This is a genomic window from Pseudomonas sp. Z4-7 (assembly GCF_051131965.1).
Classification (GTDB): Bacteria; Pseudomonadota; Gammaproteobacteria; order Pseudomonadales; family Pseudomonadaceae; genus Aquipseudomonas.
In genome coordinates, this window is the sequence record NZ_CP071642.1 from 157,501 (window position 1) to 272,843 (window position 115,343).

The window sequence follows — 115,343 nt, forward strand, 5'->3', positions numbered from 1 at the left end:
GTTATGGTTAAGTGGGAAACGATGTGGGAAGGCTTAGACAGCTAGGAGGTTGGCTTAGAAGCAGCCACCCTTTAAAGAAAGCGTAATAGCTCACTAGTCGAGTCGGCCTGCGCGGAAGATGTAACGGGGCTCAAACCATACACCGAAGCTACGGGTATCACGCAAGTGATGCGGTAGAGGAGCGTTCTGTAAGCCTGTGAAGGTGAGTTGAGAAGCTTGCTGGAGGTATCAGAAGTGCGAATGCTGACATGAGTAACGACAATGGGTGTGAAAAACACCCACGCCGAAAGACCAAGGTTTCCTGCGCAACGTTAATCGACGCAGGGTTAGTCGGTCCCTAAGGCGAGGCTGAAAAGCGTAGTCGATGGAAAACAGGTTAATATTCCTGTACTTCTGGTTATTGCGATGGAGGGACGGAGAAGGCTAGGCCAGCTTGGCGTTGGTTGTCCAAGTTTAAGGTGGTAGGCTGGAATCTTAGGTAAATCCGGGATTCTAAGGCCGAGAGCTGATGACGAGTTACCCTTTGGGTGACGAAGTGGTTGATGCCATGCTTCCAAGAAAAGCTTCTAAGCTTCAGGTAACCAGGAACCGTACCCCAAACCGACACAGGTGGTTGGGTAGAGAATACCAAGGCGCTTGAGAGAACTCGGGTGAAGGAACTAGGCAAAATGGCACCGTAACTTCGGGAGAAGGTGCGCCGGTGAGGGTGAAGCACTTGCTGCGTAAGCCCACGCCGGTCGAAGATACCAGGCCGCTGCGACTGTTTATTAAAAACACAGCACTCTGCAAACACGAAAGTGGACGTATAGGGTGTGACGCCTGCCCGGTGCCGGAAGGTTAATTGATGGGGTTAGCTAACGCGAAGCTCTTGATCGAAGCCCCGGTAAACGGCGGCCGTAACTATAACGGTCCTAAGGTAGCGAAATTCCTTGTCGGGTAAGTTCCGACCTGCACGAATGGCGTAACGATGGCGGCGCTGTCTCCACCCGAGACTCAGTGAAATTGAAATCGCTGTGAAGATGCAGTGTATCCGCGGCTAGACGGAAAGACCCCGTGAACCTTTACTATAGCTTTGCACTGGACTTTGAATTTGCTTGTGTAGGATAGGTGGGAGGCTTTGAAGCGTGGACGCCAGTCTGCGTGGAGCCATCCTTGAAATACCACCCTGGCAACTTTGAGGTTCTAACTCAGGTCCGTTATCCGGATCGAGGACAGTGTATGGTGGGTAGTTTGACTGGGGCGGTCTCCTCCTAAAGAGTAACGGAGGAGTACGAAGGTGCGCTCAGACCGGTCGGAAATCGGTCGTAGAGTATAAAGGCAAAAGCGCGCTTGACTGCGAGACAGACACGTCGAGCAGGTACGAAAGTAGGTCTTAGTGATCCGGTGGTTCTGTATGGAAGGGCCATCGCTCAACGGATAAAAGGTACTCCGGGGATAACAGGCTGATACCGCCCAAGAGTTCATATCGACGGCGGTGTTTGGCACCTCGATGTCGGCTCATCACATCCTGGGGCTGAAGCCGGTCCCAAGGGTATGGCTGTTCGCCATTTAAAGTGGTACGCGAGCTGGGTTTAGAACGTCGTGAGACAGTTCGGTCCCTATCTGCCGTGGACGTTTGAGATTTGAGAGGGGCTGCTCCTAGTACGAGAGGACCGGAGTGGACGAACCTCTGGTGTTCCGGTTGTCACGCCAGTGGCATTGCCGGGTAGCTATGTTCGGAAAAGATAACCGCTGAAAGCATCTAAGCGGGAAACTTGCCTCAAGATGAGATCTCACTGGGACCTTGAGTCCCCTGAAGGGCCGTCGAAGACTACGACGTTGATAGGCAGGGTGTGTAAGCGCTGTGAGGCGTTGAGCTAACCTGTACTAATTGCCCGTGAGGCTTGACCATATAACACCCAAGCAATCTGTAGACTCGAAAGAGGCCAGATTGCGGTGTGTGAAGACGCAATGAACCGAAAGTTCGAGTCAAAACCCACAAACTATCGCATACCCATTCGCTGGAACGTGACCGTAAGGCACGCACTGGCTACCGAATTTCTTGACGACCATAGAGCATTGGAACCACCTGATCCCATCCCGAACTCAGAAGTGAAACGATGCATCGCCGATGGTAGTGTGGGGTTTCCCCATGTGAGAGTAGGTCATCGTCAAGATTAAATTCCAAAACCCCTATCTGCTGACGCAGGTAGGGGTTTTGTTTTAGTAGAAGTCTTCGATTTTCACCGACACGTTGTTCCTGAGCGGGTTGGTTACCGAATTTCTTGACGACCATAGAGCATTGGAACCACCTGATCCCATCCCGAACTCAGAAGTGAAACGATGCATCGCCGATGGTAGTGTGGGGTTTCCCCATGTGAGAGTAGGTCATCGTCAAGATTGAATTCCAGAACCCCTGTCTGCCAATGCAGACAGGGGTTTTGTCGTTTTCGGAGCCGATAATCGGATCGCCGTCCTAATTGACGCCACCCCCCGGCAAACCCCCAGGCCGTTGCTATGCTTTGGTTGTCGGGCATTGGCAGCAACAGCCCGCGACGTGACTGGTCATGGGGATTCCAATAATGAAAAACCCTTATGCTCCCGGCTTCTGGTGCGCTGTCGCGGCCTTGGTGCTGCTATCGGCCACCTACTTCTATGGCGTCATGCTGACTCACCATATCGACAAGGCACTGATTTTCCTGGATAGCGCGGCTGCGCTGATCGCTGTCATTTCTGTCGCAATCGTCGCCTGGGCTTCTCTCCAAGGCCAGCGCATCAAGAAGAAGCAGCTTGTGCAAGGCAAGACACTGGTCTTGATCTGGGATACCAAGGTTGCGCTGCGCCGGGTTGAAACGGTATTCGACCGTTATTTCTGGGGCAGCTATTGGCAGCCTGGACGCACGTTTCAAGAAGTCATGGGTGAGCTCACCGGCACTCCGCTGGAGAAAAGCCTCGAGGCACTGAAAACTCAATGCGCCGCCCTGGACAAGCAAGTCGCGCAAGACGACTGGCATTGGCTCAACAATGCCCGCGAGCTGTGCGATGTGGCCAACGCGATGGCTCGGGAGCGCTATCAATTGGACTTCTACGATGGGCGTGACGATTCATCGGGTGCGGCAGTAATCAATCGAGATTTCGAAGTGTTGGTCTACACCTGGACAGCACGCCTCAAGACCTTCGATCATCAACTTGACGAGATCGAAGTCGAATATTCGTAGACCATTTCTCAAGAACACGCTTTTTCCCCTTTAAACATTGGGCTTGCTGACTTGCCTGATGCTAATCTCCCCACCACTTTTATCGCGTCGTACCACAGCCCTTTGCGGGTCAAGGAAGACGACTCTTTTCAACCATGGAACACGATCGGATCACTCATGAACAAATCAGCAAGCGTACTTCTGGGAATCGTTGTGGTTGTTGGTGCAATCAGTGCGGGTGGCGCCTGGTATACCGGCACCAAGCTTGAAGGCGTACTGCAAACCGCCATTACCGACAGCAATAAGCAACTGCAAACGGCTTTGGCGGGTTCCAATGGCACCGCTTCGATTGAACTGGTCTCCCTGGACCGTGGCACCTTCAGCAGTACCGCCCGTTATCGTCTCAAGGGTGAAGGCGAAATGTTCGGCGGCGAGCCGGTCGAGCTGCTGTTCGTCGACAACATCGAACACGGTCCACTGCCATTCTCGCGCCTGATGACGCTCAAATGGTTGCCGGTCATGGCCACCAGCCACACCGAACTGGAGCGGACTCCGCTGACCGAAAAATGGTTCGTTGCCGCCAAGGATAAATCGCCTCTCAAAGGCGTCTTCAATCTCGGTTACGATCAATCCACCAACGGCACGTTCGAACTGCTGCCTCTGGATACCAAGCTGGATGAGCAATCCCAGCTGATCTTCTCCGGCCTGAAAATCGATGTGGCCGCCAGCGCCCAGGCTGAGAAGATCAAGGCCGACGGCTACATGGACAGCTTCAAGTTGACCACCGTCGCCGAAGATCAGACGCCGGTTCAGGTAGAGTTCAATGGCCTGACATTGGCCAGCAACCTGACCAAGAGCACCTATGGCTACTACAAGGGCGACAACACCCTGTTGCTGAGCAACAGCAAGACCACCTTCGGCGAGCCGAAATCGGTATTGGGCCTGAAAAACTTCGAGATGAAGAACAACAGCTCCGAGAACGGCACCAGTGCTTCGGGACGCGCTGATTACAAGATCGGCGAGTTGTCGTTCAATGACAAGGTCATCGGTTCTGCACAGATGGCGGTCAGCCTGAAGAACCTGGACATCCCTGCCACCATGTCGCTGATGCAGGTCTACCAGGCCAAGCTGCAACCCTACGAAAAGGCAGCTGCCGAGGCCGCTGAAGCGGGCGAGCCGGCTCCAGAGCTGAACCTCACCGAGGCAGAAGAAGCGCAGGTCAAGGCTGACCTGGAAAAACTCCTGGCTGGCGCCCCGCAAGTGGCCCTGGAGAACCTCTCGTTCAATACCGCTAACGGCGAAAGCCGCGCGAGCCTGGTTGTCGATCTGGCCAAGCCGCAATCCATGGACCTGCCACCCGATGAGCTGGGCCGCCAGTTGCTCGCTCTGCTGGACTTCAAGGTGAAGGTTTCCAAGCCAATGCTGGTGGATCTCCTGACCGTGCAAGCGCAGATGGAAGGCCAGACCGACGCAAAACTGATCGCCGACCAGGCGACTGCCACCAGCGATATGTTCAGCGCCATGGCGGTAGGCACGGAGCTGGCGAAGCTTGAAGGCAATGATGTGGTTACCAATCTGCATTACGCCAACAATCAGGTCGACTTCAACGGCCAGAAGATGACCGTCGAACAGTTCACCGCGTTTGTGATGAACAAGCTGGGCGGCGGCGTCGCCATTCAGTAACTGGTCCCACGCAACATCCGAAGACCGGTCCGTGCCCTGTGCACGGGCCGGTTTTTTTTTGTCCGTTGAAAATGCCGCGCTGAAATCTGCATGGATTCTGAAGAATTATGGCGATCTGGAAGATGACCCGCCACGGAGTGCAAAACTAGGCCCGTTAGAGCTTGGCTGGGTTCCTTTGATCCGGCCTTCTGTTTGATGGGCAAGGGGGCACTGCGACCCGGCTGGCCATGTAAGGATGCTGACGAATGCCTGTGGGTCCTCTTATTCAACTCGGTTTGCGCCCGTTGTTTCGCGTTGCGCTGTGCAGCCAATTGTGCTGGTCGGTGGCGGCGTTTGCCGATACCGCTTATGACCAGATGGTGCTCGACGCCCGCGCGGGGCATTACACGCCCGCGTTGTCCGTATTGCGCCAGGTGCCGGTTGGCCAGGCCAGCACCGCACAGATCAGTGACCATCTGCAGATCGCCAGTTGGGCCGGTCTTGATGCCGAGGTGGTGAAAGTCTACGAAACCCAGGGCCGCTACCGCGACCTTCCGGTTCAGGCGCTGACCGCAGCTGCTCGCTCCTATCGCAACCTCAAGCGCTGGGATCCGGCGGTCGAGTTGTATCGCCGGGCGTTGGCGATAGATCCGCAGAACCCCGATCTGCAACTGGGTCTGGCCTTGACCCAGGCCGATGCCGGCAAGCCAGATGAAGCCGTCAGCCGCGCCAGGGCCCTCGTTGCGGCCAAGCCAGAAGATCCGATGCGCCGGTTGGCCTTGGGTTATGCGCTGACGCGTGCGGACAATCCCCACGAAGCGCTTTTCGAATACGACCAGGCTTTCACCCGTGCCGGCAGCAACAAGCCTGAAGTCGCCCGCGAGTACGTCTACGCCCTGCAACGCGCCCGTTTGCCTGAGCCGGCCCTGCGCCTGGCCCGGCTTCAGCCCGGCCTGATCGATCGTGGCGTGCAGCGCAGGCTCGAAGGCGATGTGGCGGCCGAGCGGGTGCGCCTGGCGGATATGGCCAGTCGCAGCGAAACAGAACGTTTTGTCATTGCCGATCGCGCGCTGGCGGACTACGACAAACTGCTCGCCACCTGGACTCCGGTGGCCGAGGCCCACGATGATGTCTTGCGCTGGCGGATCGACCGCATGGGCGCCCTCAACGCCCGGGCTCGCCGGGCCGAGGTGATCGCCGAATACCAGAAGCTGGTCGCTGAAGGGGTCCGCATTCCAACCTACGCGCTGCGCTGGGTGGCTTCTTCCTATCTGGAGCAACGTGAACCGGAGATCGCCGTCGATCTGTACCGCCGCGTGCTGATTGCACCGGATGCAGATCCTGCGGACCGCTTCGAAGACAGCACTGCGCTCTACTACGCCTTGCTGGAAAGCGAAAAATCCGAGGAGGCCCGCGCACTGGCCGAAGACCTGGCGAAAGCACAGCCGGCCCGCGTGGAGCTCAAGGGGCTGCCGATCGGCAATCCCAACGACGAGTGGATGGACGCGCAGCTCCTGGCCGCTCAGGCAGGTACCTACGGCGCCGATCTGCCTACCGCCGAGGCGCGCCTGGACGCTCTGGTCTACCACGGGCCCGGCAATATCGGCTTGCGCCTGGCCCAGGCCGATTTGTACCAGGCACGTGAATGGCCGCGACGTTCGGAAAGCCTGCTCAAGGAAGTCGAGGCCACGACGCCGCGCAATCGCGACCTGGAAGTCGCCCAGGCCCGCGCCGCCATGGATCTGCAGGAATGGCGGCAAATGGATGCGCTTATCGATGACGTGGTCGCCCGCTATCCCGAGAACGCTCACGTCAAGCGCCTGCAACGCCAGCGTGACGTCCATGACATGGCTGAACTGCGCATCGAGGCCTACACCGGCAAGAGCTACGGTGGCGGCAATGGCGACGCTGGCGCGGTGACCGGCAGCCGCGATTTTGGTATCGAGACCTTGCTCTACAGCCCGCCCATCGATGAAGACTGGCGGCTGTTCGGCGGTGCCGGTTACGCAACCGGCGACTTCGAGGAAGGCACCGGCCACCATCGCTGGCAGCGCCTGGGAGTGGAGCGGCGTACCCGCGACATGACCCTGGAGGCGGAAGTCTCCAACCATTCGTATGGTTCCGGTGACAAACAGGGCGCGCGAGTAGCCGTGGCCCGGGACATCAATGATCACTGGCAGTACGGCGGCAGCCTGGACTACCTCTCGGCCAACACTCCGTTGCGGGCTCTCAACAGCGGGATTCGCGCCAATGGTGGAAGCGGTTTCGTCCGCTGGCGTGCCAATGAAAGCCGCGAGTGGCGGCTGGCTGTCAGCCCGTCCCACTTCAGCGATGGCAACAACCGCCTCGAGACCTTGCTGACTGGCCGCGAGGGCATCTACAGCGCTCCGAGGCTGCAAGTGGAGCTGGGCCTGGAAGTCGGTGCCAGTCGCAACAGCGGCTCAAATGAAGTGCCGTACTTCAATCCGAAATCGGACTTCAGCGTCATGCCGACCGTGAGCGCCAATCACGTGCTGTATCGCCGCTACGAAACCACCTGGAGCCAGCAATTCCAGGCCGGTGCCGGCACCTACAGCCAGAGTGACTACAGCACCGGCGCCATGGGGTTGCTCAGCTACGGCCAGCGTCTGCTCTGGAACGATGTGCTTGAAGCCGGGGCCGCGCTGAGCTGGCTCAACCGCCCCTACGACGGCGATCGTGAAAGCGATCTGCGCCTGCTTGTCGACCTCACCTACCGCTTCTAGAAGAGTTTGAAAATGCCCGTCATTTCGCGATTCATCCTTCTGCTGGGAGTCTTGCTGATCAGCGCTTGTGCCCAGCAGGCCCCGGCATTTGCCCCGCCTTCGCAACGGCCGGTGATGGCCAACGATGCGCCATGGCCGAAAAACCACGTGCTTGGCATCGCCTACCACGACGTCGAAGACCGCGACCCCGACCAAGCCTTGGTGGCCGTGCGCACCGAGCGCCTGATCGAGCAATTGGCCTGGCTGCGGGAAAACAATTATCAGCCGGTCACGATCGACCAGATCATCGCTGCCCGCAACGGCGGGCCCGAACTGCCACCGCGCGCAGTACTGCTGAGTTTCGACGACGGCTACTCAAGCTTTTACACCCGCGTCATGCCCATCCTGCGCGCCTACAACTGGCCGGCCATCCTTGCTCCGGTCGGCAGTTGGATCGACACGCCGCTGAATCAACCGGTGGATTTTGCCGGCGTGCCACGCAAGCGTTCCGAGTTCCTGACCTGGGAGCAGATTCGCGAGGTGTCGAAATCGGGCCTGGTGGAAATCGCCGCCCACACCGATGCCAATCACAAAGGCGTACTCGCCAACCCGCAAGGCAACCAGCAGCCGGCGGCGACCACGCGGCGCTACGATCCGGCTACCGGTCGCTATGAAGCGGAAGCCGATTTCCAGGCGCGTCTGCGCAAGGACGTGGCAGCCATTTCCGAGAAGATCCGCAAAGTCACCGGCTACAGTCCGCGCGTCTGGGTCTGGCCATACGGCGAGGCGGACGGCACCGCGTTGCAGGTGATTGGCGGCCAGGGCTACCAGATGGCCCTGACCCTGGAAGACGGCCTCGACAGCCTCGATAACCTGATGAGCGGCCCGCGCTTTCTGGTGGCTTCCGATCCGGACGGCGCTCACTTCGCCGAAAGCATCGTCTCGGTGCAGACCATGGACCCGATGCGGGTGGTCCACGTCGACCTGGATTACGTCTACGATCCGGACCCCGTGCAGCAGGAGGCCAACGTTGGCAAGCTGGTCCAGCGTATCTACGATCTGGGCGCGAACACCGTATTCCTGCAAGCTTTTGCCGACCCGAAGGGCGATGGCCTGGTCCATTCGCTGTACTTCCCCAATCGGCATCTGCCGGTACGCGCCGATCTGTTCGATCGGGTCGCATGGCAATTGCGCACCCGGGCCAACGTGAAGGTGTATGCCTGGATGCCGGTGCTCAGTTTTGCCCTGGACCCGAAGTTGCCGCGTGTACAGCGCTGGGATCCTGAAACCGGCAAGATTGGCGTCGCCCCGGACCAGTACGTACGCCTGTCGCCCTTCGACCCGAACGTGCGCAAGGTCATCGGCGAAATCTACGAAGACCTGGCGCGGATGAGCTCGGTGGACGGCGTTCTGTACCATGACGACGCGGTGTTCTCCGACTTCGAGGATGCCGGCCCAGCTGCGATGAAAGTCTATGCGGCCAACGGCATGCCGACCTCCATCGCCGCTCTGCGCGACGACCCGGCGGCCATGCAGCGCTGGACCCGTTTCAAGAGCCGCTACCTGATCGACTTCACCGCTGAGCTCACGGCCAAGGTCCGGGCAATTCGTGGTCCGGAGGTGCGCACGGCGCGCAATATCTTTGCCGAGCCGATGCTCAACCCGCAGAGCGAGGCCTGGTTCGCCCAGAACCTCGATGACTTCCTCGGCGCCTACGATTGGACGGCTCCGATGGCCATGCCGTTGATGGAAAAGCAGACCCGCGAGCAATCCGGCCCCTGGCTCGAACGGCTGGTGGAGACCGTCAAGGCTCGCCCCGGTGCGCTCAAGCGCACGGTATTCGAATTGCAAGCGCGCGACTGGCACAGCCAGCCGGTGGCCGATATCGAAGGCGAACAACTGGCCGACTGGATGGGGCGCCTCAAGCGCCAGGGCGTGACCAGTTTCGGCTACTACCCGGACAACTTCATCGAAGACCAGCCTGCCGTGAAAGCCGTGCGGCCCGCGCTCTCCAACAAGTGGAATCCTTGACATGCTCGACAGACTGCTCGCCGTCCTGGTGCTGGCGATCGTCCTTGGGGTGCCCCTGGGCCTGATCTTCCTGGTCACTGGGCAATTCCTGATGGACTTCGTGTTCTTCTACCCGCTGTTCATGTCCGGGCTGTGGATCGCCGGCGGCCTGTATTTCTGGCTGCACTGGGAGCGCCACTGGCCGTGGAAAGACGACACCTTGCCGCCGCCCCTGGCGGGCGAACCGCTGATCAGCATCCTGATCCCGTGCTTCAACGAAGGCGACAACGTTGCCGACACGATTCACGCAGCGCTGGGCCAGCACTACCCGAACATTGAGGTGATCGCCATCAACGACGGCTCCAAGGACAACACCGCCGAGGTGCTGGACCGACTGGCCGCCGAAGACCCGCGCTTGCGTGTGCTGCACCTGGCGGAAAACCAGGGCAAGGCCGTAGCCCTGCGCATGGGCGCCATCGCTGCACGCAGCGAATACCTGGTGTGCATTGACGGCGACGCGCTGCTGGCACCGAATACCTGCGCCTACCTGGTGGCGCCGATGCTCGACAACGCCCGCCTCGGCGCGGTGACGGGCAACCCGCGCATTCGCACCCGTTCAACCTTGGTGGGTCGGGTCCAGGTCGGTGAGTTTTCCTCGATCATCGGCTTGATCAAGCGTACCCAGCGGGTCTTCGGGCGGATCTTCACCGTGTCCGGAGTGATCGTCGCCTTCCGTCGCACAGCGCTGCACCGGGTCGGCTACTGGAGCCCGGACATGATCACCGAGGACATCGACATCAGCTGGAAACTGCAACTGGACCACTGGAGCATTTTCTACGAACCCCGTGCGTTGTGCTGGATCCTCATGCCCGAAACCCTGCGCGGCCTGTGGCGGCAACGGCTGCGCTGGGCCCAGGGCGGTGCCGAAGTGCTGTTCAAGAACATCCGCGGCATCTGGCAATACCGCCACCGTTACCTGTGGCCGCTGCTGTTCGAATACTGCCTGTCCACCGGTTGGGCGTTCACCTTCCTGCTGTCGGTGATCTTCTGGGGCGCCGGCAAATTCATCGAGATGCCCGCCGCCATCGCGGTGGATCACCTCATGCCGCCGGCCTTCACCGGGCTGTTGCTGGCGGTGGTGTGCCTGATGCAATTCGCGGTGAGCATCCTGATCGACCGTCGCTACGAAAAAGGCCTGTGGCACATCATGTTCTGGGTGGTCTGGTACCCGTTGGTGTTTTGGTTGATCAGCCTGTTCACCACCCTGGTGAGTTTCCCCAAGGTGCTGTTCGGGCAGCATCAGAAACGTGCGCGCTGGGTCAGCCCGGATCGCGGGATCAAGCCGTTCGATGACGAAGAAGAGGAAGTGATCCGATGAAAATTATCAGGACCCGGCAGCGGCCTTTTCTGGTGGTCATCGATGTGCTCTTTACCGTGCTGGCGTGGGTTGGGCTGTTGTATCTGCTGGTCAATGGGCTCTGGCCGTTGTTCGACAGCCATGCCGGGCCGCGCCTGGGTGGTTCGCTGTTCGATACCCTGGGAACCTTGCAGGTCTATGGCTGGATCGCGCTGGTCAACGCAATCATCCTGATTACCTGGGCGCGTTATCAACAGCGTAAAAGCCGCAGCTTCGCCCAGCGTCGGCTGCCGAGGCCTGCGGTGGATGACCAAGGCTTGAGCGCAAGTTTCAAGCTGACTGACGAACGACTGGAAACGTTGCGCCAGCCTGGCTCCAAAATCATCCATAACAACCCGGATGGCGACATCAGCCACGTAGTGCCGCACTTCCATCTGCTGAGCCCGGACTTGCAACCGCCGCCCCTGGCACCGCTGGACCGGCCGCCGGTGATTCATCTGCCGGCTGATCGCCCTGCGTAGTCAACGCAAAACACCACAGGTTTTATATTGTCTTCAAGACAAGCTACACCGAAAAATCCCGGACCAGCCGCCAGGCCTCATCCACCGACAGCGGTTGCTTCATGCGCTGGGCCAGCGCCGCCATGGCCCGGCCTTCATCGCAGGCCACGACGGCGGCAACGAGACCGTCCTTGCCGAGCAGAGCGATGAACGGAGGATGCTCAGGCGTGCCCTTGAATTGCACCTCGTCCCATTCCTCGGCATGACCGAGGTAGTCGTAGCGTTTGCCGAAGTGGTACGTCCAGAAGAATGGCACATCCAGGTAGTGTTCCTCACCGCCGAGCATGTTCGTCGCGGCGATGCGTGCCTGTTGCTGGGCCAGGCGCCAATGTTCGATGCGCCGGGGTTGGCCGTTGAGGGGAAAGGTGGCGATATCGCCAACGGCCCAGACGCCATCGGCGACGCGCATGCCGTCGTCAGCGATCAATGATTGATCTTTTTCCCGTGGCAGATCGGCGAACGGCTCGGTCGCCGGGCGCACGCCGACACCGATGATGACCAGGTCCGCTGCGAAACGCTGACCGTTATCCAGCACCACGGCTTCAACCTTTTCCGCACCTTCGATCCGCGCGGCTTCGCCCTCGCTGTGATAGACCACACCATTGGCCCGGTGTCGGGCCAGGATCGCCTTGCCGATGCTGTCGCCAAACTGCGCGGCGAACGGGACCGGGTGGCGGGCCAGGACGGTCACGCTCAGTTCACGTTTGCGCAGGGACGAGGCGACTTCCATGGCGATGAAGCTGTCGCCGATAATCACCGCTCGCTGCCCCGGCTGGGCACGGTCGAGGATTTGCCGGGTATCGGCCAAAGAGCGCAGGGTGAACACATTGGGCAAGTCGAGGCCCGGCATGTCTGGCGTCCTGGGCACTCCACCGGTGGCGATGAGCAGTGCGTCATAGTCCAGGCGTTGACCGTCGGCGAGATGAATCTGGCGCGCGCTGATGTCGAGACCGGCCACTTCGCCGTTGCGCCTTTCGATGCGTTGCCGGGTGAAGTAGGTTTCATCGCGTAAGGCCGGCGTCTTTTCCGCGGCCATGTCGCCGGCCAACACGTATTTGCTCAGTACGGTGCGGTCATAACCGGCCTCGGCTTCGCGGTCGATCATCTGGATCCGCCCACCGAAACCCTTCTCGCGCAGCGCCGCCGCGCAAGCCGTGCCGGCCGCTCCGGCGCCGACGATGACGAAGGTGCGCGGGTCATCGGCGGGAGGGATTTTTTCGGCTGGCAGTGGTTGCTCATCGACCCATACTTCATCGCCCCGCAGCTCGACGTGATAACGCTGCAGGCTGTCGAGGGCCGGCGGCTCGCACAGGGCGCCGTCTTCGGCACGGAACGCGGCCTTGTGCCACGGGCAGATCAGCCTGCCGTGACACACCGCGCCCTCGGCCAGCGGCGTCCCGGCATGCGGGCATTTGCCTTGGAAGGCTCGGACCTGTCCGCCAGCCCGCAGCAGCAGGACGGGCGTTTCGTTGAGGGTCACTTCGAGGCCGCGGTCCTCTCGCACATCAGCGAGGCGGGCGACTTGATGCATGGGCATGGTCGTTCTCCGACAGGCGTTTCCCGTTCGAGTCAGGGGAGTGCAACGAGGTTCAGCATAATTGTCACTGCAACCGGGCCGGCGCTGCGGCTATAGTTCGCAGGCCGTCCATGGCCTGAATCGAATTAAGGTGCCCGGTATGACTCGATTGACCTCCCTTTCCTCCTGGCTCGCGGCCGTCACCCTCGTGCTGTGCGCGCAAGGGGTTGTCCAGGCCGAAGAGCGTTTCACCCTGAGCATTCCCGGTGTGTCGGACGACCGCCTCTTCACTGCCGCCGCCGCGAGCGACGCGAACACCTGCGGTGGCAAGAATATTTCGCCGGCGCTGAGCTGGAACGCCGGCCCGCCTGGCACCCTCAGCTATGCCATCGTCATGCTCGATCCCGATGGCCAGCGCGGGCAGGGCGTCGACCACTGGGTCCATTACGGAATCAAGGCCAGCACCCGACAGATCCCGGCGGGCGCGGGTACCAAATCCACCCTGGAAGGCATGAGCGGCATCAACAGCAAGGACACTCACGGCTACATCGGTCCGTGCCCACCCGTTGGCGACAGCGCTCATCACTACCTGATCCAGATATTCGCCCTGGACCTGCCACCCGACGCATTGCCCGCCGGTCTCACACGCGCCCAGTTGATGGAAAAACTCAAAGGCCACGTACTGCGCAACAGCAGCGTGGTGCGCCGCTACCACCGCTGACCGGCTGGCCCAATCGTCACGTAAGTTGGCATCGAGCGCCAAAAGCGAGCACTATCGGCGCCTGTTCACTCATACCGGAGGATGGCGATGACGCAGCAAACCGACGGCATCGCCCGCCTCAAGAACTGCCCCACCAAGGGCGACGAAATACGCCGGGCCATCGCCCAGAGCCGCAAGGATTTTCTGCCTGCTGACGAGGCCGTAGACGCCGAGCCAGGCCAACCGTCGGCGCCGCCCGTGGACAAGGGTCCTGCTGCCTGATCCGACGCCTTCTTCCAACCATTTTTCCAAACATGCCTATGACTGCCACCCATCATTTGCCAGGCGCGCGGTTCAGCCGCTCCGACTACAAGACCCTGGGCCTCGCCGCCCTCGGCGGCGCGCTGGAAATCTACGACTTCATCATTTTCGTTTTTTTCGCCCTGACCCTCAGCCAACTGTTCTTCCCGCCGGAAATGCCCGAGTGGCTGCGCCTGCTACAGAGCTTCGGGATTTTTGCCACCGGCTATCTGGCGCGTCCCCTGGGCGGGATACTCATGGCGCACTTTGCCGATCGGCTGGGCCGCAAGCGTGTCTTCAGCCTGAGCATCCTGATGATGGCGTTGCCGTGTCTGCTCATTGGTGTACTGCCGACCTATGCGCAAATCGGCTATTTCGCCCCGTTGCTGTTGTTGGCGCTGCGCATCCTGCAAGGCGCGGCGGTGGGCGGGGAGGTGCCGAGTGCCTGGGTGTTCGTGGCCGAACACGCGCCGTTGCGGCATCGCGGCTATGCCTTGGGCTTTCTCCAGGCGGGCTTGACCTTCGGCTACCTGCTCGGCGCGTTGACCGCCACGGCGCTGGCGCGGATCTTCACCCCGACCGAAATCCTCGACTACGCGTGGCGCTTGCCGTTCCTGCTGGGCGGGATATTCGGCGTGATCGGCGTCTGGCTGCGCCGCTGGCTGAGCGAAACGCCGATTTTCATGGCCCTGCAAGCCAATCGCGAAGGCGCGACGGAGCTGCCGCTGCGCACGGTTTTGCGCGACCATCGGCATGCCTTGCTGCCCGCCGCCATTCTTACCTGCGTACTGACTTCCGCCGTGGTGGTCTTTGTGGTCATCACCCCCACAGTGATGCAGAAAAGCTTCGGCCTGACCCCCAGCCACACGTTTGCCCTGAGCAGCCTCGGCATCGTTTTCCTGAACATCGGCTGCGTCCTGGCCGGCCTCGTCGTCGACCGCATCGGCGCCTGGCGCACCGTCATGCTCTATAGCCTGCTGTTGCCGCTGGGCATCGCCGTGCTCTATGCCAGCCTGATCAGCGGCAGCGACTGGCTGGGCCTGGCCTACGCCGTGGCCGGCCTGGGTTGCGGCGTGGTCGGCGCGGTGCCTTCGGTGATGATCAGCCTGTTCCCGCCGAAGATTCGCGTGTCCGGTATCTCCTTCACCTACAACATCGCTTATGCACTTTGGGCCAGCATGACGCCGTTGTTGTTGATTGCGCTGGTGCCGTGGAGCCCGTGGGTTTGCGTGGCGTATTGCGTGGTGATGGGCGCGGTGGGAGTAGGGGCGGCGGCTTATTTTCCGAGGCGGCAGGCAAAGATCCTGCGGCCCTCTCTGGCCTGTGAGTCTTGAGTATCGTTGCCGACGGTACGTACCTTGCCAGTGTCGATTTCAGCTACCAGGTCCAGGTGAAGAAGGCCGGCGCCGAGGTGCTGCATTTCGCCCAGGCTCGCGAGGGGCTGATGCCGGCCGGCGCGATCGGGCAATTTCACGCCATGAAAGGCATCGCTGGAGCCCTCACGAAACGGGGCAATTCCGATGTGGAGGAGTAATACACCAGCCAGTTGAGCCGTTTCATCGCCGATGACCTGCGGGCCATTCCGTCTCGCTGATGCTATTTGCCGACGCTGACAGGACAAGTGCATGAAAAATTTTCTGGTCGTTAACCCGAACCTCTGATCTCTTGCGTCTGACCTTGTGAACGGATCATCCACTCACGAGGTTCAGCCCATGTCCCGTCCGCTTTCGTATATGCGTCCCGCCACCCAGGGCTTTGCCGTCACGCTGCTGGTGGCGTTGGCCGGTTGTGGGTTGTCTTCGTCCCGTGAGGCTGCCAAGCCGGCCGAACCGGTGGCGGCGGCGCCCATCGTCGCGCCGCAAGGGGAGATCGCCTACGTGCGCCAGCCTGTGGCCAAGCGCATGGCCGCGCCGGCATCAATGCCTGCGCCGATGGGCGATGTTGTCTCCAATGATTACCGCAGCGAGCCGCGCGAACAGTACGAGAAGCTGCCGGAAAATCCTGTCCACAGCGTCGCCGAGACACCGGTCTCGACCTTCAGCGTGGATGTCGATACCGGTAGCTATGCCAACGTGCGACGTTTCCTCAACCAGGGCAGCCTGCCGCCTGAGGGCGCTGTGCGGTTGGAGGAAATGGTCAACTACTTTCCTTACCATTACGCGTTGCCCACCGACGGATCGCCCTTTGGCGTGACCACCGAAATCGCGCCATCGCCCTGGAACCCTCACACCCGGTTGTTGCGTGTCGGGATCAAGGCCAGCGACCGCGCCGTCTCAGACCTGGCCCCGGCCAACCTGGTGTTTCTGGTGGATGTGTCCGGCTCGATGAACCGTCGCGAAGGCCTGCCGCTGGTCAAGAGCACGCTGAAATTGCTGGTGGACCAATTGCGCGATCAGGACCGGGTGTCCCTGGTGGTCTATGCCGGTGAGTCGCGGGTGGTGCTCAAGCCCACCTCGGGTAGCGACAAGGTGAAGATCCGCAACGCCATCGAACAACTGAACGCCGGTGGATCGACCGCCGGTGCCTCGGGCATCGAACTGGCCTACCAGATGGCTCGGGAGAGCTTTATCGACAAAGGCATCAACCGCATCCTGCTGGCCACCGATGGTGACTTCAACGTCGGCATCAGTGATTTCGACAGCCTCAAGCAGATGGCCGTGGATCAGCGCAAAAGCGGCGTCTCCCTGACCACACTGGGCTTCGGTGTGGATAACTACAACGAACACCTGATGGAGCAATTGGCTGATGCCGGTGACGGTAACTACGCGTACATCGACAACCTGCTCGAAGCGCGCAAGGTCCTGGTGGACCAGCTCAGCTCCACCCTGGCGGTGCTAGCGCGAGACGTGAAGTTGCAGGTGGAGTTCAACCCCGCCCAGGTCAGCGAATATCGACTGCTGGGTTATGAGAACCGCGCGTTGAAGCGTGAGGATTTCAGCAACGACAAGGTCGACGCAGGCGAGATCGGCGCTGGGCATACAGTGACCGCGCTGTATGAAATTGTCCCGAAAGGAGAGCAGGGCTGGTTGGAGCCGCTGCGTTATGGGAACGCGCCCAACTCGGACGGCAAGTCCGGCGAACTGGCGATGTTGCGCGTACGCTACAAGCTGGCGGAAGGCGGTAGCAGCCGGTTGATCGAACATCCCATTGCCGTTTCACCGCGCAATGACAAAACCAGCGACGACCTGCGCTTCTCGGCCGCCGTGGCGGCCTTCGCCCAACAGCTCAAGGGCGATGGACGCTACACTGGGCAGATGACCTTGAAGGATACCGTGCAGTTGGCGCGCTCGGCGCGCGGTGACGATCCGTTCGGGCTGCGTGCCGAGTTCGTGCAACTGGTGGAGCTGGCCCAGAGCCTCGAACCTGCGGCCAAACGCTGATCCTGAGCACAATCAGGTTCAGATGTGGGAGCGAGCCTGCTCGCGATGGCGGTGTATCAGTCACATCAATGCCAACTGAACCGACGTCATCGCGAGCAAGCTCGCTCCCACAGGGTTCCCATGTCGTCGCCAGGACTGTGTTGCAATGACAAAGGAGTTCGTCATCGAAATGCCCGCTGCGCTTGATTCTCCCAGCGACGAATCGCTGCTGGCCCGCTATCGCGAAGGCGACGGGGCTTGTTTCGAAGCCCTGTACGTCCGCCATCGGCAAGGGCTTTATCGTTTTCTCGTGTCCTTGAGCAACAAGGCCGAACTGGCCGAGGAAATTTTCCAGGACACCTGGCTCAGCCTGATCCGCAGCACCACCCAGCCACAAGGCCGGGCGAGTTTTCGTACATGGTTGTTCCAGATTGCCCGTAACCGCTTGATTGACCACTGGCGCAGGCACGGCGTCCACAACCCGCTGCACGACAGTTACGACGAGCAGCTTCATGTCCAGCCCGACGACACCGGCAATCCTGAGCAACAGTTGCGCCTGAGCCGCGACCAGGCTCGTCTGGACGCCGCGTTGCAGGCCTTGCCCGAGGATCAGCGGGAAGTCTTCCTGCTGCGCCTGCACGGCGACCTCGAACTGCCACAGATCGCCGCCCTGACCGGCGCCCCGCTGGAAACGGTCAAGAGCCGCTTGCGTTACGCCCAACAGAAGCTGCATCGCCTGTTGGCCGAGGAGGTACCCGCATGATCGACCCCAAACAGACGCCGGATACCATCGACGAAACGCTGGTCGAACATTTCCGCCAACACGCCAGCGGCGAGCCGCCGGCCTCCATGGATGCCTTCATCCTGGCCACCGCCCGCCGTGAAGCCCCGACGCCGGCGCCGAGCCTGTGGCAGCGCTGGCTGCAGGCTTGTCAGCGACCACGGTGGCAAATGGCGTTCGCCACGGTTGCCGGTGTGGCGCTGATGATCGGCCTGGTGCTGCGTACGCCGACGGAGGAGCAACTGGCTTCACCCGCCTCGATGGAGTTTTCCGCCGATGGGCAACAGCCTTCGGTTGCCGCTGCCCCCCCGCCAGCCATGCCCGCCCCCGCACCGATCACTCGCATGGCGCCCCAGGGCGAACTGGCCCGAGCCCCGGCCAGCCCGATGCAGGTGTTGGCGGATAAGCCCGCAGCGAAAATGAGCAAATCCGCGCCCGCCGCAATGCCAACACTTGAGCAGGAGCTGCTGGAAGTGCTGCGATTGCGCGAGGCGGGTGACAGCAAGGCGGCTGACGAGAAGCTGCTGGCGTTGCACAAGCGCTTTCCCAAGGAGGACTTGCCGGCGCGGTTGGAAATATTGCGTAAGCGATGACCGAGCGCCCGTGGCGAGGGAGCTTGCTCCCGCTGGGCTGCGCAGCAGCCCCAAAACTACCCAGTTCAGAATCGGGTAAGGACAGCGCCACAAAAAAGCCCCAATCCGTGAGGACTGGGGCTTTTGATTTTTCATGTCTGGTGCACCAGGCGGGATTCGAACCCACGACCCCTGCCTTCGGAGGGCAGTACTCTATCCAGCTGAGCTACTGGTGCAACGCGGGCGCCATGATACTCATAAGCATGGCGGGCGTCCATGCTGCTGATTTGCCGTTTGTTTTCGCCTCGCTCGGCGGCTGTTGGCTACGCTGATCAGAAAAAACAGGCAAATGCAGCTTTTTCGTTCTTTTTTTCGAACAGCCTATTGTCCTCCAACCCCATCGGCCCTAGGATTCGTTTGAGATTTCAAACGCTCTTGTCTGGGTGCTGAACCGCACGTCTGTGCTTATGTGCGTTATTTCTGTGCTTCAGCCCGGTGGATGATTTCCCTGACGGCAGCCCATGAGGCGCCTTTCTACAACTCTAATTCGCTCCGCGTGCGCGCGGTGCTGTTAAGGAAAGCCGACATGCAGCTTAAAGACACCCAGTTGTTCCGCCAGCAAGCCTTTATCGATGGCGCTTGGGTCGATGCGGACAATGGTCAGACGATCAAGGTCACCAACCCGGCGACGGGCGAAGTATTGGGCACAGTGCCGAAGATGGGCGCTGCCGAAACCCGTCGCGCGATCGAAGCCGCCGACAAGGCGCTGCCGGCCTGGCGTGCGTTGACCGCCAAGGAACGCGCCAACAAGCTGCGTCGCTGGTATGAATTGCTGATCGAAAACCAGGACGACCTTGGTCGCCTGATGACCCTGGAGCAGGGCAAGCCGCTGGCCGAAGCCAAGGGCGAAATCGTCTATGCCGCTTCCTTTATCGAATGGTTCGCCGAAGAAGCCAAGCGCATCTACGGTGATGTGATTCCCGGCCACCAGCCGGACAAGCGCCTGATCGTGATCAAGCAGCCGATTGGCGTGACCGCTGCCATCACGCCGTGGAACTTCCCGGCCGCGATGATCACCCGCAAGGCCGGTCCGGCCCTGGCCGCCGGTTGCACCATGGTCATCAAGCCGGCCTCGCAGACGCCGTTCTCGGCCCTGGCCCTGGTGGAGCTGGCGCACCGTGCCGGCATTCCGCAAGGTGTGCTGAGCGTGGTCACCGGCAGTGCCGGCGACATCGGAGGCGAGCTGACCAGCAACCCGATCGTGCGCAAGCTGTCCTTCACCGGTTCGACCGAGATCGGACGCCAATTGATGGCCGAATGCGCCAAGGACATCAAGAAGGTTTCCCTGGAGCTGGGCGGCAACGCGCCCTTCATCGTGTTCGACGACGCCGACCTGGATAAGGCCGTCGAAGGCGCGATCATTTCCAAATACCGCAACAACGGCCAGACCTGCGTCTGCGCCAACCGCCTGTACGTCCAGGATTCGGTGTACGACGCCTTCGCCGAGAAACTCAAGGCAGCGGTGGCCAAGCTCAAGATCGGCAACGGTCTGGAAGACGGCATCACTACCGGTCCGTTGATCGACGAAAAAGCGGTTGCCAAGGTTCAGGAACACATCGCCGATGCGGTCAGCAAAGGCGCGACCGTACTGTCCGGCGGCAAGCCGATGGAAGGCAATTTCTTCGAGCCGACCATCCTGACCAACGTGCCGAAGAATGCCGCCGTGGCGAAGGAAGAGACCTTCGGCCCATTGGCGCCGCTGTTCCGCTTCAAAGACGAAGCCGAAGTGATCGCGATGTCCAACGACACCGAGTTCGGCCTGGCTTCGTACTTTTATGCCCGCGACCTGGGCCGTGTGTTCCGTGTGGCCGAAGCCCTGGAATACGGCATGGTCGGCGTCAACACCGGTTTGATCTCCAACGAAGTCGCGCCGTTCGGCGGCATCAAGGCTTCGGGCCTGGGCCGTGAGGGCTCCAAGTACGGCATCGAGGACTACCTGGAAATCAAATACCTCTGCCTGGGTATCTGATCTGCTACAAGCGCAAAGGGCACGAGAGCGCTGTCCCTTTGCGCGTTTCACCCCGTTCTGTTTCTTGTGGCCGGAACGCTGCGGCAGTCGATCATCGCATGCTGTCGCAGTTGCCTCCCCGCCATGTATTCCTTGAGCCACGCCGACCGATGAGCGGCGAATGAGGACATTTTTAATGAGCAAGACCAACGCAGACCTGATGGCCCGCCGTACCGCCGCTGTTCCCCGCGGTGTCGGCCAGATTCACCCGATCTTTGCCGAATCGGCGAAGAACGCCACGGTTACCGATGTTGAAGGTCGTGAATTCATCGACTTCGCCGGTGGTATCGCCGTACTGAACACCGGCCACGTGCACCCGAAGATCATCGCCGCCGTTACCGAACAGCTGAACAAGCTGACCCACACTTGCTTCCAGGTCCTGGCCTACGAGCCGTACGTGGAGCTGTGCGAAAAAATCAACGCCAAGGTCCCGGGTGATTTCGCCAAGAAAACCCTGCTGGTGACCACCGGTTCCGAAGCGGTGGAAAACGCCGTGAAGATCGCCCGCGCCGCCACCGGCCGTGCCGGTGTGATCGCCTTCACCGGCGCTTACCACGGTCGTACCATGATGACCCTGGGCCTGACCGGTAAGGTCGTGCCTTACTCGGCCGGCATGGGCCTGATGCCTGGCGGCATTTTCCGCGCGCTGTACCCGAACGAGCTGCATGGCGTGAGCGTCGACGACTCCATCGCCAGCATCGAACGCATCTTCAAGAACGACGCCGAGCCACGCGACATCGCCGCCATCATCATCGAGCCGGTCCAGGGCGAGGGTGGCTTCTATGTGGCGCCGAAAGCCTTCATGCAGCGCCTGCGCGCCTTGTGCGACCAGCACGGCATCCTGCTGATTGCCGACGAAGTGCAGACCGGCGCCGGTCGTACCGGTACGTTCTTCGCCATGGAGCAGATGGGCGTCGCCGCCGACCTGACCACCTTTGCCAAATCCATTGCTGGCGGTTTCCCGCTGGCCGGTGTGTGCGGCAAGGCCGAATACATGGATGCCATCGCACCGGGCGGCCTCGGCGGCACCTACGCCGGCAGCCCGATTGCCTGCGCCGCTGCGCTGGCGGTGATGGACGTGTTCGAAGAAGAACACCTGCTGGATCGCTGCAAGGCCGTGGGCGAGCGCCTGGTGACTGGCCTCAAGGCTATCCAGAAGAAATACCCTGTCATCGGTGAAGTCCGTGCCCTGGGCGCCATGATCGCCGTGGAGCTGTTCGAAGATGGCGACACCCACAAGCCGAACGCTGCCGCCGTTGCGCAAGTGGTGGCCAAGGCGCGCGACAAGGGCTTGATCCTGCTGTCCTGCGGCACCTATGGCAACGTCCTGCGCGTGCTGGTGCCGCTGACTTCGCCGGACGAGCAACTGGACAAAGGCCTGGCAATCATCGAAGAGTGTTTCTCCGAGCTTTGATATTTACGAGCTCTGATCCTTACGAGCTCTGAGCTTTGTCTGATCCACAAAAAACCCGCTTCGGCGGGTTTTTTCATATTCGGCTACAGATCCACGGTGGTTTCGACCTGTCTGGAATGGCCGTTATTGTCTAAGGTGCATGTATTGCAAGGGAGCGATGCGGCATGACTGCTGTGGATTTACCCGCTGTACCGCGTGTGTTGATTGCCGAGGCCGATCCGGCGTCCAGGGAGCTGCTTGAACAGGTGCTGTCCGGAGTGCGTTGCGATGCGCGGATAGACACTTGTGGCGAGGGACGGCAGGCCTTGGAGCTCCTGGCGCATAATTCTTACGACCTGGTGATCGCCGATTGGGAACTGCCGGGTGTCGATGGCCTGAGCATCTTGCGCAGCTTGCGCCAACACCATCGCACGCCCGTGTTGCCGTTCATCCTGGTGAGCCGGCGCAACGACAGCGCCAGCGTGCGCGAGGTCTTGCCCCTGGCGCCGACGGCCTATCTGACCAAGCCCTTGAACCGGGAAAACCTGACCCAGCGTCTGCAAGGGTTACTTCTCCATAGCGAGGACACATCCAACGCCGCGCCAATTCCAGGACCGGGCCTTACATTGGCAACGTTCCTGGAGCGTCGACGAGACATGGCCGAAGGCGCGCCGTTGATGACCGATGTGCAGGTCGCGATCAAACGCAGCCTCAATCCTGGTGGACTGGATCTGAAACTGCTGGAAGAAGAGCTCCGTACTGACCCGCAGATCACCGCCGTGCTGATTGCCGCGGCCAACAGCGCCGCGCAACATCAGGGCGGCGGTCCGGTGCAGACCGTGGCCCAGGCGCTGCATCAGCTAGGCACCGGGCAAAGCATGAACCTGATCCTGGGCTTGACCCTCAAGCGCTGTGCCCGGTTGAACGTGCCTTGGCTGGCGGACTATGCCGAACGTTATTGGGAGTTGTCGCTGCACACCGCCGAGTACGCTCGGACGATGGCGCGCATGCTTGATCTGGAACAGGAGCGCTGTTATTGCGCCGGCCTATTGCATCGCTTGGGCGACCTGGCACTGCTGCGCTGCATGGAAGAGTGGAAGCAGGCCGGCGGCGAGTTGGACGAGCCGGAGGAAATCGGCGATTCGCTCGAACAGTTCGGCGCCGGTTTTGGCTCGGCGCTGCGTACACGCTGGCGCTTGCCGCTGGAGCTGCGCGAATTGATCGCGGCGGTCTACGGTCTCGGTGGCGGGGTTTATTCCCGCGAGGCGCTGGTGATGAACATGGCGGCGCAGATGGCGCATTTACCCGCGCACGAAGGGCTTGAAGAACTGGCCCGGGGACGCACGGCGCGCTTGCTGAAGATCGGGCTGCCAGAGTTGATGCGGTTGCGCCGCCAGTAAATTCACCACTGATCACAGTTGATTGAGGGTGAGACACTCAAGCCGCGATGATGCGGTTCTTGCCCTGGCGCTTGGCCTCGTACATCGCCGCGTCAGCACGGGCGAACAGGTTGTCGAGGGTCTGGTCTTCGGCGCTGATCCCGGTCAGGCCCTGGCTGACGGTGATGCCGAAGTTATGCTCCCCGCAGCGAAACGCCAGGCGCTGGATTTCCCGCTGCAAGCGCTCGGCGACCTGCAATGCCATGTCCGGGGCACAGCCGGGGAAAACAGCGGCAAACTCTTCACCACCAATCCGGCCGAAGAGGTCACCGCGCCTGAGCACGCTCCGCCCGCTCTCGGCGATCTTTTGCAATACCGTATCGCCTTCCTGGTGGCCGTAAGTGTCGTTGATCAGTTTGAAGTCATCGATGTCCAGCAACAGGAATGCCATCGGCGTGCCTTGCAGCCTTGCCTGCTCGAATTCCCGATGGGCGCACTCGAAGAAATGACGGCGGTTGCTGCTCTGGGTGAGCACGTCGGTGGTCGCCAGTCGCTGCAGTTCGCTTTCGAGCAGCTTCTTTTCGGTGATGTCTTCGGCGATGCCGACCACAATCACCGGTTGGCCCGGATCGGCCTGACGGTTGATAAAGCATTTGTCGCTGAGCCAGCGGATCTGGCCGTCGGCGGCGATGATGCGGTATTCCCGATCTTCCACGGCGCCTTTGACCAACACTTCGGCCAGGCTGCGCTCGGCGTAATCCAGATCATCCGGATAGATTGCGTCACGCCATTCGTTGTAGTCAGCCAGCACGAGGCCGGCCGGGCGGCCGAAAATCCGCTCGTAGGCGGGGCTGACATACAGCACTTGCCGGGTTTCCCAATTGAATGCCCAGAGCACCGCGTTGACGCTGACCAGCAACGAACTGAACAACTGCTCCCGCTCGCTCAGACGCGCCACTTCCCCTTGGGCGTGCATCAGCGCCATGAGTGTCTGGGCCGCTTCTGGCCAATGTGGCTGGGATGAATCCTGTAGGTTCTTGTCGACCATCGGCACAAATCTCAAGGAACGTGCATTGCTATGGATTTGCACGCGCTCACTCCAAAGCCCGCCAGGATGGCGAAGTGCTCTTGAGATAGGGGATTGTGGGCGAAGTTCCTTTTCAGGCGACGAAGGGCGGGAGCTTTCGTTCAAACATGTGGGATGAACTTGTGGCGAGGGAGCTTGCTCCCGCTCGGCTGCGAAGCAGGCGTGAGCCGGCGGGAACGGTGGGCCTGATGGTCCGGTTTCGGCGGGCTCTGGGGCCGCTTTGCGGCCCAGCGGGAGCAAGCTCCCTCGCCACAAGGGGGTCAGGCGGTGGCGGGCCGCAGCGAGTAGGTTTTGAGCTGGTCGGCAAAATCGCGCAGTGACTGGATGCCGCTGGCCTCGGCTTCGTGGACCCATTCCTTGATGGCCGCGAGCATGTCGTGGCCGTTGCTGCTGGTCTTGACCCAGATCTGCTGCAAGGCCAGGCGCTTCTCGTAGATCACCTTCAGCGCCTGGCTGTGTTCCAGCATGTTCTGGATGCGCACATGATGGCGCTCGTCCAGCAGGCTGGTTTCACGCGACAACAGGCGTTTGGCTCGATGAAACTGATGGCGGACCGAGTGATCGACTTTTTCCAGCTCCTGCTTGACCAGGGGCGCGATGACCAGCCTGCGGTACTGGGCCATGATCTGGAAACGGTTGTTGAGGATCGCCATGGCGGTGTCCATGTCCAGGTGGCCCTTGCCTTCGACCCGGTGGGCGATCGGCGCGACCCGCTGGACCTTGGCCAGGCGCAGGAAACTGAAGACCTTGATCCAGGCCCAGCCCAGGTCGAATTCCCATTTGCGCACCGACAGCTTGGCCGAATTGGGATAGGTGTGGTGGTTGTTGTGCAGTTCTTCGCCACCAATGAGAATGCCCCAAGGCACCAGGTTGGTGGCCGCGTCACGGCATTCGAAATTGCGGTAGCCCACGGCATGCCCGAGGCCATTGACCACGCCAGCGGCCCAGACCGGGATCCACATCATCTGGATGGCCCAGATAGTGATGCCGATGGTGCCGAACAGCAGCAGGTCGATGACGCCCATGATCGCCACGCCCAGTAGGGGGAAGCGGCTGTACAGGTTGCGTTCGATCCAGTCCTCGGGGCAGTTCTTGCCGTAGATGCGCAAGGTTTCCGGATTTTCCGCTTCGGCGCGGTACAGCTCGGCGCCCTTGCGCAGCACGGTAGACAGGCCTTTGATCACCGGGCTGTGGGGATCGTCCTCGGTTTCGCATTTGGCGTGGTGCTTGCGGTGGATGGCGGTCCACTCGCGGGTATTCTGCGCCGTGGTAAGCCACAGCCAGAAGCGGAAGAAATGTTTGAGACCGGCGTTGAGTTCCAGGGAACGGTGAGCCGAATACCGGTGCAGGTAGACCGTGACGCTGATGATCGTCACGTGAGTCATCAGCAGGGTGACTGCCACCAGCGACCAGGCCGACAAGCCAAGAAAACCTTCGTACCACATAGGCTGTAGGGCCCTCGATAAAGATGAAAACTGCCGTTGCATTATCCCTGGCCCCGGCGATAAAACCAGTCGGCCTTTCAGATAAGAGTGGCAGAATGTTTCTTCCTCTATAATCCCCTCACATTACAGGGACATGGATGACCGCATGACCGTCTATCACCGCGCTGCCATGCGTGGGGCACTGCTTTATCTGGTGCTGTCAGTCGCCTGGCTGCAGCTGGTTGGTTATTTATTGAGCAGTTTCTTCGATCATTCGGCCGATCGGCTGCGTTGGCAACTGATCAACGGTTATGCCTGGGTACTCGTCAGTGCCGGATTGATTTTCATCGCACGGGTGCGGATAGCACGCTTTTTCGAGCAAGCCGAAGGTAATGTCGACCGTGAACGGTTACGCCAGGCCGCCGCGGTGTTCGACTGCACCCGCGAAGGCGTCCTGGTCACGGACCGCCATGGTTTGATCGTGCATGTGAACCGGGCATTCATGGCAATCACCGGCTATGCCCGCGACGAAGTGTTGGGCCGGCAACCGAATCTGTTCAAGTCCGGCCGGCATGGCCCGGCTTTCTATCGAGAGATGTTTGCGGCGCTGTCCAGCCGCGGCGAATGGAGTGGCGAAATCTGGAACCGCCGCAAGAGCGGTGAAATCTACCCGCAATGGCAGACTATCCGCGCCGTCGTCGATGACTCCGGCGAAGTCAGCCAATACGTCGCGGTGTTTTCCGACATCAGTGCGATCAAGGACTCGGAGCATGAGCTGGCGCACCTGGCCCATCATGATCCGCTGACTGGCCTGCCCAATCGCCTGCTGTTTTCCGATCGCGCCGAGCAGGCGGTGGCTTCGGCGCAACTGCACAAGCGTGGGTGCGCGTTGCTGCTGCTGGACCTGGATCATTTCAAGAACATCAACGACAGCCTCGGGCACAACGTCGGTGACGAGCTGCTCAAAGGCGTTGCCGAACGCTTCCTCGGGCTGTTTGCGCCCGGTATCACCCTGGCGCGGCTAGGCGGTGACGAATTCGCGGTGCTGGTGGAAAACTGCTCGCAGCCGGGTCAGGCCGCGGCTTTGGCCCGGCGTATCCTCGATGCCTTGAAAGCACCGTTGCAGCTCGGCGAGCAATCGCTGTTTATCAACGCCAGCATCGGCATCAGCCTGTTTCCCGGTGACGCCCTCAGCGCCGGGCAACTGCTGCGCAACGCCGACTCGGCACTGTTCAAGGCCAAGAACAGCGGACGTGACGGCTACGCGTTATATACCGAGGAACTCACTGCCCATGCCCAGCAAAGGGTCGAGATCGCCTTCGAACTGCGTCGCGCGCTCCAGCAGCAGGAGCTACGGGTGCATTACCAACCGGTGCACGACCTGGCCACCAGCCGGTTGATCGGCGTCGAGGCGCTGGTGCGCTGGGAACATCCCGTGCGTGGTCTGGTTTCGCCGGCCGAGTTCATTCCCATCGCCGAGCGCACGGGGTTGATCGCTCAGATCGATGCCTGGGTCATGGACCAGGCTTGTCGGCAAATGTGTCTTTGGCGACAGGCCGGTGTGGTTTTGTCATTCGTTGCGGTCAACGTCTCCAGCCGTTTGTTTGCTCGCCGCGAATTGTATGAGCAGGTCGCCCGTGTACTTCACGACACGGGCCTCGATCCGGCCTTCCTGGAGCTTGAGGTGACCGAAAGTGCGGTCATGGATGATCCGGAGGTGGCGCTGGAACAAATGCACCGTCTGCGGGCGTTGGGCGTGCGGTTGGCCATTGATGATTTCGGCACAGGTTATTCGTCGCTGCTGCGGCTCAAGCGTCTACCGGTGCAGAAACTCAAGATCGACCAGGGTTTTGTCGCCGGGCTGCCCTGGGATGAAGACGACGCGGCGATCGTCCGGGTAATCATCGCCCTGGCCCGCAGCATGGGCATGCAGGTCCACGCAGAAGGTATCGAGCAGCGAGAGCAAGCGGCATTTCTGCTTGAACAGGCGTGTGAGCTCGGGCAGGGCTACTGGTTTGGTCGACCGGTTGTGGCGCAACAGTTGGATTGGAATCGTGCACCGGTGATTGGCTGAAAGCGGAATTGCGATTTGGTTATATAAAAATTCTTAAATAGTCTTTTTAAGAATATCTGCACTTATCTAATATTGCTCCCACGCCGCAAGCAGTGCCGCCCACTGCCAGGCATTCATTCCAAGGAGCAGCAGCATGAGCGCATCCCTACGTAGCGTTGACGGCCAGGACGAAGCAACCATCTTGCGCGAGATCCAGAGTGCATTGCGTGACCTGCGCTTTGGCGCGGTGGAGATTACCGTGCACAACGCCCAGGTGGTCCAGATCGAGCGCAAGGAAAAATTCCGCTTGCAACAACCGAGTCATAAACCGAGCTGAAGGATCACAGCCTGCGCCAGCCCCTGCCGGGGGGCTTGATGCAGGAGCTGCCGCAGGCTGCGATTCCGGTTACCGGACAAACGATTTCCAGAAGCCATAAAAACCAGAATTCCAGGAGCTTTCACCATGTCGTCGATTCGCCGTTATGCCTTGGCCGCCCTGGCCAGCGCTGTTTTTGCAGGTTCCGCGGTTGCCAAGGACTACGAGTTGCTCAACGTGTCCTACGACCCGACCCGCGAGCTGTATCAGGACTACAACGCCGAATTCGCCAGCTTCTGGAAAAAAGCCCATCCGGACGACACCGTGAAAATCCAGCAGTCCCATGGTGGTTCGGGCAAGCAAGGCCGAGCAGTAATTGACGGCCTGCGTGCCGACGTCGTGACCCTGGCCCTGGCCGGCGACATCGACGAAATCGCCAAATTGGGCAAGTCGCTGCCAGCGGACTGGCAAAAACGCCTGCCGGATGCCAGCACGCCTTACACCTCGACCATTGTGTTCCTGGTGCGCAAGGGCAATCCGAAGGGCATCAAGGACTGGGGCGACCTGATCAAGGATGACGTCTCGGTCATCACGCCAAACCCGAAGACCTCCGGCGGTGCCCGCTGGAATTTCCTCGCCGCCTGGGCCTACGGCCTGAAAGCCAACGGTGGCGACGAAGCCAAGGCCAAGGAATACGTGCAGGCGCTGTTCAAGCACGTGCCGATCCTCGACACCGGTGCCCGTGGCTCGACCATCACGTTCGTCAACAACGGTCAGGGAGACGTGTTGCTGGCCTGGGAAAACGAAGCGTTCCTGGCGCTGAAAGAGGACGGTGGCGCGGACAAGTTCGACATCGTCGTGCCGTCGCTGTCGATCCTCGCCGAACCGCCGGTGGCGGTGGTGGACAAGAACGCCGAGAAAAAAGGTAATGCCGAGATCGCCGAAGCGTACCTCAAGCACCTGTACAGCCCGGCCGGCCAGGAAATCGCAGCGAAAAACTTCTATCGTCCGCGTGACAAGGACGTGGCCGCCAAATACGCCCGGCAGTTCCCGAAACTTGAGCTGGTGACTATCGACAAGGACTTCGGCGGCTGGAAAACGGCACAGCCTAAATTCTTCAACGATGGCGGTGTGTTCGACCAGATCTATCAGGCGCAGTAAGCTGCAGTAGAGCGCAATTCATGTGGGAGCGAGCCTGCTCGCGAAGGCGGTTGCACAGTCAATATTCATGTTGCCTGAGACACCGCTTTCGCGAGCAGGCTCGCTCCCACAGGCTGCGCCCGCTAACAGGCTGGCTTTGCTAACGGGTCCCGATTTACCGTCGGGCCAGTTTTAACCAAGGACCTTTATGTCGCGTCGCATATCCCCCGTCATACCCGGCTTCGGGCTGACGCTGGGCTACACCCTGGTGTACCTCAGTCTGATTGTGCTCATACCCCTGGCGGCGATGTTCGTACATGCCGCCCAACTCACCTGGGAACAGTTCTGGGCGATCATTTCGGCGCCGCGGGTGCTGGCAGCCTTGAAGCTCAGTTTCGGCACCGCGCTGTACGCTGCGATCATCAATGGCGTGATTGGCACGTTGCTGGCCTGGGTGCTGGTGCGCTACACCTTCCCGGGGCGCAAGATCATCGACGCGATGATCGATTTGCCGTTCGCCTTGCCCACCGCCGTGGCCGGTATCGCCCTGACCGCGTTGTACGCGCCGACCGGTCTGGTCGGCCAGTTCGCCACCGACCTGGGTTTCAAGATTGCCTACACCCCGCTGGGCATCACCCTCGCGCTGACCTTTGTGACGCTGCCGTTCGTGGTGCGCACGGTGCAGCCGGTGCTCGCCGACATTCCCCGTGAAGTCGAAGAAGCCGCCGCGTGCCTCGGTGCCAAGCCATGGCAGGTGTTCCGCCATATCCTCGTTCCGGCATTGTTGCCGGCCTGGTTGACCGGCTTCGCCCTGGCGTTTGCCCGGGGCGTGGGCGAGTACGGTTCGGTGATTTTCATCGCCGGCAACATGCCGATGAAAACCGAGATCCTGCCGCTGCTGATCATGGTCAAGCTCGACCAATACGACTACACCGGCGCCACCTCCATCGGGGTGCTGATGCTGGTGGTTTCCTTCGTCCTGCTGCTGCTGATCAACTTGTTGCAGCGGCGCATCGAAACCCCATAAGGAGGCGCGAACCATGTCCCAATCGTCTATTTCCGCCGCCTCCACCAACGCTGCCCGCCGCGGCAGCGCTGTTTCGCGGCGCATCCTGATCGGTCTCGGCTGGCTGGTTTTTGCACTGTTTCTGCTGTTGCCGCTGTTCATCGTGGTGTCCCAAGGCCTGAAGTCGGGCCTGGGTACTTTCTTCGCGGCGATCTTCGAGCCCGATGCGTTGTCGGCGCTCAAGCTCACGGTGATTGCGGTACTGATTTCGGTACCGTTGAACCTGGTGTTCGGCGTCAGCGCCGCATGGTGTGTGAGCAAGTATTCGTTCCGTGGCAAAAGCATGCTGGTGACGCTGATCGACTTGCCGTTCTCGGTGTCGCCGGTAATCGCTGGCCTGGTCTACGTGTTGATGTTTGGTGCCCAGGGCCTGTTCGGGCCATGGCTGTCGGATCACGACATCCAGATCGTATTCGCGCTGCCGGGCATCGTCCTGGCGACGATCTTCGTCACCGTGCCGTTCGTGGCCCGTGAACTGATCCCGCTGATGCAGGAGCAGGGCACCCAGGAAGAAGAAGCCGCGCGCCTGCTGGGCGCCAACGGCTGGCAGATGTTCTGGCATGTGACTGTGCCGAACATCAAGTGGGGTCTGATCTATGGCGTGGTGCTGTGTACGGCCCGGGCCATGGGCGAGTTCGGCGCGGTGTCGGTGGTATCCGGGCACATTCGCGGGGTCACTAACACCCTGCCGCTGCACGTCGAGATCCTCTACAACGAATACAACCATGTGGCCGCGTTCGCCGTGGCGAGCCTGTTGCTGATCCTGGCGCTCTTCATCCTGCTGCTCAAGCAGTGGAGCGAAAACCGAATCAACCGCCTGCGCGCCAGCGCCGCGGAGGAATAAGTCATGTCGATCGAAGTCCGTAACGTCAGCAAGAATTTCAACGCCTTCAAGGCCCTCGACGATATCAGCCTGGACATCCAGAGCGGCGAGCTAGTGGCGCTGCTCGGCCCGTCGGGCTGTGGCAAGACGACCCTGCTGCGGATCATTGCCGGCCTCGAGACGCCGGACCAGGGCAACATCGTGTTCCACGGTGAAGACGTATCCGGCCACGACGTGCGTGATCGCAACGTCGGTTTTGTGTTCCAGCACTACGCCCTGTTCCGCCACATGACGGTGTTCGACAACGTCGCTTTCGGCTTGCGCATGAAGCCCAAGAACCAGCGCCCGAACGAAAGCCAGATCGCGACCAAGGTTCATGAGCTGCTGAACATGGTGCAGCTCGACTGGCTCGCCGACCGTTATCCGGAGCAGTTGTCCGGCGGCCAGCGCCAGCGTATCGCCCTGGCCCGCGCCTTGGCGGTAGAACCCAAGGTGTTGCTGCTGGACGAACCGTTCGGCGCCCTCGACGCCAAGGTCCGCAAGGAATTGCGCCGCTGGCTGGCGCGGCTGCACGAGGACATCAACCTGACCTCGGTATTCGTGACCCACGACCAGGAAGAGGCCATGGAAGTCGCCGACCGGATCGTGGTGATGAACAAGGGCGTTATCGAGCAGATCGGCTCACCGGGCGATGTGTACGAGAACCCGGCCAGCGATTTTGTCTATCACTTCCTGGGCGACTCGAACCGTCTGCATCTCGGGGAGGACCGGCATGTGCTGTTCCGTCCGCATGAAGTGTCGCTGTCGCGCTCGGAACTGGAAGACCACCACGCCGCCGAAGTGCGCGACATTCGCCCGCTCGGCGCGACCACGCGGGTGACGTTGAAGGTCGAGGGCCAGAGCGAACTGATCGAGGCCGAAGTGGTGAAGGACCATGACAGCCTGGTGGGTTTGGCGAAGGGCGAGACGCTGTTCTTCAAGCCGAAGGTCTGGCAGAAGGTTTCAAACCTTTAAAAGCTTCGCGAGCAGGGCTCGCTCCCACAAGGGATTTGTGTACGACGCCAATCCAATGTGGGAGCGAGCCTGCTCGCGAAGGAGGCCTCAGGCTGCGGCCCGCTTCTGATTGACCCTTACCGGCCCGGCCTGCGCCTCGATCTGTTGTTTGAGGTCATGGCGCATACCCAGCAGGAATCCCGCCTCGACCACGACGAACAACGGCCCGACAATCAACCCGGTCAGATCATCGACGAACGCCGGTTTGCGCCCTTCGTAATAATGGCCGACGAACTGGATCACCCAGCCCGCCACAAACATGCCCAGGCCGCCGGCCAGCCAAATCGCGGTGTTTTGCGCGGCGAGCACCTGGCCCAGCCAGACGGCAAGCCCCAGCAGCACGGTCATCAGCACACCCAGGCGCAATTCCAGGCGCAGGTAGAACCAGGCACTGGCCACTGCAACCAGCAGCGCGGGCGAAATCAAAATCGCGCCAACCGGCCATCCCGGCCGTGACAACAGCACGGCGACGGCAACGAAAATCAGCGGAATACCGATGAAGTGGCTGGCGATGTTGCGTGGATCGCGGTGATAGGCCGCGTATTGACTGAGATGATCGACGAGGCTTTTCATTGTTGTTCCTCCTGAGGTGATGCCCGCATGATGCCCAGGTTCCACCAGGCGCTCTGTCAGCTAGCCGACACTTGTCCCGGAGTTTCCATGAATACTCATCCCTGGCACGCGCACTTGATGACCGGCCACTGGTACAGCCATCTGCCCGCCGAGTTACAGAATAGTCTGCTGGAGATGTCGCGGCTGCGTCGCCTGTCGCCCGGTCAGCGGTTGTTCAAGCGCGGCGATCCGCCGTGTGGCGTGTACGCGGTGCTCGAAGGGGCGGTGCGGATCGGCGCCGTCAGTGAGCAGGGCAAGGAAGCGCTGCTGAGCGTCGTGGAGCCACCCTATTGGTTCGGCGAAATCAGCCTGTTCGATGGCCAGCCACGTACCCATGACGCACAGGGGGTCGGGCAATGCACGTTGTTGCATGTACCTCAGGCCGGGCTGTTGGCTTTTCTCGAAGAACAACCGGGTTATTGGCGGCAGCTGGCCTTGTTGATGAGCCACAAGTTGCGCCTGACCTTCGTCAACCTCGAACACCTGAGCCTGATGCCTGCTCCGGCCCGCGTGGTCCATCGCTTGCTGATGATTGCCGAAGGCTACGGTGAAATCGAACCGGCACGCCGGGTTCTGCAACTGCCCCAGGACCAACTGGCATTGATGCTTTCCCTGTCGCGCCAAACCACCAACCAGATTCTCAAGGATCTGCAGGGACAGGGCATTCTTCAGCTTGGTTATGGCGAGATCGAAATCCTCGATATCGAGGGGTTGCGGCGGCTGGCTTCTACCTGAAGCCGACCACTTCTACGGATCGTGATTGCGCTACACTCGGCTAAATTGAATTAAATATAGTGCATTTTGTTACTCTTATTATTTTTGCACTGTATACGATGCGGAGCTGGCGTATGGAAACCCTCGGTGCGTTGATCAGGCGATTGCGCAAGGAACACCGTCTTTCCCAGCAGGTATTGGCTGCGCAGTACGGCATGAGCCGCGCGACGATTTCGGGGATTGAAAACAATACTATTGCTGAAGTCGGCATTCGTAAGGTCGAAGCTATTCTCAATGGTTTCGGCTATGAGTTGACAGCGATTGCCCGTCCGGCGAAGCGCCCCACGCTCGACACACTGAAAAAGGACTCTTTCCATGACTGATGAACAAGGTCTGGACAGGTTGCAAGTCACCGTCAGCGAAGCGGCTATCGGCGTCCTCGGGCGAGGCCAACAGCGCAGCGATTCAGTGTTCACTTATGCACCTGACGCGGATGAGGAGCATTCGGTTTCGCTGACCATGCCAGCGCGTCTTGAAAGCTATAGCTGGGAGCCCGGCGTACCACCGATCTTTGAAATGAACCTGCCGGAAGGCGCCTTGCGTGAAGAGCTGGTGCGCCGTTTCAGCAAAGCGGTGCGGGGCTTTGACGACTTCGCCATGCTTGCCATCGTGGGACCTCATCAGCTGGGCCGGGTGGGTATTGGTCGTTTGCATACCGAGGCCGGGCCGCCCGAAACCAGTTTGGCGGACTTGTTGGTGCATGACGGGGCCGAGGGGCTGTTCGAGGATTTGCTGGACACCTACGGGCGATATTCGGGTGTTTCTGGAGTACAACCCAAAGTGTTGGTACGCGACAGCGCATCCGCTGTTGATCGCTTGACGCACCGGGGTGCTACACATCTGGTCAAGGCGTTTCGCTCGGACGAGTTCCCCGAGTTGGCCGCCAATGAATTCTTTTGCATGCGGGCCGCGTTGCATGCGGGGCTTGAAGTGCCGGAATTCGAGTTGAGCGAGCGCGGAAAATTTTTGATCGTCAAGCGTTTTGATCTGCCACGCACTGGCGAATATCTGGGCTTTGAGGATTTTTGTGTGCTCAACGGCTCGCCATCGAAAGCCAAGTATGACGGTTCGTATGAAGGCGCGGCCCGGCAGATCAAGGCGTTTGTTTCGCCTCATATGCTCAATCAGGCGCTGGAGTCCTTGTTTAAAATCGTGGCCCTCTCGGCCGGATTGAAGAATGGTGATGCGCACCTGAAAAATTTCGGGGTGCTTTATAACCACTGTGGCGCGGATGCATCTATCCGGCTCTCACCCGCCTACGACCTCGTCAGCACAGCGGTTTATATTCGTAACGACAACATGGCGCTCTTGTTAGGCGGTTCCAAAGCCTGGCCGAAATATAAAATGCTGATGGGGTTTGGCCGCTCGGCCTGCAATCTGACGGAGAGGCGCTGCAAGGATTTGTTGGAGCAGGTTATTCATGGGATGGACCTTGCGTTGGCCGAGATGCGTCGCTACATGGACGCTAACCAAACGTTCAGAGCAACTGGCGAGGCGATGAGCGAGGCGTGGAAGGCTGGGCTTGCACGCAGCCTCAAACCTGACAACGGCTGACCTGGGCCATCGCGAGCAGGCGCGCTCCCACAGGTTCCACGGGCACCGCAGATCATATGTGGGAGCGAGCTTGCTCGCGATGAGGCCGGCCCAGGTACGGTAGATCCCTAACGCAAGCCATCCCGAAACTGCCCCGGCGTCATCCCGGTCCAGCGCTTGAAGGCGCGGCTGAAGCTGCTGGTATCAGCAAAGCCCAGCAGATAACTGACCTCGCTCAATGAGCATTGCGGATCGCGCAGGTGTAGCAACGCCAGGTTTTCCCGACATTCATTGAGCAGCGCGTCGAAGCGGCAGCCTTCGTCGGCCAGATGCCGCTGCAGACTGCGCAGACTCAGGTGCATGGTCTGGGCGATGCGTTCGGCGCTGGGTTCGCCGTCGGGCAGTTGTGCTTCGATGGCGGCGCGGACCTTGCGCTCCCAGGTCAACGGCTGGAGCTGGGCGAGGGTGCGCTTGAGCACGGTTTCGTTGTGTTCGGCCAGCTCCGGGTTGGCGTCGTCCAGGTGACTGTCGAAATCGGCGAGGCTGAACTCCAGGCAATCGTGTCCGGCATCGAAGTGCACCGGTGAACGGAACACTTTGTGCCAAGGGGCGGGGTCTGCCGGCTCCGGTCGCCGCAGATAAACCGCCAGCGGGGCGTAATCGCGGCCGAGGCGGTTACGACAGGTGCGCACGTAAATCGCGGCGAACGCGTCGATGGCTTCCAGGGCCGGCGCCGGACGTCCCGCCGGTACGTCGAGACTGAAGCGGTAGCGATCCTCGCCACGGCTCAGTTGAAGGGTCAGCGCATCGCTGACCACCGGGTGATAGCGCACGATCCGCTCGAACACTTCCCGCAGGCTGCCGCTGGCTACCAGGGCATAACCCAGCGCATGAAAGGTGGTGGGGCTGACAAAGCGCGACACCCGCAGGCCGATCGCCGGATCACCGCTGGCCTGCACCGCGAGCGCCCACAGGCGCGTGGTGGCCGAGAGCGTATAACGGGCGTTCGGGTCGTCCATCCATTGTGGGTCCAGGCCCGCCTCCAGGCACAAGGCATGGCTGTCCAGGCCCAGTGCATCGAGCTGTTTGCGCAGGGCGCGGGTCCAGCTGGCGAGGGAGGTTGGTTCCGTCATGGCAATTGGCGCTTGCGGTCAACAGGTTGGCGTCTGCGGCTATCACCCCGTGAGGCAAGGCCCGGCAGGATTAGCTCATCGATAACAGAGGATTAAGCTATGCACGGCACTTGCGCAAGCCCCGAGCGATTGAATGCACAGCAGCGCTCCGCCCATATTCGCCAGGTGGTCCTGGCCCGGGGCGAAGAATTGCGCGAGCGCTATCCGATCCTGCGGCATCAGGATGCGCTGGGCGCGGGCATCCTGGCGTTCGCCCTGGCGGGGATGACCGGCTCGGCACTGCTCTACATCAACGGCTATCTGGCCGGCTGGGCGTGCCTGCTGCTCAACGCCTTTTTTGCGTCCCTGACCCACGAGCTGGAACACGACCTGATCCACAGTATGTATTTTCGCAAGCAGCGCGTGCCGCACAACCTGATGATGGGCCTGGTCTGGCTGGCGCGGCCGAGCACCATCAATCCGTGGATTCGCCGCCACCTGCACCTCAATCATCACAAGGTTTCCGGCAGCGAGGCGGACCTGGAGGAGCGCGCGATCACCAACGGTGAGCCGTGGGGATTGGCGCGCTTGCTGATGGTTGGCGACAACGTGATGTCGGCGTTCATTCGCCTGCTGCGAGCCAGGACTTGGGCGCACAAGCGCAGCATCCTCAAGCGCACGCTGAAGGTGTATTTCCCGTTGGCGCTGTTGCATTGGGGCGCGTGGTACGTGTTCCTCGGTTTCCATGGCGCCAACGCGGTTGCCGGGCTGCTCGGCACTTCGATCGACTGGTCGACCAGCACTCTGGCGACCCTGCACGTCATCGACATCGCGGCGGTGGTGATCATCGGCCCGAATGTGCTGCGCACCTTTTGCCTGCACTTCATCAGCTCGAACATGCATTACTACGGCGACATCGAGCCAGGCAACGTCATCCAGCAGACCCAGGTGTTGAACCCTTGGTGGCTGTGGCCGTTGCAGGCGTTCTGCTTCAATTTCGGCAGCAGCCACGGCATCCACCATTTCGTGGTGAAGGAGCCGTTCTACATTCGCCAGATGACGGTGCCGGTGGCGCACAAGGTGATGCGGGAGATGGGCGTACGCTTCAATGATTTCGGCACGTTTGGGCGGGCGAATCGGTTTGCAGCCGAGGAAGGGGTAGCTAGGGAAGAAGCGAAGGCGATCCAGGCTTAGGAACAAGAACATGCCTTTGTGGCGAGGGAGCTTGCTCCCGCTGGGCTGCGCAGCAGCCCCAAGATCTTGCGGTCGCTACGCACTGGAGCGCCAGCCCGGCCGAGCGGGAGCAAGCTCACTCGCCACAGAAGTGAATCAAAGCAGAAAACGGGTCAGAACTGATAACTCACCGTAGCCGCCACGTTGCGCTCCTCGCCCATGTAGCAATAGCTCAGGCTGGCGCATGACGCGATGTAGGTCTCGTTGGTCAGGTTGTTCGCGTTCAGGCGAACATCCACGCCCTTCAAGCCAACCTTGCCCAGGTCATACCCCACCGAGGCATCGAACAGCGTGTACGACGGCACCTTCATGGTGTTTTCCGCGTCGGCCCAGCTGTAGCCGACATACCGCACGCCGCCGCCCAGCCGCAGGCCATCGAGCGTGCCGCTGTCGAATTTATAGTCAGCCCACACCGATGCCATGTGGCGCGGGGCCTGGGTCGGAGAGTTGCCTTTGTTTTCGATGATGTCGGTGGGCGTGCTCAGGGTGCTGACCATCGATTTCGAGTATTCGATGTCGGTGAAGGTGTAGCTGCCCAGCACCTTGAACTGCTCGGTCAACTGCATGTGCGCTTCCAGTTCCAGGCCCTGGGAACGAACTGCGCCAACGGCGCGGTAGAAGTTTTCCTGGGGCAGCTTGGTCGCCAGGTTCTCCTGGTCGATGCGGAACAGCGAGGCAGTGTACAAGTCGTCGGTGCCCGGCGGCTGGTATTTCAGGCCCAGTTCCCACTGCTTGCCATCGGTAGGCGGCAGCGGATTGCCGGCGCTGTCGGCGTAGGAGTTGGGGTTGAACGACTCGGAGTAGCTGATGTACGGCGCCAGGCCGTTGTCGAACAGGTACAGCGCCCCGACGCGGCCGGTGAGTTTGGTGCGCTTGTCGTTGATCTCGGTGCCTTCCGGGCGCCCGAATTCGGCGATGCGGTTCTCGTCCGAGGTCTCGACCCAATCCTGGCGCAGGCCCAGGGAGAAGCGCCACTTGTCCATTTCGATCAGGTCTTGCACGTAGACGCCGGTCTGCTCCAGGCGCCGCAGGTAGCTGGTGGGGCTGAAGTAGCTGATCGCCGAGTTGCCATAGACCGGGTCGAAGGCGTTGATCGGCGCGAGGCTGCCGCTGGTCCAGTCGACCACGGTCTTGCGCCGCTGGTAGTCGGCGCCCATCAGCACGGTGTGTTTGGTGGCGCCGGTGAAGAATTCCGCCTGGAGCATGTTATCGACGATGAAGGCGTGGAGCTTTTCTTCAGCGCCGGTGTAATAGCGGTTCAGCTCGTTGCTGGTCGGCGTGGTCCAGTCGTAGGCATAGACCTGGTCATTGCTGACGTCCGAATCCAGGTAGCGGAAATTCTGTCGGGCGGTGAAGACGTCGTTGAAGCGGTGTTCGAACTGATAGCCGAACGACTGCTGGTCACGTTCGTAGCCGTCGACGCCAGGCTCGCCTTCGAAGAAGTTCTCCGAAATCCGCCGGCCGTTGCGCTTGTGCAAGGTGCCGTTCGCCGGCATGCCGCCGTGGTAGCCGCCGTCGGGGTCATGCTGCAGGTAGGCTTGCAACGTCAGCGAGGTGTCTTCGCTAAAGTCGATGCTCACTGTTGGCGCGAGGGCGAAGCGCTTTTCCTTGTTGTGGTCGAATTGCGTGTCGGACGTATCGGCCAGGCCGACCAGGCGGTAGGCGATGCGCTTGTCGTCATCCACCGGGCCGCTGAAGTCGAAACCCATGCCGCGTTGGCCTTGGGTACCGACCGTGGCCTGGATCTGGTGATAGGCCTCGTACAGCGGTTTCTTGCTGGTGAGCGCCACCAGGCCACCCGGCGAGCTGCGGCCATAGAGCACGGAGGACGGGCCCTTGAGGATGTCGACCCGTTCGAGAAAATACGGATCGACCTGAATCGAGCTGTAGGTGCCGCTATCACCCATCGACTTCAGACCGTCCAGGTAGATGTTGTCCACCGAGCCATCGTTGAAGCCGCGCATCGCCACGTAGTCGTAGCGGTGGGTCGCGCCATAGGGGTTGGTCAGCACGCCAGGGGTGTAGCGCATGGCCTGGGACACGGTTTGCGCGCCCTGGTCGTCCATTTGCTCGCGCGTGACCACCGATACGCTTTGCGACGTTTCCCGCAGGGCGGTACTGGTCTTGGTCGCCACCTGGCTGTGGGTGGCGTTGTAGCCTTCCATGCTGCCGAGAGCGTTACCCAGGGCGAAGCCTTTGACGTCGGTGGTCGGCAACGCCAACGTGCTTTCGGGGGCCACGGTTTGCAGCACATAGCTGCCGCTATCCTGGCTGACGGCAACCAGCCCGGAGCCGCTGAGCAACTGCTGCAGGGCCTGGTCCGCCGAATATTCGCCTTTCAGGCCCGGGGACTGGACGCCGCCGGTTTGTCCAGGGGTACTTGCCAAGGTGATACCGGCCTGGCGGGCGAACTGGTTGAGCACCTCGCTCAACGTGCCGGCGGCTATGTTGTAGCTCTGGCGGCCGGCGATCGCGCCATCCTGCGCCGCGACAGCGGACATCGGTAGGGCGCCAACACCGAGCGCGGTGCTCAACAGCGCGGCGCGGATGGCCTGGCGCAGCAGGCCGGTGGGCGAGGAACAGCCGAGGGAAGTCTTGAGAGTCACGCGCTCAGTCATTGTAGGTTTCCGTTGGAGTCGCTGGAGGCAGATAAGCGTTGCTTACTGTCCTAGCCGGACGCCCGCGCAAAACCCGCCAAAAAAAAATCAGGCCGTACGCTCCACCGTGATCCACCAGCGGGTTCGGTAGTGTATTTGCACGGGGAGCGTGTGCGGCAGGACGGCCAGCAGCTTGTCGGTGTCTGCCAGACGGAAGACGCCTGACAAGCGCAAATCGGCGATGGAGGCGGCGCATTTCAGGTAGCCCTGACGGTAACGTCCCACTTCGTTGAGGAAGTCTTCCAGGCGCATGTTGCGCGTGACGATCAAGCCGTCGGCCCAGGCGCCGGCGTCCATGTCCAGGGGGGGCGCGAGCGTCGCGGTGGATGCGCTGATCAGGTAGCTTTGGCCAGCTTCCACCTGGATCGGGGCGCCGTCGCTGCCTACATGCGAGCGGATGGCGACGTGTCCGCTGGTAACACTCAGGCGCGTGCAGTCGTTGTCCTGGCGCACGACGAAGCGGCCCTCCAGCCCCTCGAACAAGCCGTGTCGGCTTTTTACCAATAATGGGCGTCCGGGATCGCGGCCGCAGGTGAGCATGATTTCGCCGCGCGTCAACGTGATCAGGCGTTGTGAAGCCGTGTAGTCAAGGTCGGCCGCGCTGTTGGTATTGAGCTCCAGTCGCGTGCCGTCTGGCAGTTGGAAGCCACGTCGTTCGCCGGTGGCGGTCGCAAAATCGGCGCTCCACGGCTGCCAGCCCAGGTCCTTGCCCAGCCAGGCGGCGCAGCCCATCACCGCCACGCCTGACAACAGCTTCAGGGCCTGGCGCCGGCCGAGGCGCTGGGCGCTGGTCTCCAGGGTTTCGAGGGCAGTCCGGGCGCCAGGTACCGCCCGCAGACTGGAAGTCAGTTCGCTGTGCAGCGATTGCACCCGTTGCCAAGCCAGTTCGTGGTCATGGTGAGCGATGCGCCAGGCCTCGCACTGTTGGCGCAGGGCCGGGTTGGCGGCATGATTGCGCAGGCGCAGCAACCAATGGATCGCTTGCTTGACCACCTGCTGTGATGGGCCCCGGCCCGAAGGCTGGTCCATTGGTTCAATCTTCATAGCGCAGCACATAGCAGTGATACAACGCGTCGGCAACGTAGCGTTCCACCGAGCGCAGGGAAATGCCCATCTGTTCGGCAATCTGCTTGTAGGTCAGGCCTTCGCACTGGGCCAGCAGGAACGCCTTGCGCACGTTGGGCTTGAGGCCTTCGAGCATCCGGGCGATGGCCTCCAGCAGCTCCAGGATCAATGCCTGGGCTTCGGCGCCGGGCGTTTGCGCTTCCGGCAGGTGCGCGATGGTCTCAAGGTAGGCGCGTTCGATTTCCGCTCGGCGCCAATGGTCAATCACCAAGCCCTGGGCGATGGTGCGCAGGAAGGCGCGTGGCGCCTTGAGTTCCACGCGTTCGGTGCGTTGCAGCAGGCGCAGGAAGGTGTCCTGGGCCAGGTCCGCCGCATCGGCGGCATTGCCCAATCGGTTGCGCAGCCATGTGTGGAGCCAGCCGTGATGGCTGCTGTAGAGCGCCTGTACTGCAAACTGGGGGGATGACATGAACGCGACGGCCTGGAGTCACAAATGATAATAGGTCGCATTGTCATCAGCGCGGGTCAATTTTGCAACCACCATTCATTCGCCTGCGGGCGTCACGGGACGCCGATCAAGCCGTTCCGTCGGACAATCGAACAGCGGCCTAATTTTTTGTAGGCATTGGCCGACAGAGTGATATAGGTGCACCAAAATGGAGCGGATCCAATATCGCGCCCACCGGTTACATGGCAGTTGCACTCCACTTCCTGCATAAGAAGCCCACCCATGAATCTCAAGTTCAGTCACAAAATCCTCCTGGCCGCCTCTGGTGTGGTGGTCCTGGCTTTTGCCCTGTTCACCCTCTACAACGATTACCTGCAGCGCAACACCATCGGTCGAAGCCTGGAATCGTCCATCGAGCAATCCGGCGACCTGACAGCCAGCAGCGTCCAGAACTGGATGAGCGGTCGTGTGCTGGTGTTGGAGAACCTGGCGCAGAACATCGCACACCAGGGCGCTGGGGCCGATTTGCCGGGGCTCGTCGACCAGCCGGCCTTGACCTCGAATTTCCAGTTCACCTATGTCGGCCAGAACACCGGCGTTTTCACTCAGCGGCCTGACGCCAAGATGCCCGACGGCTACGACCCGCGTCAGCGCCCTTGGTACAAGCAGGCGGTCGCCGCGGATAAAACCATGTTGACCCCGCCCTACATGGCGGCCGTCGGCGGGCTGGTGGTAACCATTGCCCTGCCGGTCAAGCACAACGGCGAACTGCTCGGTGTGGTGGGTGGCGACCTGAGCCTGGAAACCCTGGTGAAGATCATCAACTCGGTGGATTTCGGTGGCATCGGCCATGCATTCCTGGTCAGCGGCGACGGTCAGGTGATCGTCAGCCCTGACAAAGACCATGTGATGAAGAATCTCAAGGACATTTACCCAGGCACGCCGGTGCGCATCGGCAAAGGTATCCAGGAAGTCGAGTTGAACGGGGAGGACCGCATCCTTTCGTTTACCCCGGTGGCAGGCTTGCCGAACGCCGAGTGGTATATCGGACTGTCGATCGACAAAGCCAAGGCCTACGCGCCACTGAGCCATTTCCGTACGTCTGCATTGATTGCGATGTTCGTCGCGGTGGCGGCGATTGCGTTGCTGCTGAGCCTGCTGATTCAGGTGTTGATGCGTCCGTTGACCACCATGGGCCGCGCCATGCAGGACATTGCCCAGGGCGAAGGCGACCTGACCCGCCGTCTCGTCGTGCAGGGCAAGGATGAGTTCGCTGTGCTGGGTGGCTCGTTCAACCAATTCGTGGAGCGCATCCATGCATCGATCGCCGAAGTGTCTTCGGCCACGCGGCAGGTGCACGATTTGTCGCAACGGGTGATGACATCGTCCAACGCCTCGCTTGTCGGCTCGGATGAACAGAGCGCCCGCACCAACAGCGTGGCCGCCGCGATCAACCAGCTGGGCGCCGCGACCCAGGAAATCGCCCGCAATGCCGCCGATGCTTCGCAACAGGCCAGCGGCGCCAGCGAGCAAGCCGATGACGGGCGCCAGGTGGTGGAAAAAACCATTCAGGCGATGACCGCGCTGTCGCAGAAGATCAGCCTGTCGTGCACCCAGATCGAAACCCTGAACGCCAGCACCGACAACATCGGGCACATCCTCGATGTGATCAAGGGCATCTCTCAGCAAACCAACCTGCTGGCGTTGAACGCCGCCATCGAAGCGGCCCGTGCCGGTGAAGCCGGGCGTGGCTTTGCGGTGGTGGCCGACGAGGTGCGCAACCTGGCGCACCGCACGCAGGAGTCGGCCGAGGAGATCCACAAGATGATCACTTCGTTGCAGGTCGGTTCTCGTGAAGCGGTGACCACCATGAACGCCAGCCAGGCTTCCAGCGAAGAAAGCGTGGAAGTGGCCAACCAGGCCGGCCTGCGCCTGGTCAGCGTGACCCAGCGTATCGGTGAGATCGACGGCATGAACCAGTCGGTGGCCGCCGCGACCGAAGAACAGACCGCCGTGGTGGAAACCCTCAACATGGATGTCAGCCACATCAACCTGCTGAACCAGCAGAGCGTCGCCAACCTCAACGAAACGCTGAAGGATTGCGATGCCTTGTCCCAACAGGCCAATCGGTTGAAGCAACTGGTGGACAGCTTCAAGATCTGATCCAGCCGAACCAGCGCCATCGCGCTGGTTCTCCATGGATTTCCTCGTGGCGAGGGAGCTTGCTCCCGCTGGCCTGCGAAGCGGGCCCCGGCATTCTCCAGGCGGACCGCAGCAGCCGGTTTGGCGACTGCTGCGCAGCCGAGCGGGAGCAAGCTCCCTCGCCACGGGGGTTTTGGGTTGTCCATGGGGGCGGTGTCCGGGCTGACGCTTTCGCGAGCAGGCTCGCTCCCACAAGGGAGTAGTGGTCAGGTGAACATCTTCACCACGTTCTCCATCGCTTCATCGGCGAACCCTTGCAGGAAATCCCTGAAGCCCGACGGGGTATGGGCGTCGGTGTGGTCGGCAATGATGGTCCAGGTGGCGCGGCAGCGGTTGTCCGCCAGGGGCTCCACGCGCATGGCCGCCCAGAGGTTGTCGATGCCCAGGGTGTTGTAGATCAGCGTCCAGGTCATGTGCATGGCCTGGTCGTCACGGCTGTTGAGCTGTTCCACCACCAGGTTCTGTCCGTCGACGAAGAATTTCTTGCGCAGGGATCTCACCCCTTCGCCTGTCATCTCGATGCGCGCAAGCGCGGGAATAAAGCGGTTGAACCCGCCAAAGTCGCCCACTACTTCCCAGACTCGCGCCGCGTCAGCGGACACTTGCACCGAGGTTTCAACGTGGCAGGCTTGAGGATTCTTGATCAGTGTGTCGGGTTGAAATGTCGTCATGGTCTTGCTCCTTGCTTTGGGGTGGGATGGTTCAGATGAAATCAATGGCCTTGAGGTAGTCCGCGCCACGGCGTAGCAGGGCCGGGGACTTTTCCGGGTAGCGCGCGCCCATCTGCCGCACGCCGGACCGGGCGTTGTCATGACGGATCAGCGAGATGTCGCCGATGTCCTCCTCGAAGCCGTTCAGATAGAAGCCCAGCACGCCGAACAACGCGTTGTCGGCATCGACCCGCGCCAATTGCCGTTGCCAGTCGGCGACGCTCACCAGGGAAAACGCCCGGCCGCTGTCACGGAACGACGCCACGTAGGCGTCCCAGCTCAGCGGTTCGGGGTTGTGCAGGTTGAACACGGCCTGGTTCGGTTGGTAGCGGCTGGCGTGGAAGGCGATGAAACGGGCCAGGAAGTCCACCGGCATCAGGTCGAAGTTGAGCGACAGGGCCGGCACCTGGCCGAGCTGGATCGAGCCCTTGAGCATCAGCATCAACCGGTTCTTGTGGGGTTGGCAGACCCCCGTCTGGCTGTTGAAGCTGATGTTACCGGGGCGGAACAGGTTCACCCGCACGCCAAGGTCACGGGCCCGCTGCAGGATCCGCTCGCCGACCCATTTGGACAGGTTGTAGCCGTTCTTGATGTAGATCGGCGGTGTCTGCGCCGCTGGTTGCTCCAACACCTGGCCATCGGCGTCCAGGGCGCTGGAAGCCGAAAGCGTCGAGACGAAGTTGAAGATCTTCTTGCGCCGGCCTTCGCACAGGCGCAGGCATTCGAAGATCGGCTCGACGTTGTCCCGCGCCAGGGACTCGTAGTCGAGCACGTGGTTGACGTGGGCCGCATTGTGCACCAGCGCGCCGAAGGTGCTGTCGATGCGTTGGTAGATGTCGTCCGGCAAACCCAGTTGCGGTTGGGTGATGTCGGCGGCGTAGACGCTGACGCGACTCAGGTCCAGGTGCTCCAGGCGATTGTCCCGCAGCGCCTGGGCGAACCGCTCGGCCGCGCTTTGCCCGCCGGACTCACGCACCAGGCACGCAACCTCGGTGGCGCCCCACGCCAGCAACGCCTCGACGATGTGTACGCCGAGAAAGCTGTTGGCACCGGTCACCAACACTTTGTGCACGTCACCGCTCTGGCTGATGGGCAGTGGATCAAGGTTGAGCTCCGCCTCGGCGTCGATGAAAGCCTGCGGGCTCAGCGTTGACGTATCGCTCTGTTCGGAGTCGTCGAGCAGCTTCGCCAGGGTGATCAGTGTCGGCGCTTCGATGAAGCGATTGATCGACAGGCTTCGGCCGAACGACTGGCGGATGCTCAGCAGCAATTGCGACAACAGAATCGAATGCCCACCGAGGTTGAAGAAGCTCTCGTCGGTGGCGATGTCCTCGGCCGGCAGTTCCAGCAGCTCGGCCCAAAGCGCTCGCAGCTGGTTTTCCAAGGCGTTCTGCGGCTGGCGTCCCTGGCCTCCGGCCTGGACCGGCACCGCCGAGGCAAGCAACGCCCGGCGATCAACCTTGCCGTTGCTGGTGTAAGGCAGGCTGGGCAGCTCGATGTAGGCCGTCGGGTGCATGTAGCTGGGCAACCTTTCCTGCACATGTTCGCGCAATGCCTGAAGAGCCGCGCCGGGAAGTTCTTGCACAGGGTTCACCAGGAACGCCAGGATCCGCCGTCGTTCATCCACCCCCACCGCCACCTGACGAAACAGCTGGCTGTCGCGCAGGCAATGTTCGATCTCCTCGGGCTCGACCCGAAAGCCACGGATCTTCACCTGGTTATCGCGACGTCCACACAGCTCGATCCCAGCGTCCGTCCACTGGCCGATATCACCGGTGCGATAGGCCCGCAGCGTCTGCCCGGTGGGCAACGTCAGGTTGAGGTAGCGCTCGGCGGTCAGTCCCGGAGCGTTCAGGTACCCCAGGCCGACACCCGGCCCGGCAATGTAAAGCTCACCGGGCGTGCCGTCGGGCACCGGTTGCCGTTGCTCGTCCAGAATCAGCAACCGGGCATTGGCAATGGGCCTGCCAAGGTTGCGGTTGTTGTCGCCGCTGCCGAACTGCCGCGTGGTCGCCAGCACCGTGGTTTCGGTCGGGCCATAAATATTGTGGAAGCAGCACTGTGGCGCCAGTTGCTCGATCACATACGGCTCGCAGACATCCCCTCCGGTGACCAGGTGTTCCAGCCCCAGCGGCGCGTCCAGCGGCAGTACGCTCAACAGTGCCGGTGGCAGGAAGGCGTGGCTGACGCGCTGTGCGCGAATCAACGCGACCAGTTGCTGCGGGTCGCGGCGCTGGTCTTCGCTGGGCACGACCAACAGTCCGCCCTGGATGAACGTCGGCAGGATGTCCAGCAGCGACGCGTCGAAGTTAATGGTGGAAAACTGCAGTGCGCGACTGTCGCGCTTCAACTCGACATGGTCGCAGTACCACGCGCAGAAATGGCTGAGGTTGCGCTGGCTGAGCAACACGCCTTTGGGCTGGCCGGTAGTACCGGAGGTGTAGATCGCCACGGCCGGCTCGTCGATGCCTGCCACGCGCCGGATTGTCGAGAGCGGGATGGCCGGTTTCGAAGTGGGCAGTCGATGGACGTTCAGCCTGGGTACCGCGCAGTCGTCCAGATCGCTTTGCACGTCATGCAGCAGCAGATCGGCCTGGGCATTTTCCAGGATGAAGCGCCGCCGCTGCGCCGGGTGTTGCGGGTCCAGCGGCAGGTACACCGCTCCGCATCCCAGCACCGCCAGGATCGCTGCATACAGCGGCGCGGATTTGGGCAGGCACACGCCGATTATCCTCGGGCGGTCAGTCGCGCCCGGCAGGATTTCCAGCATCGATTGTTGCAACCTGAGCGTCAGGTCGCGCAAGGATCGGTAGTCGATGAGCTGACCGTCGACCCACAGGGCCGGTTGCGTCGGCTGATCAAGCATGCGTTGTTCGATGCTGTGCATCACTGGCACTTGGGCGGCGGCCAGGAGCCAGGGCACCGGGGCGCGGTTGAGGTGGTGTTCCAAAGCCAGCGGCTCCAGCGCATCGAGCCCGTGCAGGAGCTCGTCTGCAACGTCGGTTTCCAGCGTCGGCCAGGTGTCGAAGCGGGTCTCGTCCCTCGAGAGCTGGCTGACCAGCCGGGCGCCGTGCTCGACCACCGCCGCCATTGCGCAGAGGCGCAATGACTGGCCGTTGCCCCGGTTTGGCGGGGCAACCACGGCCTCGGATAACAGGCGCTGTGCAGCGTCGCGGAAAACCACCACCGGTTGCGGTAATGCCTGGCCTGGCAGGGCCTGGAGCGCCACGCGCACATGAAGTCGAAAGCGCGCCTGCGTGGCACACGGCAGCGTACCGTCATCGATCGACAGGTCTACCGCGCCGTGGACGGTTGGCGATCGAAAATCCCTGACCGAATGACCGTGAAGTTCAAGTTCCCGGGCCAGTTCGGCCATGGCCTGGCTGGTGCCGGATAGCGCAATTTCGAGGCGTTTCATCGAAAGCTCCTCATGGTGTCAGGTAGTCGGCCAGGGCATCGCGCACGCACGGTGAAGCGAGCATCGAGCTGGTGCGAAAAAAGCGAATGATGTTGCCCACCAGCGGGTGAAAGCGATTGATCGGGTACGCCAACGCACTGGCCTCATCCAGCAGCGATTGACGTACCGATTTATCGACGGGCAGATGGGCGATCAGCTCGAAATCGAACTGTTGTTGCAGGTCGCTCGCCAGGTACTCGGCAATGAAGCCGGGCATCAGTTGCGCGATGGCTTGGCGGTCTTCTTCCGGTGCGGTGCGCCAGTAAATCTGCACCAGCCGTGTCCAGAAACCGGAGTGTCGGCCCTCATCCTGCAAGTGGTCCGCCATCAGGCCCTTGATCGAGGCCTTGACCGAATCATCCCGGGCAAAGGCCGCCACTTCGTTGGTCACCGTGTTCTCGGCAATGGCGATGCAGATCAGCTCCACGGCACTGAGCAAACGCTCCGGTGCGCGCGCCAGCGTGGCTGGGACCGCGCGGCTGAGTTCGATCTGGTCGGGCAGCGGGATCGGCTCGATGCCGGTCATGTCGATGGTCTGTTGCATGAAGTCCATGGCCACCAGCGCGTGATAGTCCTCATCCACCACCACAGTCATCGCGTCGTAGCGACAGGCGAACGGAAACTCGATGCCGAAGCGGTTCTTGGCGATGCGCCGCGCGGTGTGGTCCACCAGCTCAGTCTCGAAAATCACCACGTCATTGATGAATTTGTAGAGGCTCTGCACCAGGACAAAATCGCGCAACTGCGGGCAGTGGCTGAGAAAGGTCTGGCTGTGCACAAGGGGCTGACGGCTCATGGGGAAGATCAGCTTGTCGTCATCCTCGACCCGGCGCCGTGGTCGGGTACGGATGGTGGCGCGGCTTTCCCAGGTGTCGGCGAAGGACTGGTATGAAATGGCGTTCATGGCGTCACCTGCGCAACCGGCAGGGCCATGCTCTGGCGCAAGCCATCCCACAACGCCGCGCGGCTGTGGACGGCGGCGAGGGCGGCGGCAAGGACTTCGCGCTCGCGCTGGGGGTCGCCATCGATCAGCCTTGCCAGGAGTTTTTCCGCAGCCGGGCCGTGGTCTTCGGAGTCCACTTCGATATGCCGTTGCAGGTAATAACGAAACGTCGGTGCCTGGTCCAGGCCGATGCCCCAGGCATCCAGCATGCGCTGGAACATCTGCGGGATGACGCTTTCGCGACCGTGCACGAACGCGGCGGCCACGCTGTGGGCCGGGGCGTGCAAGGCAGTGTGCAAGGTCTGGCGTACGAAGCGCGCCGCGGCCGGGTCTACCTCGACGCTGTCCAGCGCGGTCTCGGGGCTGACGCCTTCCTGTTGCAGGGCAATGAATTGCTCAATGGCCCGGGTATCCGCGCCGACCTCGCGCATGGCGTCCAGGTACAGCTCGAAATGGCTGCAATAGCCCGCTCCGGGACGGTCATCGGATTCTTCCCCCAAGACGATTTCATTGATCAGCCGTGCTGCGTGCGGGTCGGCCGGAGGTAGCCACGGCAACTGGATACAGGTCAGCTCGCGCTGCAGGCGCTTGGTCAGGGACATGAAATCCCACACGGCAAAAACATGACTTTCCATAAAACGGCGCAACAGGTCGATTGAGGTTATTTCAGAAAAAACCGGGTGTTCACCAAGTTCGAGTTTCTTCAGGAATAGTTGTTCTTTGGTTGGCTGCATTGGAACGTCCTCATCAATGATTTTTGTCCGGAAGTTGCTTCGCCAGTTTTTTCGGTGCGAGCGAGCGCGTGAACCGGAGCCCATGTTTTCTTGATATAGATATTTTATCTTTGCTCAGGGCTGAAAGGCCTGCTGGAGGCCTTTCCGCCATGAGTTTTGGGGTCGAAGGCAACTCGACGTAAAAAAGTTAGTGCATGTAACAAAGGCTCTGCAAGTTATTTTTTATATATTTAAGTTGGCGTATTTCTTGGGCGTGAAGAGGGCTGTTAAAACTTTTCATGTAAGTTTTATTGGGTCGAAGTTGCTCCTTCCGATTTATAACTATCAGAATCGAATGGTACGAGTGAATGCCTCACCCGGAGCACTTCAGAGAACGGGAATTAAGTAAGTGATGTTTTGTGGGCGGGAGACCGACCAGACTTGCGGGTCATCTCGCCGTTCGGACGACGCTCCTTGCGTGATGGCTTCGATTCGCCTGGGCCACAGCCAGGCGCTGACTTCTTCAGGTCTTTTTTGAATCGATAAACGCAAGAGTGAGCCCAAATGGATGGCAGTTCCATCGGACTGACGTCGCGATGGAACGCGGGCGCAGTCAGACCGCGCCGGGCAAGGCCATGGGGGGTGTGGGAAGGATGTGTAAGAAAGTGCTACGCCGGCCGCGTCGCCGGCGCAGAGATGGGGTTGCGCTTATTGGTTGAGGTATCGGCGCATGGTGACGGAGGCTTTTTCCAAGTGCTGCTCCAGCAAGGCGACCGCTGTGTCGACATCCTTCGCCACCGCGGCTGCGAGCATCGCGCGGTGGTCGTCCTGGGTCAGCTTGCCCAGGCCCATCGATGACATGTGAAAACGCAGGAAACGCTCTTCCTCATTGAGCTCGTGCTCGACCAGGTCAAGCAGCTTGGCGTTGGGTGCCCTGTGGTAAAGCGACATATGAAACAGCCGATTGAGCCTGGCGATCTCGGCGTAGTCGGTTTGCGCCTCGAGTTGCTCGATGTACTGGGCGGCCATCGTCAGGTCGTTATCGTTGAGCAGCGGAACGGACAGGCGCAGGGCGAAGCTTTCCAGGACCGAACGCAAGGCATAGGTCTCGATCGCATTGCTGGTGATCAGCGGAGCCACCACGGCGCCCTTGTGCTGTACCACGTTGAGCAATGACTGCGCCTCGAGCTGGCGTAATGCCTCGCGTACCGGCATGCGGCTGACGCCGAACAGGTCGGCCAGTTCCTGTTGGCGTAGCGCGGTGCCACTGGGCAGGCGCCCATCGAGAATGGCTTCGCGCAGCGAGCTTTCGATCACGGCGCGGGCCTGGGATGCGGGAATGGGGCCGTTGACCTGGATAGTGCTTAACGGGTTGGGCTTCTTTGTCACGACAACACCCTGACTGGTAGTAACGAAATTGGATCCAAGCCAACATTAGTTACAGATTGCCAAGCCGTCAAAGTCTCGCGGCGCCGGTTCCTGAACTAAAGTTTAGACTGCTTGCGGTGATTGCATCCTGCCATTGTCTTTTGCCCGGCCAGGCTTCACCATCCAACGAATTTTCCAACGGCCCTTCTCGGACGTATTTCCCTTGGCTGCACCTTTTCCTGTCCTCAGGTCCATGCGTTGGCTGTGTTCGGCATTGTTGCTGGCCGGCCTGCTGCTGGGCGGCCTGCGGGCCGATTGGGACTTTGCGCAGATCAGCCGCCGGGCGCAAGCGTTATATGGGCCTTTGGGCGAAGGGCAGCAACGGATCGACGCGTGGCAACAACTGTTGGCGACCCAGAAGCAGATTCCGGAACTGGAACAACTCAAGGTAGTGAACCTGTTTTTCAACAAGCAGGTGCGCTACGTCGAAGACATCGACCTGTGGCGTGAGGTTGATTACTGGGAAACCCCTATCCAGGCCTTATGGAAGGGCGCAGGTGATTGCGAGGACTACGCCATCGCTAAGTATTTCAGCCTGCGCCGGCTCGGGGTGTCCAGTGACAAGCTGCGCATCACCTACGTCAAGGCCTTGCGGCAGAACCGGGCGCACATGGTGCTGACCTACTACGCCACCCCCGATGCCATGCCCCTGGTACTCGACAGCCTGATCGACGGTATCCAGCCGGCCAGCCAGCGAACCGACCTGCTGCCGGTCTACTCTTTCAATGCCGAAGGGCTGTGGCTGCCGGGCGCCAAGGGGAACAAAAAAGTGGGTGACACCAAGCGCCTGTCCCGCTGGCAGGATGTGTTGAAAAAAATGCAGGCCGAAGGTTTTCCGGTCGAGACGACTAACTAGGAGCGCGCGCTCAGATGTCCTTGTTCAAACAGCTGTTGATCGCTATCTGTCTGTTCCTGGTGGTTGCCTTCAGCGGCAGCTTCATGGTCAGCCTGGAAAGCTCGCGGACCCAGTACGTCAATCAATTGCGTTCGCACGCGCAGGATGCGGCCACGGCGCTGGCCTTGTCGCTGACGCCGAATATCGACGACCCGGCAATGGTCGAGCTGATGGTCAGCTCGATCTTCGACAGTGGCTACTACGCGAGTATCCGCGTGGTCGACGTGAAGAACGACAGCACCATCGTCGAACGCACCGGCATTCCGGACGCCGGCAACGTGCCGCAGTGGTTCATCAAGCTCATTGGCCTGGAGCCGGCCGGTGGCGATGCGCTCGTCAGTCGGGGCTGGGAGCAGGCAGCGCGGGTCGAAGTGGTCAGCCACCCTATGTTCGCCCTCGCCAAGCTGTGGCAGAGCGCGCTGGGCAGCCTGGGTTGGCTGTTGCTGTGCGGCGCTGTGAGCGCGGTGTTGGGGGCCTTGCTGCTGCGCCGTCAGCTCAAGCCGCTGGATTACATGGTGCATCAGTCCCATGCCATCGCCCGTCGGGAGTTCCTCAGCTTGCCGGAGCTGCCGCGTACCCCTGAGCTTCGCCGGGTGGTGCAGGCGATGAACCAGATGGTCGAAAAGCTCAAGGCGCTGTTCCAGGAGCAGGCCGAGCGCAGCGAGAAGCTGCGGGTCGAATCCTATCAGGACAACCTCACGGGTCTGGCCAACCGACGTTACTTTGAAATGCAGCTGCATGCCCGGGTGAGCAATCCCGAGCAGGCCAGTTCCGGTTATCTGCTGTTGTTGCGGGTCAGGGACCTGGCCGGGTTGAACCAGCGGCTGGGCGGGCAGCGCACCGACCAGTTGCTCAAGGCCGTGGGCGAGCAATTGCTGCGTGAGTGCGCGCGTTATCCGGAAACCCATAACCTGGTGACGCGCATCCGCGGCGGAGAGTTCGCCGTGTTGGCGCCCGGGCTGGTGCGCGAGGAAGCCTTGCAACTGGCGCAAAATCTCGAAGGCGCGTTGGCGAGCCTGCACGCCACCGGCGCGACGGACGTCGCATCGGTGGCCTCCATCGGGCTGGCGCCGTTCGTCCACGGCGACTCGCCGCAAGCGGTGCTCCAGCTCGGCGACCAGGCGCTGGCCCAGGCCGAAACCCAGGGTGAACCGGGCTGGGCCTGCCTGGATCACAGCGCGTCGGCAAGCGTTGGCGATGATCACCATGCCTGGCACAACCTGCTTGACCAGGCGCTGAGCAACCAGCGCTTCGAGCTGTATTTCCAGCCGGTGGTGGCCGCCCAGGACACCCAGGTGGTGCTGCATTACAAAGTGCTTTCGCGGCTGCTCGACGATCAGGGCCAGAGCATCCCCGCCGGGCGTTTCCTGCCATGGCTGGAGCGCTTCGGCTGGACTGCGCGCCTGGACCGCCTGATGCTCGAACAGGTGCTCAAGCAAATGGCCGGGCACGAGCAATCCCTGGCGCTCAACCTGTCCTCTGCCACGCTGGCCGACCCGCAGGCGTTGAACAAGGTCTTTGAAATCCTGCGTGCTCACGGCAATCTCGGGGCGCGCCTGACCCTGGAGATCGGTGAGGAGCAATTACCTGAGCAAGCGGTGCTGGAGCAGTTGACCCGGCAGTTGCGCGAGCTCGGTTTCTCCCTGAGCCTGCAGCGTTTCGGCGGACGGTTCAGCATGATCGGCAACTTGTCGCGGCTGGGGCTGGCGTATCTGAAAATCGACGGCAGTTATATTCGCGCCATCGACCAGGAGAGCGACAAGCGCCTGTTCATCGAAGCCATCCAGCGCGCCGCCCACAGCATCGACCTGCCGCTGATTGCCGAGCGGGTTGAGACGGAAGGCGAACTGGCGGTGATTCGCGAGATGGGGTTGTTTGGGGTGCAAGGGCAGTTGGTGGGCGAGCCTAAGCGTTGGGGATGAGTGCTGCGTTGTCTGTCAGTGAGCCTTCGCGAGCCTGCTCGCGATGGCGTCAGCCCAGACACCGCACAACCCGTGGCGAGGGAGCTTGCTCCCGCTCGGCTGCGCAGCAGTCGCCAAACCGGACAACACGATCCGCCTTAAGAAATGCAGGGGCCTGCATCGCAGCCCAGCGGGAGCAAGCTCCCTCGCCACGGTCAGCGGTGAATCAGATCAACCCCTTCTCATCGTCATCGATCAACCGACTCAACCCGCCCAGCGCTTCCCGTGCCTGGTTGCGGTCCATCAGCTTGGCCTGGGCCGCTGGCGGCAGGTCGGTGACGCGGATGACGCCTTTGCTGGTGAGTACCTGGATCAGGTCGTCGAGTACCCGGATCATCTCCAGGTCGCTCTGCTTGAGTTGCTTGAGGCTGTTCTCTACCGCCTGGTTGGCGAACCAATCCTGGATCTCATGGTTGTCGGCCGGCAAGGTCTCGGTGGCCTCGGCATAAGCGGCGGCTTCGACGCGCACCAGCAGGCCTTGCGCATCGCGTTGCACATAAAACATCGGGCATCCCTCATGTATGAAGCGGCGTCATGCTGGGCAGCATAGGCCAACTGTGGGGATTATGAACACTTATCCTGTGGCGAGGGAGCAAGCGCCCTCGCCACAGAGTCTGTGTCAGGTTCAGCTGTTGTTGTGATCGATCTTGATGGTCGGGTCACTGCCGGCGATGAGCGAGTTCAGGTTAATGTTCGACCAGTTGTTGCCTTCCAGCTTGATCGTCACGTCCGGCGTCGCCGCAGTGTTGGCCGCGCTGAATTGACCGGTGGTGCTGACTTGCAGGGAAGACACGCCATCGACCGTGCTGATCTTCAGGAAGTGGTCGATGGTGCTGCCGGTTTCGCCCTGCAACAGGTCTCGCAGGTCGATCCGGTCACCTTCGGCGGCCTTGAAGTCCTTGATCACGTCAGTGCCGGTGTCGCCGGATTTCCAGACGAAGGTATCGCCGCCCAGGCCACCGATGAGCGTGTCGTTGCCCTTGCCGCCGATCAGGATGTCGCTGCCGCTGCCGCCGAGCAGGATGTCATTGCCCTTGCCGCCGTCGAGCAAATCGTTGCCGCCCTGGCCAAAGAGAATGTCGTTGCCGGCGCCGCCCAACAGGGTGTCGTTGCCATCGTGGGCACCGGACACATCGAACGCGGTGTAGTGGTCGGTGATGTACTGGTGCACGTTGCTGGTGGTGACCTTGCTGACGTCGACGCCGCTTTGCTGGGCCACGAACGACTGGATCGCCTGATAACCCTCGCCGGCGACACCATTGAAGCTCACCAGGTCGCCGAACAGGATGTCGTTGCCGTCGCCGCCATTGACCGTGTCGGCACCTGGCAACGTCGCTTCGGTGTGACCGATGATCGAGTTGGCCAGGTCCTTGGGGTCGATGTTGGTTTGCGGCTTGCCATCGGAGTCGTATGGCTTGAGGTCGTCCAGGGTCACGCCGTTGTTCAGGCCGATGGCTTCAACGTTGCTCAAGCCTTTGAGCAGGGTGAAGCTGGCCGCTGAGCCGGCTGCTGCCGAGGCGTCGCCCCACCCGCCGCCGTCCAGGTAGGAGAACTCGAACGTGCCGTTGCCCTCGGCATGCACCGTGCCGACGTAACTCTCATTCCAGTTGTTCTTGCCGCTCTTGGTCGACAGGTACATGTCGCCATTTTCTTCGATGATGAATTTGTGTGTGCTGTCGATCGTCTGGGTGTAGTACTTGCCAACGGTGTAGTTGGCCGCGCTCAGGACGTCGTCGAGCTTGACGGTGCCGTACAACACTGGGTTCGTCACTTCGCCGGACTGGTAGCGCGTCGGCTCACCGTCGGTGATGAAGTACGTCAGGTTCTTCGCACCGGTATTACTCAGGGCCTGGGTGCTGTTGAAGAAGTTTGCGGTGGTCTTGAACACATCTTCATAGTTGGTATTGCCGCCGGACACCATCGAGTCGAGCACGCTCTTGAGCAGTGTCAGCGCGTTCGGGTCGTTGAGGTTGACCGCAACGTTCTTGTTGACCTGGTTGTCGAAGTCCGCCAGGAAGATGTTCACCGTCCCGGAGTTGCTGCCCAGGCTCTGCTTGAGCGTGTTGAACACCTGGGTCAGCGAATCCTTCGCGGCGGTAACGGACGACGAACTCATGCTGCCGGAGCTGTCGACCATGAAGGCAATGTTGTAGTTGACGCCCGGCACCACGGTCAGCCCGCCGATGTCCGCGACCACGATGTCGTTGCCGTCGGTACCGGTGACATTGTCGTTGCCGGAGGTGGCGGTGACAGCGTTATAGGTCGCCGGGTAGACGGTGACCGGGATCTGCGCGGTCGTCACTGCCGACCCGCCGAGGGATTCGGTGGAGGTCGACGTTACGGTCAGGTTGATCTGGCCGCTGAAGTAGGTCGGTGGCGTCAGGTTGAGGCTGCCCAGGTTCCAGCCGGTGAGCGAAGCTTCGCCGTTGGCGCCCACGGTTGCGGTGTGTCCCGCGCCATCGCTCAGCACACTGCCTTCAGGCATGCCGCCGATTTTCACGCTCAGGCTTTCGGAGCCATCGGTGTCGGTCAGGGCGGTGGTGATTTTCGACAGCTTCACGCTGCCGCCTTCGGCGCCTTCGTTGAGCTTGTAGCCGTCGTAGTAGCCTTCGCCATTGGTGCCGTGCAGGTCGGAAACGGAAACCCCGGCATTCACCAGGTCAGCCACGCCGGTATACAGCGGTATGCCTGCGCTGCTCAGGTCCACCGGCGTGCTGCCGTTGACCGACAGGTTCACGTCATAACTGCCTGGGCCGGTCTGGTTGTGGTGGTAGATATCCAGGGTGTAATAGCCGCTGGTGGTCGGCGTGAACGAACCGTTCAACTGGCCGCCCGCACCCCAAGTGATGGCCGCGGCGGTCTTGCCGCCGATGGTCACCAGCAAACTGTCGTCGCCGGTGCCGCTGAAGGTGTAGGTCTTGCCGGCTTCCAGGAAGATCAGGCCCGAGGTCTTCGACGCGGTGCCCGGGTTGACGTTGCCGTCGTTCTGAACGTTGCTCACATTGGTGCTGCTGTTCGGCGTGCCGGCGGCGTCGATCACCGACTTGAGCGTGCCGGACGGCGCGCCATTGCCATCGGTGCCCAGGCCCGACAGGCCGGTCCAGACTTCCTTGATCAGGCCGGTAGAGGTCACGTTGTTGCCGGCGACGTTGAGGGTCGGCGCATCGGCGGTTGGCGTGATGTCGATCTTCACGGTACCGGTGTTGCCCAGGGTCTGGCCGTCGGTTGGCTGGAACTTGATCTGCGCGTAGTCAGCCTGCTTGTTGCCCACGCCGCTACCGCCGTAGCCATCGGCCCCGGATTCGTTGGCATCGGGTGTGAAGCGCAGCTTGCCGGCGTCGATGTCGGCCTTGGTGAAGGTCTGGTTGTTGGCCACGTCCTTCCACGTCGCCCCGTCCAGGTACTGCAACTTGCCATCGCCTGGCAGCCCGGTGATTTTCACGCCCTGGCTAGTGGCGGAACTGTCCACATCGCTGACGCCGAAGCTCGACCAGCCGAGGATCAGCGAGGTGTCTTCGGTGCCGGTCACGGAGCCACCGGTGGCTACGGGTGCGTCGTTGACTCCGACCACGTTCACGGTGGTGGTGGCGGTGTTGGAGTAGCTCGTGCCGTCGGTCACTGTCACGGTGATGACGCGCGGTACGGTGCTCGGATCTTCGCTGTTGTTGATGAAGCTGATGTTCTTGATCTGCTGCATGTAGTCGGCCAACGTCGCATTGCCCGTCAGCGTCAGGACGATTTTGCCGTCGGTGCTATTGGCGTTGATGCTGATGCCGTTGACGCTATTGCCCAGGTTCAGATGATCGCCAGGCTGACGGTTGGTCAGCACGATGGTGGCGCCGGTCAGCTGGGTGCTGTCCGGGTCAGTGATTTTCAGATCGGTGTCGCCAATCGACACGCCCGGGCCGGTGGTGCCTTCGGTAAAGGTCACTTGGTAATCGGCGCCGGTCTTGCCGCTGGAATTGTTGGCGTCCAGGTCGAGTACCGGCGGTGCATCGTTGTCGATGATCGAAGTGCTGACGCTGCCATTGGTGCCGCTGACCGCCAGGTTCTCGAAGTTGCCTCCGGTGGCCGAGTCGATCTTGACCACGAAGTTTTCGGTGCCTTCGGTGATCTTGTCGTCCAGCGTCGCCACGTTGAAAGTCGCGCTGGTGGCGTTGGCCGGGATCTTCACGGTGTAGACGCCGGTGAAATCCGAGCCATCGGCGGCGGTACCGCTGTAGACGATCTTGACCGTTACCTCGGTTTGCGCCGGGTTCGTCAGGTTGACCGTATACGTGGCGGCCTGGCCTTCGGTGACCGAAGTGCTGCCGGTGATGCTGACGGTGGTGTTGTCAGGCGTGTCGGTCACGGCGGTCACGGCTGGCGTGGTGCTCGGCACCAGGTGCTCGAAATTACCCCCGGTGGCCGTCTTGATCGTTGCTTCGACGTTGCCGGCGTCTTTGTAGACGTCGTCCTTTGGCGCATCGACGGTTACGGTGCCGGTCTTGGCGCCGGCGGCGATGTTGATCACCGCGCCGTTGCTCAAAGTCACGGTCACTGGCGAACCGGCGGCATTGGTTAGGGTCGCGGTGTAAACAATCGAACCGCCCTCGGCGACGGTGTCGGTCGCGGACAGGGTCAGGCCCGTGGCATCAGTCGAATCGGTGACTGCGGTGTCCGCAGGCTTGCCGTCGATTTCCAGGTTTTCGTAGTCGCCGCCTTTGGCGTCGTCGATCTTGACGCTCAGGTTGCTACCGCCCGCCAACGCATCGTTAGGTGCGGTGAAATTCACTGAGCCGGAGCTCGAACCAACCGGAATGGTGATGGACTGGCCGTTGCTCAAGGTCACTACGAGCGGGGCGCCGGTGACTGGAGCGTTCACCGAAGCGGTGTAAACCACGGTGCCGCCTTCGCCCACGGAAGGGGAAGCCGTCAGGCTGACAGTCGAGGTGTCGAGCGTGTCGGTGACGTCTGTCACGGCTGGTGCAGTGTTAGGCACCAGGTTCTCGAAGTTGCCGCCGGTGGCTTTATCGATGCTAACTTCGACCTTGCCGGCGTCCTTGTAGACGTCGTCTTTCGGCGCGTCGACGGTTACGGTGCCGGTCTTGGCGCCGGCGGCGATGTTGATCACCGCGCCGTTGCTCAGGGTCACGGTCACTGGCGAACCAGCGGCGTTGGTCAAGGTCGCGGTGTAAACAATCGAACCGCCCTCGGCGACGGTGTCGGTCGCGGACAGGGTCAGGCCCGTGGCATCAGTCGAATCGGTGACTGCGGTATCCGCAGGCTTGCCGTCGATTTCCAGATTTTCGTAGTTGCCACCCTTGGCGTCGTCGATCTTGACGCTGAGGTTGCTACCGCCCGCCAACGCATCGTTTGGTGCGGTGAAGTTCACCGAGCCAGAGCTTGCGCCAACTGGGATGGTGATGGACTGGCCGTTGCTCAAGGTCACTACGAGCGGAGCGCCGGTGACTGGAGCGTTTACCGAAGCGGTGTAAACCACAGTGCCGCCTTCGCCCACGGAAGGGGAAGCGGTCAAGCTGACAGTCGAAGCGTCGAGCGTGTCGGTGACGTCGGTCACCGCTGGTGCAGTGTTAGGCACCAGGTTTTCGAAGTTGCCGCCAGTCGCTTTATCGATGCTGACTTCAACCTTGCCGGCGTCCTTGTAGACGTCGTCTTTCGGCGCGTCGACGGTCACGGTGCCGGTCTTGGCGCCAGCGGCGATGTTGATCACCGCGCCATTGCTCAGGGTGATGGTGACAGGCGAACCGGCGGCGTTGGTCAGGGTTGCGGTGTAAACAATCGAGCCGCCTTCGGCAACGGTGTCGGTCGCGGACAGGGTCAAGCCCGTGGCATCAGTCGAATCGGTGACTGCGGTGTCCGCAGGCTTACCGTCGATTTCCAGGTTTTCGTAGTTGCCGCCTTTGGCGTCGTCGATCTTGACGCTGAGGTTGCTACCGCCCGCCAACGCATCGTTAGGTGCGGTGAAGTTCACCGAGCCGGAGCTCGAACCGACTGGGATGGTGATGGACTGGCCGTTGCTCAAGGTCACTACGAGCGGAGCGCCGGTGACCGGGGCGTTTACCGAGGCGGTGTAAACCACAACGCCGCCTTCGCCAACCGTCGAAGTTGCGGTGAGCGAAACGGTGCTGGTGTCGAGGGTATCGGTCACGTCCGTCACGACTGGTGCAGTGTTAGGCACCAGGTTCTCAAAGTTACCGCCAACTGCCGTGTCGATGCTGACTTCAACCTTGCCGGCATCCTTGTAGACATCGTCTTTCGGCGCGTCGACAGTGACGGTGCCAGTGGTAGCGCCGGCGGCGATATTGATCACGGCGCCGTTGCTCAGGGTGATGGTGACAGGCGAACCGGCGGCGTTGCTCAAGGTCGCGGTGTAAACAATCGAGCCGCCTTCGGCAACAGTGTCGGTCGCGGAAAGGGTCAAGCCCGTGGCATCAGTCGAATCGGTGACTGCGGTGTCCGCAGGCTTGCCGTCGATTTCCAGATTTTCGTAGTTGCCGCCCTTGGCTTCGTCGATCTTGACGCTCAGGTTGCTGCCACCCGCCAATGCATCATTAGGTGCGGTGAAGTTCACTGAGCCAGAGCTGGAACCAACTGGGATGGTGATGCTTTGACCATTCGACAGCGTGACGACCAGCGGAGCACCGGTGACCGGAGCGTTTACCGAAGCGGTGTAAACCACAGTGCCGCCTTCGCCCACGGAAGGGGAAGCGGTCAAGCTGACAGTCGAAGCGTCGAGCGTGTCGGTGACGTCGGTCACGGCAGGTGCAGTGTTAGGCACCAGGTTTTCGAAGTTGCCTCCGGTAGCTTTATCGATGCTGACTTCGACCTTGCCGGCGTCTTTGTAGACGTCGTCTTTCGGTGCGTCGACAGTTACGGTGCCAGTGGTAGCACCGGCGGCAATGTTGATCACCGCACCGTTGCTCAGGGTAATGGTGACAGGCGAGCCGGCCGCATTGGACAGGGTCGCGGTGTAAACGATGGAACCACCTTCAGCGACAGTATCAGTCGCGGACAGGGTCAGACCGGTAGTGTCTTGGGCATCAGTTACTGTGGTATCCGCAGGCTTGCCGTCGATTTCCAGATTTTCGTAGTTGCCGCCCTTGGCGTCGTCGATCTTGACGCTCAGGTTGCTGCCGCCCGCCAACGCATCATTAGGCGCGGTGAAGTTCACCGAGCCAGAGCTTGCGCCAACTGGGATGGTGATGGATTGGCCGTTGCTCAAGTTCACCACGAGCGGGGCGCCAGTGACCGGGGCGTTTACGGATGCTGTGTAAACCACAGTGCCGCCTTCGCCCACGGAAGGGGAAGCCGTCAGGCTGACAGTCGAGGTGTCGAGCGTGTCGGTGACGTCGGTCACGGCAGGTGCAGTGTTCGGAACCAGGTTTTCGAAGTTGCCACCGACAGCTTTATCGATGCTGACTTCAACTTTGCCGGCGTCTTTGTAGACGTCGTCCTTTGGCGCGTCGACGGTCACGGTGCCGGTCTTGGCGCCGGCGGCGATGTTGATCACCGCGCCGTTGCTCAAAGTCACGGTCACTGGCGAACCGGCGGCATTGGTTAGGGTCGCGGTGTAAACAATCGAACCGCCCTCGGCGACGGTGTCGGTCGCGGACAGGGTCAGGCCCGTGGCATCAGTCGAATCGGTGACTGCGGTATCCGCAGGCTTGCCGTCGATTTCCAGATTTTCGTAGTTGCCACCTTTGGCGTCGTCGATCTTGACGCTCAGGTTGCTACCGCCCGCCAACGCATCGTTAGGTGCGGTGAAATTCACCGAGCCGGAGCTCGAACCAACCGGAATGGTGATGGACTGGCCGTTGCTCAAGGTCACTACGAGCGGGGCGCCGGTGACTGGAGCGTTCACCGAAGCGGTGTAAACCACGGTGCCGCCTTCGCCCACGGAAGGGGAAGCGGTCAAGCTGACAGTCGAAGCGTCGAGCGTGTCGGTGACGTCGGTCACGGCAGGTGCAGTGTTAGGCACCAGGTTTTCGAAGTTGCCTCCGGTAGCTTTATCGATGCTGACTTCGACCTTGCCGGCGTCTTTGTAGACGTCGTCTTTCGGTGCGTCGACGGTCACGGTGCCGGTCTTGGCGCCAGCGGCGATGTTGATCACCGCGCCATTGCTCAGGGTGATGGTGACAGGCGAACCGGCGGCGTTGGTCAGGGTTGCGGTGTAAACAATCGAACCGCCTTCGGCAACAGTGTCGGTCGCGGACAGGGTCAGGCCCGTGGCATCAGTCGAATCGGTGACTGCGGTATCCGCAGGCTTGCCGTCGATTTCCAGATTTTCGTAGTTGCCACCTTTGGCGTCGTCGATCTTGACGCTCAGGTTGCTGCCACCCACCAAAGCATCGTTAGGCGCGGTGAAGTTCACCGAGCCGGAGCTCGAACCGACTGGGATGCTGATGGACTGGCCGTTGCTCAAGGTCACTACGAGCGGGGCGCCGGTGACTGGAGCGTTTACCGAAGCGGTGTAAACCACAGTGCCGCCTTCGCCAACAGTCGAAGTTGCGGTGAGCGAAACGGTGCTGGCGTCGAGGGTGTCGGTCACATCGGTGACGGCTGGTGCAGTGCTCGGCACCAGATTTTCGAAGTTGCCACCGGTAGCTTTATCGATGCTGACTTCGACTTTGCCGGCGTCTTTGTAGACGTCGTCTTTCGGTGCATCGACGGTTACGGTGCCAGTGGTGGCGCCAGCGGCGATGTTGATGACCGCGCCGTTGCTCAGGGTGATGGTGACAGGCGAACCGGCGGCGTTGGTGAGGGTCGCGGTGTAAACAATCGAGCCGCCTTCGGCAACGGTGTCGGTCGCGGACAGGGTCAAGCCCGTGGCATCAGTCGAATCGGTGACTGCGGTGTCCGCAGGCTTACCGTCGATTTCCAGGTTTTCGTAGTTGCCGCCTTTGGCGTCGTCGATCTTGACGCTGAGGTTGCTACCGCCCGCCAGCGCATCGTTAGGTGCGGTGAAGTTCACTGAGCCAGAGCTGGAACCAACTGGAATGGTGATGCTTTGACCATTCGACAGCGTGACGACCAGCGGGGCGCCGGTGACTGGAGCGTTTACGGATGCTGTGTAAACCACAGTGCCGCCTTCGCCCACGGAAGGGGACGCCGTCAGGCTGACAGTCGAAGTGTCGAGCGTATCGGTGACGTCGGTCACGGCTGGCGTGGTGCTTGGCACCAGGTTTTCGAAGTTGCCACCGACAGCTTTATCGATGCTGACTTCAACTTTGCCGGCGTCTTTGTAGACGTCATCTTTCGGCGCGTCGACGGTCACGGTGCCGGTCTTGGCGCCGGCGGCGATGTTGATCACCGCGCCGTTGCTCAGGGTGATGGTCACCGGCGAGCCCGCTGCGTTGGTCAGGGTCGCGGTGTAAACGATGGCCCCGCCTTCAGCTACGGTGTCGGTTGCAGACAGCGTCAGACTGGTAGTGTCTTGGGTATCAGTTACTGCGGTATCCGCAGGCTTGCCGTCGATTTCCAGGTTTTCGTAGTTGCCACCTTTCGCGTCGTCGATCTTGACGCTCAGGTTGCTGCCACCCGCCAACGCATCGTTTGGTGCGGTGAAGTTCACCGAGCCAGAGCTTGCGCCGACTGGGATGGTGATGCTTTGACCATTGCTCAAGGTCACTACGAGCGGGGCGCCGGTGACTGGAGCGTTCACCGAAGCGGTGTAAACCACAACGCCGCCTTCGCCAACCGTCGAAGTTGCGGTGAGCGAAACGGTGCTGGTGTCGAGGGTGTCGGTCACATCGGTGACGGCTGGTGCAGTGTTCGGCACCAGGTTCTCGAAGTTGCCACCGGTGGCTTTATCGATGCTGACTTCGACCTTGCCGGCGTCCTTGTAGACGTCGTCTTTCGGCGCGTCGACAGTGACGGTGCCAGTGGTAGCGCCGGCGGCGATATTGATCACGGCGCCGTTGCTCAGGGTGATGGTGACAGGCGAGCCGGCAGCGTTGGTGAGGGTCGCGGTGTAAACAATCGAGCCGCCTTCGGCAACGGTGTCGGTCGCGGACAGGGTCAGGCCCGTGGCATCAGTCGAATCGGTGACTGCGGTGTCCGCAGGCTTGCCGTCGATTTCCAGATTTTCGTAGTTGCCGCCCTTGGCGTCGTCAATTTTGACGCTGAGGTTGCTACCGCCAGCCAACGCATCATTAGGTGCGGTGAAGTTCACCGAGCCAGAGCTTGCGCCAACTGGGATGGTGATGGACTGGCCGTTGCTCAAGGTCACTACGAGCGGAGCGCCGGTGACCGGGGCGTTTACCGAGGCGGTGTAAACCACGGTGCCGCCTTCGCCAACCGTCGAAGTCGCGGTGAGCGAAACGGTGCTGGTGTCGAGGGTGTCGGTCACATCGGTGACGGCCGGTGCAGTGCTCGGCACCAGATTTTCGAAGTTGCCACCGGTAGCTTTATCGATGCTGACTTCGACTTTGCCGGCGTCTTTGTAGACGTCGTCTTTCGGTGCATCGACGGTTACGGTGCCAGTGGTAGCGCCGGCGGCGATATTGATCACGGCGCCGTTGCTCAGGGTGATGGTGACAGGCGAACCGGCGGCGTTGCTCAAGGTCGCGGTGTAAACAATCGAGCCGCCTTCGGCAACGGTGTCGGTCGCGGAAAGGGTCAGGCCCGTAGCATCAGTCGAATCGGTGACTGCGGTGTCCGCAGGCTTGCCGTCGATTTCGAGGTTTTCGTAGTTGCCGCCTTTCGCGTCGTCGATCTTGACGCTGAGGTTGCTACCGCCCGCCAGTGCATCATTAGGTGCGGTGAAGTTCACTGAGCCAGAGCTGGAACCCACGGGGATAGTAATGGACTGGCCGTTGCTCAAGGTCACTACGAGCGGAGCGCCGGTGACTGGAGCGTTCACCGAAGCGGTGTAAACCACAACGCCGCCTTCGCCAACAGTCGAAGTCGCGGTGAGCGAAACGGTGCTGGTGTCGAGGGTATCGGTCACGTCCGTCACGACTGGTGCAGTGTTAGGCACCAGGTTCTCAAAGTTACCGCCAACTGCCGTGTCGATGCTGACTTCAACCTTGCCGGCATCCTTGTAGACATCGTCTTTCGGCGCGTCGACAGTGACGGTGCCAGTGGTAGCGCCGGCGGCGATATTGATCACGGCGCCGTTGCTCAAAGTAATGGTGACAGGCGAGCCCGCTGCGTTGGTCAGGGTCGCGGTGTAAACAATCGAACCACCTTCGGCGACGGTGTCGGTTGCGGACAAGGCCAAGCCAGTAGCATCAGCCGAATCAGTGATCGTAGTAACCGCAGGCGTCGTGCTCGGTACCAGGTTTTCGAAGTTGCCGCCGGTTGCGCCGGTGATCGTGGTGCTGACTGTACTGCCGTTGTTGTAGACGTCGTTGGCCGGGGTATCCACGGCAACGGTGCCGGTGGTCTGGCCGGCGGCAATGGTAATGACCGAGCCATTGCTCAACGTCACGGTCACCGGCGTCTGAGCAGGATTGGTCAGCGTTGCGGTGTAAGTGATCTGACCGCCTTCGGTGATGGTTTCGCTGGCGCTGAGCGTCAGGCCAGTCGTATCAGCCGAGTCAGAGATCGTGGTGACCGCAGGCGTCGTGCTCGGCACCAGGTTTTCGAAGTTGCCGCCGGTTGCGCCGGTGATCGTGGTGCTGACGGTACTGCCATTGTTGTAGACGTCGTTGGCCGGGGTATCCACGGCAACGGTGCCGGTGGTCTGGCCAGCGGCAATGGTAATGACCGAGCCATTGCTCAACGTCACGGTCACCGGCGTCTGGGCCGGATTGGTCAACGTGGCGGTGTAGGTGATCTGGCCACCTTCGGTGATGGTTTCGCTGGCGCTGAGCGTCAGGCCAGTCGTATCAGCCGAGTCAGAGATCGTGGTGACCGCAGGCGTAGGGCTGGGCACCAGATTCTCGAAGTTACCGCCGGTTGCGCCAGTAATCGTAGTACTGACAGTGCTGCCATTGTTGTAGACGTCGTTAGCCGGGGTATTGACAGCCACGGTACCGGTGGTTTGTCCGGCGGCGATGGTAATGACCGAGCCATTGCTCAACGTCACGGTCACTGGCGTCTGGGCCGGATTGGTCAACGTGGCGGTGTAAGTGATCTGGCCGCCTTCGGTGATGGTTTCGCTGGCGCTGAGCGTCAGGCCAGTCGTATCAGCCGAATCAGTGATCGTAGTAACCGCAGGCGTAGTACTCGGCACCAGATTTTCGAAGTTACCGCCAGTGGCGCCGGTAATCGTAGTGCTGACGGTGCTGCCGTTGTTATAGGCGTCGTTAGCCGGAGTATCGACAGCCACGGTACCGGTGGTCTGGCCAGCGGCAATCGTGATGACCGAGCCATTGCTCAATGTCACGGTCACCGGCGTTTGAGCCGGGTTGGTCAGCGTCGCGGTGTAGGTGATCTGGCCGCCTTCGGTGACAGTATTGCCGGCGCTCAGGGTGACGGTGGTGGTGTCGACGGTGTCGGTGATCTGCGTCACGGCTGGCGTGGTCGGCAGGGTCACGGCGATGCCGGTGCCGCCAGTGGTGCCGGTGACGGTCACGCTGACTTGGCTGGGGTCGTTGTAGACCGTGTCGTTCGGTGCCAGGGGCACGTTGACGCTACCGGTCAGTTGCCCGGCCGGAATCACGATCACCGCGCCGTTGGACAGGGTTACGGTCAGGTTGGTTTGCGGCGCCTGGGTCACGGTCGCCGTGTAGACCAGCACGCCCCCGGCCTCGGTCAGGGTCGGGGTGGCGCTCAAGGTCATCGTCGCATTGAGCACGGCGTTGGCGGTGGTATCGGCGTTGTCGTCGCCACCCAGGATGTTGTCATCGGTTGCCGCGGCCGCAGCGAGGCCTTCGGTCGGGAAGCCGATGGTGGGGTCGACGCTGCCGGCCGTGGCATCCAGCACGACGAAGCTATGACCGCCGCCCACGGCTCCGCCCGTACCGGCAGCGGTGGCGCCGGCCGCGGTGGCTTCCAGGGCGGTGGTCGGGTCGACACCGGCGGCGATGGCTTGCTGCAGCTCTTCTACTGAAGGCGCGGCTTGGGCAGTGGCCTGTTCGAGGTCGGTGGAAGAGTCCGGCGCGCTGGCGCTCCACTGGGTATCGCGGCCCAGGTCGAGCGTGCGGCCGTCAGCCAGTTCCAACGTGACGGCGCCGGCAGGGCCGGTGTCCAGCTGGTCGCCTACGTTAAGGCGATCGCCTTCAATGAGTACGCGCCGAATGCCCTCGGGGGAAACGACGAAAACCTGACCAACAATGCTTTTGACAACGGCAATAACACTGCTCATTGAAGACTCTCCGGGTACCACGTTCAGTAGACTTCCATGGACCCGACAGCCTCGTTGGCCATAGCGGTCTGGACGTTCATGCGCACAAAGGGATAATGTTTTGACGCTGGAAATATGACGATATTTTGACAGCTAGTTCGGCTTATTTTGTTTCTGCCAAACTATTGACCTTATGCTGGCCATCCTAAACAATCGCCCCTGTAATGTCACATTGATATTTAAGCGGCGACCTGTTCTTTCGGTGCGTGTTCCTGCCCCTGTTCTGAACTTTCCGACATACGGTCATTCCGGTTGCCATCATCCGATGCAGCGACACGTTTCGCTGTGATTCAAGACAAGAGTTTCGGGAATTTTCCAACCATGCGTTCGCACCTGTTCAAGGCTTTACCCTTCGCCCTGGCCGCCAGTTTCGTACAAGCACAAACCTTGCCGCAGGCCATGCAACAAGCATTGGATGTTCATCCAGAAATTCAGGCAGGCGTGAACAGCCGCCTGGCGGCGGACTATCAGTTGAAGGCGGCCAAGGGCGGCTACCTGCCTAGAGTGGACCTCGCAGCCGGTTACGGTCGTGAAGGCACCGACAGCGTGACGACCCGTTCGGGCGGTAATAATCATTGGGAAACCCTGAACCGCAGCGAATCGAGCCTACGCCTGTCGCAAATGGTTTTTGACGGTTTTGCGACGTCCAGCGAAGTCGGGCGTCAACAAGCCAACGTCAGTGCTCGCGCCTATTCCTTGCTTGATGCCTCCGAGCGCACCGGGCTGACCGTCGCCCAGGTGTACCTGGACGTACTGACCCGCCGTGAGTTCGTGCGCCTGGCCGAGGAAAACCTCAAGAGTCACGAGCGCATCTTCGATCAGATCAAGCTGCGCACTTCCCGGGGCGTAGGCAGCGGGGCCGACCTGGACCAGGCTGAGGCGCGCATGGCCCAGGCCCGCAACAACCTGATCACCGAGCAGACCAACCTGGCCGATGCCGAGACCAACTACCTCAGCGCCGTCGGACAATTGCCTGACCAACTGGAGCGCCCCGCCGACTTTCTGGCGTTGCTGCCGGCCAACCTGACCGAAGCCCGTGCCCAGATGCTGGAAAACAGCCCGGTGCTGCGTTCGGCCGAAGCCGACATCGCCGCCGCCGAGAAGCAGTACGAGGCCGCCAAGTCGAGCTTCTACCCTCGCTTCGACGCGGAGCTGGGCCGCACCGCCGACAACGACCTGGACGGCCAGAACGGCCACAACAATGAATGGCAGGCCATGCTGCGCATGCGCTTCAACCTGTACGCCGGTGGCAGCAACAAGGCTGACCTGGAATCCAAGTCCTACCTGTCCAACCAGGCGCTGGATATCCGCAACAACGCGCTGCGCCAATTGAACGAAGAGCTGGGCCTGGCGTGGAACGCCCTGAACAACGCCAACGCCCAGGTGCCGATTGCCCAGCAGTACGTGGATCGCAGCGCCAACGTGCGCACCGCCTACCAGAAGCAATTCAGTCTCGGCGAGCGGACCCTGCTCGACTTGCTCGACAGCGAAAACGAGCTGTTCAGCGCCTCCCGCCGTCTGGCGGAAATCAAGAACGTGCAGCTGTTCAGCCAGTACCGGATCAAGGCGACCATGGGCCAGTTGCTGAAAAGCCAAGGCGTGGTCGCGCCGTTGGCATCGGTTGTGCAGACCGACGTTAAACCCAAGGTCCAGTTGCCTGGGATGAATTAAGCCATCCATCCGTTTTTCAGCGAAAGAGTGCCGAGCGTGGAATCAGAAGTCAGTCCAGTCGAACTAGTTCACGACCCGCGCACGCTGCACGATGACCCGCTGCTGGATGGTTTGCTGGCGCTCTGCATGCTGCACCAGAAACCTGCCAGCGCGGCGATGCTGACCACCGGCCTGCCGCTGCCCAAGCAACGCTTGAGCGTCGACTTATTGTCGCGCGCGGCGGCCCGTGCCGGTCTGCAAGGGCGGGTGTTGCAACGCAAGCTCGAACAGATCCCGGCCATCGCCATGCCGGCTCTGCTACTGCTGAAAGAAGGCCGCAGCGCCGTGCTGCTGGGCTGGGCCGGTGACGACCAGGCGCGCTTGCTGCTTAGCGAAAGCGATGGCGGAGAGGTCACCGTCAGCCGCGAGCTGCTGGCCGATGACTACAGCGGCAAGGTTTTCTTCGCCCAACCGCAGCATAAATTTGACGTCAACCACGGCACGCTGATCCCTCGGGCGCGTTCCTGGTTTCGCGACACTCTCAAACGCTCCCGCTGGTTGTACGCCGATGCCATCGCGGCCAGTCTGCTGATCAACATCATCGCCATGGCCGCGCCGCTGTTCGTGATGAACGTCTACGACCGCGTGGTGCCGAACCAGGCCGAATCAACCCTGTGGGTACTGGCTGTCGGCATTACCGGCGCCTACATTTTCGACTTGGTCCTGAAGATGTTGCGCAGCCTGTGCCTGGACCTGGCGGGCAAGAAAACCGACCTGATCATTTCTGCGACGCTGTTCGAGCGCATCGTCGGCATGGCGATGAAATATCGCCCGGCGCGGGTCGGCAGCTTTGCCCAGAACATCCACGAATTCCAGAGCCTGCGGGACTTCCTCGCCTCGCTGACCCTGACCAGCCTGATCGACTTGCCGTTCACGCTGCTGATCTTCATGGTCATCGCGATCCTGGGCGGGCACCTGGTGTGGATTCCGGTGCTGGCGTTCCCGATCGCCTTGCTGATTGGCTATGCCTTGCAGAAGCCGTTGGTAGCGACCATGGAACGAACCATGGCCCTGGGCGCCGAGCGCCAGTCCAGCCTGATCGAAACCCTGGCCGGCCTGGATGCGGTGAAGGTCAACAACGCCGAAAGTGAACGGCAGTACCAATGGGAACAGACCATCGGCACCCTCAGCCGCCTCGAGCTGCGCGTGAAGATGCTGTCCGGCCTGGCGATGAATATCACCTTGCTGATCCAGCAACTGGCCGGGGTGATCATGATCGTCTTCGGCGTCTACCAGATCATCGCCGGCAACCTGAGCATGGGTGGGCTGATCGCCTGCTACATGCTCAGCGGCCGCGCACTGAGCCCATTGGCCTCGTTGTCGGGCCTGCTGACCCGCTACCAGCAAGCGCGGGTGACGATGACTTCCGTCGACCAGATGATGGAGCTGCCCCAGGAACGCAATTTCGATGAGCGCCCGCTCAGCCGCAAAGTCCTGCAGGGCGCCATTGAATGCCGCCAGTTGAACTTTACCTATCCGAACCAGCAGAACGCCGCGCTGAAGAACATCAACCTGGTGATCAAGCCGGGCGAAAAAATCGGCATCATCGGCCGCAGCGGTTCGGGCAAAAGCTCTCTGGCAAAATTGCTGGTGGGGCTTTACCAGCCGGATGACGGCGCGTTGCTGGTGGATGGCGTGGACATTCGCCAGATCGACGTCAGCGAGCTGCGCTACAACATCGGCTACGTGCCCCAGGACATCCAGCTGCTGTCCGGAACCCTGCGCGACAACCTCACTTCAGGTGCCCGCTACGTCGAGGATGAATTGGTGCTTCAGGCCGCGGAGCTGGCAGGCGTACACGAGTTCGCCCGCTTGCATCCGCAAGGCTATGAACTGCAAGTCGGTGAGCGCGGGCAGAACCTGTCCGGCGGCCAGCGCCAGAACGTCGCCCTGGCTCGCGCGTTGCTGCTCAATCCGCCGATCCTGCTCCTGGACGAACCTACCAGCGCGATGGACAACACCGGTGAAGAGCGCTTGAAACAGCGCCTGGCTGCTGTGGTGGAAAACAAGACCGTGTTGCTGGTGACGCACCGGGCATCCTTGCTGTCGCTGGTGGACCGCCTGCTGGTGATCGACCGTGGACAGATTCTCGCCGACGGCCCGAAAGCCGCCGTCATGGAAGCGTTGAAGAAGGGGCAGATCAGTGTTGCTTAAATCCGGTTTCAAGGGCGCTGTGGGCCGTTACTTCAAGGGTTCCGATTCGCTGCATGGCCAACCGCTGCCCGAGGTCAACAAGGCGCTGATCGAGGACGCCCCCCGCGTGGTGCGCCTGACGATCTGGGGCATCATCGGTTTTTTTGTGTTCCTGGGGCTGTGGGCCAACTTCGCCGAGATCGACGAAGTGACCAAGGGCGACGGCAAGGCGATTCCTTCGTCCAAGATCCAGAAAATCCAGAACCTGGAAGGCGGTATCGTCGCCGAGCTGTTCGTAAAGGAAGGGCAGATTGTCGACGCCGGTGCGTCGTTGATTCGCCTGGACGATACGCGCTTTGTCTCCAACGTCGGCGAAACCGAGGCGGATCGCCTGTCCATGCTGTTGCGGGTCGAGCGCCTGAGTGCCGAGGTCGACGACCGACCGCTGAACTTTCCGGCTGATGTACTCAAGGCGGTACCGGGCCAGGCTGCCAGCGAAGAATCGCTGTACATCAGCCGCCGCCAGCAGCTGCATGACGAAATCGGCGGCTTGCAGGAACAGTTGATCCAGCGTCAGCAGGAATTGCGCGAGTTCGTCTCCAAGCAGTCGCAATACCGCTCCGGCCTGGCGCTGCAACGCCAGGAAATCAACATGTCCGAGCCGCTGGTTGCCCAGGGCGCGGTATCGCCGGTGGAAGTGCTGCGGCTCAAGCGTGCCGAAGTCGAGACCCGCGGGCAACTGGATGCGACGACGCTGGCAATCCCTCGCGCCGAGTCGGCGATCAAGGAAGTGCAGCGCAAGATCGACGAGACTCGCGGCAAGTTCCGCAGCGAGGCACTGACCCAGCTCAATGAGGCGCGCACCGACCTGAACAAGGCTCAAGCCACCGGCAAGGCCTTGGAGGACCGGGTGAGCCGTACCCTGGTGACATCGCCGGTGCGCGGCATCGTCAACAAACTGCTGGTCAACACCATCGGCGGGGTAATCCAGCCCGGCAGCGACCTGGTGGAAATCGTGCCCCTGGACGACACCATTCTGGTGGAAGCGAAAATCCGTCCCCAGGACATCGCCTTCCTGCACCCCGGCCAGGACGCCACGGTGAAATTCACCGCCTACGACTACACCATCTACGGTGGGATGAAAGCCAAGCTGGAACAGATCGGCGCCGACACCATCACTGATGAAGACAAGAAAACCACCTACTACATCATCAAGTTGCGCACCGAACGCAGCCACCTGGGCACGCCTGAAAAGCCCTTGCTGATCATCCCCGGGATGGTGGCGTCGGTAGATATCATCACCGGCAAGAAGACCGTGCTGAGCTACCTGCTCAAGCCCATCATCAAGGCCCGGGCCGAGGCGTTGCATGAGCGGTAAGCCCTGGACTCAGTGCTCGTAGCGTTTGTGGCGAGGGAGCTTGCTCCCGCTCGGCTGCGAAGCAGTCGTAAAACCAGGCAAGACGGTCAGCCTGAAAGAATGCCGGGGCCTGCTTCGCAGGCCAGCGGGAGCAAGCTCCCTCGCCACACGACCGTGTTGCCCCCACAGCTTCTGCCATATGGTTATGCATTTTCAGTATTTAAATTAACCTTCTTATACCCTTAAAGTCATCCCCCTGCGTACCTGCCGACCAATCGGCGCGCCGCACGACACAAACCGACACGGTGACCCGTGAGTTTTTGATCGACTGCGCGCCCATTCAAGCGCGCCGTGCGTGGGAGTGATGTATGCCAGCCGTCTCTTTTTCTCCAGACTCAAATGCCGCGAACATCGCGCCGCAATCATTCGAAGTACGCCCATTCAGCGGCGCCGTAGGGGCCGAGATCGTCGGGCTGGACCTGTCCCGGCCGATCAACGATCAGGATTTTGCGCGCATCCACCGCGCACACCTGGACTATCACGTCGTGGTGTTCCGCGATCAGCGCATCACTCCCGAGCAGCACATCGCTTTCAGCCGCCGTTTTGGCGTGCTGCAAATCCATGTGCTCAAGCAATTCCTGCTGGCCGGGCATCCGGAAATCCTCATCGTCTCCAACATCATCGAGAACGGCCAGTCCATCGGTCTGGGAGACGCCGGCAAGTTCTGGCATTCGGACCTTTCCTATAAGGAACTGCCGAGCCTCGGCTCGATGCTCCACGCCCAGGAGCTGCCGAGCGAGGGCGGCGATACGCTGTTCGCCGACATGCACAAGGCCTGGGACGGTTTGCCCGAGACACTGCGTAAAGCGATTGAGGGCCGTTCGGCAGCGCATTCCTACACGGCGCGTTACAGCGAGACCAAATTCGAAGGCAACTGGCGCCCGACGCTGACGCCTGAACAGTTGGCTCAGGTCGCCGAAGTCGTGCATCCGATCGTCCGCACCCACCCGGAAACCGGGCGCCAGGCGCTGTTCGTCAGCGAAGGCTTCACCACCCGCATCGTCGGCCTGCCGGAGGATGAAAGCAAAGCCATCCTGGCCGAGCTGTATGCCCACAGCGTGCTGCCCCAGAACATTTATCGCCATCAATGGCAGCCCCACGACCTGGTGTTCTGGGACAACCGCTCGCTGATTCACCTCGCCGCCGGTTGCCCTGGCCATCTGCGCCGAAAGCTGTATCGCACCACTATCCAGGGCGACGCCCCTTTCTGATCGGCTGCGCAGCGCGCAAAGAGCCCGGAGAAACACCATGTCCAAACGCATTGCTTTTGCACCGCTGGCTGCGGCTATCGGCCTGGGGTTCAGCTTGCTCGCTGGCAGCCTGGTCGCGCCGGCCAGCGCCCAGGCCGAAGGTGAGATTCGCATCGCCGAGCAGTTCGGCATCGTCTACCTGCTGCTGAACGTGGTCCGTGACCAGCAATTGATCGAGAAGCACGGCAAGGAGGAGGGCATCGACATCAAGGTCGACTGGACCCAGCTGTCCGGCGGCGCGGCGGTCAACGATGCGTTGCTGTCGGGCTCCATCGACATTGCCGGGGCGGGTGTCGGGCCGTTGCTGACGGTCTGGGATCGCACCCGTGGCAAGCAGAACGTCAAGGCCGTGGCCTCCCTGGGCAACTTTCCCTATTACCTGTTGAGCAACAACCCGAACGTCAAGACCATCGCCGACTTCACCGAGAAGGACCGCATCGCGGTGCCGGCGGTGGGCGTGTCGGTGCAGTCGCGTTTCCTGCAGTACGCCGCCGCGAAGCAGTGGGGCGACAAGGAGTTCAATCGCCTCGACAAGTACACCCTGGCCGTCCCGCACCCGGACGCCACGGCCGCGTTGATTGCCGGCGGCACCGAGTTGACCGGGCACTTTTCCAACCCGCCGTTCCAGGACCAGGCCCTGGAAAACCCCAACGTGCATGTGGTGATCAATTCCTATGATGTGCTCGGGCCAAATTCGCCCACGGTGCTGTTCGCCACCGAGAAATTCCGCGATGAAAACCCAAAAACCTACAAGGCCTTCGTCGAAGCGCTGACCGAAGCGGCCGAGTTTGCCCAGAAAGACAAAGGCGCGGCGGCGGACACCTACCTGCGCGTGAGCAAGGCCAAGATCGACCGGGCGACTCTGCTGAAGATCATCGAAAACCCGCAGATCGAATTTACCGTCACGCCAAAAAATACCTACCCGCTCGCCGAATTCCTCTACCGCGTCGGCGCCATCAAGAACAAACCGGCCTCCTGGAAAGACTACTTCTTCCAGGACGCCAAACCGCTGCAGGGGAGCTGATTGTCATGAACGCGCCATTGCAAGGCCACGCGGCCAGCAACGCCACCCGCACCGACACCGCGCTGTTGTCGGTGGATAACGTCAGCCTGGAATACCGCACCCCGCAGCGTGTAGTCCGCGCCACCCATCAAGTGAGTTTCGAGGTCGATCCGGCAGACCGCTTTGTACTGCTCGGCCCGTCCGGGTGTGGCAAGTCCACATTGCTCAAGGCCGTTGGTGGTTTCATCACTCCGTGTGAAGGCGAGATCCGCCTGCAAGGCCAAATCGTCAGCGCGCCAGGGCCGGACCGGATCGTGGTGTTCCAGGAGTTCGATCAGCTGCCGCCGTGGAAAACCGTCAAGCAGAACGTGATGTTCGCGCTGCTGGCGTCGGGCACGCTCAAACGTCGCGAGGCCGAGGAGCGGGCGCTGCACTATCTCGATAAAGTCGGGTTGGCAGCGTTTGCCGATGCTTATCCGCATACCTTGTCTGGTGGGATGAAGGCACGCGTTGCGATTGCCCGGGCGCTGGCGATGCAACCGAAGATCCTGCTGATGGACGAGCCCTTTGCGGCGCTGGATGCGCTGACCCGCCGCAAGATGCAAGAGGAATTGCTGCTGCTCTGGGAGGAGGTGCGCTTCACGCTGTTGTTCGTTACCCATTCCATCGAAGAAGCGCTGGTGGTGGGCAATCGCATCCTGCTGCTGTCACCGCATCCGGGGCGGGTCCGGGCGGAAATCCACAGCCACCAATATGATCTGCACAGCCTTGGCGGCGTCGGGTTCCAGCACACGGCGCGGCGGATTCATTCGCTGCTGTTCGAACAAGGCCAGTCGCCGGATGCTGAACGCGAGCTGGGTTTTGCCGACATTCGTATCGCGTACTGAGGGGAGCCTTTCATGAGCCAGTTATCGCCTGCGCGCGAAGAATACGAAGTCGATCTGCAACCGCTGACCCACGTACCACTGGAGCGGGAATTGCCCCTGAGCCAGCGCCTTTGGCAGCAGGGTTGGTTGCGTAAATGTTTGATCCTGTTGGTGCTGGCGCTGGTGTGGGAGGGCGTGGCGCGTTACCAGAACAACGACCTGTTGCTGCCGAGCTTTTTGCAGACTGCCAGTGCGCTACATGACGGTTTGCTCAGTGGCGAGTTGCTGGGCAAGGTGTGGATTTCCCTGGTGGTGCTGCTCAAGGGTTATTTGCTCGGCATCGTCCTGGCGTTTGGCTTGACCACCCTGGCGGTGTCGACGCAGTTGGGGCGTGACCTGCTCAGCACCCTGACGTCGATGTTCAACCCGTTGCCGGCCATCGCGCTGTTGCCGTTGGCGCTGCTGTGGTTCGGCCTGGGGCAGAACAGCCTGATTTTTGTATTGGTGCATTCGGTGCTGTGGGCGCTGGCATTGAACATGTATGCGGGGTTTCTCGGCGTGTCGGAAACGCTGCGCATGGCCGGGCGCAACTACGGGCTCAAGGGCCTGCGCTTTGTGCTGTTCATCCTGATTCCGGCGGCGCTGCCGTCGATCCTCGCCGGGCTGAAAATCGGCTGGGCCTTCGCCTGGCGCACCCTGATCGCCGCCGAACTGGTATTCGGCGCCACCAGCGGCAAGGGCGGCCTGGGCTGGTACATTTTCCAGAACCGCAACGAGCTGTACACCGACAAGGTCTTTGCAGGGCTGGCGGTGGTGATCCTCATCGGGCTACTGGTAGAGAACCTGGTATTCGACAGCCTGGAGCGGGTGACGGTGAAGCGTTGGGGGATGCAAAGGTAAGCCATTCATGAGCATCCGTGGCGAGGGGGGGGGTCTGGGTTGACGCCATCGCGAGCAAGCTCGCTCCCACAGGTGGTTGGGGTTGTTGCAGATATCTCAGCCAGCACAGGTCCAATGTGGGAGCGAGCTTGCTCGCGATGGCGGTCTTCAATTCACCACAGGCCTTTCAACCTGACGCTTGAATTCCAGCCGATCCATCTCCCGCCAACTGATGAAGAGTGGACCTCAAGCCGATCTCTGTGGCGAGGGAGCTTGCTCCCGCTCGGCTGCGCAGCAGTCGCAAAACCAGGCGATGCGGTTTGCCTGAAAGAATGCTGGGGGCCTGCTGCGCAGGCCAGCGGGAGCAAGCTCCCTCGCCACGGGTTTTGGGTGTCTGGGAGGGCGCCATCGCGAGCAGGCTCGCTCCCACAGGTGGTTGGGGTTGTTGCAGACATCTCAGCCAGCACAGGTCCATGTGGGAGCGAGCTTGCTCGCGAAGGCGGTCTTCAATTCACCACAGGCCTTTCAACCTGACGCTTGAATTCCAGCCGATCCATCTCCCGCAAACTGATGAAGAGTGTCCTCAAGCCGATCTCTGTGGCGAGGGAGCTTGCTCCCGCTCGGCTGCGCAGCAGTCGCAAAACCAGGCGATGCGGTTTGCCTGAAAGAATGCTGGGGGCCTGCTGCGCAGGCCAGCGGGAGCAAGCTCCTTCGCCACGGTTATGGGGTGTCTGGGCTGACGCCATCGCGAGCAAGCTCGCTCCCACAGGTGGTTGGGGTTGTTGCAGATATCTCAGCCAGCACAGGTCCAATGTGGGAGCGAGCTTGCTCGCGATGGCGGTCTTCAATCCACCACAGGCCTTTCAACCTGACGCTTGAATTCAAGCCGATCCATTTCCCCGCCAACTGATGAAGAGTGGACCTCAAGCCGATCCCTGTGGCGAGGGAGCTTGCTCCCGCTCGGCTGCGCAGCAGTCGCAAAACCAGGCGATGCGGTTTGCCTGAAAGAATGCTGGGGGCCTGCTGCGCAGGCCAGCGGGAGCAAGCTCCCTCGCCACGGGTTTTGGGTGTCTGGGAGGGCGCCATCGCGAGCAGGCTCGCTCCCACAGGTGGTTGGGGTTGTTGCAGACATCTCAGCCAGCACAGGTCCAATGTGGGAGCGAGCCTGCTCGCGAAGGCGGTCTTCAATCCACCACAGGCCTTTCAACCTGACGCTTGAATTCCAGCCGATCCATCTCCCGCCAACTGATGAAGAGTGGACCTCAAGCCGATCCCTGTGGCGAGGGAGCAAGCTCCCTCGCCACGGGTTTTGGGTGTCTGGGAGGGCGCCATCGCGAGCAGGCTCGCTCCCACAGGTGGTTGGGGTTGTTGCAGACATCTCAGCCAGCACAGGTCCATGTGGGAGCGAGCTTGCTCGCGATGGCGGTCTTCAATTCACCACAGGCCTTTTAACCTGACGCTTGAATTCCAGCCGATCCATCTCCCCGCCAACTGACTCCAGGCAGTGGATTTTATTTATCGCTGCCCGGCTTGTTAGCCAAGTAAAGCCCCTTCCTTTTCCATTAGACTTGCCGCCTCCAAGCAAGCCTTCAGGACACGGAATGCCAGCCCCTCCCAGCCCCCTTCGCAAAGCCCTGGTCGTTTGGCTGTACGCTGCGGCCCTGATGCATCTGCTCGCCGGTCTTACGCTGACCTGGGCCGGTCACTCCGGCTTGCTCGATGATTACCTGAACACCATCGAGCAGGCGTTCTGGGGTGCGGACATCGTGCCGGTTACCGTCCGCACGCAACAGGTCTGGTGGCTGGCGCTGTTCGGCGCCACGTTGCAAAGCTATGCGTTGTACATGCTCGCGCTGGTCCATCTCGGCGATCGCCTGAAAAGTGCCATGCCCTGGGGCTGGCTGATCGTCGGCATTCTGCTCTGGGCGCCTCAGGACATGCTGGTTTCCGCCCAGGCGCGGGTCTGGTCGCACCTGTGGTTCGACAGCTTTGCATTAATTGTTTTACTGCCGCCGCTGTTCTGGCTTTATCGCCATGATCGCCGCACCGCCCTGACCGACAACACATCGAGTGAGTCGAACCATGCCTGATTTTTCGCCGCTGGACTGGGCCATTGCCCTGCTGATTGCCCAGGCCATCCTCGGTGCGCTGGATACCCTGTATCACCACGAACTCACTGTCGCCTTGCCCTATCGCCACAGTGCGCGGCTGGAACTCTCCATCCACTCCCTGCGCTCGTGTTTCTACGGGATCCTGTTCCTGGGTATCGCGCATCTGGCCTTCGAAGGGACATGGGCGATCGTCATCGCGCTGCTGTTCGCCCTGGAGATCGGCCTGACGCTGTGGGATTTCGTGGTCGAGGACCGTAGCCGCAAACTGCCGCCCATCGAGCGCATCATGCACACCGTGCTGGCGGTCAACGGTGGGGCCTTCTTCGCGCTGTACGGCGTGCAACTTGCGCAGTGGGCGAGTCTGCCGACCGGCCTGAGCACGATCGACCTGGGCTGGCGCGGCTGGCTGCTGACGTTGTTTGCCATCGGCGTCACCGCCTCGGGCATTCGCGACGGCTTGGCCGCCTTGCGCATGCAGCGCCAGGGCAAGCCGGGCAACCCGTTTGCCGGTGGTGCCTACAAGCGCGTGCTGGTCACGGGAGGCACCGGGTTTATCGGCGAGACCCTGGTCAATCAGTTGCTCGATGCCGGGCACACGGTCAGCGTGTTGGCCCGCGATCCATTGAGGGCGGCCTATCTGTTTGACGGCCGCGCCCGCTGCGTGCGTTCGCTGGGCAAGCTGAGCCATGACGAAACCTTCGATGTACTGATCAACCTGGCGGGCGCGCCGGTGGCCGGACCGCGCTGGAGTCCGAGGCGCCAGGCGCAACTCATCGCCAGCCGGGTCGATACCACCGAAGCCTTGATGACATGGTTGAAGAACGCCCGGCACAAACCGGCGTTGTGGATTCAAGCGTCGGCCATCGGTTTTTATGGCGTGCGCGACGCCAGCGAAAGCCTCGATGAAAGCGCCAGCCAGGGCGATGGTTTCATGGCCGAACTCTGTTCGCGCTGGGAAGCCTCAGCGCGGCCCGCCACCGAGTTGGGCGTGCGACAGGTGGTGATGCGCCTGGGCGTGGTGTTCGGTCCGGGCGGTGCGTTGCTGCCATTGCTGATTCCGTTTCGCCTGGGGTTCGGCGGGCGGATGGGCGATGGTCGGCAAATCATGAGTTGGGTGCACCGCGACGATGTGATCCAGGTGATCGCCCGTGCCTTCGAGGACGAAAGCCTGAGCGGCACCTATAACCTGGTAGCGCCGGAAACGGTCAGTCAGGCTTTGTTCGCCGAACGCGTCGGCCAGGTGCTCAAGCGCCCGGTGTGGTTCCACATCCCGGCCGCGCCGGTGCGCGCCCTGGCTGGCGAGATGGCCCAGCTGTTTTTCGACGGCCAGCGCGTGGTGCCCAATCGTCTCGTTCAGGCCGGTTATACGTTCCGTTACCCCACACTCGACGCTGCCCTGCGCGACCTGGCCTGAGGACTGTCCATGAGCAAGCCGAGGATGTACCTGCTGGCCGGCAACGGTAGCGCTGCCGATTGGTGGGACGACGCGTTGCCGCACTTCAAACGCTACGACGTGGTGCCGCTGGAGCTGCCCGGTTTCGGCGACAACCCTCAGGCTCCTTGTGAAGACCTGGCGGCCTACGCACAGGCGTTGCTCGCGGCAACGGTAAAGGGCAGCGCGATCATGGCGGTCGGGGTGAACGCTTTGCTGGTGCTGCACGCCTTGCAACGCCGGCCCGGACACTTTTGCCGCAGCGTTTTGCTGGCGCCGGTGGGCGCGTTCTTGTGGCAGCGACGATTGCCGGCGCTGATGTCGCCGCTGCCGATTCGCAAGACCATTCATTGGCTGCTGGCGAACAAGCCAAGGCTGTTCGCCCACAAGTTCTCCCGCCAGCAATGGACGCCCGCGCAGTACCAGCGCATGGGCGCCGGCTATGCCCGCTGCCGGGCCTTTGTCCCGCATTGGGATCTGGTGCGCGCCGACACCGCGTTGCCGTTGCTGGAGTGGATCAGCGACCCGGTCGAACTGGTATGGGGCGATCAGGACAAGATGCTCGGCATCGCCCAGGCAGCGGCATGGTCAGCCATTCTCGCCCGCGCCGACTTGACCATCAGCTTGAAGCCCGGTTGGGGCCACTACCCGTGGATCGACTCACCGGCTGAATTCGCCGCCTGGCTGGAGTCCGGCGAGTGCGGGTTCGTCGCGCACACCAAGGGTGGCCGCTTGCGCCTGGCGGAGCTGGCCGGGCAGCCGGTGCCAGCGGCGCTGTCACTCAACGATTGTCATGATCCACGCTTGCCAGGATTTTTGTGCAGCCAGCCGGATGCTGCCTGGGCCGTGCGTTCCTCCAGTTACGGGGAGGATCAGGCCGATGCGGCCAATGCGGGCTTGAGCACCACCTACTTGCGCGAGCCGACACACAATGTGCCGACACGCATTGCCGAGCTGAGCGCGGCGGGTGTCGAGGAAGTGGTGGTGCAGCGTTTCATCACCCCACGGCTGTCCGGGATCGCCTTTGTGCGTCACCTTTCGGTTGAGCTGGAATGGGTCGAAGGCCATCTGGAGTCGTTGGCCGATGGCAAGGTGAGTCCTGAGCGAGCGATCATTTCCCGTCTCGGCGAGTCTTGGAACAGCGGCACATTCACGCCGGCCCATGGCCTGACCGCCGAAGCGCTGTGGCAGTTTCTCCAAGGCGTGCTGCGGGTCTTCCACTACGTGCCCGGCGATGTTGAATGGGCCTGGGACGGCACGCAACTCTGGTTGCTGCAATACCGGCCGATCAGCGACTACGGCTGGCGCCGTCACCTGACCGCCGCCAACATCGCCGAGATCCTGCCGCCACAACCCAGCGTTCTGGTGGAGTACGCCCAGCGTCGCGCGGCGGCAAGCATTCCGGCGATCATGGCGCGTTGGGATTCACGGATTTTGCAGGACAACGAGCCTTTCACCGCGGTGTTTGGTGGCGCCTCGTATATCAACAACGACCTGTTTCTCGCCCGGCTGGCCGACTGGGGCATCAGCGCCAGCAGCTATGCCGGCGAGGTCGGTGGGGCAACGCCGCACCTGCCTTGGCGGCCGCTGCGCCTGCTGCGGTCGCTGCCGTTATTTTTGCGCATGCAGCGTATCGCTCGCGGGCATCTGCTTACGTTGGAAAACGGTTTGCGCCGTTTCGACCGAGAGCTGCACGAACTGACCGGACAAGGCGCTGACGGCCAGCAACTGGCCGACTGGTTTACCCGCTTCTACGTATTCGTGGTGCAGGGCAACCTGTGCATCGCCAGCGCCTTGGCCAGCAGTGGCGGCGCCTGGCTGGGACGACCGCCGACCGCCTATGACAATCTCGAACACAGCCCTCATCGCTTGCCTTGGGAAACCGATCCGGCAACGCCGCGCCCGGCGCCGACCGATCTGCCGTTGCAACCCTTCCCGCAATGGCCGTTAGCGATTCGCCTGGCCCATGACGCCGGCCTGCCAGGGCTGCGCGGCTACTACTTGCAGGTGCGCGAATGGTATCGCGACAACCTGATGCGGATCTTTTTCCGCCTGCACCACGCCATGCCGAGCGCCGACCGCGAGCATTGGTTCGCGCCGCACCGGGACATCCGCAGCCGCGACGGCAGCTTCTGGCAGGACGGTCGTGAAGGCACCGAGCAGGCGAGCGGATTCCTGATCTACCCGGGCCAGGCCCAGGGCATCCTCGGCGAAGACATTCTGCTGGAAGACACCCTGGACCCTGGCCGCCACGCTCACTACCAAAGCGCACTCGCTGTGATCGCCCGCATGGGCGGCCGCCTGTCCCATGGCTCGACGTTGCTGCGTGAACTGCGCAAACCTTCGGCGGTACTGCCTCAAGTAGACGTGGGATGGTTGGGGCGTGAGGTGGTGTATTGCGATGGGGAGTTGAGGCTGGTGGAGTAGGAGGGTCTAGACTTGGAACATCAGCCAGCCATCCGTTCATGCTCAGGAGTCCCGCATGGAATCCCCAGTCCATACGCTGCCCGCGTTATTCAAGCAACTCGGCCTGCCCGACGACGCCGTCAGCATCGATCAGTTCATCGCCAGCCACTCGCCGCTCAAGCCCGAGCTGCACCTGTCCGATGCGTTCTTCTGGAGCGAGGGCCAGCGACAGTTGCTGCGCGACGAAATCCTTGAAGATGCCGACTGGGCGGTGGTGGTGGATCAACTCGACGTGCTGTTGCGCAAGGGACGGAGCGAGTGAGGTTGGCTCGAAAACTGTGGGAGCGAGCTTGCTCGCGATGGCGGTATGTCAGTCAACATTGATGTAACAGACCTACCGCTATCGCGAGCAAGCTCGCTCCCACAATTTGTTATTCCTGCATGGAATTAATAAATAGCTTCTTATTCCTTAAATAATATAACTCTCCTCCTTATACTCGTCCGGGAACAGACAAGCAGGAGAGCACCCATGCGCAACGAATCGATTCGCTACCTGATTGTGCCGGGCTGGCAAGGATCGCCGGAAAATCATTGGCAAACTCACTGGCAGAACAGTCTGCCCAACAGTGCCCGGGTCGAGCAGGCTGACTGGCTGACGCCACGGCGTGAAGATTGGGTCGCCGCGCTGGCCGAAGCCATCGCCAGCGACAGCACGCCGGTGATCCTGATCGCCCATAGCCTGGGTTGCATCACCGTGGCCCATTGGGCCGCCACCGCGCCGGTGCCATTCCTGCGGCAGGTGCGTGGCGCGTTGCTGGTGGCGCCGGCGGATGTCGAGCGGCCCGCTTGTGCCCCGGCGCTACGCAACTTCGCGCCGATTCCCACGGACCTGTTGCCGTTTCCCAGCCAAGTGGTCAGTTCCGACAACGACGCGGCGGTCAGTGCCGCGCGCGCCATGGAGCTGGCGCGGAGTTGGGGGGCCGAGGCCGGGATCCTGGCCGGGGCGGGGCACATCAATGTGAAGTCCGGCCACCAGCGCTGGGAGCAGGGTTTCGCTTATCTCTATCGTTTGCAAAACCGCATGGAGCATCACGCCCTGCGTCGCGCCTGAATTTTAATGCCCTCCGTCTCGCCGGCGGTTTGGGGCGGGAGCCTGCCATGAGCCTGCATGAAACCTTCGGTCAGCCCTTGCTGACCTTTCCCGACTCGGAAAAAAGCCCCCTGAGCATCCGTGCCAAGGCACTGGTGTTCGTCGACCCGCGTTCGCGGCAGTTGCGCAAGGAGCTGGAACAACTGGCGCCACGGGCGATTTCGGTGCTGATTCGCGGCGAAACCGGCACCGGCAAGGAGCTGCTGGCCCGGCATATCCATCGCGAGAGCAATCGCGGTGGGCTGTTTGTTTCGGTCAATTGCGGCGCTATCAGCCCGACCTATGCCGACGCCGAATTGTTCGGTTATTCCGTCGGCAGTTATAGCGGTTCAGCCAGCAGTCGGGCCGGGTGGTTCGGCTCGGCCAACGGCGGCACGCTCTACCTGGATGAGATCGGAGACCTGCCGCTGCCGATCCAGATCAAGTTGCTGGCGGCGCTGGAAAACCATGAGGTCACACGTGTCGGCGCCCAACAACCGAGCCCGGTGGACGTGCGCCTGGTGGCGGCCACCAGCATTGATCTGGCGCAAGCGGTGGACGCCGGAAAATTTCATGACCGGCTTTATCATTACCTGAGCGAGGGGCAGCTCGAGTTACCCGCCTTGCGCGAGAGGGTGGGCGATATCCTGTCCCTGGCCGAATATTTCCTGGGCATCTACAGCCAGCGCCTTGGCCTGGCCGTGCCGCTGATCAGTGAAGCGGCGCAACGGGCGCTTGAACGCCACAGTTGGCCGGGCAACACCCGCGAGTTGGAGAACGTTATCCATTTTGCATTGCTGGTGAGTGCCGGCGATGAGATTTTGCCGGAGCATCTGAATTTGCCGTCCCAGCTTTCGGCCCTGGAACTGGTCGAGCGGCAGGTGGAGCAGGTTATTGCACAGGGCTCGCAAGCTGAGCGCACCGCCCTCAAGGCGCTGCTCGATCGACTGGACCAAACGCTATAGATCAGGACGCCCACCTGTGGCGAGGGAGCTTGCTCCCGCTGGGCCGCGCAGCGGACCCAAGATTTTGCGATTGCTGCGCAACCGAGCGGGAGCAAGCTCCCTCACCACAAGAGCGGTTTCCTTATATGAGCAAAATGAATATGAACTTGAATAAAAGATATTGTTAAGGCATAAAAAATATCGGTATCTTCCGCATCACGCCAGCGATAGCACTTCGCTGGCACACCCACATTTGGCCGTCGTCCATAACGACAGTGATATTGAATAAGGACACTGCATGAAAAAGGTTCTGTTGTTCACCGCATTGGCGGCAGCCCTGACCTCGGGCCTGGCCCAGGCGGCGGAAAAACTGGTCGTGGCTGCCACACCGGTACCCCACGCTGAAATCCTCGAGCTGATCAAGCCGGCCCTGGCCAAAGAAGGCGTGGACCTGGAAATCAAGGTGTTCACCGACTACGTCCAACCCAACGTACAGGTTGACCAGAAGCGCCTTGACGCCAACTACTTCCAGACCCTGCCTTACCTCAAGAGCTTCAACGAAGGCAAAGGCACCAACCTGGTGACGGTGATTGGCGTCCACGTCGAACCGTTTGGCGGCTACTCGAAAAAAGTAAAAAGCCTGGCTGAGCTGAAAGACGGCGCGACCATCGCCATCCCTAACGAAGGCAGCAACAGCGGTCGTGCCCTGATCCTGTTGCAGAAGGCTGGCCTGATCAAACTCAAGGACCCGAAAAACGCCCTGGCAACGCCGAAAGACATCGCCGAGAACCCGAAGAACTTCAAGTTCAAGGAACTGGAATCGGCCATGCTGCCGCGTGTGCTGGACCAGGTCGACCTGGACATGATCAACACCAACTACGCCCTGGAAGCAGGCCTCAACCCGGCCAAGGATGCCTTGGTGATCGAGGGTTCGGATTCGCCTTACGTGAACTTCCTGGTGGCCCGTCCGGACAACAAGGACAGCGCGGCCATCCAGAAACTGGCCAAGGCGCTGACCAGCCCGGAAGTGAAGGCATTCATCGAGAAGAAATACAGCGGCGCGGTACTGCCGGCGTTCTGACTGGCGCGGTAGACCTTAACGCAGTTACAAACGCCGACGGCTGATACAGCGTCGGCGTTTTTTGTGCTCAACATATCGTGTAGCGGCACGGCTTACCCGTGGCGAGGGAGCTTGCTCCCGCTCGGCTGCGCAGCAGTCGCAAAAACGGCTGATGCGGTCTACCTCAAGAACAGAGGGGCCTGCTCCGCAGGCCAGCGGGAGCAAGCTCCCTCGCCACGGATGAAGCAACACCGACCACTGTGGGAGCGAGCCCGCTCGCGAAAGCGGTTTGTCAGTCACTACTTATTCAGGCCAATGCCACGCCGGCTCATCCAGCATCCGCTGTCCGACGATTGCGGTCTGTCCCAAGTCTTTTTCCAGCACGATGCAATTGCAGTTTTCATCCTGCTCCAGCGCGGCGATCAGGCGTGTCGCATGGGACACGACCCAGACCTGGCAATTGGCCGAAGCGCGGATTATCAAGCGTGCCAAGGCCGGCAACAGATCCGGGTGCAGGCTGGTTTCCGGTTCGTTGAGCACCATCAGCGAGGGCGGGCGCGGCGTGAGCAGGGCGGCTACCAGCAGCAGGTAGCGCAGGGTTCCATCGGACAGCTCGGCGGCCGACAACGGTCGCAGCAGGCCGTGTTGCTGGAAGGCGATGGCGAAACGCCCGCCCTGCAGTTTGTCGATGTGCAGTTGAGCACCAGGAAACGCATCGCCAACGGCGGCGTGCAGGGCTTCGAAGTCGCCTATCTCCAGAATCGTTTGCAGCGCTGCAGCCAGGTCGCGTCCGTCGTGGTGCAACACCGGGGTGCGAGTGCCCAGTTGCGGCTGGCGCACCGGGGCGTCGGCATCGCTGCGAAAGTGGTCGTAGAAGCGCCAGCGACGAATGAACTCGCGCATCTGCAGGACCTCCGGCGAAGCGCGCAGGCTGCCGACCTGATCGAACAGGCTATCGAAGGTCGGGGTGTGTTGGGCCAATACGTCCCACGAACGGCTTTCACGGGCGCGGATCATCGGCCCGTTGCGGTCCACCAGCAAGCTGGCAGGCCTGTAAACCGGTCCGGCCCAGATGCATTCGCGCTTGATTTCAGGGTCCAGTGAAAACGCCGAACGACTGGGTTCCGGCAGGCCCAGGGCGATCGAATAGCTGAAGTTTTCCCCGGCAAATCCGAGGCGCAGGCGCATGCTGCCCTGACGCACGATGCCCTGCACAGGTACATCGCCGTTACGCATGCGACGGCTTATTTCTTCCGGGCCGGCCCAGAAGGTCGAGCCCAGCCCACCTTCACGGGCCAGGGCATTGACCACGCCTCCTTGCGCCGTCTCCGCCAACAGGCGCAGGGCGCGATACAGATTCGATTTGCCACTGCCGTTGGGCCCGGTGATCAGGTTCAGCCTGCCCAGCGGGATGACCAGTTTGTTGATGGACCGGTAGTTGGCCACCGCCAGGGTCGTGAGCATGCGAATTCCCTTCGTACATGGATGTCACAGACGAGTCTGCCCGATTCCTGTGCATTCGGTGAACCCTGTTCTAAGCTCACAGTCGTATCGTCACTGGTACGTCCGTACAACGCAAAGGAGTCTGCATGGCTGGTCCTGGAATCAAATTGATTGTTGGCTTGGGCGTGTGTGCGGTGTTGGCGGGGTGCGGTGACAAGAAGCCCGAGGAAAAAGCCTTGCCACGGGTTTTCGTGCAGCAGGCCATACCTTCCGAATACGCCGCCTCGGTGACGCTTACCGGCGACGTCCAGGCTCGCGTGCAGGCTGACCTGTCGTTTCGTGTCGGCGGCAAGATCATCGAGCGCAAAGTCGACGTCGGCGACCGGGTCTCGGCCCGGCAAGTGCTGGCCCGGCTCGATCCGCGGGACCTGCAGACCAACGTCGACTCCGCCGAGGCCCAGGTGGCCGCCGAACAGGCGCGGGTCAAGCAGAGTGCGGCGGCATTTGTGCGCCAGCAAAAGCTCTTGCCCAAGGGCTACACCAGCCAGAGCGAATACGACGCGGCCCAGGCGCAACTGCGCAGCAGCCAGAGCGCGCTGACGGCGGCCCAGGCACAACTGGCCAATGCCCGCGAACAGCTGAGCTACACCGCACTGATCGCCGAGGCGCCGGGCATCATCACGGCGCGCCAGGCCGAAGTGGGCCAGGTGGTCCAGGCCACGGAGCCGATCTTCAGCCTGGCCCGGGACGGTGAGCGCGACGCGGTGTTCAACATCTACGAGTCGCTGCTGAGCGAACCGCCATCGGCGCCGGACATTGTCATCAGCCTGCTCGACAACCCTGCCATCAAGACCACCGGTACGGTGCGCGAGATCACCCCGGCGGTGTCCGCCGAGACCGGCACCGTGCAGGTCAAGGTCACGCTCAACGACTTGCCCGAAGGCATGCGCCTGGGTTCGGTGGTCAGCGCCACCGCCAAATCCGCAGGAAAAACCGCCGTGGAGCTGCCCTGGTCGGCACTGACCAAGAATCTCAGTAATCCGGCCGTGTGGCTGGTGGACGGCGAAGGCAAGGCGCAGTTGCACAACGTCACCGTTAGCCGCTACCTGACCGGCAAGGTCATCGTCAGCGACGGGCTCAAGGGCGGCGAAAAAGTCATCATTGCCGGCGGGCAGTTGCTTCATCCGGGCATGCGCGTCGAGATCGCTGAAAACAGCTATGAGAAAAACCCGTCAGGAGCCCAGCCATGAAGCGCCTGTGGATGGTCGCGGCCGGCCTGCTGCTGGCCGCCTGCTCGAAAGAAGAAGCACCGCCGGAGCCGGTGCGGCCGGTGTTGTCCATTGAGGTCCGGGCCTTGGACCAGCAGGCTCTGGGACGCTTCGCCGGGAATATCCAGGCGCGCTACGAAACCAACGTGGGTTTTCGTGTGCCCGGGCGCATCGCCAGTCGCAACGTCGATGTTGGCGCGGAAGTGAAGAAGGGCGACCTGCTCGCAACCCTCGACCCCACCGACCAGCAGAACCAGTTGCGCGCCGCCCAGGGCGACCTGGCGCGGATCGAGGCGCAGTACATCAATGCCCAGGCCAATGCCCGTCGTCAGCAGCAATTGTTCGACCGTGGCGTCGGTGCCCAGGCACAACTGGACATCGCCCAGACGGACCTGAAAACCACCGCTGCCTCCCTGGAACAGGCCAAGGCCACGGTGGAACAGGCCCGCGACCAGCTCAACTACAGCGAACTGCGTACCGACCATGACGCGGTCGTCACCGCCTGGACGGCCGAGGCGGGGCAGGTGGTGACCGCCGGCCAGCAAGTAGTGACGCTGGCCCGCCCCGACGTCAAGGAAGCGGTGATCGACTTGCCCGCCGGGCTGGCCGAGCGCCTGCCCGAGGATGTGGTGTTCGAGGTCGCTGCGCAGCTCGACCCGGCGACCCACACCACGGCCATCGTGCGCGAGATCGAGCCTCAGGCGCAAAGCGCCACCCGTACCCGCCGCGCGCGCCTGACCCTGACCGATACCCCGCCGGGCTTTCGCCTGGGCACCGCCATCAGCGTGACTCTGAGCTCAGCCATCGAACCGCGCATCGAGCTGCCGCTCAGCGCGTTGCAGGAAGTCGACGGCAAGGCGCGAATCTGGCTGATCGACCCGCAGAGCCAGACAGTCTCGCCACGAGAAGTACAGATTATCGAGCGATCGGCCGGTTCGGTCCTGGTCGCCAACGGCATCAAGCCTGGCGACCGCGTGGTCAGCGCCGGGGTGAACAGTCTCCAGCCGGGGCAAAAAGTGAAACTCGACGAGGACGCACGATGAAAGGGCCTTTCAACTTATCCGAATGGGCCCTGCGGCATCAGTCTTTCGTGTGGTACCTGATGTTCGTCGCATTGCTGATGGGCGTGTTCTCGTACATGAACCTGGGCCGCGAAGAAGACCCGTCGTTCACCATCAAGACCATGGTCATCCAGACCCGCTGGCCCGGCGCGACCCAGGAAGAAACCCTCGACCAGGTCACCGACCGCATCGAGAAAAAACTCGAAGAGCTCGATTCCCTCGATTATGTGAAGAGTTACACCCGGCCGGGGGAGTCGACGGTGTTCGTGTATCTGCGCGATACCACCGGCGCGGAGGAAATCCCGCAGATCTGGTACCAGGTGCGCAAGAAGATCGACGACATCCGCGGCGAATTTCCCCAGGGCCTGCAGGGACCGGGGTTCAACGACGAGTTCGGCGATGTGTACGGCTCCGTGTACGCTTTCACCGGCGACGGCCTGTCGATGCGTCAGTTGCGCGATTATGTCGAACAGGTGCGCGCCGAGATCCGCGACGTGCCCGGCCTGGGCAAGGTGGAAATGGTCGGCGAGCAGGACGAAGTGCTGTACCTGAATTTTTCCACGCGCAAACTCGCCGCATTGGGCATCGACCAGCGCCAGGTAGTACAGAGCCTGCAGTCGCAGAACGCCGTGACCCCGGCAGGGGTGATCGACGCCGGGCCGGAGCGGATCTCCGTGCGCACGTCCGGCCAGTTCCAATCGGAAAAGGACCTGGCCAACGTCAACCTGCGACTCAATGATCGTTTCTATCGCCTCGCCGATATCGCCGACATTCGCCGTGGTTACGTCGACCCCGCCACGCCGATGTTCCGCTTCAACGGCACGCCGGCGATCGGTCTTGCCATTGCCATGAAGAAGGGCGGCAACATCCAGGAGTTCGGCAAGGCGCTGCATGCGCGCATGGACGAACTGACCGCGGACCTTCCGGTGGGCGTCGGCGTGCACACGGTGTCGGACCAGGCCGAAGTGGTGGAGGAAGCCGTCGGCGGCTTCACCAGCGCCTTGTTCGAGGCGGTGATCATCGTTCTGGTGGTCAGTTTCATCAGCCTCGGCATCCGCGCCGGGCTGGTGGTGGCCTGCTCGATCCCGCTGGTGCTGGCGATGGTGTTCGTGTTCATGGAATACAGCGGCATCACCATGCAGCGGATTTCCCTCGGTGCATTGATCATCGCCCTCGGCTTGCTGGTGGACGACGCCATGATCACCGTGGAAATGATGGTCACGCGATTGGAAAAAGGCGATTCCAAGGATCAGGCCGCGACGTTTGCCTATACCTCGACCGCTTTTCCGATGCTCACCGGGACCCTGGTGACCGTGGCCGGTTTTGTGCCCATCGGCCTGAACGCCAGTTCGGCTGGCGAATACACCTTCACGCTGTTCGCGGTGATTGCCGTGGCGATGCTGGTGTCCTGGATCGTCGCGGTGCTGTTCGCCCCGGTGATCGGCGTGCACATTCTCAGTCCCAACGTAAAGCCCCACAGCAACGAGCCGGGACGGGTCGGACGGGCCTTCAACGGTGGCCTGCTATGGGCGATGCGCAATCGCTGGTGGGCAATCGGGATCACCGTGCTGCTGTTCGCGCTGGCGGTATTCTGCATGCGCTTCGTACAGAACCAGTTCTTCCCGTCCTCGGACCGCCCGGAGATCCTGGTGGACCTCAACCTGCCGCAAAACGCCTCGATGGACGAGACGCGCAAGGCGGTCGATCGCCTGGAGGCCACCCTCAAGGGCGACCCGGACATCGCGCGCTGGAGCACTTACATCGGCGAAGGCGCCATTCGCTTCTACCTGCCGCTGGACCAGCAACTGCAGAACCCGTACTACGCGCAACTGGTGATCGTCAGCAAGGATCTGGAGTCGCGCACGGCCCTCAGCGAACGCCTGCAAAAGCGCCTGCGTGAAGATTTCGTCGGCATCGGCAGCTACGTGCAGGCGCTGGAAATGGGCCCGCCGGTCGGCCGGCCGATCCAGTACCGGGTCAGCGGCAAGGACATCGACCAGGTGCGCAAGCATGCCATCGAGCTTGCCACCGAACTGGACAAGAACTCGCACATTGGCGAGATCATCTACGACTGGAACGAGCCGGGCAAAGTACTGCGCATCGACATCGCCCAGGACAAGGCGCGGCAACTGGGATTGTCTTCGGATGACGTGGCCCGGCTGATGAACAGCATTGTCAGCGGCTCGCCGGTGACCCAGGTCAACGACGATATCTACCTGATCGACGTGGTGGGTCGCGCCGAAGACGCCGAGCGCGGTTCGCCGGAAACCTTGCAGAACCTGCAGATCGTCACACCGGGTGGGACCTCGATTCCGCTGCTGGCCTTTGCCACGGTGCGCTACGAGCTGGAGCAACCACTGGTGTGGCGCCGCGACCGCAAGCCGACCATTACCATCAAGGCTGCCGTGCGCGATGAAATCCAGCCGACGGACCTGGTGCGGCAACTGCAACCGGACATCGACAGGTTCGCCGCCAAATTGCCGGTAGGCTACAAGGTCGCCACCGGCGGCACGGTGGAGGAAAGCAGCAAGGCCCAGGGGCCGATCGCCAGCGTGGTGCCGCTGATGTTGTTCCTGATGGCGACATTCCTGATGATCCAGTTGCACAGCGTGCAGAAATTGTTCCTGGTGGCCAGTGTCGCGCCCCTGGGTTTGATCGGCGTGGTCCTGGCGCTGGTGCCGACGGGTACGCCCATGGGCTTTGTGGCGATCCTCGGGATCCTTGCGCTGATCGGCATCATCATCCGCAACTCGGTGATCCTGGTGACCCAGATCGACGAATACGAACGTGACGGCTACGAACCCTGGGATGCGGTGGTGGAAGCGACCGAGCACCGGCGCCGGCCGATCCTGTTGACGGCGGCGGCGGCGAGCCTGGGAATGATCCCGATCGCCCGGGAAGTGTTCTGGGGCCCGATGGCCTACGCGATGATCGGCGGGATCATCGTCGCCACGCTGCTGACGCTGCTGTTCCTGCCAGCGCTGTATGTGGCCTGGTACAAGATCCGCGAGCCCAAGCGCGAGTGACACGGCAGCCTTCGCTGCCCTTGTGGCGAGGGAGCTTGCTCCCGCTGGGCCGCGAAGCGGCCCCAATAAGGCCTGCTGCGCAGCCCATCGCGAGCAAGCTCGCTCCCACAGGGATCTTTAGTGAACACATATTCTATGAGCAGCAAAGAACCACTGTGGGAGCGAGCTTGCTCGCGATAGGGCCCTTCCAGTCACCGTCAATCTTTACTTGCGCAACAACCGCAACCCATTGAACACCACCAGCAAGCTCACCCCCATGTCGGCAAACACCGCCATCCACATGGTGGCGAACCCGGCGAAGGTCACCCCAAGGAAAATCGCCTTGATCACCAACGCCAGGGCGATGTTCTGCTTGAGGATGCTCGACGTCTGCCGCGACAGCCGGATGAACGCGGGAATCTTGCGCAGGTCGTCGTCCATCAGCGCTACGTCCGCGGTCTCGATGGCGGTGTCGGTGCCGGCCGCCGCCATGGCGAAGCCGATTTCCGAGCGGGCCAGGGCCGGGGCATCGTTGATGCCGTCGCCCACCATGCCGACCCGGTGACCCCCGGCGTAGAGCTTCTCGATGATTTGCAGCTTGTCTTCCGGCAACAGGTCGCCGTGGGCTCGGTCCATGCCCACCTGTGCGGCAATCGCCTCGGCGGTGTGGGCGTTGTCGCCGGTCAGCATCAGCGTCTTGATGCCCAGGTCATGCAACTGCCGGATCGCTTCGCGGCTGGAGTCCTTGACGGTATCGGCCACGGCAAACAGCGCCAGAGGCATGGTGCTGCCAAGCAGCAGCACGACGGACTTGCCTTGTTTTTCCAAGGCGAAGAGTTTCGCTTCCAGCTCGGGAGAGCACAGGCCCAGGTCTTCCACGAGGCGATGGTTACCCAAGTGATAGGTCTGGCCGCCGATGTCACCGCGAACGCCGCGCCCGGCAAGCGCCGCGAAGTTATCCACAACCTGCTGCGCCAGTTGTTTATCCACAGCCGCGTGGGCAATCGCCCGGGATACCGGATGGTCCGACCGCGCCGCGAGGCTGGCGGCCAGGGCCGGTGCGGTGGTTTCCACGCTGGGGTCCAGAGCCAGGTAATCGGTCTGCACCGGTTTGCCGTGGGTGATCGTGCCGGTCTTGTCCAAGGCCAGGTAATCGAGCTTGTGGCCGCCCTCCAGGTACACGCCGCCCTTGACCAGGATGCCTTTGCGCGCCGCTGCCGCCAGGCCGCTGACGATGGTCACGGGGGTGGAAATCACCAGTGCACATGGGCAGGCGACCACCAGCAGGACCAGCGCCCGGTAGATCCAGTCGAACCAGACTGCGCCCATGAACAGCGGCGGGATGACGGCCACAGCCAAGGCCAGGGCAAACACCGCCGGGGTGTAGATTGTCGAGAACCGGTCAACGAAGCGCTGAGTCGGTGCCCGGGCCCCCTGGGCCTGCTCCACGGCATGGATAATCCGCGCCAGGGTGGATTGATCGGCCGCGGCGGTCACGGCGTATTCCAGTTCGCCGGCCTGGTTGATGGTGCCGGCAAACACTTTGTCGCCCACGGTCTTGTCCACCGGCAGGCTTTCCCCGGTGATCGGCGCCTGGTCGATGGTCGAGCGACCTGCGACCACAGCGCCATCCAGCCCGACGCGTTCACCGGGGCGAACCCGCACCCGCGCGCCAAGGGCGATGCTCTTCACTTCCTGGACCTGCCAACTGCCATCGGCCTGCTGCACGGTGGCCTGTTCCGGCGCCATCTGCATCAGGCCGCTGATGGCGTTGCGCGCACGGTCGAGGGACTTGGCCTCGATCAGTTCGGCCACGGTGAACAGGAACATCACCATCGCCGCTTCCGGCCATTGGCCAATCAACACCGCGCCGGTCACGGCGATGCTCATCAGGGCGTTGATGTTCAGGTTCAGGTTCTTCAGGGCGATCCAGCCCTTCTTGTAGGTGGCGAGGCCACCGCTGAGGATCGACACCAGCGCCACCAACGCGACGACCCAGTTCGGCGCGGCGTTGGTGAAGTGAATCACCTCGGCGCCCAATGCTGTGACGCCGGACAACGCCAGCGGCCACCATGGTTTGGCTGGAGCGGGCGGGGTGTGAGTCGGTTTGTCCTGGCCAGCCGTCAACGGTTCCGCCTGCATTCCCAAGGACTCGATGGCCTTGATGATCGGCGTGTCGCTGGGCAGGTCATGGGTTACGCCCAGCACACGGTTGATCAGGTTGAATTCCAGTCGCTGCACGCCTTCAAGTTTGCCGAGCTTGTTCTGGATCAGTGTCTGTTCGGTAGGGCAGTCCATGGCTTCGATGCGAAAACTGCTCAGCCGCGCACCGTCCGTCGGCGTTTTGTCGAGCGTGACTACCGCCGGCGCTGCCTTGGATGAGCAGCAGGAGTGCCCGTGCTCATGGCCATGGGCGGGTCGGGGTGTATGGATGGAATCGTTCATCGGGTTACGTCCGTGAAAAGTGCCTGTTGCGCAGTAAAGACCCTGTAGCCACTATAGGGTCAAGCACCTATTTGGAGTTCATCCGATGAAGATTGGCGAACTGGCGAAAATCACCGACTGCCAGGTCGAGACCATCCGCTATTACGAACGTGAGGGGTTGCTGCCGGAACCGGCCCGCAGTGACGGCAATTATCGCGTCTACACCCAGGCCCATGCCGAGCGGCTGACGTTCATCCGCAACTGCCGGACCCTGGACATGACCCTGGAGGAAATCCGCAGCCTGCTCGCCTTGCGCGACAGCCCCCAGGACCAATGCGAGAGCGTCAACGCATTGATCGACGAACACATCCACCACGTCAAGGCGCGCATCGACGGACTGCAGGCCTTGCAGGCGCAACTGATCGACCTGCGCCATCGCTGTGGCGAAGGGCCGGATCTTGAGCAGTGTGGGATCTTGCAACGGTTGGAGGTGAGCGGGGCGGTGGCGCCGGAGGTGGAGCATTCACATGTGGGCAGGAGTCATGGGCATTGACCTGACCTGCAGCGCATGCAGATCCAGTGTGGGAGCGAGCTTGCTCGCGATAGCGGTCTATCAGTCAACATCTGTGTTGAATGTGATGACCTCATCGCGAGCAAGCTCGCTCCCACAGGGGAGACGTGGCGTTTTCTAGACCGCCATCGGCGCGGTCATCGGCGCATGGTGTTGGTAGCCTTCGAGGGAGAAGTCGCTCGGTTCGACCTGCTCCAGCCACTCGGGCTGGTATACGCCGGTCTTGGCGAACTCCGGCACGCGCTCGGAAATCAACAGTCGGGGCATCGGGAACGGCTCGCGCGTGAGCTGTTCATTGAGCATGTCCAAGTGGTTTTCGTAGACGTGGGCATCGCCGATGAAATAGGTGAACCAGCGCGGCGTATAACCGGTCAGGCGGCCAATCAGGCTTAGCAGCGCGGCGCCTTCGGTGAGGTTGAACGGCGTGCCCAGGCCCAGGTCGTTGGAGCGGATGTAGAGGGTCAGGGAGATTTCCCGGGTCTCGACATTCGGATGGAACTGATACAGCAGGTGGCACGGTGGCAGGGCCATTTCATCGAGCTGGGCGCAGTTCCAGCCGTGGAACAGGATGCGCCGGCTGCCCGGGTCCTTGATGATGGTGTCGACGCACTGGCGAACCTGATCGATAGCCTTGTACAGCACCACGTAGGCCTGGCCGTTTTCTTCGCCTTCGGCGATCTGCCGATAACCCTGGGCCAGCGTCTGCTCGATGGCGGCCGGGTTGCTCAGCGGGATCTGCTTGTAAGCCGGCCACTTGCGCCATTGCACGCCGTAGATCTCGCCCAGGTCGTCTTCGCCCTGGCGGAACGGGTTGGCCAGCCATTGCGCATTTTCGTTGGCATTCTGGTCCCAGACCTTGCAGCCCAGGGCCCGGAATTCGGCGGCATTGTTCACGCCACGCAAGAAACCGCACATCTCGCCAATGGCCGACTTGAAGGCCATCTTGCGCGTAGTGATGGCGGGAAAGCCTTCCTTCAGGTCATAGCGCAGCATCGCGCCAGGGAAACTGATGGTGTTCACGCCGGTGCGGTTGGCTTGCTTGGTGCCGTTCTTGATGACGTGAGCCACCAGGTCGAGATATTGCTTCATGAGTTACCTGTGTCCTTGAACCCGGGGCCAGCGCCCCGGGGTCCGAATTTTAAACCTTGGCCGCCGCAGCCGGTGCACGGTTATAAGCCAGCCAGATCAGCGCCAGGCCACCGATGATCATCGGCAGGCACAGCACCTGGCCCATGGTCAGCCAGTTCCACGCCAGATAGCCGAGCTGGGCGTCCGGTACGCGGACGAACTCGACGATGAAACGGAAGATCCCGTAGAACAGCGCAAACATGCCCGACACCGCCATGGTCGGCCGCGGCTTGCGCGAGAACAACCAGAGAATCAGGAACAGTGCCACGCCTTCCAGGGCGAACTGGTACAGCTGCGACGGGTGGCGCGGCAGTTGGGCCGGGTCGCTGAACGGCGGGAAGACCATCGCCCACGGCACGTCCGTCGGCTTGCCCCACAGCTCGGCGTTGATGAAATTGCCGATGCGCCCGGCGCCCAGGCCGATCGGCACCATCGGCGCGACGAAGTCCATCAGTTCGAAAAACGACTTGTTGTTGCGCTTGCCGAACCACAGCGCCGCCAGCATCACGCCGATGAAGCCCCCATGGAACGACATGCCGCCCTTCCAGACTTCAAAGATCAGCGTCGGGTTGGCCAGGTAGGCGCTCAGGTCGTAGAACAGTACATAGCCCAGGCGCCCGCCAACGATCACGCCCATGGACAGCCAGAACACCAGGTCCGAGAGCTTCTCTTTGTTCCAGGTCGGGTCAAACCGGTTGAGCCGGCGCGAGGCCAGCCACCAGGCACCGCCGATACCGATCAAGTACATGAGACCGTACCAGTGGATTTTCAGCGGGCCGATGGCCAGGGCAACCGGATCGATCTGCGGGTAAGGCAGCATTGATATTCCTCGTGAACGTCAAAAATACCCGGGCGAAGCTGCCACCTCGGGATTAAGCCAGGATTGCGTCAGAGCAGGAAACTCAAGCCCACACTGAACAACAAAGCGGCGAACAGCCGCTTGAGCAAGCGCGGCGACAGGCGATGGGCCAGTCGCGCGCCGAAACGGGCGAAGATCATGCTCGTCAGGGCGATGCCCAGCAGTGCCGGCAAATATACAAAACCGAGACTATGAGGCGGCAACAGCGGATCCTGCCACCCCAGAATCATGAAACTTAACGCACTGACCAGGGCGATGGGCAGCCCGCAGGCCGACGAAGTCGCCACCGCTTGTTGCATCGGCACGCTGCGCCAGGTCAGGAACGGTACGGTCAGCGAACCGCCGCCGATACCGAAAATCGCCGAGGCCCAGCCGACAACCGTGCCGGCCAGGCCCAATCCGACCTTGCCCGGCACGGTACGGCTGGCCTTCGGCTTGAAATCCAGCGCCAATTGCAGGGCAACGAGCATGGCGAATATGCCGATGATTTTTTGCAGATGCGGGCCGGAGATCGCTTCGGCGGTAATGGCGCCGAAACCGGCACCGATCAGGATCCCGACGGTCATCCAGGTAAAGATCTGCCAGCGCACCGCGCCTTTGCGGTGATGCTCGCGTACGGCATTCACCGAGGTAAAGATGATCGATGCCAGGGACGTACCGACAGCCAGGTGCGTCAACACCTGCGGGTCGAAACCCTGCAAGGTGAAACTGAACACCAGCACCGGGACGATGATCATCCCGCCGCCGACGCCGAATAGCCCGGCGAGTACACCGGCACAGGCGCCGAGCAGCAGATAAAGCAGGAATTCCACCAGCGTCGCCTCGACCATCGCAAACAAGAGCGGCATGGTAACGGATCGAGGGGCCTGGGCTCCACTGAAGGCGATGGATGCGTTGGTGATGTGTGGGTAAAGTAGGCACCACGAAAGCGGAGCTCGGATTTTTCACAGGACAACCTGATGTGCCTGATCGTATTTGCCTGGCGGCCCGGCCACGCCCAGCCGCTGATCGTGGCGGCCAACCGCGACGAGTTCTATGCGCGCCCGACGCTGCCACTGGCGCAATGGCCTGACGCGCCGCACGTGCATGCCGGTCGCGACCTGGAAGCGGGCGGCACCTGGCTCGGGGTCGGCGCCGGGGGCCGCTTTGCCGCGCTGACCAACATCCGCGATCCTGGCCAGCTCCCGGCGTTCAAGTCTCGCGGCGAGCTGGTGGCGCGGTTCCTGACCGGGAACCTGTCGATCGTCGATTATCTGAGCGAAGTCGTGCCGCGCGCCGGCGAGTATGGTGGCTTCAACCTGCTGCTGGGCGATGGCGCCGAACTGTGGCACTACAACGCGCGCGATACACGCCCGCAGTCGTTGGCCGAAGGGATCTACGGATTGTCCAACGCCGGGTTGAACACGCCCTGGCCGAAATTGCTCAAGGCCCGGACGGCGTTGAGTGAGGTGCTGCATGACCCGCAACCCCAAGCGCTGCTGACGCTATTGAACGATCCGCAACCGGCCCCGGTGGCGGAGCTGCCGGACACCGGCGTGGGACTGTCCACGGAAATGCTGCTGTCGAGCGTGTTCATCGCCAGCCCGGCCTACGGGACGCGGGCGAGCACGGCGCTGATCGTTAATGCTGACGGGACGCGGCAGATGGTCGAGCGCAGTTTCGGGCCGCATGGGGGGCATTTGGGGGAGGTGGAGCTGCTCGTTTAATGCCGACGATAACCCCGTGGCGAGGGAGCTTGCTCCCGCTGGGCTACGAAGTAGCCCCAAAGCTTTTGGGCGGGCTTCGCCCGCCAGCGGGAGCAAGCTCCCTCGCCACAAATGCTCGCCGCAGGATCTAGAGGGTCTTGTTCGAAGCCGGGTTGATCATCCGCGCCAACCCGAGGTTTTTCAGCGCCAACTGCAAGGAGCTATGGATCACCTGCGGATTGTCGATGGTCATCAGCTCCGCCAGCAGCTCCTGGGCCTTGCTGAGGTTGATCTGGCGCAGCATCCATTTCACTTTCGGCAGGTTGGTGGCGTTCATCGACAGGCTGTCGAAGCCCATCGCCATCAGCAGCACCGCCGCCGCCGGGTCGCCAGCCATTTCGCCGCAGATGCTCACCGGCTTGCCCTCGGCATGGGCGTCGCGAACGACGTTCTGCAAGGCTTGCAGCACGGCCGGATGCAGGTAGTCGTAGAGGTCGGCCACCCGTGGGTTGTTGCGATCCACGGCCAGCAGGTACTGGGTCAGGTCGTTGGAGCCTACCGACAGGAAGTCCACCTGCCGCGCCAGTTCCTTGGTCTGGTACACCGCTGCCGGAATCTCGATCATCACGCCCACCGGCGGCATGGGTACGTCGGTGCCTTCGTCGCGCACCTCGCCCCAGGCCCGGTGGATCAGGTGCAGGGCTTCTTCCAGCTCATGGGTGCCAGAGATCATCGGCAACAGGATGCGCAGGTTGTTCAGGCCTTCGCTGGCCTTGAGCATGGCGCGGGCCTGGACCAGGAAGATTTCCGGATGGTCGAGCGTCACGCGGATCCCGCGCCAGCCGAGGAACGGGTTGTCTTCCTTGATCGGGAAGTAGGACAGCGATTTGTCGCCGCCGATGTCCAGGCTACGCATGGTCACCGGTTGCGGATGAAACGCGGACAATTGCTCGCGGTAGATCGCCAGCTGTTCCTTTTCGCTGGGGAAACGCTGGTTGATCATGAACGGTACTTCGGTGCGGTACAGGCCCACGCCCTCGGCGCCACGCTTCTGCGCCCGGGCCACATCGGCCAACAGGCCGGTGTTGACCCACAACGGCATGCGATGGCCATCGAGGGTTATGCACGGCAGGTCGCGCAGGGCATCCAGGCCCAGGGAGAGTTGCTTCTCTTCCTCCACCACATCGGCAAACTGCTTGCGCAACACGTCGCTGGGGTTGGTGTAGACCTCGCCGTGGTAGCCGTCGACGATCATCTGGATGCCGTCGACCTTGGAATACGGCAGGTCCACCAAGCCCATGACCGTGGGAATGCCCATGGCCCGGGCCAGGATCGCCACGTGGGAGTTGCCCGAACCCAGTACCGAGACCAGGCCCGCCAGCTTGCCTTCCGGCACTTCGCCGAGCATCGCCGGAGTCAGCTCTTCGCTCACCAGGATGGTGTTGTCGGGGTAGACCAGGGTCTGCTGACGCTCTTGCTGCAGGTAGGCGAGCAGGCGGCGACCGAGGTCCTTGACGTCGGAGGCGCGCTCGCGCAGGTAGGCGTCGTCCATCAGTTCGAAACGGTTGACGTGGTCGGTCACCACCTGGCGCAACGCGCCCTGGGCCCATTGGCCGGTCTTGATGACCGTGGTCACTTCGCTGCCCAGGGAGGCATCGTCAAGCATCATCAGGTAGACATCGAACAACGCGCGCTCTTCAGGCCGCAGTTGCGTCGCCAGCTTGGCGGACAGGGCGCGCATGTCGGCTCGCACGCCTTCGATGGCAGTCTTGAACAAGCCCAGCTCGGCATTGATGTCGGCGATGGTCTTGTCCGGCACCACGTCGAGGTCGGCGGGTGGCAGCATGACCACCGCGGTGCCCACCGCCGCGCCCGGTGAGCCCGGCACGCCGACGAACTTGGCTTCCTGGATACCCTTGCCCTGGCGGCCCAGGCCGCTGATCGAGCCGGTGGCCTCGGCGTGGGCGATAACCCCGGCCAGTTGCGCGCTCATGGTCACGAGGAAGGCTTCTTCGCCCTCGTCGAACTGGCGGCGCTCTTTTTGCTGGATGACCAACACGCCGACGACGCGGCGGTGGTGAATGATCGGTGCGCCGAGGAACGATGCGTAGCGCTCTTCGCCGGTCTCGGCAAAGTAGCGATAACGAGGGTGATCGGCGGCGTTTTCCAGGTTCAGCGGTTCTTCCCGGGTACCGACCAGGCCGACCAGGCCTTCGTTGGGCGCCATGCTGACCTTGCCGATGGAGCGCTTGTTCAGGCCCTCGGTCGCCATCAGCACAAAACGGTTGGTCTCGGGGTCCAGCAGGTAGACCGAGCAGACCTGGCTGCCCATGGCCTCTTTGACGCGCAATACAATAATCCCCAACGCCGCCTTGAGATCCTTGGCGGAGTTAACTTCCTGGACGATCTTGCGCAGCGTATTGAGCATGGCTCGGGGTCGAACTCCGTCGTCAGTCGCGCGTCAGCAGGCGCGGGGCAAGCTCTTTGAGAGCGCGTCGATACACCTCGCGCTTGAATGTCACCACCTGGCCCAACGGATACCAATAACTGACCCAGCGCCAGCCATCGAATTCCGGTTTACCGGTCAAATCCATCCGCACCCGCTGCTCGTTGGAGATCAGGCGCAGGAGAAACCATTTCTGCTTCTGGCCGATACACAGCGGTTGGCTGTGCGTGCGGACCAGGCGTTGCGGCAAACGATAGCGCAACCAGCCTCGGGTGCAGGCGAGTATTTCGACATCCTCTCGCTCCAGCCCCACTTCTTCGTTCAACTCGCGGTACAAAGCCTCTTCCGGCGTCTCCTGGGGGTTGATCCCTCCCTGTGGAAACTGCCAGGCGTCTTGATTGATACGGCGAGCCCATAGCACCTGTCCGGCATCATTCGTAAGAATGATCCCCACATTGGGACGGAAACCATCGGGATCGATCACGGCAACAACCTCGCAAACGCATGTCGCCGCATTGTTCCACAAAGGTTGTGAAAGCAGCAACGAGGCTGCCCACCTTATGTGCACTCTTGTGAAAAGTCCGTATTCTGGGCGCCTTTCTCAAGAAATTTCAGCGAGTAACTGCAATGCGGCTGGCTTTATTCGACTTGGACAACACGCTGCTGGGCGGCGACAGCGATCACGCCTGGGGCGATTACCTCTGCGAGCGCGGGTTTCTGGATGCCGTCACCTACAAGGCGCGCAACGATGAGTTTTACCAGGACTACCTGGCCGGTAAGCTGGACAACGCCGCGTACCTGAATTTCTGCCTGGAAATCCTCGGCCGTACCGAGATGGAGGTGCTGGCGCAGTGGCATCTCGAGTACATGCGCGACTGCATCGAGCCGATCGTGCTGCCCCAAGCCATCGAGCTGCTGAAGAAACACCGTGATGCCGGCGACAAGCTGGTGATCATCACCGCCACCAACCGCTTCGTCACCGCGCCGATTGCCGAGCGTCTGGGCGTCGAAACCCTGATCGCCACCGAGTGCGAAATGATCGACGGTCGCTACAGTGGGCGCAGCACCGACATCCCCTGTTTCCGCGAGGGCAAGGTGACCCGGCTGAACCGCTGGCTGGAAGAGACCGGGTATTCGCTGGACGACAGCTACTTCTATAGCGACTCGATGAACGACTTGCCGCTGTTGGAAGCAGTGACGCACCCGGTGGCGGTCGATCCGGATCCGAACCTGCGGGCCGAGGCCGAGAAACGCGGCTGGCCGGTGATCAGCCTGCGCGACTGACCTCTCACGCAGGCTTGGCCACCATCAGGTAGAAGATCACCATGAACGCGAGGAACGCCGGCCAGCCCAGCGCAAACCACCAGCGCATGTAGGTGCTGGCCTTGAGCGGCATGGGCGTGCCGTCCTGCAAGGCTTGCTCGGCCATTTTGTGCACGCGGATCTGCAACCAGACCACCGGCAGCCAGCAGGCGCCCGCCAGGCAATAAAGGCCGATGCTCCACATCAACCAGCTCTGTTGCAGTGGCCAGCCGGCCACATGCATCAGGGCCAGGCCGCTCAGCGGCTGGAACACGGCGGTGGTGGCCGTGAACGCCCAATCGGCGAAGACCAGATGCTTGAAGGTGACGGCAATGACTTCAAGCTTGCCGCTGCGCCAGGCCCGCAGCGCGTAGTAGGCGGACCCCGCGCCCAAGCCGAAGAGGATGGTCGAGGACAGGATGTGCAGGGTTTTCAGTAGCACGTAAATGCTCATCGGCGCGGTTCAGTCCAAAGCAGCCATAAAGTGGCGACTATCAGCACCAGGTTCTTGGCGACAGCCGCATAAGGGTCAAACCAATAGTGCGGCAGGATAAAGCTGATGCAAAGCGTGTAGCCGAGCATCAATCCCAACTGTAACCGCAATGCCTGGCGGCGCCAGCGCTTGAATAGCATGCCCACGCCCAGCGCGCCGTCACACAGCGCACCGGCGATTACCGCAAGCTTCGCCCAGGCGCCGTGGACACCGGCTTCGGCCATGATACGCAAGCCCCAATCGTAGCCGGGGCCGAGGCAGACGATGGCGGTACCCAGCCAGATGATCGCCAGTACCGCGAGCATCAGCGGGCGGATCGCTCTGAGGCTGCTCTGGGCTGCGCTGGGCCAATCCTGCAAGCGGGTTTGTACGGGGGCGGCGTAATACCCGCAGATTGACGCGAGTGCCGCGGGGTCGGCCAGATTGTCCCTTTGTGCCAAGGCCAGGCTTTGCCTGTTCAACGCCCGCCAGCCGAACCGATCCCCAAGCCGGCTGCCCGGTTCAGTCAACAGCGCAGGGGCCTTGATGTAGCGGGCCGGCGCCCAACCTTGGGCGGCGCGCAGATGATCGATGAGTCGGGCCAGCGTCATCGGCTCCGGTCCTACCAGCGGCAATACCACCGACTCGGTCGGCCATTGCCGCAGCAGGGCGAGCACCGCGCCCACCAGGTCATCGACATGTACGGGCTGGATGCGCGCTTGAAGATTCAGCAAGGGAATCAACGGCCACGGAGAAAGGCCCTCCATCCAGCCGCTGCTCGCGCCGCCTGGTCCCACCACCAACGAGGGCCGCAGCACCACCGATACGCTGTCCAGCACGCAAAGATATTCGTCGGCCAAGCCTTTGCTCGCCAGGAACGGCACGTCCGATTGCGCACTCGCGCCCAGCGCGGAAATCTGCAGGATCCGGACACCGCGGCGCGCGGCCTGGTCGAACAACGCTCGCGCGCCCCGATCCTGGACCAGGCTCAGCGCCTCGGTGTCGACGCTGAGCAGCCCGGCCGCGTTGATCAGCAAATCGACGTCCAGGGGCAAGGCAAAGTGTTCAGGGTCGCCTGCCAGTACACCGAGATCCAGCTGCCGCCATTCAACCCCAGGCCAACCTGGCCCCTGAGGCTCACGGCTGGTTGCGATGATCGAGTGGCCAGCGCTGTGCAACGCTCGCAGCAGATGGCGCCCGATAAAACCGCCGCCTCCCACCAGTAGGATCTTCATGCCCGTCCCTGTCGCTTAAATCGGCTTGGCACCCATCAGCGCGGCGATGGACAGGAAGCCGACGCCACCGATGATCGCCAATGCCAGGGTAAACCTGCTGCCGCCACCGCTGCCCAAGCGCAGACGATTGAGCCTTGCCAGCAGCCAGAAAACGCAGAGCGTCGCCACCGTGTAGATCACGCTGGAACCCAACAGCCAGCTTTGCCCCAACGGCCAGCCCACCAGGTGAACCAGCCACCAGCCGGTGAACGGCATGCTCAGCATGCAGACCAGCATCACGCACCAGGCCAACAGCCAGGGACGCCGCAGCGTGCTGGCCGGTCCCTCGCTGCGTTTACGCCAGGCCAGGACGGCAAGGACTACACCGCAAGCCAGCAGCAGGACCGTGGCCGCGACGTGCAGGACTTTCAAGGTCAGCAGAGTTTCCATGGGATTTCCTTAAGGCCGATGTCCTTCAGCGTAGCCCTTCAACCAAGAAACAGCTGATAGGCCGGGTTATCGCTTTCATCCCAATACGGATAGCCGATTTCTTCCAGGGCGGCCGGTACCAGGTGGCGTTCATCGTGAGGCACTTGCAGCCCGGCGACCACGCGACCATCCGCCGCGCCATGGTTGCGGTAGTGGAACATCGAGATATTCCAGCGCCCGCCCAGCTTGTTGAGGAAGTTGAACAACGCGCCCGGACGCTCCGGGAACTCGAAACGCAGCACCACTTCGTCGATGACGTGGGCGGCGTGCCCGCCGACCATGTGGCGGATGTGCAGCTTGGCCAGCTCGTTGTCGGTCAAGTCCAGCACCGGGAAGCCTTGCTCGGTCAGGCTGGCGATCAACTTGCTGCGCGGATCGTTTTCCGGATGCGTCTGTACGCCGACGAAAATGTGCGCTTCGCTGCCGGTGTTGTATCGGTAGTTGAATTCGGTGATCTGCCGTTTGCCGATGGCTTCGCAGAACGCCTTGAAGCTGCCCGGCTGCTCAGGAATGGTCACGGCGATGATCGCCTCGCGCCCTTCGCCCAGCTCGGCGCGCTCGGCCACATGGCGCAAGCGATCGAAGTTGACGTTGGCGCCGGAATCGATGGCCACCAGGGTCTGACCGCTGATGCCCCGCGATTCGACGTACTTCTTGATCCCGGCCACGCCCAAGGCGCCGGCCGGTTCGGTGATCGAGCGGGTATCGTCGTAGATATCCTTTATGGCTGCGCAGATCTCGTCGGTGCTGACGGTGATCACTTCATCCACGTAGTGCTTGCAGATATCAAAGGTGTGCTGGCCGATCTGCGCCACGGCCACGCCGTCGGCGAACAGGCCGACGGTCGGCAATACCACGCGCTCCCCGGCGGCCAGGGCCGCTTGCAGGCAATTGGAGTCATCAGGCTCGACGCCGATGATCCTGATCTCGGGGCGCAGGTATTTCACGTAGGCCGCGATCCCGGCAATCAGCCCGCCACCGCCCACCGGGACGAATATCGCATCGAGGCGCCCGGGGTGCTGGCGGAGGATCTCCATCGCCACGGTGCCCTGCCCGGCGATGGTATGAGGGTCGTCATAGGGATGGATATAGACGTAGCCCTTTTCGTCGACCAGCTTCAGCGAATACGCCAGCGCCTCGGGGAACGAGTCGCCATGCAACACCACTTTGCCGCCGCGGGAGCGTACGCCTTCGACCTTGATTTCCGGGGTGGTCTTGGGCATGACGATGGTGGCTTTGACGCCCAGCACCTTGGCTGCCAGCGCCAGGCCCTGGGCGTGGTTGCCGGCCGAGGCCGTGACTACGCCACGGGCGCGCTCTTCGTCGCTGAGTTGGGTCAGCTTGTTGTAGGCCCCGCGAATCTTGAACGAGAACACCGGCTGCAGGTCTTCACGCTTGAGCCAGACGTCATTGCCCAGCCGCTCGGAGAGCTGGCGAGCGGTCTGCAACGGGGTTTCAACGGCAACGTCATAAACGCGCGAGGTGAGGATCTTCTTGACGTACTGTTCGAGCATCGGAAAGCATCACTGAGCGGGTTGGGCAGGGCCAGGGAGTCTAACCCGGCTTTTGGCCGGGCGACCACACGAATTAAGGCACTTGCCACACTGGATCTGTGCCAAACAGGCAATGACCAAGGCTGCTCCGACGCCTATAATGCCGGCCTTTCGTTCCCTCTCGGCACCCTCGGAGCCCGCATGACCCAGGATCAACTCAAACAGGCCGTGGCCCAGGCCGCCGTCGACCTCATCCTCCCGAAGCTGGATGACAAGAGCATCGTCGGGGTCGGCACCGGCTCGACCGCCAATTGCTTCATTGACGCGCTGGCGCAGCACAAGGGTGCGTTCGATGGCGCGGTCGCCAGCTCCGAAGCCACCGCCGCGCGCCTCAAGGGCCACGGGATCCCGGTGTACGAGCTCAACACTGTGAGCGACCTGGAGTTCTACATCGACGGCGCCGATGAAAGCGATGCGCACCTGAACCTGATCAAGGGCGGTGGCGCTGCATTGACCCGCGAGAAGATTGTCGCGGCAGTCGCCAAGACCTTCATCTGCATCGCCGACGCCAGCAAGCTGGTGCCAGTACTCGGCGCCTTCCCGCTGCCGGTGGAAGTTATCCCCATGGCCCGCAGTCACGTCGCCCGTCAGTTGGTGAAACTGGGCGGCGATCCGGTGTATCGCGAAGGTGTGCTGACCGACAACGGCAACATCATCCTCGACGTCCACAACCTGCAGATCACCAACCCGGTGGAGCTGGAACGCCAGATCAACGCCATTGTCGGCGTGGTCACTAACGGCCTGTTCGCCGCACGTCCGGCGGATGTGCTGTTGCTGGGGACTGCTGAAGGGGTGAAGACGCTGCGGGCTGAATAACCCGGCGGATAGTTATTGGTTCACACCGGACCCTGTGGGAGCGAGCTTGCTCGCGATGACGAAGGCACATTCGACATCCATGCAAGCTGACCCACCGCTATCGCGAGCAAGCTCGCTCCCACATGGGGTCTATGCGAGCTTAAGGCCGCGCCTTCTTGAACACATAAAACAGATTCGGCTCACTCACCACATACAGGTTGCCATCGTCATCCATGGCCAGGCCTTCAGCCTGGGGGACGGTTTTTTGCAGGCCGTGGCGGCCCTTGCTTAACGACAGCGTGCTCAACGGACGGCCATTGATATCCAGCTCGATGATCAACCGCGACTCGTCGGACAGCGCCATCAGGTGACCGCTGCGCTCATCGTATTGCAGGCTTGAAAGGTCGCGCACAAAGAGCCCGGCGTCACGCTTGGGATTGTTGACGACGTGCACCGCATAGGATTTTTCCGGGTTGTGGTGGGGAAACCCGTGGACCTCGTAGATCAGCATCGGGTCGCGCTCCTTCGCCACGAATAGCCGCTTGCCCAGGGAGTCGTAGGCCAGCCCTTCGAAACCCTTGTTGCTGCTCATGTGCACCCCGAGCGAGATCTGCTCGGCTTCGGCCGCGTCCAGGAACCGGGTGTCGTTGTCCAGATGGATCTTGATCAGCCGTTGTTGGCGCTCGTCGGTGATGACATAGATGTTCTCGCTGATGAATTCCACCGCTTCCGAATCACCAAACCCGACCAGGGCTATGCGCCGCAAGATCTTGCCGTCCAGCGACAGCTCGATCAGCTCGGGATTCTTGTTGGTCACGGTGAACAGGGTCTTGCGGATCGGATCGAAGGTCAGCGCCGAAACGTCATCGTCCAACCCTTCGATCACCTGCGCCTCAAGCGCGACCTGGTACTGATCCAGTGCGATTGCCTGCTCGTTGACGGGGTGCCACAGGCTGCTCATGTTGAACCAGGCGCGTTCGAACAGGCGCAGGTACTGGCCCGCCGCGATCAGGGCGATCAGCACGATGGCCAGCAACAGCAGGAACAGTGGCTTGGGACGGACAAGTCGACGCATGTAGGAGGGCTCGGATAAAAACAGGTGGTTGGAAATACCACGACTGCCTGAACTGAAGCTTAATGGCCGCGTGCCACATCCTACACGATGGTGGGAAGTGTCTTACAAAGTCGCGCTGTCAGTGCTGTTTTTCGAAACGGTAGAACAGGTTCGGTTCACTGACGATGTAGAGGGTGCCGGCTTCATCGACAGTGACGCCTTCGGCGCGAGGGATCGTGTCCTTCAGACCGTTGAAGCCGCCGAGCAGGGTCATGAAGCTGACCTGATCGCCTGCTTCGTCCAGTTCCAGCAATAAATGGGAGTCGGCCGATAGCACCAGCGTGTGGCCGGTGCGCGGGTCTACGGCCAGGGCGGACAGGTTGCGCAGGTCGAGTTCGTTGCTGACATGGATCTGCTTGTCGCCCTTGAGCAACTGGCTCCCGTCGCTTTTCCAGGTGAACAATGCCGGTGGGCGCTCTTCGCCAAGGATCAGCTGCTGATTCTTCGGGTCCCAGACGATGGCTTCGAATCCCTTGTTCTGGTTCTTCGACGTGCCCAGGTCATATTGGGGGAAGTCCTTGATGTTCAGCTCGCGGGTATTGGCATCAACCTGGACGATCGACAGCGTGTGCTTGCGTTCATCGGTGATGGCCAGCAGGCCGTTTTCCATGAAAGCCACGCCTTCAGGGTTGCCCCAGCCCACCAGCGGCATCTTGCGCAAGACGTCACCCTGCAGGTTCAGCTCCACCAGGAATGGATTTTTGCCCATCACCGCGAACAGGGTCTTGGTCTGTGGGCTATAGGTCAGGTCGGACGCTTCGTCGTCTTCCATTCCCGGGAGCGCCTTGGCGTCAATGACAGCGTGGTAATCAGGCAGCCAGATGCTTTCCCGGCGCTCGGCCTGGCTCTGGAAGCGCTCCGACACCCAAAGCAGGCCCCGGTCATCCCAATGCATGGCGAATGCCAGGCCATAAGCGCTGGCGCCCGCGATCAGCAGCCAGACATACCAGGGCAGGGCGAAGCGAGAGCGACGGGATGCTTTGGGGGTGGGCAGTGCTTGGGTCTTGGCCATCAGGGGACACGTTCCAGGAAATTCGGCTAGGGGCTGGCTGGCTCAGATGCCGCATTGCCCGGAATTATCCGGATGGCATGTGAAAAAAACGGTAAATGGCCGGATGGCCGCTCAGGCTAACCTGTGGGAGCGAGCTTGCTCGCGATAGCGGTGTGTCCGACATGTTGATGTCGGCTGACATGACGCAATCGCGAGCAAGCTCGCTCCCACAGGATGGACAGATGCAGCCGTTAACGAACACTGCTCTCGAAGCGGCTCGCGCCCGGCAGTTCCAGCACCAGTTCGTCACCGACGTTCAACGGCCCGACGCCGGCCGGCGTGCCGGTCAGGATCACGTCGCCGGCCTGCAGCGAGAAACAGCCGGCCATATACTGGATCATCGGCACGATGGGGTTGAGCATCAGGCTGCTGTTGCCGTCCTGGCGCACTTCGCCATTGATGACCAGGCGAACGGGGATGTCGGTCAGGTCGGCGAAGGTGTCCTTCGAGACGAACGGGGCGATCACCGCCGCGCCGTCGAAAGACTTGGCGACTTCCCAGGGCAGTCCCTTGCCCTTGAGCTCGGCCTGCTTGTCCCGCAGGGTCAGGTCCAGGGCCGGAGCGAAGCCGGAGATCGCGTCCAGCACTTCCTCAGCGCTGGGCCGGGTGGACAGCGGCTTGCCGATCAGCACGGCGATTTCCGCCTCGTAATGCACCGACCCGCGGTCGGTGGGAATGCTGAAGCCGCCTTCCAGCGGCACCACGCAGCTGCCTGGCTTGATGAACAGCAACGGCTCGGTGGGCACCGGATTATCCAGTTCCTTTGCATGCTCGGCATAGTTGCGGCCAATGCACACCACTTTCCCGATCGGGAAATGAATACGCGTACCGTCGACATACTGGTGCTGATAGCTCATAACCGACTCCTGCCTTTGGATTTTCATCAGGTGTTTATAAGGGTCAAACCGCGAAGATCTTGCCCGGGTTCATGATGCCGTTGGGGTCAAAGACTGCCTTTACCGCTTTCATGTACTCGATCTCCACCGGCGAGCGACTGTAGGTCAGATAGTCGCGTTTGGTCATGCCCACGCCGTGCTCGGCGGAAATCGAGCCGTTGTACTTCTCGACGGTCTCGAACACCCATTTGTTCACCGTCGCGCACTTGGCGAAGAATTCATCCTTGCTCAGGTTTTCCGGCTTGAGGATGTTCAGGTGCAGGTTGCCGTCACCGATGTGGCCGAACCAGACGATTTCGAAGTCCGGGTAGTGTTCGCCGACGATTGCATCGATTTCCCGCAAGAATGCCGGTACCTTCGAGACGGTTACCGAGATGTCGTTCTTGTACGGCGTCCAGTGCGAGATGGTTTCGGAGATGTACTCGCGCAATTTCCACAGGTTCTGCAACTGGGTTTCGCTCTGGCTCATCACGCCGTCGAGCACCCAGCCTTGTTCGACACAGTGCTCAAAGGTTTCCAGCGCGTGGTTGGCGACTTCTTCGGTGGTGGCCTCGAATTCCAGCAGGGCGTAGAACGGGCAGTCGGTCTCGAAAGGCGCCGGCACGTCGCCGCGACCGAGGACCTTGGCCAGGGCCTTGTCGGAGAAAAACTCGAATGCGGTCAGGTCCAGTTTGCCCTGGAAGGCATGCAGCACCGGCATGATCGAATCGAAATCCGGCGTGCCGAGCACCATCGCGGTGAGGTTTTTCGGCGCCCGATCCAGGCGCATGGTGGCTTCGACCACGAAGCCAAGCGTGCCCTCCGCGCCGATGAACAGCTGGCGCAAATCGTAGCCGGTGGCGTTCTTGATCAGGTCTTTGTTCAGCTCCAGCACGTCGCCCTTGCCGGTGACGACTTTCATGCCCGCCACCCAATTACGCGTCATGCCGTAGCGAATGACTTTGATTCCGCCGGCATTGGTGCCGATATTGCCGCCAATCTGGCTGGAACCGGCTGAAGCAAAATCCACCGGGTAGTACAGGCCATGTTCCTCGGCCTTGTTCTGCAGTTGTTCGGTGACCACGCCCGGCTGGCACACGGCGGTGCGGTCGGTCAGGTTCACGTCGAGAATCTGGTTCATGTAGTCGAAGGACACCACGACTTCGCCATTGGCCGCCACGGCCGCGGCGGACAGCCCGGTACGTCCGCCCGAGGGGACCAGCGCGACCTTGTGCGCATTGGCCCAGCGCACGATGGCCTGGACCTGTTCGATGGTCTTGGGAAAGACGATGGCCACCGGCGCCGGAGCGAAATGCTTGGTCCAATCCTTGCCGTAAGCATTCAGGGAGTCGGCATCGGTCAGGACCTTGCCAGGCTCAACCAGGGTCTTCAGCTCATCTATCACGGCAGGATTGGTCATCGACAGAACTCTCGAACAATTCATGGTCATCCTGAGAACGCTTCACGTCGCAGGAATGGGTGTTTGCGGGGGGCATATGCTAGCATACCGACCCCGCAGCGTAGTGCCCAACGGCTGTTCTGCGGCGACGGCTGTCATGCCGGTCGGGCCGGCCCAGGCTGCCCGATTCCCTGCCATTTTTCTCCGGGACACAGGTTTACGCAGATGAGCAAGACTTCTCTCGATAAGAGCAAGATCAAGTTCCTTCTTCTCGAAGGCGTCCACCAATCGGCTGTCGACGTCCTCAAGTCGGCGGGCTACACCAGCATCGAGTACATCACCAGTTCTCTGCCGGAAGCCCAGCTCAAGGAAAAGATCGCCGATGCTCACTTCATCGGCATTCGCTCCCGTACTCAACTGACCGAAGAGATCTTCGACCACGCCAAGAAACTGGTCGCGGTCGGCTGCTTCTGCATCGGCACCAACCAGGTTGACCTCAACGCGGCCCGTGAGCGCGGTATCGCGGTGTTCAACGCGCCGTACTCCAACACCCGTTCCGTTGCCGAGCTGGTGCTGGCCGAAGCGATCCTGCTGCTGCGCGGCATCCCCGAGAAAAACGCTTCCTGCCACCGTGGCGGCTGGATCAAGAGCGCGGCCAACTCCTTCGAAATCCGGGGCAAGAAGCTGGGTATCGTCGGCTACGGCTCGATCGGCACCCAGTTGTCGGTACTTGCCGAAGGCCTTGGCATGCAGGTGTTCTTCTATGACACCGTGACCAAGCTGCCACTGGGCAACGCCACCCAGGTCAACGACCTGCATGAATTGCTGGGCATGTCCGACATCGTCACTCTGCACGTACCGGAAACCCCGGCCACCCAGTGGATGATCGGCGAGAAGGAAATCCGTGCCATCAAGAAAGGCGGAATCCTGATCAACGCCGCGCGTGGCACCGTGGTCAAGCTCGACGCCCTGGCCGAAGCGATCAAGGACAAGCACCTGATCGGCGCTGCCATCGACGTGTTCCCGGTGGAGCCGCGCTCCAACGACGACATCTTCGAGAGCCCGCTGCGTGGCCTGGACAATGTGATCCTGACCCCGCACATCGGCGGGTCCACCGCTGAAGCCCAGGCCAACATCGGTCTGGAAGTGGCGGAGAAACTGGTCAAGTACAGCGACAACGGTACTTCGGTATCGTCGGTGAACTTCCCGGAAGTGGCTTTGCCCGCTCACCCTGGCAAGCACCGCCTGCTGCACATCCACGAGAACATCCCGGGTGTGATGAGCGAGATCAACAAGGTCTTCGCGGAAAACGGCATCAACATTTCCGGCCAGTTCCTGCAGACCAACGAGAAGGTCGGCTACGTCGTGATCGACGTCGATGCCGAATACTCCGACCTGGCGCAGGAGAAGCTGCAGCACATCAACGGCACCATTCGTTGCCGCGTGTTGTTCTAAGCAGGCTGGACTTGCAATAAAAAACGGGAGCCCCGCGGGGGGCTCCCGTTTTTTTATCTGGCACAACCTGGAAACCCTGTGGGAGCGAGCCTGCTCGCGAAGGCGCAATATCAGCCAATACAAATAAGTCTGACAGACCGCTTTCGCGAGCAGGCTCGCTCCCACAAGAGAAGCTGCGTTTTCAAGCCGGTGTTACTTCACATTCACCGTGATTTTCTCGGACACGATCGACGGGTCGAACGGCATATGGCCGCTGTCGCCCAGGATCAACTGCAAGGTGTGCTTGCCCGGGGCCAGTTTGATGGTGGCCTCGGTTTGTGCCTTGCCGAAGTGCATGTGGTGGGCGTCGGTCGGAATCGGCGCGCCTTCCTTCGGCACGTCGTCGACATCGATCAGCAAATGGTGATGGCCGGTGTTCTTGGTCACATCGCCCGCCGGAGCCAGGGCGATATCCTTGACGCCGAACTTGACCTTGAATTCCTGGCTGACGGTGGCGCCATCTTCCGGGGAAACGATGAACACTTCTGCGCCCTTGGGGGCCGGGGTCGCCGCTGTTGCCAGCATCGAGGTGCCCAACAACAGGCCAGCCAACGCGGCACGAGACATAAAGCTTTTCATTTTTTTCTCCAGTTTTTCGATGAAATCCGCTGAGTCATGACAACTTCATGAACAATCGTTGTCGAAGCCTGCAACAACCATAGCAAAGCGAGCCTGAGACGAGCGTCGCTTGTATAAATTCTAGGAGTGACCATGCGTTTCCTGCCTGGCCTGATCTGCCTGCTACCCCTTTTGAGCCCTTTGGCCCATGCCGAATTGATCGACGATATCAACGACCGGGGCGAGTTGCGCATCGCTCTTGAGGCCAACACGGCGCCCTTCAACTTCAAGGAAGACGGCAAACTCACTGGCTTCGAAGTGGAGCTGGGCGAAATGCTCGCGAACGAACTCGATGTACGCGCCGATTTCGTTGTCACCGATGCCGAGGATTTGCTGGCCGGTGTGGAAACCGGCAAATACGACGTCGCCATCAATCACATAGCACTGACCCCGGAACTGGCGGATCGTTTCGATACCAGTACCCCTTACAGCCAACCGGATGCGCAGTTGCTGGCAAGCAAGGACGAGTCGCAACGTCCGCTGGTCATGGCGCAGTCGTTCCAGGCGCAGGACAAGAAAGGCCCGCCGCCCAGCCTGGTGATTCCGTTCCAGAAGGACAACCCGGCCTTCAAGGCCAGCCTGGACAATGCCCTGGCGCGGATCAAGGAGGATGGGCGGCTGGAGCAGTTGTCGCAGAAGTGGTTGAAACAGCCGGAGTGAAAAAATGGAATCACCCGTGGCGAGGGAGCTTGCTCCCGCTGGGCTGCGAAGCAGTCCTAGTCCGGATCAGGTGATTTCCCGGACAGACCGCATCAGCCGCCTTGCGACGGCTGCGCCGCCGAGCGGGAGCAAGCTCCCTCGCCACGGGGGGCAGCATCCATACGGTCGATTGATCTGTCTTCAAGGCTTACGCCACACACTGGCCAACCAAGGCTGCTGTTCCCGTGGCAGCCCCGCCGGCCGGTAATAATGCTCCAGCTCCACAAAACCTGCCGCGCCCAGCAGCCTGCGCCAGGCGTCGAGATCGTGGTAGGCGCCGAAGCGCTGGCCGTTCCAGCCTTCCTGGTTTTCGCCTCGTGGATTGGAGCTGAACAGAACCCCTCCAGCCTTTAGCGTGGCGTGCAGCTGCCTGAGCACGCGGGGCAGTTCCTGGACTGGAATATGAAACAGCACCGCGTTGGCAAAAATCCCATCAAAGCGTCCATCCGGCAGGTCGAGTTTCAGGAAGTCCTGTTGCCACAC

At 61.6% G+C, this 115,343-nt stretch carries 83 protein-coding genes, 1 tRNA gene, 3 rRNA genes and 1 pseudogene (2 of these 88 only partly in view); 55 read left to right on the plus strand and 33 right to left on the minus strand.

All coding sequences use genetic code 11. The features are described from left to right. The 9 genes from J3P91_RS00690 to pgaD all read left to right on the plus strand — a co-directional run. A 23S ribosomal RNA gene (locus J3P91_RS00690) occupies positions 1-1,891 on the plus strand; it begins 1,001 nt to the left of the window's first position. Positions 1,892-2,040: 149 nt separating this feature from the next. Continuing rightward, positions 2,041-2,156: ribosomal RNA gene (rrf, locus tag J3P91_RS00695) — 5S ribosomal RNA — on the plus strand. A 107-nt stretch (positions 2,157-2,263) separates the two neighbouring features. After that, positions 2,264-2,379: ribosomal RNA gene (gene rrf / locus J3P91_RS00700) — 5S ribosomal RNA — on the plus strand. Between the two features lie 182 nt (positions 2,380-2,561). Continuing rightward, the gene (locus J3P91_RS00705; RefSeq protein WP_434570519.1) at positions 2,562-3,197 is read left to right on the plus strand and encodes an NADH:ubiquinone oxidoreductase subunit N; all 636 of its coding nucleotides are present in this window, start codon (positions 2,562-2,564) and stop codon (positions 3,195-3,197) included. Between the two features lie 156 nt (positions 3,198-3,353). Further along, positions 3,354-4,859, plus strand: coding sequence for a YdgA family protein (locus J3P91_RS00710; protein WP_434602440.1), 1,506 nt, complete (start codon positions 3,354-3,356; stop codon positions 4,857-4,859). A gap of 245 nt (positions 4,860-5,104) precedes the next feature. Beyond that, positions 5,105-7,582, plus strand: a complete 2,478-nt coding sequence (gene pgaA / locus J3P91_RS00715; protein ID WP_434602441.1) for a poly-beta-1,6 N-acetyl-D-glucosamine export porin PgaA — start codon at positions 5,105-5,107, stop codon at positions 7,580-7,582. A gap of 12 nt (positions 7,583-7,594) precedes the next feature. Then, positions 7,595-9,592 carry a poly-beta-1,6-N-acetyl-D-glucosamine N-deacetylase PgaB gene (gene pgaB, locus J3P91_RS00720; protein ID WP_434602442.1) on the plus strand — a complete coding sequence of 666 codons (1,998 nt, stop codon included), beginning with the start codon at positions 7,595-7,597 and terminating at the stop codon, positions 9,590-9,592. Between the two features lies 1 nt (position 9,593). Then, positions 9,594-10,949 carry a poly-beta-1,6-N-acetyl-D-glucosamine synthase gene (pgaC, locus tag J3P91_RS00725; RefSeq protein WP_305497636.1) on the plus strand — a complete coding sequence of 452 codons (1,356 nt, stop codon included), beginning with the start codon at positions 9,594-9,596 and terminating at the stop codon, positions 10,947-10,949. Further along, positions 10,946-11,449: a poly-beta-1,6-N-acetyl-D-glucosamine biosynthesis protein PgaD gene (gene pgaD, locus J3P91_RS00730; protein ID WP_434602443.1), complete on the plus strand. Its 504-nt coding sequence runs from the start codon at positions 10,946-10,948 to the stop codon at positions 11,447-11,449. Before pgaC ends, pgaD begins: the two co-directional genes overlap by 4 nt. Positions 11,450-11,492: 43 nt before the next feature. Here pgaD and J3P91_RS00735 read toward each other — a convergent pair whose 3' ends face one another. After that, positions 11,493-13,025, minus strand: a complete 1,533-nt coding sequence (locus J3P91_RS00735) for an FAD-dependent oxidoreductase (RefSeq protein ID WP_434602444.1) — start codon at positions 13,023-13,025, stop codon at positions 11,493-11,495. Positions 13,026-13,164: 139 nt separating this feature from the next. Between J3P91_RS00735 and J3P91_RS00740 the strand changes: the two genes are divergently transcribed. From J3P91_RS00740 to J3P91_RS00770, 7 genes and pseudogenes are all read left to right on the plus strand, one after another. Continuing rightward, positions 13,165-13,725: a YbhB/YbcL family Raf kinase inhibitor-like protein gene (locus J3P91_RS00740; RefSeq protein WP_434570508.1), complete on the plus strand. Its 561-nt coding sequence runs from the start codon at positions 13,165-13,167 to the stop codon at positions 13,723-13,725. 87 nt (positions 13,726-13,812) lie between these two features. Further along, positions 13,813-13,986, plus strand: a complete 174-nt coding sequence (locus tag J3P91_RS00745) for a hypothetical protein (RefSeq protein WP_434602445.1) — start codon at positions 13,813-13,815, stop codon at positions 13,984-13,986. A gap of 38 nt (positions 13,987-14,024) precedes the next feature. After that, positions 14,025-15,338, plus strand: a complete 1,314-nt coding sequence (locus J3P91_RS00750) for an MFS transporter (protein WP_434604953.1) — start codon at positions 14,025-14,027, stop codon at positions 15,336-15,338. A 2-nt stretch (positions 15,339-15,340) separates the two neighbouring features. Continuing rightward, positions 15,341-15,538, plus strand: a pseudogene (locus J3P91_RS00755) (hypothetical protein); the annotation flags it as partial. A 178-nt stretch (positions 15,539-15,716) separates the two neighbouring features. Continuing rightward, positions 15,717-17,384 (plus strand): YfbK domain-containing protein, encoded by a 1,668-nt coding sequence (locus J3P91_RS00760; RefSeq protein ID WP_434602446.1) that lies wholly within the window; start codon positions 15,717-15,719, stop codon positions 17,382-17,384. A 169-nt stretch (positions 17,385-17,553) separates the two neighbouring features. Further along, the gene (locus J3P91_RS00765) at positions 17,554-18,126 is read left to right on the plus strand and encodes an RNA polymerase sigma factor (RefSeq protein ID WP_434604955.1); all 573 of its coding nucleotides are present in this window, start codon (positions 17,554-17,556) and stop codon (positions 18,124-18,126) included. Beyond that, on the plus strand, positions 18,123-18,737 hold the full coding sequence (locus tag J3P91_RS00770; RefSeq protein ID WP_434602447.1) for a hypothetical protein: 615 nt from the start codon (positions 18,123-18,125) through the stop codon (positions 18,735-18,737). The genes J3P91_RS00765 and J3P91_RS00770 overlap by 4 nt, the downstream gene beginning before the upstream one ends. 138 nt (positions 18,738-18,875) lie before the next feature. On the opposite strand, the gene J3P91_RS00775 is transcribed toward J3P91_RS00770, so the two are convergent. After that, a tRNA-Arg gene (locus J3P91_RS00775) sits at positions 18,876-18,952 on the minus strand. A 350-nt stretch (positions 18,953-19,302) separates the two neighbouring features. Between J3P91_RS00775 and gabD the strand changes: the two genes are divergently transcribed. The 3 genes from gabD to J3P91_RS00790 all read left to right on the plus strand — a co-directional run bounded on the left by gabD (position 19,303) and on the right by J3P91_RS00790 (position 23,577). After that, on the plus strand, positions 19,303-20,745 hold the full coding sequence (gene gabD / locus J3P91_RS00780) for an NADP-dependent succinate-semialdehyde dehydrogenase (protein ID WP_434570497.1): 1,443 nt from the start codon (positions 19,303-19,305) through the stop codon (positions 20,743-20,745). Between the two features lie 175 nt (positions 20,746-20,920). Then, positions 20,921-22,198 (plus strand): 4-aminobutyrate--2-oxoglutarate transaminase, encoded by a 1,278-nt coding sequence (gene gabT, locus J3P91_RS00785; RefSeq protein WP_434570495.1) that lies wholly within the window; start codon positions 20,921-20,923, stop codon positions 22,196-22,198. Between the two features lie 164 nt (positions 22,199-22,362). Further along, complete coding sequence (locus J3P91_RS00790) at positions 22,363-23,577, plus strand: HDOD domain-containing protein (RefSeq protein ID WP_434602448.1); 1,215 nt, start codon at positions 22,363-22,365, stop codon at positions 23,575-23,577. A gap of 37 nt (positions 23,578-23,614) precedes the next feature. Here the strand turns inward: J3P91_RS00790 and J3P91_RS00795 are convergent, their stop codons facing one another. Continuing rightward, positions 23,615-24,604: a GGDEF domain-containing protein gene (locus J3P91_RS00795; RefSeq protein WP_434570491.1), complete on the minus strand. Its 990-nt coding sequence runs from the start codon at positions 24,602-24,604 to the stop codon at positions 23,615-23,617. Between the two features lie 299 nt (positions 24,605-24,903). Next, complete coding sequence (gene desA / locus J3P91_RS00800) at positions 24,904-26,088, minus strand: delta-9 fatty acid desaturase DesA (RefSeq protein WP_305497624.1); 1,185 nt, start codon at positions 26,086-26,088, stop codon at positions 24,904-24,906. Between the two features lie 145 nt (positions 26,089-26,233). On the opposite strand from desA, the gene dibA reads away from it, so the two are divergent. The 6 genes from dibA to J3P91_RS00830 all read left to right on the plus strand — a co-directional run bounded on the left by dibA (position 26,234) and on the right by J3P91_RS00830 (position 32,479). Next, positions 26,234-28,141, plus strand: a complete 1,908-nt coding sequence (dibA, locus tag J3P91_RS00805; RefSeq protein WP_434602449.1) for a phosphodiesterase DibA — start codon at positions 26,234-26,236, stop codon at positions 28,139-28,141. A 133-nt stretch (positions 28,142-28,274) separates the two neighbouring features. Next, entirely contained in the window at positions 28,275-28,457 is a 183-nt protein-coding gene (gene oscA / locus J3P91_RS00810; protein WP_003186967.1) for a sulfur starvation response protein OscA, read from the plus strand. A 126-nt stretch (positions 28,458-28,583) separates the two neighbouring features. Next, positions 28,584-29,597, plus strand: coding sequence for a sulfate ABC transporter substrate-binding protein (locus J3P91_RS00815; protein WP_434602450.1), 1,014 nt, complete (start codon positions 28,584-28,586; stop codon positions 29,595-29,597). Between the two features lie 187 nt (positions 29,598-29,784). Further along, complete coding sequence (gene cysT / locus J3P91_RS00820; protein ID WP_013692011.1) at positions 29,785-30,603, plus strand: sulfate ABC transporter permease subunit CysT; 819 nt, start codon at positions 29,785-29,787, stop codon at positions 30,601-30,603. 13 nt (positions 30,604-30,616) lie between these two features. Continuing rightward, positions 30,617-31,486 carry a sulfate ABC transporter permease subunit CysW gene (gene cysW / locus J3P91_RS00825; RefSeq protein WP_434602451.1) on the plus strand — a complete coding sequence of 290 codons (870 nt, stop codon included), beginning with the start codon at positions 30,617-30,619 and terminating at the stop codon, positions 31,484-31,486. Positions 31,487-31,489: 3 nt separating this feature from the next. Next, positions 31,490-32,479: a sulfate/molybdate ABC transporter ATP-binding protein gene (locus J3P91_RS00830; RefSeq protein ID WP_109756559.1), complete on the plus strand. Its 990-nt coding sequence runs from the start codon at positions 31,490-31,492 to the stop codon at positions 32,477-32,479. 87 nt (positions 32,480-32,566) lie between these two features. On the opposite strand, the gene J3P91_RS00835 is transcribed toward J3P91_RS00830, so the two are convergent. Continuing rightward, on the minus strand, positions 32,567-33,091 hold the full coding sequence (locus J3P91_RS00835) for a DUF962 domain-containing protein (RefSeq protein WP_434602452.1): 525 nt from the start codon (positions 33,089-33,091) through the stop codon (positions 32,567-32,569). An 87-nt stretch (positions 33,092-33,178) separates the two neighbouring features. Between J3P91_RS00835 and J3P91_RS00840 the strand changes: the two genes are divergently transcribed. The 3 genes from J3P91_RS00840 to J3P91_RS00850 all read left to right on the plus strand — a co-directional run bounded on the left by J3P91_RS00840 (position 33,179) and on the right by J3P91_RS00850 (position 35,458). Beyond that, positions 33,179-33,865, plus strand: a complete 687-nt coding sequence (locus J3P91_RS00840; RefSeq protein ID WP_434602453.1) for a Crp/Fnr family transcriptional regulator — start codon at positions 33,179-33,181, stop codon at positions 33,863-33,865. A gap of 113 nt (positions 33,866-33,978) precedes the next feature. Further along, positions 33,979-34,227, plus strand: coding sequence for a helix-turn-helix domain-containing protein (locus tag J3P91_RS00845; RefSeq protein ID WP_434602454.1), 249 nt, complete (start codon positions 33,979-33,981; stop codon positions 34,225-34,227). Continuing rightward, positions 34,220-35,458 (plus strand): type II toxin-antitoxin system HipA family toxin, encoded by a 1,239-nt coding sequence (locus tag J3P91_RS00850; RefSeq protein WP_434602455.1) that lies wholly within the window; start codon positions 34,220-34,222, stop codon positions 35,456-35,458. Before J3P91_RS00845 ends, J3P91_RS00850 begins: the two co-directional genes overlap by 8 nt. Positions 35,459-35,565: 107 nt before the next feature. Here the strand turns inward: J3P91_RS00850 and J3P91_RS00855 are convergent, their stop codons facing one another. After that, positions 35,566-36,570 carry an AraC family transcriptional regulator gene (locus J3P91_RS00855; protein WP_434602456.1) on the minus strand — a complete coding sequence of 335 codons (1,005 nt, stop codon included), beginning with the start codon at positions 36,568-36,570 and terminating at the stop codon, positions 35,566-35,568. A 99-nt stretch (positions 36,571-36,669) separates the two neighbouring features. Here J3P91_RS00855 and J3P91_RS00860 point away from each other — a divergent pair, with 99 nt between their 5' ends. Then, positions 36,670-37,743: a fatty acid desaturase gene (locus J3P91_RS00860; RefSeq protein WP_434602457.1), complete on the plus strand. Its 1,074-nt coding sequence runs from the start codon at positions 36,670-36,672 to the stop codon at positions 37,741-37,743. A gap of 152 nt (positions 37,744-37,895) precedes the next feature. On the opposite strand, the gene J3P91_RS00865 is transcribed toward J3P91_RS00860, so the two are convergent. The 3 genes from J3P91_RS00865 to J3P91_RS00875 all read right to left on the minus strand — a co-directional run bounded on the left by J3P91_RS00865 (position 37,896) and on the right by J3P91_RS00875 (position 41,973). Further along, on the minus strand, positions 37,896-40,400 hold the full coding sequence (locus J3P91_RS00865) for a TonB-dependent siderophore receptor (protein WP_434602458.1): 2,505 nt from the start codon (positions 40,398-40,400) through the stop codon (positions 37,896-37,898). Positions 40,401-40,487: 87 nt separating this feature from the next. Beyond that, a complete protein-coding gene (locus J3P91_RS00870) occupies positions 40,488-41,468 on the minus strand; it encodes a FecR domain-containing protein (protein WP_434604957.1) in 981 nt (326 codons plus the stop codon). 4 nt (positions 41,469-41,472) lie between these two features. Then, positions 41,473-41,973 (minus strand): sigma-70 family RNA polymerase sigma factor, encoded by a 501-nt coding sequence (locus J3P91_RS00875; RefSeq protein ID WP_434602459.1) that lies wholly within the window; start codon positions 41,971-41,973, stop codon positions 41,473-41,475. A 261-nt stretch (positions 41,974-42,234) separates the two neighbouring features. Between J3P91_RS00875 and J3P91_RS00880 the strand changes: the two genes are divergently transcribed. Beyond that, entirely contained in the window at positions 42,235-44,115 is a 1,881-nt protein-coding gene (locus tag J3P91_RS00880) for a methyl-accepting chemotaxis protein (protein WP_434570461.1), read from the plus strand. 245 nt (positions 44,116-44,360) lie between these two features. Here the strand turns inward: J3P91_RS00880 and J3P91_RS00885 are convergent, their stop codons facing one another. From J3P91_RS00885 to J3P91_RS00905, 5 genes are all read right to left on the minus strand, one after another. Further along, on the minus strand, positions 44,361-44,825 hold the full coding sequence (locus tag J3P91_RS00885; protein WP_434602460.1) for an SRPBCC family protein: 465 nt from the start codon (positions 44,823-44,825) through the stop codon (positions 44,361-44,363). Positions 44,826-44,856: 31 nt separating this feature from the next. Beyond that, positions 44,857-48,282 carry an amino acid adenylation domain-containing protein gene (locus J3P91_RS00890; RefSeq protein ID WP_434602461.1) on the minus strand — a complete coding sequence of 1,142 codons (3,426 nt, stop codon included), beginning with the start codon at positions 48,280-48,282 and terminating at the stop codon, positions 44,857-44,859. A gap of 10 nt (positions 48,283-48,292) precedes the next feature. Then, entirely contained in the window at positions 48,293-49,225 is a 933-nt protein-coding gene (locus tag J3P91_RS00895) for a diiron oxygenase (protein ID WP_434602462.1), read from the minus strand. Further along, positions 49,222-49,998 carry a DUF3050 domain-containing protein gene (locus J3P91_RS00900; RefSeq protein ID WP_434602463.1) on the minus strand — a complete coding sequence of 259 codons (777 nt, stop codon included), beginning with the start codon at positions 49,996-49,998 and terminating at the stop codon, positions 49,222-49,224. The genes J3P91_RS00895 and J3P91_RS00900 overlap by 4 nt, the downstream gene beginning before the upstream one ends. 687 nt (positions 49,999-50,685) lie before the next feature. Beyond that, on the minus strand, positions 50,686-51,366 hold the full coding sequence (locus tag J3P91_RS00905; protein WP_434602464.1) for a GntR family transcriptional regulator: 681 nt from the start codon (positions 51,364-51,366) through the stop codon (positions 50,686-50,688). Positions 51,367-51,598: 232 nt separating this feature from the next. Between J3P91_RS00905 and lapG the strand changes: the two genes are divergently transcribed. Both lapG and lapD read left to right on the plus strand, forming a co-directional pair. Beyond that, positions 51,599-52,261 (plus strand): cysteine protease LapG, encoded by a 663-nt coding sequence (gene lapG / locus J3P91_RS00910; RefSeq protein ID WP_434570450.1) that lies wholly within the window; start codon positions 51,599-51,601, stop codon positions 52,259-52,261. A gap of 14 nt (positions 52,262-52,275) precedes the next feature. Further along, positions 52,276-54,222, plus strand: a complete 1,947-nt coding sequence (gene lapD, locus J3P91_RS00915) for a cyclic di-GMP receptor LapD (protein WP_434570448.1) — start codon at positions 52,276-52,278, stop codon at positions 54,220-54,222. A gap of 205 nt (positions 54,223-54,427) precedes the next feature. Here the strand turns inward: lapD and J3P91_RS00920 are convergent, their stop codons facing one another. Together J3P91_RS00920 and J3P91_RS00925 are read right to left on the minus strand one after the other, a co-directional pair. After that, the gene (locus tag J3P91_RS00920) at positions 54,428-54,766 is read right to left on the minus strand and encodes a tryptophan synthase subunit beta (protein ID WP_305497599.1); all 339 of its coding nucleotides are present in this window, start codon (positions 54,764-54,766) and stop codon (positions 54,428-54,430) included. Between the two features lie 120 nt (positions 54,767-54,886). Next, positions 54,887-67,516, minus strand: coding sequence for a retention module-containing protein (locus tag J3P91_RS00925; RefSeq protein ID WP_434602465.1), 12,630 nt, complete (start codon positions 67,514-67,516; stop codon positions 54,887-54,889). A gap of 360 nt (positions 67,517-67,876) precedes the next feature. Here J3P91_RS00925 and J3P91_RS00930 point away from each other — a divergent pair, with 360 nt between their 5' ends. The 14 genes from J3P91_RS00930 to J3P91_RS00995 all read left to right on the plus strand — a co-directional run bounded on the left by J3P91_RS00930 (position 67,877) and on the right by J3P91_RS00995 (position 85,916). Continuing rightward, a complete protein-coding gene (locus tag J3P91_RS00930; RefSeq protein WP_434602466.1) occupies positions 67,877-69,226 on the plus strand; it encodes a TolC family outer membrane protein in 1,350 nt (449 codons plus the stop codon). Between the two features lie 36 nt (positions 69,227-69,262). Continuing rightward, positions 69,263-71,419, plus strand: a complete 2,157-nt coding sequence (locus J3P91_RS00935) for a type I secretion system permease/ATPase (protein ID WP_434602467.1) — start codon at positions 69,263-69,265, stop codon at positions 71,417-71,419. Next, complete coding sequence (locus J3P91_RS00940; protein ID WP_434602468.1) at positions 71,409-72,776, plus strand: HlyD family type I secretion periplasmic adaptor subunit; 1,368 nt, start codon at positions 71,409-71,411, stop codon at positions 72,774-72,776. The genes J3P91_RS00935 and J3P91_RS00940 overlap by 11 nt, the downstream gene beginning before the upstream one ends. A gap of 347 nt (positions 72,777-73,123) precedes the next feature. After that, on the plus strand, positions 73,124-74,026 hold the full coding sequence (locus tag J3P91_RS00945; RefSeq protein ID WP_434602469.1) for a TauD/TfdA dioxygenase family protein: 903 nt from the start codon (positions 73,124-73,126) through the stop codon (positions 74,024-74,026). Between the two features lie 37 nt (positions 74,027-74,063). Then, the gene (locus tag J3P91_RS00950; RefSeq protein WP_434602470.1) at positions 74,064-75,089 is read left to right on the plus strand and encodes an ABC transporter substrate-binding protein; all 1,026 of its coding nucleotides are present in this window, start codon (positions 74,064-74,066) and stop codon (positions 75,087-75,089) included. 5 nt (positions 75,090-75,094) lie between these two features. Then, positions 75,095-75,955 (plus strand): ABC transporter ATP-binding protein, encoded by an 861-nt coding sequence (locus J3P91_RS00955; protein ID WP_434602471.1) that lies wholly within the window; start codon positions 75,095-75,097, stop codon positions 75,953-75,955. 12 nt (positions 75,956-75,967) lie between these two features. Then, positions 75,968-76,834: an ABC transporter permease gene (locus tag J3P91_RS00960; RefSeq protein WP_434602472.1), complete on the plus strand. Its 867-nt coding sequence runs from the start codon at positions 75,968-75,970 to the stop codon at positions 76,832-76,834. A 1,580-nt stretch (positions 76,835-78,414) separates the two neighbouring features. Further along, entirely contained in the window at positions 78,415-78,903 is a 489-nt protein-coding gene (locus J3P91_RS00965) for a cell division protein (RefSeq protein ID WP_434602473.1), read from the plus strand. Further along, a complete protein-coding gene (locus J3P91_RS00970) occupies positions 78,896-80,338 on the plus strand; it encodes a TIGR01777 family oxidoreductase (protein ID WP_434602474.1) in 1,443 nt (480 codons plus the stop codon). Before J3P91_RS00965 ends, J3P91_RS00970 begins: the two co-directional genes overlap by 8 nt. A 9-nt stretch (positions 80,339-80,347) precedes the next feature. Further along, positions 80,348-82,783 (plus strand): alpha/beta hydrolase, encoded by a 2,436-nt coding sequence (locus J3P91_RS00975; RefSeq protein WP_434602475.1) that lies wholly within the window; start codon positions 80,348-80,350, stop codon positions 82,781-82,783. Between the two features lie 55 nt (positions 82,784-82,838). Then, complete coding sequence (locus J3P91_RS00980; RefSeq protein WP_434602476.1) at positions 82,839-83,084, plus strand: DUF2789 domain-containing protein; 246 nt, start codon at positions 82,839-82,841, stop codon at positions 83,082-83,084. A 207-nt stretch (positions 83,085-83,291) separates the two neighbouring features. Then, positions 83,292-83,873 (plus strand): alpha/beta hydrolase, encoded by a 582-nt coding sequence (locus J3P91_RS00985; RefSeq protein ID WP_434570425.1) that lies wholly within the window; start codon positions 83,292-83,294, stop codon positions 83,871-83,873. A gap of 47 nt (positions 83,874-83,920) precedes the next feature. Continuing rightward, a complete protein-coding gene (locus tag J3P91_RS00990) occupies positions 83,921-84,856 on the plus strand; it encodes a sigma 54-interacting transcriptional regulator (protein WP_434602477.1) in 936 nt (311 codons plus the stop codon). Positions 84,857-85,133: 277 nt separating this feature from the next. After that, a complete protein-coding gene (locus tag J3P91_RS00995; RefSeq protein ID WP_434602478.1) occupies positions 85,134-85,916 on the plus strand; it encodes a MetQ/NlpA family ABC transporter substrate-binding protein in 783 nt (260 codons plus the stop codon). A 282-nt stretch (positions 85,917-86,198) separates the two neighbouring features. Here the strand turns inward: J3P91_RS00995 and J3P91_RS01000 are convergent, their stop codons facing one another. Next, entirely contained in the window at positions 86,199-87,359 is a 1,161-nt protein-coding gene (locus tag J3P91_RS01000; RefSeq protein WP_434602479.1) for an AAA family ATPase, read from the minus strand. Between the two features lie 125 nt (positions 87,360-87,484). Here J3P91_RS01000 and J3P91_RS01005 point away from each other — a divergent pair, with 125 nt between their 5' ends. Genes J3P91_RS01005 through J3P91_RS01015 form a run of 3 tightly spaced genes read left to right on the plus strand, consistent with a single transcriptional unit; the run spans position 87,485 to position 92,693 of the window. After that, on the plus strand, positions 87,485-88,588 hold the full coding sequence (locus J3P91_RS01005) for an efflux RND transporter periplasmic adaptor subunit (protein WP_434602480.1): 1,104 nt from the start codon (positions 87,485-87,487) through the stop codon (positions 88,586-88,588). After that, positions 88,585-89,649 carry an efflux RND transporter periplasmic adaptor subunit gene (locus J3P91_RS01010; RefSeq protein ID WP_434602481.1) on the plus strand — a complete coding sequence of 355 codons (1,065 nt, stop codon included), beginning with the start codon at positions 88,585-88,587 and terminating at the stop codon, positions 89,647-89,649. Before J3P91_RS01005 ends, J3P91_RS01010 begins: the two co-directional genes overlap by 4 nt. Further along, positions 89,646-92,693, plus strand: a complete 3,048-nt coding sequence (locus tag J3P91_RS01015; protein WP_434602482.1) for an efflux RND transporter permease subunit — start codon at positions 89,646-89,648, stop codon at positions 92,691-92,693. The genes J3P91_RS01010 and J3P91_RS01015 overlap by 4 nt, the downstream gene beginning before the upstream one ends. A gap of 204 nt (positions 92,694-92,897) precedes the next feature. On the opposite strand, the gene J3P91_RS01020 is transcribed toward J3P91_RS01015, so the two are convergent. Next, positions 92,898-95,117 carry a heavy metal translocating P-type ATPase gene (locus tag J3P91_RS01020; protein WP_434602483.1) on the minus strand — a complete coding sequence of 740 codons (2,220 nt, stop codon included), beginning with the start codon at positions 95,115-95,117 and terminating at the stop codon, positions 92,898-92,900. 85 nt (positions 95,118-95,202) lie between these two features. Between J3P91_RS01020 and cadR the strand changes: the two genes are divergently transcribed. Beyond that, the gene (gene cadR / locus J3P91_RS01025; RefSeq protein ID WP_434570409.1) at positions 95,203-95,649 is read left to right on the plus strand and encodes a Cd(II)/Pb(II)-responsive transcriptional regulator; all 447 of its coding nucleotides are present in this window, start codon (positions 95,203-95,205) and stop codon (positions 95,647-95,649) included. Between the two features lie 135 nt (positions 95,650-95,784). Here the strand turns inward: cadR and J3P91_RS01030 are convergent, their stop codons facing one another. The 3 genes from J3P91_RS01030 to J3P91_RS01040 form a co-directional block, all read right to left on the minus strand. Continuing rightward, positions 95,785-96,756 (minus strand): thymidylate synthase, encoded by a 972-nt coding sequence (locus tag J3P91_RS01030; protein ID WP_434602484.1) that lies wholly within the window; start codon positions 96,754-96,756, stop codon positions 95,785-95,787. A 49-nt stretch (positions 96,757-96,805) separates the two neighbouring features. Beyond that, positions 96,806-97,615 carry a prolipoprotein diacylglyceryl transferase gene (gene lgt, locus J3P91_RS01035; RefSeq protein ID WP_434570407.1) on the minus strand — a complete coding sequence of 270 codons (810 nt, stop codon included), beginning with the start codon at positions 97,613-97,615 and terminating at the stop codon, positions 96,806-96,808. A 68-nt stretch (positions 97,616-97,683) separates the two neighbouring features. After that, entirely contained in the window at positions 97,684-98,466 is a 783-nt protein-coding gene (locus J3P91_RS01040; RefSeq protein ID WP_434574314.1) for a sulfite exporter TauE/SafE family protein, read from the minus strand. A 147-nt stretch (positions 98,467-98,613) separates the two neighbouring features. Here J3P91_RS01040 and J3P91_RS01045 point away from each other — a divergent pair, with 147 nt between their 5' ends. Next, a complete protein-coding gene (locus J3P91_RS01045) occupies positions 98,614-99,360 on the plus strand; it encodes an NRDE family protein (RefSeq protein ID WP_434602485.1) in 747 nt (248 codons plus the stop codon). Between the two features lie 127 nt (positions 99,361-99,487). On the opposite strand, the gene ptsP is transcribed toward J3P91_RS01045, so the two are convergent. Together ptsP and J3P91_RS01055 are read right to left on the minus strand one after the other, a co-directional pair. Then, positions 99,488-101,767 (minus strand): phosphoenolpyruvate--protein phosphotransferase, encoded by a 2,280-nt coding sequence (gene ptsP, locus J3P91_RS01050; protein WP_305497566.1) that lies wholly within the window; start codon positions 101,765-101,767, stop codon positions 99,488-99,490. A 22-nt stretch (positions 101,768-101,789) separates the two neighbouring features. Then, positions 101,790-102,269, minus strand: coding sequence for an RNA pyrophosphohydrolase (locus tag J3P91_RS01055; protein WP_003186867.1), 480 nt, complete (start codon positions 102,267-102,269; stop codon positions 101,790-101,792). A 143-nt stretch (positions 102,270-102,412) separates the two neighbouring features. Between J3P91_RS01055 and J3P91_RS01060 the strand changes: the two genes are divergently transcribed. Then, positions 102,413-103,069 carry an HAD family hydrolase gene (locus J3P91_RS01060; RefSeq protein ID WP_434570403.1) on the plus strand — a complete coding sequence of 219 codons (657 nt, stop codon included), beginning with the start codon at positions 102,413-102,415 and terminating at the stop codon, positions 103,067-103,069. Between the two features lie 4 nt (positions 103,070-103,073). Here the strand turns inward: J3P91_RS01060 and J3P91_RS01065 are convergent, their stop codons facing one another. Genes J3P91_RS01065 through ilvA form a run of 4 tightly spaced genes read right to left on the minus strand, consistent with a single transcriptional unit; the run spans position 103,074 to position 106,776 of the window. Continuing rightward, on the minus strand, positions 103,074-103,541 hold the full coding sequence (locus J3P91_RS01065) for a DUF2269 family protein (protein WP_434602486.1): 468 nt from the start codon (positions 103,539-103,541) through the stop codon (positions 103,074-103,076). Beyond that, entirely contained in the window at positions 103,538-104,794 is a 1,257-nt protein-coding gene (locus tag J3P91_RS01070) for an SDR family oxidoreductase (protein ID WP_434602487.1), read from the minus strand. The genes J3P91_RS01065 and J3P91_RS01070 overlap by 4 nt, the downstream gene beginning before the upstream one ends. A gap of 15 nt (positions 104,795-104,809) precedes the next feature. After that, positions 104,810-105,223, minus strand: a complete 414-nt coding sequence (locus tag J3P91_RS01075; protein WP_434570397.1) for a DUF2269 family protein — start codon at positions 105,221-105,223, stop codon at positions 104,810-104,812. Between the two features lie 38 nt (positions 105,224-105,261). Further along, complete coding sequence (ilvA, locus tag J3P91_RS01080; protein ID WP_305497561.1) at positions 105,262-106,776, minus strand: threonine ammonia-lyase, biosynthetic; 1,515 nt, start codon at positions 106,774-106,776, stop codon at positions 105,262-105,264. Positions 106,777-106,956: 180 nt separating this feature from the next. On the opposite strand from ilvA, the gene rpiA reads away from it, so the two are divergent. Then, positions 106,957-107,631, plus strand: coding sequence for a ribose-5-phosphate isomerase RpiA (gene rpiA / locus J3P91_RS01085; protein ID WP_434570395.1), 675 nt, complete (start codon positions 106,957-106,959; stop codon positions 107,629-107,631). A 139-nt stretch (positions 107,632-107,770) separates the two neighbouring features. Here the strand turns inward: rpiA and J3P91_RS01090 are convergent, their stop codons facing one another. The 4 genes from J3P91_RS01090 to J3P91_RS01105 form a co-directional block, all read right to left on the minus strand. After that, positions 107,771-108,685 (minus strand): SdiA-regulated domain-containing protein, encoded by a 915-nt coding sequence (locus tag J3P91_RS01090; RefSeq protein ID WP_434602488.1) that lies wholly within the window; start codon positions 108,683-108,685, stop codon positions 107,771-107,773. Positions 108,686-108,803: 118 nt separating this feature from the next. Beyond that, a complete protein-coding gene (locus J3P91_RS01095) occupies positions 108,804-109,736 on the minus strand; it encodes an SdiA-regulated domain-containing protein (protein ID WP_434602489.1) in 933 nt (310 codons plus the stop codon). Positions 109,737-109,966: 230 nt separating this feature from the next. Next, positions 109,967-110,632 carry a fumarylacetoacetate hydrolase family protein gene (locus tag J3P91_RS01100; protein ID WP_305497557.1) on the minus strand — a complete coding sequence of 222 codons (666 nt, stop codon included), beginning with the start codon at positions 110,630-110,632 and terminating at the stop codon, positions 109,967-109,969. Positions 110,633-110,675: 43 nt separating this feature from the next. After that, positions 110,676-112,070 (minus strand): FAD-binding oxidoreductase, encoded by a 1,395-nt coding sequence (locus tag J3P91_RS01105; RefSeq protein WP_434570389.1) that lies wholly within the window; start codon positions 112,068-112,070, stop codon positions 110,676-110,678. Positions 112,071-112,274: 204 nt separating this feature from the next. Here J3P91_RS01105 and serA point away from each other — a divergent pair, with 204 nt between their 5' ends. Next, the gene (gene serA, locus J3P91_RS01110) at positions 112,275-113,504 is read left to right on the plus strand and encodes a phosphoglycerate dehydrogenase (protein ID WP_039592617.1); all 1,230 of its coding nucleotides are present in this window, start codon (positions 112,275-112,277) and stop codon (positions 113,502-113,504) included. Between the two features lie 192 nt (positions 113,505-113,696). On the opposite strand, the gene J3P91_RS01115 is transcribed toward serA, so the two are convergent. Beyond that, entirely contained in the window at positions 113,697-114,122 is a 426-nt protein-coding gene (locus J3P91_RS01115; protein WP_434570387.1) for a DUF4399 domain-containing protein, read from the minus strand. Positions 114,123-114,254: 132 nt separating this feature from the next. Between J3P91_RS01115 and J3P91_RS01120 the strand changes: the two genes are divergently transcribed. Then, a complete protein-coding gene (locus J3P91_RS01120; RefSeq protein ID WP_305497554.1) occupies positions 114,255-114,821 on the plus strand; it encodes a transporter substrate-binding domain-containing protein in 567 nt (188 codons plus the stop codon). 180 nt (positions 114,822-115,001) lie between these two features. Here the strand turns inward: J3P91_RS01120 and J3P91_RS01125 are convergent, their stop codons facing one another. Beyond that, positions 115,002-115,343: the 3' portion of a class I SAM-dependent methyltransferase gene (locus J3P91_RS01125; RefSeq protein WP_434570385.1), read on the minus strand. The gene runs 285 nt beyond the window's last position; 342 of the gene's 627 nt are visible here — the last part of the coding sequence; its start codon lies beyond the right edge, outside the window — the gene reads right to left on this strand; the stop codon is at positions 115,002-115,004.

Excerpts from the sequence above, each read along its gene's own strand:
- J3P91_RS00705 (WP_434570519.1), top strand. The coding sequence starts at position 2,562 with ATGAAAAACCCTTATGCTCCCGGCTTCTGGTGCGCTGTCGCGGCCTTG.
- J3P91_RS00710 (WP_434602440.1), top strand. The coding sequence starts at position 3,354 with ATGAACAAATCAGCAAGCGTACTTCTGGGAATCGTTGTGGTTGTTGGT.
- pgaA (WP_434602441.1), top strand. The coding sequence starts at position 5,105 with ATGCCTGTGGGTCCTCTTATTCAACTCGGTTTGCGCCCGTTGTTTCGC.
- pgaB (WP_434602442.1), top strand. The coding sequence starts at position 7,595 with ATGCCCGTCATTTCGCGATTCATCCTTCTGCTGGGAGTCTTGCTGATC.
- pgaC (WP_305497636.1), top strand. The coding sequence starts at position 9,594 with ATGCTCGACAGACTGCTCGCCGTCCTGGTGCTGGCGATCGTCCTTGGG.
- pgaD (WP_434602443.1), top strand. The coding sequence starts at position 10,946 with ATGAAAATTATCAGGACCCGGCAGCGGCCTTTTCTGGTGGTCATCGAT.
- J3P91_RS00735 (WP_434602444.1), bottom strand. The coding sequence starts at position 13,025 with ATGCCCATGCATCAAGTCGCCCGCCTCGCTGATGTGCGAGAGGACCGC.
- J3P91_RS00740 (WP_434570508.1), top strand. The coding sequence starts at position 13,165 with ATGACTCGATTGACCTCCCTTTCCTCCTGGCTCGCGGCCGTCACCCTC.
- J3P91_RS00745 (WP_434602445.1), top strand. The coding sequence starts at position 13,813 with ATGACGCAGCAAACCGACGGCATCGCCCGCCTCAAGAACTGCCCCACC.
- J3P91_RS00750 (WP_434604953.1), top strand. The coding sequence starts at position 14,025 with ATGACTGCCACCCATCATTTGCCAGGCGCGCGGTTCAGCCGCTCCGAC.
- J3P91_RS00760 (WP_434602446.1), top strand. The coding sequence starts at position 15,717 with ATGTCCCGTCCGCTTTCGTATATGCGTCCCGCCACCCAGGGCTTTGCC.
- J3P91_RS00765 (WP_434604955.1), top strand. The coding sequence starts at position 17,554 with ATGCCCGCTGCGCTTGATTCTCCCAGCGACGAATCGCTGCTGGCCCGC.
- J3P91_RS00770 (WP_434602447.1), top strand. The coding sequence starts at position 18,123 with ATGATCGACCCCAAACAGACGCCGGATACCATCGACGAAACGCTGGTC.
- gabD (WP_434570497.1), top strand. The coding sequence starts at position 19,303 with ATGCAGCTTAAAGACACCCAGTTGTTCCGCCAGCAAGCCTTTATCGAT.
- gabT (WP_434570495.1), top strand. The coding sequence starts at position 20,921 with ATGAGCAAGACCAACGCAGACCTGATGGCCCGCCGTACCGCCGCTGTT.
- J3P91_RS00790 (WP_434602448.1), top strand. The coding sequence starts at position 22,363 with ATGACTGCTGTGGATTTACCCGCTGTACCGCGTGTGTTGATTGCCGAG.
- J3P91_RS00795 (WP_434570491.1), bottom strand. The coding sequence starts at position 24,604 with ATGGTCGACAAGAACCTACAGGATTCATCCCAGCCACATTGGCCAGAA.
- desA (WP_305497624.1), bottom strand. The coding sequence starts at position 26,088 with ATGTGGTACGAAGGTTTTCTTGGCTTGTCGGCCTGGTCGCTGGTGGCA.
- dibA (WP_434602449.1), top strand. The coding sequence starts at position 26,234 with ATGACCGTCTATCACCGCGCTGCCATGCGTGGGGCACTGCTTTATCTG.
- oscA (WP_003186967.1), top strand. The coding sequence starts at position 28,275 with ATGAGCGCATCCCTACGTAGCGTTGACGGCCAGGACGAAGCAACCATC.
- J3P91_RS00815 (WP_434602450.1), top strand. The coding sequence starts at position 28,584 with ATGTCGTCGATTCGCCGTTATGCCTTGGCCGCCCTGGCCAGCGCTGTT.
- cysT (WP_013692011.1), top strand. The coding sequence starts at position 29,785 with ATGTCGCGTCGCATATCCCCCGTCATACCCGGCTTCGGGCTGACGCTG.
- cysW (WP_434602451.1), top strand. The coding sequence starts at position 30,617 with ATGTCCCAATCGTCTATTTCCGCCGCCTCCACCAACGCTGCCCGCCGC.
- J3P91_RS00830 (WP_109756559.1), top strand. The coding sequence starts at position 31,490 with ATGTCGATCGAAGTCCGTAACGTCAGCAAGAATTTCAACGCCTTCAAG.
- J3P91_RS00835 (WP_434602452.1), bottom strand. The coding sequence starts at position 33,091 with ATGAAAAGCCTCGTCGATCATCTCAGTCAATACGCGGCCTATCACCGC.
- J3P91_RS00840 (WP_434602453.1), top strand. The coding sequence starts at position 33,179 with ATGAATACTCATCCCTGGCACGCGCACTTGATGACCGGCCACTGGTAC.
- J3P91_RS00845 (WP_434602454.1), top strand. The coding sequence starts at position 33,979 with ATGGAAACCCTCGGTGCGTTGATCAGGCGATTGCGCAAGGAACACCGT.
- J3P91_RS00850 (WP_434602455.1), top strand. The coding sequence starts at position 34,220 with ATGACTGATGAACAAGGTCTGGACAGGTTGCAAGTCACCGTCAGCGAA.
- J3P91_RS00855 (WP_434602456.1), bottom strand. The coding sequence starts at position 36,570 with ATGACGGAACCAACCTCCCTCGCCAGCTGGACCCGCGCCCTGCGCAAA.
- J3P91_RS00860 (WP_434602457.1), top strand. The coding sequence starts at position 36,670 with ATGCACGGCACTTGCGCAAGCCCCGAGCGATTGAATGCACAGCAGCGC.
- J3P91_RS00865 (WP_434602458.1), bottom strand. The coding sequence starts at position 40,400 with ATGACTGAGCGCGTGACTCTCAAGACTTCCCTCGGCTGTTCCTCGCCC.
- J3P91_RS00870 (WP_434604957.1), bottom strand. The coding sequence starts at position 41,468 with ATGGACCAGCCTTCGGGCCGGGGCCCATCACAGCAGGTGGTCAAGCAA.
- J3P91_RS00875 (WP_434602459.1), bottom strand. The coding sequence starts at position 41,973 with ATGTCATCCCCCCAGTTTGCAGTACAGGCGCTCTACAGCAGCCATCAC.
- J3P91_RS00880 (WP_434570461.1), top strand. The coding sequence starts at position 42,235 with ATGAATCTCAAGTTCAGTCACAAAATCCTCCTGGCCGCCTCTGGTGTG.
- J3P91_RS00885 (WP_434602460.1), bottom strand. The coding sequence starts at position 44,825 with ATGACGACATTTCAACCCGACACACTGATCAAGAATCCTCAAGCCTGC.
- J3P91_RS00890 (WP_434602461.1), bottom strand. The coding sequence starts at position 48,282 with ATGAAACGCCTCGAAATTGCGCTATCCGGCACCAGCCAGGCCATGGCC.
- J3P91_RS00895 (WP_434602462.1), bottom strand. The coding sequence starts at position 49,225 with ATGAACGCCATTTCATACCAGTCCTTCGCCGACACCTGGGAAAGCCGC.
- J3P91_RS00900 (WP_434602463.1), bottom strand. The coding sequence starts at position 49,998 with ATGCAGCCAACCAAAGAACAACTATTCCTGAAGAAACTCGAACTTGGT.
- lapG (WP_434570450.1), top strand. The coding sequence starts at position 51,599 with ATGCGTTGGCTGTGTTCGGCATTGTTGCTGGCCGGCCTGCTGCTGGGC.
- lapD (WP_434570448.1), top strand. The coding sequence starts at position 52,276 with ATGTCCTTGTTCAAACAGCTGTTGATCGCTATCTGTCTGTTCCTGGTG.
- J3P91_RS00920 (WP_305497599.1), bottom strand. The coding sequence starts at position 54,766 with ATGTTTTATGTGCAACGCGATGCGCAAGGCCTGCTGGTGCGCGTCGAA.
- J3P91_RS00925 (WP_434602465.1), bottom strand. The coding sequence starts at position 67,516 with ATGAGCAGTGTTATTGCCGTTGTCAAAAGCATTGTTGGTCAGGTTTTC.
- J3P91_RS00930 (WP_434602466.1), top strand. The coding sequence starts at position 67,877 with ATGCGTTCGCACCTGTTCAAGGCTTTACCCTTCGCCCTGGCCGCCAGT.
- J3P91_RS00945 (WP_434602469.1), top strand. The coding sequence starts at position 73,124 with ATGCCAGCCGTCTCTTTTTCTCCAGACTCAAATGCCGCGAACATCGCG.
- J3P91_RS00950 (WP_434602470.1), top strand. The coding sequence starts at position 74,064 with ATGTCCAAACGCATTGCTTTTGCACCGCTGGCTGCGGCTATCGGCCTG.
- J3P91_RS00955 (WP_434602471.1), top strand. The coding sequence starts at position 75,095 with ATGAACGCGCCATTGCAAGGCCACGCGGCCAGCAACGCCACCCGCACC.
- J3P91_RS00960 (WP_434602472.1), top strand. The coding sequence starts at position 75,968 with ATGAGCCAGTTATCGCCTGCGCGCGAAGAATACGAAGTCGATCTGCAA.
- J3P91_RS00965 (WP_434602473.1), top strand. The coding sequence starts at position 78,415 with ATGCCAGCCCCTCCCAGCCCCCTTCGCAAAGCCCTGGTCGTTTGGCTG.
- J3P91_RS00970 (WP_434602474.1), top strand. The coding sequence starts at position 78,896 with ATGCCTGATTTTTCGCCGCTGGACTGGGCCATTGCCCTGCTGATTGCC.
- J3P91_RS00975 (WP_434602475.1), top strand. The coding sequence starts at position 80,348 with ATGAGCAAGCCGAGGATGTACCTGCTGGCCGGCAACGGTAGCGCTGCC.
- J3P91_RS00980 (WP_434602476.1), top strand. The coding sequence starts at position 82,839 with ATGGAATCCCCAGTCCATACGCTGCCCGCGTTATTCAAGCAACTCGGC.
- J3P91_RS00985 (WP_434570425.1), top strand. The coding sequence starts at position 83,292 with ATGCGCAACGAATCGATTCGCTACCTGATTGTGCCGGGCTGGCAAGGA.
- J3P91_RS00990 (WP_434602477.1), top strand. The coding sequence starts at position 83,921 with ATGAGCCTGCATGAAACCTTCGGTCAGCCCTTGCTGACCTTTCCCGAC.
- J3P91_RS00995 (WP_434602478.1), top strand. The coding sequence starts at position 85,134 with ATGAAAAAGGTTCTGTTGTTCACCGCATTGGCGGCAGCCCTGACCTCG.
- J3P91_RS01000 (WP_434602479.1), bottom strand. The coding sequence starts at position 87,359 with ATGCTCACGACCCTGGCGGTGGCCAACTACCGGTCCATCAACAAACTG.
- J3P91_RS01005 (WP_434602480.1), top strand. The coding sequence starts at position 87,485 with ATGGCTGGTCCTGGAATCAAATTGATTGTTGGCTTGGGCGTGTGTGCG.
- J3P91_RS01010 (WP_434602481.1), top strand. The coding sequence starts at position 88,585 with ATGAAGCGCCTGTGGATGGTCGCGGCCGGCCTGCTGCTGGCCGCCTGC.
- J3P91_RS01015 (WP_434602482.1), top strand. The coding sequence starts at position 89,646 with ATGAAAGGGCCTTTCAACTTATCCGAATGGGCCCTGCGGCATCAGTCT.
- J3P91_RS01020 (WP_434602483.1), bottom strand. The coding sequence starts at position 95,117 with ATGAACGATTCCATCCATACACCCCGACCCGCCCATGGCCATGAGCAC.
- cadR (WP_434570409.1), top strand. The coding sequence starts at position 95,203 with ATGAAGATTGGCGAACTGGCGAAAATCACCGACTGCCAGGTCGAGACC.
- J3P91_RS01030 (WP_434602484.1), bottom strand. The coding sequence starts at position 96,756 with ATGAAGCAATATCTCGACCTGGTGGCTCACGTCATCAAGAACGGCACC.
- lgt (WP_434570407.1), bottom strand. The coding sequence starts at position 97,615 with ATGCTGCCTTACCCGCAGATCGATCCGGTTGCCCTGGCCATCGGCCCG.
- J3P91_RS01045 (WP_434602485.1), top strand. The coding sequence starts at position 98,614 with ATGTGCCTGATCGTATTTGCCTGGCGGCCCGGCCACGCCCAGCCGCTG.
- ptsP (WP_305497566.1), bottom strand. The coding sequence starts at position 101,767 with ATGCTCAATACGCTGCGCAAGATCGTCCAGGAAGTTAACTCCGCCAAG.
- J3P91_RS01060 (WP_434570403.1), top strand. The coding sequence starts at position 102,413 with ATGCGGCTGGCTTTATTCGACTTGGACAACACGCTGCTGGGCGGCGAC.
- J3P91_RS01065 (WP_434602486.1), bottom strand. The coding sequence starts at position 103,541 with ATGAGCATTTACGTGCTACTGAAAACCCTGCACATCCTGTCCTCGACC.
- J3P91_RS01070 (WP_434602487.1), bottom strand. The coding sequence starts at position 104,794 with ATGAAGATCCTACTGGTGGGAGGCGGCGGTTTTATCGGGCGCCATCTG.
- J3P91_RS01075 (WP_434570397.1), bottom strand. The coding sequence starts at position 105,223 with ATGGAAACTCTGCTGACCTTGAAAGTCCTGCACGTCGCGGCCACGGTC.
- ilvA (WP_305497561.1), bottom strand. The coding sequence starts at position 106,776 with ATGCTCGAACAGTACGTCAAGAAGATCCTCACCTCGCGCGTTTATGAC.
- rpiA (WP_434570395.1), top strand. The coding sequence starts at position 106,957 with ATGACCCAGGATCAACTCAAACAGGCCGTGGCCCAGGCCGCCGTCGAC.
- J3P91_RS01090 (WP_434602488.1), bottom strand. The coding sequence starts at position 108,685 with ATGCGTCGACTTGTCCGTCCCAAGCCACTGTTCCTGCTGTTGCTGGCC.
- J3P91_RS01095 (WP_434602489.1), bottom strand. The coding sequence starts at position 109,736 with ATGGCCAAGACCCAAGCACTGCCCACCCCCAAAGCATCCCGTCGCTCT.
- J3P91_RS01100 (WP_305497557.1), bottom strand. The coding sequence starts at position 110,632 with ATGAGCTATCAGCACCAGTATGTCGACGGTACGCGTATTCATTTCCCG.
- J3P91_RS01105 (WP_434570389.1), bottom strand. The coding sequence starts at position 112,070 with ATGACCAATCCTGCCGTGATAGATGAGCTGAAGACCCTGGTTGAGCCT.
- serA (WP_039592617.1), top strand. The coding sequence starts at position 112,275 with ATGAGCAAGACTTCTCTCGATAAGAGCAAGATCAAGTTCCTTCTTCTC.
- J3P91_RS01115 (WP_434570387.1), bottom strand. The coding sequence starts at position 114,122 with ATGAAAAGCTTTATGTCTCGTGCCGCGTTGGCTGGCCTGTTGTTGGGC.
- J3P91_RS01120 (WP_305497554.1), top strand. The coding sequence starts at position 114,255 with ATGCGTTTCCTGCCTGGCCTGATCTGCCTGCTACCCCTTTTGAGCCCT.